The organism is Streptomyces albus subsp. albus (assembly GCF_000719865.1).
Classification (GTDB): Bacteria; Actinomycetota; Actinomycetes; order Streptomycetales; family Streptomycetaceae; genus Streptomyces; species Streptomyces albus_E.
The window spans coordinates 1-111428 of record NZ_JOID01000020.1 but is presented as its reverse complement, the minus strand read 5'-3'; the positions used below and the strand labels follow the sequence as shown (position 1 = coordinate 111428).

General features: G+C 72.8%; 85 protein-coding genes, 2 pseudogenes and 1 riboswitch. Of the genes and pseudogenes, 30 read left to right on the top strand and 57 right to left on the bottom strand.

The features are described from left to right. Positions 1-181 precede the first annotated feature (181 nt). On the bottom strand, positions 182-394 hold the full coding sequence (locus IF83_RS0121500) for an acyl-CoA carboxylase epsilon subunit (protein WP_030546582.1): 213 nt from the start codon (positions 392-394) through the stop codon (positions 182-184). A gap of 23 nt (positions 395-417) precedes the next feature. After that, positions 418-2001, bottom strand: a complete 1584-nt coding sequence (locus IF83_RS0121495; protein WP_030546580.1) for an acyl-CoA carboxylase subunit beta — start codon at positions 1999-2001, stop codon at positions 418-420. 288 nt (positions 2002-2289) lie between these two features. Between IF83_RS0121495 and IF83_RS0121490 the strand changes: the two genes are divergently transcribed. Next, on the top strand, positions 2290-2949 hold the full coding sequence (locus IF83_RS0121490; RefSeq protein WP_030546578.1) for a YceI family protein: 660 nt from the start codon (positions 2290-2292) through the stop codon (positions 2947-2949). Between the two features lie 103 nt (positions 2950-3052). Here the strand turns inward: IF83_RS0121490 and cimA are convergent, their stop codons facing one another. The 7 genes from cimA to IF83_RS0121455 all read right to left on the bottom strand — a co-directional run bounded on the left by cimA (position 3053) and on the right by IF83_RS0121455 (position 14584). Then, positions 3053-4672 (bottom strand): citramalate synthase, encoded by a 1620-nt coding sequence (gene cimA / locus IF83_RS0121485; RefSeq protein ID WP_030546576.1) that lies wholly within the window; start codon positions 4670-4672, stop codon positions 3053-3055. Positions 4673-5079: 407 nt separating this feature from the next. Further along, positions 5080-6180 (bottom strand): branched-chain amino acid aminotransferase, encoded by a 1101-nt coding sequence (locus tag IF83_RS0121480; protein WP_030546574.1) that lies wholly within the window; start codon positions 6178-6180, stop codon positions 5080-5082. Between the two features lie 304 nt (positions 6181-6484). Then, on the bottom strand, positions 6485-7528 hold the full coding sequence (locus IF83_RS0121475; protein ID WP_030546572.1) for a 3-isopropylmalate dehydrogenase: 1044 nt from the start codon (positions 7526-7528) through the stop codon (positions 6485-6487). Between the two features lie 95 nt (positions 7529-7623). After that, positions 7624-7764: a hypothetical protein gene (locus IF83_RS34145; protein WP_167343616.1), complete on the bottom strand. Its 141-nt coding sequence runs from the start codon at positions 7762-7764 to the stop codon at positions 7624-7626. Positions 7765-8045: 281 nt separating this feature from the next. Then, entirely contained in the window at positions 8046-11687 is a 3642-nt protein-coding gene (locus tag IF83_RS0121465; protein ID WP_078843709.1) for a phosphodiester glycosidase family protein, read from the bottom strand. A 237-nt stretch (positions 11688-11924) separates the two neighbouring features. Continuing rightward, entirely contained in the window at positions 11925-13556 is a 1632-nt protein-coding gene (gene pruA / locus IF83_RS0121460; RefSeq protein ID WP_030546567.1) for an L-glutamate gamma-semialdehyde dehydrogenase, read from the bottom strand. Positions 13557-13657: 101 nt separating this feature from the next. Beyond that, positions 13658-14584, bottom strand: coding sequence for a proline dehydrogenase family protein (locus IF83_RS0121455; protein WP_030546565.1), 927 nt, complete (start codon positions 14582-14584; stop codon positions 13658-13660). 173 nt (positions 14585-14757) lie between these two features. Between IF83_RS0121455 and IF83_RS0121450 the strand changes: the two genes are divergently transcribed. Further along, positions 14758-16014 (top strand): PucR family transcriptional regulator, encoded by a 1257-nt coding sequence (locus IF83_RS0121450; protein ID WP_030546563.1) that lies wholly within the window; start codon positions 14758-14760, stop codon positions 16012-16014. A 58-nt stretch (positions 16015-16072) separates the two neighbouring features. Here the strand turns inward: IF83_RS0121450 and IF83_RS0121445 are convergent, their stop codons facing one another. Further along, entirely contained in the window at positions 16073-17047 is a 975-nt protein-coding gene (locus IF83_RS0121445; protein WP_030546561.1) for a helix-turn-helix transcriptional regulator, read from the bottom strand. Positions 17048-17109: 62 nt separating this feature from the next. Between IF83_RS0121445 and IF83_RS0121440 the strand changes: the two genes are divergently transcribed. After that, positions 17110-18258 carry an epoxide hydrolase family protein gene (locus IF83_RS0121440; protein ID WP_030546559.1) on the top strand — a complete coding sequence of 383 codons (1149 nt, stop codon included), beginning with the start codon at positions 17110-17112 and terminating at the stop codon, positions 18256-18258. Between the two features lie 64 nt (positions 18259-18322). On the opposite strand, the gene serA is transcribed toward IF83_RS0121440, so the two are convergent. The 6 genes from serA to IF83_RS0121410 all read right to left on the bottom strand — a co-directional run bounded on the left by serA (position 18323) and on the right by IF83_RS0121410 (position 28275). Then, positions 18323-19915 (bottom strand): phosphoglycerate dehydrogenase, encoded by a 1593-nt coding sequence (serA, locus tag IF83_RS0121435; protein ID WP_030546557.1) that lies wholly within the window; start codon positions 19913-19915, stop codon positions 18323-18325. A gap of 357 nt (positions 19916-20272) precedes the next feature. Continuing rightward, positions 20273-21271, bottom strand: coding sequence for a ketol-acid reductoisomerase (gene ilvC / locus IF83_RS0121430; protein ID WP_030546555.1), 999 nt, complete (start codon positions 21269-21271; stop codon positions 20273-20275). Positions 21272-21367: 96 nt separating this feature from the next. Next, entirely contained in the window at positions 21368-21892 is a 525-nt protein-coding gene (gene ilvN / locus IF83_RS0121425; RefSeq protein ID WP_030546553.1) for an acetolactate synthase small subunit, read from the bottom strand. A 43-nt stretch (positions 21893-21935) separates the two neighbouring features. Next, positions 21936-23804, bottom strand: coding sequence for an acetolactate synthase large subunit (locus IF83_RS0121420; protein ID WP_037680719.1), 1869 nt, complete (start codon positions 23802-23804; stop codon positions 21936-21938). 196 nt (positions 23805-24000) lie between these two features. Beyond that, positions 24001-27006 (bottom strand): EAL domain-containing protein, encoded by a 3006-nt coding sequence (locus IF83_RS0121415; RefSeq protein WP_394297360.1) that lies wholly within the window; start codon positions 27004-27006, stop codon positions 24001-24003. Between the two features lie 330 nt (positions 27007-27336). Further along, positions 27337-28275, bottom strand: a complete 939-nt coding sequence (locus tag IF83_RS0121410) for a 2-hydroxyacid dehydrogenase (protein WP_030546547.1) — start codon at positions 28273-28275, stop codon at positions 27337-27339. Positions 28276-28417: 142 nt separating this feature from the next. Between IF83_RS0121410 and IF83_RS0121405 the strand changes: the two genes are divergently transcribed. From IF83_RS0121405 to IF83_RS34140, 3 genes are all read left to right on the top strand, one after another. Continuing rightward, on the top strand, positions 28418-29479 hold the full coding sequence (locus IF83_RS0121405; protein WP_030546545.1) for an aldo/keto reductase: 1062 nt from the start codon (positions 28418-28420) through the stop codon (positions 29477-29479). Positions 29480-29668: 189 nt separating this feature from the next. Then, positions 29669-30808, top strand: a complete 1140-nt coding sequence (locus tag IF83_RS0121395; RefSeq protein WP_244177153.1) for a PQQ-dependent sugar dehydrogenase — start codon at positions 29669-29671, stop codon at positions 30806-30808. Between the two features lie 237 nt (positions 30809-31045). Further along, on the top strand, positions 31046-31219 hold the full coding sequence (locus IF83_RS34140; RefSeq protein ID WP_167343615.1) for a DUF6191 domain-containing protein: 174 nt from the start codon (positions 31046-31048) through the stop codon (positions 31217-31219). Positions 31220-31368: 149 nt separating this feature from the next. Here IF83_RS34140 and IF83_RS0121385 read toward each other — a convergent pair whose 3' ends face one another. The 11 genes from IF83_RS0121385 to IF83_RS0121330 form a co-directional block, all read right to left on the bottom strand. After that, on the bottom strand, positions 31369-34626 hold the full coding sequence (locus IF83_RS0121385; RefSeq protein ID WP_030546541.1) for a helix-turn-helix transcriptional regulator: 3258 nt from the start codon (positions 34624-34626) through the stop codon (positions 31369-31371). Positions 34627-34674: 48 nt separating this feature from the next. Beyond that, positions 34675-34848, bottom strand: coding sequence for a hypothetical protein (locus tag IF83_RS33835; RefSeq protein ID WP_158711088.1), 174 nt, complete (start codon positions 34846-34848; stop codon positions 34675-34677). Between the two features lie 152 nt (positions 34849-35000). Then, positions 35001-37415 (bottom strand): MMPL family transporter, encoded by a 2415-nt coding sequence (locus tag IF83_RS0121375; RefSeq protein ID WP_078843706.1) that lies wholly within the window; start codon positions 37413-37415, stop codon positions 35001-35003. A gap of 353 nt (positions 37416-37768) precedes the next feature. After that, a complete protein-coding gene (gatB, locus tag IF83_RS0121370) occupies positions 37769-39277 on the bottom strand; it encodes an Asp-tRNA(Asn)/Glu-tRNA(Gln) amidotransferase subunit GatB (RefSeq protein ID WP_030546537.1) in 1509 nt (502 codons plus the stop codon). A 13-nt stretch (positions 39278-39290) separates the two neighbouring features. Then, complete coding sequence (locus IF83_RS0121365) at positions 39291-39530, bottom strand: hypothetical protein (RefSeq protein ID WP_030546535.1); 240 nt, start codon at positions 39528-39530, stop codon at positions 39291-39293. Next, a complete protein-coding gene (gatA, locus tag IF83_RS0121360; RefSeq protein WP_030546533.1) occupies positions 39527-41020 on the bottom strand; it encodes an Asp-tRNA(Asn)/Glu-tRNA(Gln) amidotransferase subunit GatA in 1494 nt (497 codons plus the stop codon). Before gatA ends, IF83_RS0121365 begins: the two co-directional genes overlap by 4 nt. A 2-nt stretch (positions 41021-41022) precedes the next feature. Then, on the bottom strand, positions 41023-41319 hold the full coding sequence (gene gatC / locus IF83_RS0121355) for an Asp-tRNA(Asn)/Glu-tRNA(Gln) amidotransferase subunit GatC (RefSeq protein ID WP_019709903.1): 297 nt from the start codon (positions 41317-41319) through the stop codon (positions 41023-41025). A 426-nt stretch (positions 41320-41745) separates the two neighbouring features. Continuing rightward, positions 41746-44151, bottom strand: a complete 2406-nt coding sequence (locus IF83_RS0121345) for a putative bifunctional diguanylate cyclase/phosphodiesterase (protein ID WP_030546529.1) — start codon at positions 44149-44151, stop codon at positions 41746-41748. 256 nt (positions 44152-44407) lie between these two features. Continuing rightward, positions 44408-46615: an NAD-dependent DNA ligase LigA gene (gene ligA, locus IF83_RS0121340; protein ID WP_030546527.1), complete on the bottom strand. Its 2208-nt coding sequence runs from the start codon at positions 46613-46615 to the stop codon at positions 44408-44410. A gap of 170 nt (positions 46616-46785) precedes the next feature. Then, positions 46786-47742, bottom strand: coding sequence for a methionine synthase (locus tag IF83_RS0121335; RefSeq protein WP_244177156.1), 957 nt, complete (start codon positions 47740-47742; stop codon positions 46786-46788). A gap of 370 nt (positions 47743-48112) precedes the next feature. Beyond that, positions 48113-48802: an SDR family oxidoreductase gene (locus IF83_RS0121330; RefSeq protein ID WP_030546521.1), complete on the bottom strand. Its 690-nt coding sequence runs from the start codon at positions 48800-48802 to the stop codon at positions 48113-48115. Positions 48803-49028: 226 nt separating this feature from the next. Here IF83_RS0121330 and IF83_RS0121325 point away from each other — a divergent pair, with 226 nt between their 5' ends. Continuing rightward, positions 49029-49370, top strand: coding sequence for a DUF427 domain-containing protein (locus IF83_RS0121325; protein WP_030546519.1), 342 nt, complete (start codon positions 49029-49031; stop codon positions 49368-49370). A 20-nt stretch (positions 49371-49390) separates the two neighbouring features. Here IF83_RS0121325 and IF83_RS34345 read toward each other — a convergent pair whose 3' ends face one another. The 4 genes from IF83_RS34345 to IF83_RS34935 form a co-directional block, all read right to left on the bottom strand. Beyond that, positions 49391-49783 carry a hypothetical protein gene (locus tag IF83_RS34345; protein WP_208605922.1) on the bottom strand — a complete coding sequence of 131 codons (393 nt, stop codon included), beginning with the start codon at positions 49781-49783 and terminating at the stop codon, positions 49391-49393. 11 nt (positions 49784-49794) lie between these two features. After that, entirely contained in the window at positions 49795-50067 is a 273-nt protein-coding gene (locus IF83_RS33830; RefSeq protein ID WP_158711087.1) for a hypothetical protein, read from the bottom strand. A gap of 457 nt (positions 50068-50524) precedes the next feature. Continuing rightward, positions 50525-50734, bottom strand: coding sequence for a hypothetical protein (locus IF83_RS33825; RefSeq protein WP_158711086.1), 210 nt, complete (start codon positions 50732-50734; stop codon positions 50525-50527). Between the two features lie 843 nt (positions 50735-51577). Then, entirely contained in the window at positions 51578-52408 is an 831-nt protein-coding gene (locus IF83_RS34935; protein WP_244177152.1) for an ATP-binding protein, read from the bottom strand. Between the two features lie 45 nt (positions 52409-52453). Here IF83_RS34935 and IF83_RS0121310 point away from each other — a divergent pair, with 45 nt between their 5' ends. The 4 genes from IF83_RS0121310 (at position 52454) to IF83_RS32405 (ending at position 54161) form a co-directional block, all read left to right on the top strand. Continuing rightward, a complete protein-coding gene (locus IF83_RS0121310) occupies positions 52454-53359 on the top strand; it encodes a helix-turn-helix domain-containing protein (RefSeq protein WP_347877113.1) in 906 nt (301 codons plus the stop codon). A gap of 11 nt (positions 53360-53370) precedes the next feature. Continuing rightward, complete coding sequence (locus IF83_RS32415; RefSeq protein ID WP_030546514.1) at positions 53371-53580, top strand: DUF397 domain-containing protein; 210 nt, start codon at positions 53371-53373, stop codon at positions 53578-53580. Positions 53581-53604: 24 nt separating this feature from the next. Beyond that, the gene (locus IF83_RS35345) at positions 53605-53859 is read left to right on the top strand and encodes a DUF397 domain-containing protein (protein WP_208605920.1); all 255 of its coding nucleotides are present in this window, start codon (positions 53605-53607) and stop codon (positions 53857-53859) included. Between the two features lie 92 nt (positions 53860-53951). Continuing rightward, positions 53952-54161 carry a DUF397 domain-containing protein gene (locus IF83_RS32405; protein ID WP_078843705.1) on the top strand — a complete coding sequence of 70 codons (210 nt, stop codon included), beginning with the start codon at positions 53952-53954 and terminating at the stop codon, positions 54159-54161. A gap of 14 nt (positions 54162-54175) precedes the next feature. On the opposite strand, the gene IF83_RS34925 is transcribed toward IF83_RS32405, so the two are convergent. From IF83_RS34925 to mnmA, 5 genes are all read right to left on the bottom strand, one after another. Next, positions 54176-54526 (bottom strand): AAA family ATPase, encoded by a 351-nt coding sequence (locus IF83_RS34925; protein WP_244177150.1) that lies wholly within the window; start codon positions 54524-54526, stop codon positions 54176-54178. Beyond that, positions 54477-55310: an AAA family ATPase gene (locus IF83_RS30505; protein ID WP_244177149.1), complete on the bottom strand. Its 834-nt coding sequence runs from the start codon at positions 55308-55310 to the stop codon at positions 54477-54479. The genes IF83_RS34925 and IF83_RS30505 overlap by 50 nt, the downstream gene beginning before the upstream one ends. Before the next feature lie 251 nt (positions 55311-55561). Further along, entirely contained in the window at positions 55562-55918 is a 357-nt protein-coding gene (locus tag IF83_RS0121295) for a hypothetical protein (RefSeq protein ID WP_030546513.1), read from the bottom strand. Then, on the bottom strand, positions 55915-56376 hold the full coding sequence (locus IF83_RS0121290; protein ID WP_030546511.1) for a hypothetical protein: 462 nt from the start codon (positions 56374-56376) through the stop codon (positions 55915-55917). Before IF83_RS0121290 ends, IF83_RS0121295 begins: the two co-directional genes overlap by 4 nt. A 66-nt stretch (positions 56377-56442) precedes the next feature. Next, positions 56443-57615, bottom strand: a complete 1173-nt coding sequence (gene mnmA, locus IF83_RS0121285) for a tRNA 2-thiouridine(34) synthase MnmA (protein WP_030546509.1) — start codon at positions 57613-57615, stop codon at positions 56443-56445. Between the two features lie 529 nt (positions 57616-58144). Here mnmA and IF83_RS0121280 point away from each other — a divergent pair. Then, complete coding sequence (locus tag IF83_RS0121280) at positions 58145-58909, top strand: N-acetylmuramoyl-L-alanine amidase (RefSeq protein ID WP_107046839.1); 765 nt, start codon at positions 58145-58147, stop codon at positions 58907-58909. 219 nt (positions 58910-59128) lie between these two features. Continuing rightward, positions 59129-60697, top strand: a complete 1569-nt coding sequence (locus IF83_RS0121275) for a cryptochrome/photolyase family protein (RefSeq protein ID WP_030546505.1) — start codon at positions 59129-59131, stop codon at positions 60695-60697. Positions 60698-60762: 65 nt separating this feature from the next. Here the strand turns inward: IF83_RS0121275 and IF83_RS0121270 are convergent, their stop codons facing one another. From IF83_RS0121270 to IF83_RS0121215, 12 genes and pseudogenes are all read right to left on the bottom strand, one after another. After that, the gene (locus tag IF83_RS0121270) at positions 60763-63057 is read right to left on the bottom strand and encodes an ATP-binding cassette domain-containing protein (RefSeq protein ID WP_030546503.1); all 2295 of its coding nucleotides are present in this window, start codon (positions 63055-63057) and stop codon (positions 60763-60765) included. Between the two features lie 463 nt (positions 63058-63520). Continuing rightward, on the bottom strand, positions 63521-64690 hold the full coding sequence (locus tag IF83_RS0121265; RefSeq protein WP_030546501.1) for a cysteine desulfurase family protein: 1170 nt from the start codon (positions 64688-64690) through the stop codon (positions 63521-63523). A 360-nt stretch (positions 64691-65050) separates the two neighbouring features. Continuing rightward, positions 65051-65896 carry a thioesterase family protein gene (locus IF83_RS0121260; protein WP_030546499.1) on the bottom strand — a complete coding sequence of 282 codons (846 nt, stop codon included), beginning with the start codon at positions 65894-65896 and terminating at the stop codon, positions 65051-65053. 218 nt (positions 65897-66114) lie between these two features. Continuing rightward, positions 66115-66774, bottom strand: coding sequence for a trimeric intracellular cation channel family protein (locus IF83_RS0121255; RefSeq protein ID WP_030546497.1), 660 nt, complete (start codon positions 66772-66774; stop codon positions 66115-66117). 145 nt (positions 66775-66919) lie between these two features. After that, complete coding sequence (locus IF83_RS0121250) at positions 66920-68059, bottom strand: ABC transporter ATP-binding protein (RefSeq protein WP_030546495.1); 1140 nt, start codon at positions 68057-68059, stop codon at positions 66920-66922. A 209-nt stretch (positions 68060-68268) separates the two neighbouring features. Continuing rightward, positions 68269-69237: pseudogene (locus tag IF83_RS0121245) on the bottom strand (ABC transporter ATP-binding protein); the annotation flags it as partial. 4 nt (positions 69238-69241) lie between these two features. Beyond that, complete coding sequence (locus tag IF83_RS0121240) at positions 69242-70195, bottom strand: ABC transporter permease (RefSeq protein WP_030546491.1); 954 nt, start codon at positions 70193-70195, stop codon at positions 69242-69244. Beyond that, positions 70195-71199 carry an ABC transporter permease gene (locus IF83_RS0121235; protein WP_030546489.1) on the bottom strand — a complete coding sequence of 335 codons (1005 nt, stop codon included), beginning with the start codon at positions 71197-71199 and terminating at the stop codon, positions 70195-70197. Before IF83_RS0121235 ends, IF83_RS0121240 begins: the two co-directional genes overlap by 1 nt. Positions 71200-71291: 92 nt before the next feature. Beyond that, complete coding sequence (locus IF83_RS0121230; RefSeq protein WP_030546487.1) at positions 71292-72959, bottom strand: ABC transporter substrate-binding protein; 1668 nt, start codon at positions 72957-72959, stop codon at positions 71292-71294. Between the two features lie 227 nt (positions 72960-73186). After that, positions 73187-74008, bottom strand: coding sequence for an enhanced serine sensitivity protein SseB C-terminal domain-containing protein (locus IF83_RS0121225; RefSeq protein WP_030546485.1), 822 nt, complete (start codon positions 74006-74008; stop codon positions 73187-73189). Between the two features lie 178 nt (positions 74009-74186). Continuing rightward, positions 74187-75008: an enhanced serine sensitivity protein SseB gene (locus IF83_RS0121220; RefSeq protein ID WP_394297357.1), complete on the bottom strand. Its 822-nt coding sequence runs from the start codon at positions 75006-75008 to the stop codon at positions 74187-74189. A 333-nt stretch (positions 75009-75341) separates the two neighbouring features. Beyond that, positions 75342-76115: an AAA family ATPase gene (locus tag IF83_RS0121215; protein WP_078843703.1), complete on the bottom strand. Its 774-nt coding sequence runs from the start codon at positions 76113-76115 to the stop codon at positions 75342-75344. A gap of 237 nt (positions 76116-76352) precedes the next feature. Further along, a riboswitch (glycine riboswitch) is annotated at positions 76353-76458 on the top strand. A gap of 180 nt (positions 76459-76638) precedes the next feature. On the opposite strand from IF83_RS0121215, the gene gcvT reads away from it, so the two are divergent. From gcvT to IF83_RS0121175, 8 genes are all read left to right on the top strand, one after another. Further along, the gene (gene gcvT, locus IF83_RS0121210; RefSeq protein ID WP_030546479.1) at positions 76639-77769 is read left to right on the top strand and encodes a glycine cleavage system aminomethyltransferase GcvT; all 1131 of its coding nucleotides are present in this window, start codon (positions 76639-76641) and stop codon (positions 77767-77769) included. 149 nt (positions 77770-77918) lie between these two features. After that, positions 77919-78302 carry a glycine cleavage system protein GcvH gene (gene gcvH / locus IF83_RS0121205; protein WP_030546477.1) on the top strand — a complete coding sequence of 128 codons (384 nt, stop codon included), beginning with the start codon at positions 77919-77921 and terminating at the stop codon, positions 78300-78302. A 32-nt stretch (positions 78303-78334) separates the two neighbouring features. Then, a complete protein-coding gene (gene glyA, locus IF83_RS0121200; protein ID WP_030546474.1) occupies positions 78335-79597 on the top strand; it encodes a serine hydroxymethyltransferase in 1263 nt (420 codons plus the stop codon). A 227-nt stretch (positions 79598-79824) separates the two neighbouring features. Further along, complete coding sequence (locus IF83_RS0121195) at positions 79825-81207, top strand: L-serine ammonia-lyase (RefSeq protein WP_030546473.1); 1383 nt, start codon at positions 79825-79827, stop codon at positions 81205-81207. A gap of 485 nt (positions 81208-81692) precedes the next feature. Beyond that, on the top strand, positions 81693-81965 hold the full coding sequence (locus IF83_RS34920; RefSeq protein WP_244177148.1) for a hypothetical protein: 273 nt from the start codon (positions 81693-81695) through the stop codon (positions 81963-81965). Next, positions 81965-82864 (top strand): nucleotidyl transferase AbiEii/AbiGii toxin family protein, encoded by a 900-nt coding sequence (locus IF83_RS0121185; protein WP_030546469.1) that lies wholly within the window; start codon positions 81965-81967, stop codon positions 82862-82864. Before IF83_RS34920 ends, IF83_RS0121185 begins: the two co-directional genes overlap by 1 nt. Positions 82865-83277: 413 nt before the next feature. After that, on the top strand, positions 83278-84162 hold the full coding sequence (locus IF83_RS0121180) for a glycosyltransferase family 2 protein (protein ID WP_030546467.1): 885 nt from the start codon (positions 83278-83280) through the stop codon (positions 84160-84162). 189 nt (positions 84163-84351) lie between these two features. Further along, on the top strand, positions 84352-86064 hold the full coding sequence (locus tag IF83_RS0121175) for an MFS transporter (RefSeq protein WP_051723086.1): 1713 nt from the start codon (positions 84352-84354) through the stop codon (positions 86062-86064). Between the two features lie 24 nt (positions 86065-86088). Here the strand turns inward: IF83_RS0121175 and IF83_RS0121170 are convergent, their stop codons facing one another. Both IF83_RS0121170 and IF83_RS0121165 read right to left on the bottom strand, forming a co-directional pair. Further along, positions 86089-86706 carry a LysE family translocator gene (locus tag IF83_RS0121170; RefSeq protein ID WP_030546463.1) on the bottom strand — a complete coding sequence of 206 codons (618 nt, stop codon included), beginning with the start codon at positions 86704-86706 and terminating at the stop codon, positions 86089-86091. 184 nt (positions 86707-86890) lie between these two features. Then, complete coding sequence (locus IF83_RS0121165; protein ID WP_051723078.1) at positions 86891-87391, bottom strand: hypothetical protein; 501 nt, start codon at positions 87389-87391, stop codon at positions 86891-86893. A gap of 354 nt (positions 87392-87745) precedes the next feature. Here IF83_RS0121165 and IF83_RS0121160 point away from each other — a divergent pair, with 354 nt between their 5' ends. Further along, a complete protein-coding gene (locus IF83_RS0121160; RefSeq protein WP_244177147.1) occupies positions 87746-89875 on the top strand; it encodes an ATP-binding protein in 2130 nt (709 codons plus the stop codon). Between the two features lie 147 nt (positions 89876-90022). Here IF83_RS0121160 and IF83_RS33820 read toward each other — a convergent pair whose 3' ends face one another. After that, positions 90023-90340 (bottom strand): hypothetical protein, encoded by a 318-nt coding sequence (locus IF83_RS33820; protein WP_158711085.1) that lies wholly within the window; start codon positions 90338-90340, stop codon positions 90023-90025. A 347-nt stretch (positions 90341-90687) separates the two neighbouring features. Further along, entirely contained in the window at positions 90688-91938 is a 1251-nt protein-coding gene (locus IF83_RS0121150; protein WP_030546455.1) for a hypothetical protein, read from the bottom strand. A 309-nt stretch (positions 91939-92247) separates the two neighbouring features. On the opposite strand from IF83_RS0121150, the gene IF83_RS0121145 reads away from it, so the two are divergent. Together IF83_RS0121145 and IF83_RS0121140 are read left to right on the top strand one after the other, a co-directional pair. Next, on the top strand, positions 92248-95187 hold the full coding sequence (locus IF83_RS0121145) for an AfsR/SARP family transcriptional regulator (RefSeq protein ID WP_158711084.1): 2940 nt from the start codon (positions 92248-92250) through the stop codon (positions 95185-95187). Positions 95188-95686: 499 nt separating this feature from the next. Continuing rightward, the gene (locus IF83_RS0121140) at positions 95687-96052 is read left to right on the top strand and encodes a hypothetical protein (protein WP_030546452.1); all 366 of its coding nucleotides are present in this window, start codon (positions 95687-95689) and stop codon (positions 96050-96052) included. Positions 96053-96321: 269 nt separating this feature from the next. Here the strand turns inward: IF83_RS0121140 and IF83_RS0121135 are convergent, their stop codons facing one another. Together IF83_RS0121135 and IF83_RS0121130 are read right to left on the bottom strand one after the other, a co-directional pair. Beyond that, positions 96322-97863: a DEAD/DEAH box helicase gene (locus tag IF83_RS0121135; protein WP_030546449.1), complete on the bottom strand. Its 1542-nt coding sequence runs from the start codon at positions 97861-97863 to the stop codon at positions 96322-96324. 512 nt (positions 97864-98375) lie between these two features. Further along, positions 98376-98579, bottom strand: a complete 204-nt coding sequence (locus IF83_RS0121130; RefSeq protein ID WP_006604579.1) for a cold-shock protein — start codon at positions 98577-98579, stop codon at positions 98376-98378. A 440-nt stretch (positions 98580-99019) separates the two neighbouring features. Here IF83_RS0121130 and IF83_RS0121125 point away from each other — a divergent pair, with 440 nt between their 5' ends. Next, the gene (locus tag IF83_RS0121125) at positions 99020-99331 is read left to right on the top strand and encodes a hypothetical protein (RefSeq protein ID WP_030546446.1); all 312 of its coding nucleotides are present in this window, start codon (positions 99020-99022) and stop codon (positions 99329-99331) included. Positions 99332-99574: 243 nt separating this feature from the next. After that, positions 99575-100312, top strand: coding sequence for a GNAT family N-acetyltransferase (locus tag IF83_RS0121120; RefSeq protein ID WP_244177154.1), 738 nt, complete (start codon positions 99575-99577; stop codon positions 100310-100312). A gap of 260 nt (positions 100313-100572) precedes the next feature. On the opposite strand, the gene IF83_RS0121115 is transcribed toward IF83_RS0121120, so the two are convergent. From IF83_RS0121115 to IF83_RS0121105, 3 genes are all read right to left on the bottom strand, one after another. Beyond that, positions 100573-101076 carry an ATP-binding protein gene (locus IF83_RS0121115; protein WP_030546441.1) on the bottom strand — a complete coding sequence of 168 codons (504 nt, stop codon included), beginning with the start codon at positions 101074-101076 and terminating at the stop codon, positions 100573-100575. 444 nt (positions 101077-101520) lie between these two features. Next, the gene (locus IF83_RS0121110; protein ID WP_030546439.1) at positions 101521-102288 is read right to left on the bottom strand and encodes an enoyl-CoA hydratase/isomerase family protein; all 768 of its coding nucleotides are present in this window, start codon (positions 102286-102288) and stop codon (positions 101521-101523) included. Between the two features lie 157 nt (positions 102289-102445). Beyond that, positions 102446-103735 (bottom strand): L,D-transpeptidase, encoded by a 1290-nt coding sequence (locus IF83_RS0121105; protein WP_078843701.1) that lies wholly within the window; start codon positions 103733-103735, stop codon positions 102446-102448. A gap of 200 nt (positions 103736-103935) precedes the next feature. Here IF83_RS0121105 and glgX point away from each other — a divergent pair, with 200 nt between their 5' ends. The 4 genes and pseudogenes from glgX to IF83_RS30495 form a co-directional block, all read left to right on the top strand. Next, positions 103936-106215, top strand: coding sequence for a glycogen debranching protein GlgX (glgX, locus tag IF83_RS0121100; protein WP_078843700.1), 2280 nt, complete (start codon positions 103936-103938; stop codon positions 106213-106215). Between the two features lie 118 nt (positions 106216-106333). Then, positions 106334-108637: an ABC transporter ATP-binding protein gene (locus tag IF83_RS30500; protein WP_078843699.1), complete on the top strand. Its 2304-nt coding sequence runs from the start codon at positions 106334-106336 to the stop codon at positions 108635-108637. Next, on the top strand, positions 108634-110619 hold the full coding sequence (locus tag IF83_RS0121085) for an ABC transporter ATP-binding protein (RefSeq protein ID WP_051723071.1): 1986 nt from the start codon (positions 108634-108636) through the stop codon (positions 110617-110619). The genes IF83_RS30500 and IF83_RS0121085 overlap by 4 nt, the downstream gene beginning before the upstream one ends. A gap of 470 nt (positions 110620-111089) precedes the next feature. Further along, positions 111090-111428 (top strand): annotated as a pseudogene (locus tag IF83_RS30495) (M4 family metallopeptidase); the annotation flags it as partial.

The following is a 111428-nucleotide window of genomic DNA, read 5'->3' as shown; positions in this document are numbered from 1 at the left end:
GGACCGGCGGTGCGGGGGAACGCGACGAACGGCGGGGTTCCGGGGCGGGGCGCGCGCCCCGGGGGCGGGCCCGGGGGGGGGGGGGGCGGGGGGGGGGGGGGGGGGGCCCGCCGTGGGAGCCGTGGGTGTCGTGGCGCCGCGCGTCCGGTGGCGGCCGCTCGGCCGCCCCGGCGCGCCGTTCTCAGCCCTGCCAGCTGTGCGGCGCCCGGAAGCCGGGGCCGCGCTCCGGGCGGTGCCAGCGGGGCGCCGTGCGGTGCGGACGGGCCGGGGCGTGGCGGCGCGGGCCGTGGTGGGCCGGCGCCGTGGCCCGGGCGAGCAGGACGGCGGTGAGGGCGGCCAGCTCCTCGGGGCCGGCCTGGCCCTTCTCGACGCGCAGGAAGTTGGCTGCGTTCATGGGTGTTCTCTCCGTGACTGCCGTTACTGCGGCGGGTTGCCGTGCTTGCGGGAGGGCAGGTCGGCGTGCTTGGTCCGCAGCATGGCCAGGGACCGGATGAGCACCTCGCGGGTCTCGGCCGGGTCGATGACGTCATCGACCAGGCCGCGCTCGGCGGCGTAGTAGGGGTGCATCAGCTCGGCCTTGTACTCCTTGACCATCGCGGCCCGCATGGCCTCGGGGTCCTCGGAGTCGGCGATCTGCTTGCGGAAGACGACGTTCGCGGCGCCCTCGGCGCCCATGACGGCGATCTCGTTGGTCGGCCAGGCGTAGGTGAGGTCGGCCCCGATGGACTGGCTGTCCATCACGATGTACGCGCCGCCGTACGCCTTCCGCAGGATCACCGAGATCCGCGGAACGGTGGCGTTGCAGTACGCGTAGAGCAGCTTGGCGCCGTGCCGGATGATGCCGCCGTGCTCCTGGGCGACGCCCGGAAGGAAGCCGGGGACGTCCAGCAGGGTCAGCAGCGGGATGTTGAAGGCATCGCACATCTGGACGAAGCGCGCGGCCTTCTCGCTGGCCTCGATGTCCAGCACGCCCGCGAGGGACTGCGGCTGGTTGGCGATGACACCGACGACCTGGCCGTCGAGGCGGGCCAGCGCCACGATGACGTTGGTGGCCCAGCGCTCGTGGACCTCCAGCAGCTCGCCGTCGTCGACGAGCTCCTCGATGACCTTGCGCATGTCGTACGGGCGGTTGCCGTCGGCCGGGACCAGGTCGAGCAGGGCCTCGCCGCGCCGGTCGGCCGGGTCGTCGGAGTGCGCCGCGGGCGGGTTCTCCCGGTTGTTCTGCGGCAGCAGTGACAGCAGGTAGCGGACCTCGTGGAGGCAGGTCTCCTCGTCGTCGTACGCGAAGTGGCACACCCCTGAGGTCTCGGCGTGCACATCGGCGCCGCCGAGGCCGTTCTGGCTGATCTCCTCGCCGGTCACGGCACGGACGACGTCCGGGCCGGTGATGAACATCTGCGAGGTCTCGCGGACCATGAAGACGAAGTCGGTGAGGGCGGGGCTGTAGGCCGCGCCGCCGGCGCAGGGGCCGAGCATCACCGAGATCTGCGGGATCACGCCGGAGGCGCGGGTGTTCCGCTGGAAGATGCCTCCGTAGCCGGCGAGGGCGCTGACGCCCTCCTGGATCCGGGCGCCGGCGCCGTCGTTCAGGGAGACCAGCGGCGCTCCGGCGGCGATGGCCATGTCCATGATCTTGTGGATCTTGGTGGCGTGGGCCTCGCCCAGCGCGCCGCCGAAGATGCGGAAGTCGTGGGCGTAGACGAAGACCGTCCGGCCCTCCACGGTCCCCCAGCCGGTGATGACGCCGTCGGTGTACGGGCGCCTGGCCTCCAGGCCGAAGCCCGTGGCCCGGTGCCGGCGCAGCGGCTCCACCTCGTTGAAGGAGCCCTCGTCCAGGAGGAGGTCGATCCGCTCGCGGGCGGTCAGCTTGCCCTTGGCCTTCTGTGCCTCGGTGGCCCGGTCGCTCGGGCCGCGCCGGACCTGCTCGCGGATGGCGCGCAGTTCGGCCACCCGCCCACGGGCATCGCTCGCCTCGGGTGGCGTCTCGTCCAGAAGGGTCATGTATCGACCCTACGAAACCCGGTCCGCGAAACCGCCCGTAGATTCCACACAGTCTCCACCGCCAATTCCTGGCCGGCTTGGACAGAACCGGTCTTGTCACGCCGGCCCTCGACTACTGCCGCGCCCCTGGGATGTGGGGTTCCCACAAAGAGGCACCGACGGACCGGCCACGGCGGACCGGCCGGGAGTGGTACTTGAACTTTGAACCATCACCCTCTACAGTCGAACTTGTTGAACGATAAACAACATCGGACGCCATCCCGTCCTGATTCCAGCCGAGGAGGAGCCATGGCTCTGTTCACCCGCAAGAGCACCCGCAGCACCGAAAGCGCCACGACCGCCACCACGACCGCCGGCACCGCGACCGCCACCCCTCCGGCCGCTCCCGGCCTCGCCGCCCTGACCGGCGACTACACCATCGACCCCGCCCACAGCGACATCGCCTTCACCGTGCGGCACGCGATGGTGACCAATGTGCGCGGCTCCTTCGGCGACCACGAGGGCCGGCTGCGTCTCGACGGTTCCGACCCGGCCCGCTCCACCGCCTCGGTCGAGGTGCGGATCGCCAGTGTGGACACCGGCAACAAGGACCGCGACCAGCACCTCGTCGGTGGCGACTTCTTCGACGCGGAGGCCTTTCCCCTGATGACCTTCCGCAGCACCGCCGTGGAGCCGGTGGGCGAGGACGTCTACCGCGTCACCGGGGACCTCACCATCAAGGACGTCACCCGCCCGCTCTCCATCGACCTGGAATTCAACGGCGCCGCCACGGACGTCTACGGCAACGAGCGCGTCGGCTTCGAGGGCAGCACGCAGATCCTGCGCTCCGACTGGGGCCTGACCTGGAACGCGGCCCTGGAGGCCGGCGGTGTCCTCGTCGGCGACAAGGTGAAGCTGACCTTCGACATCTCGGCGGTCAAGACCGCGCCGGCCGGGCCCGCCGCCTGATCCCGCCCCGTGCCGCTCCCGGGCGGCGCGGCCTCGTACCCCCTCCCCCGCACCCGCCCCGGCCGGAACCATCCGGCCGGGGCGCGGGTGTTCCGCCGCGGCGCTACAGCTCCTCCGCGGGCTCCACGCCCGCCCGCAGCAGGCCGTAGGTGTACGCGTCCTCCAGGGCCTGCCAGGACGCCGCGATGACGTTGTCGGCGACACCCACGGTGGACCACTCCCCCTCGCTGTCCTGGGTGGTGACCAGGACCCGCGTAGTGGACCCGGTGCCGTGCCGGCCCTCCAGGATCCGCACCTTGTAGTCGACGAGCTCCATTCCGGCCAGCTGCGGGTAGATCCGCTCCAGGCCCACCCGGAGCGCCCGGTCCAGGGCGTTCACCGGGCCGTTGCCCTCGGCGGTCGCGACGATCCGCTCCCCCTTGGCCCACAGCTTCACGGTGGCCTCGTTGGCGTGGGTGCCGTCCGGCCGGTCCTCGACGATGGCCCGCCAGGACTCCGTGCGGAAGTGGCGGCGGGCCCGGCCGTCCACCTCGGCCCGGAGCAGCAGTTCGAAGGACGCGTCGGCCGCCTCGTACGTGTAGCCGGCGAGCTCCCGTTCCTTGACGCGGTCCACGACCCGGGCGATCAGATCGCGGTCGCCGCCGAGGTCGATGCCCAGTTCCTTGCCCTTGAGCTCGATGGAGGCGCGGCCGGCCATGTCGGAGACCAGCATCCGCATGGTGTTGCCGACCAGTTCCGGGTCGATGTGCTGGTAGAGATCCGGATCCACCTTGATCGCCGAGGCGTGCAGACCGGCCTTGTGCGCGAAGGCGGAGACCCCCACGTAGGGCTGATGGGTGGAGGGGGTGAGGTTGACGACCTCCGCGATGGCGTGCGAGATGCGGGTCATCTCCGCCAGCGCCCCCGGGGGCAGGACCCGGCGCCCGTACTTGAGCTCCAGAGCGGCGACGACCGGGAAGAGGTTGGCGTTGCCGACCCGCTCGCCGTAACCGTTGGCGGTGCACTGGACGTGGGTGGCGCCCGCGTCCACGGCGGCCAGGGTGTTGGCCACCGCGCAGCCGGTGTCGTCCTGGGCGTGGATGCCCAGCCGCGCCCCGGTGTCGGCCAGGACGGTGGCCACGACGGCCTGGATCTGCGCCGGCAGCATCCCGCCGTTGGTGTCGCAGAGCACGACCACGTCGGCCCCCGCCTCGTACGCCGTGCGGACGACCTGCTTGGCGTAGCCCGGGTTGGCGCGGTAGCCGTCGAAGAAGTGCTCGCAGTCGAGGAAGACCCGCCGGCCCTCGGCCCGCAGATGGGCGACGGTGTCCCGGATCATCGCCAGGTTCTCGTCGAGGCTGGTGCGCAGGGCCAGCTCGACATGGCGGTCGTGGGACTTGGCGACCAGCGTGACCACCGGGGCGCCGGAGTCCAGCAGGGCCCTCAACTGCGGGTCGTCCTCCGCCCGTACGCCCGCCTTGCGGGTGGCACCGAAGGCGACGAGCCGCGCGTGCCGGAAGTCGATCTCCTCGCGGGCGCGCTGGAAGAACTCCGTGTCCCGCGGGTTGGCGCCGGGCCAGCCGCCCTCGATGAACCCCACACCGAAGTCGTCCAGATGCCGCGCGATCTTCAGCTTGTCGGCGACGGTGAGATTGATGCCCTCGCGCTGCGCTCCGTCGCGCAGCGTGGTGTCGAAGACGTGGAAACTGTCGTCCCCCGGAGCGGGGCCGCTTGCGTCCGTCATGACTCTTCCGAACTCCTGTCGGGATCTCGGTCTACCTGGGATCCCCCCTGCGAGGGGCAGGGGGGAACCGGTTCCACCGTCCTCCACTGATCCCCGCGCTCCGTGTACCGGCATGGGGTGGGCCGGAAAACGAAAAAACCTCTCGCGGGTGCGAGAGGTCTGCGCGCGGGTCCTGGGACACGGTGTCCGCTGCCGCCGTTCTGCTGCGGTTCAGCGGTCACTGCGGACCGGCGCGCCTGCTGCCAATAATCGTGGCGAACGAGAGCACGGGGGCAGTCTGGCACATCCGCGCCCCGGCGCTCCCTACTGTCTCAGGATGCGGGCAGTTGTCCGGAAACCGCCGGTGGCACGGCATCCGTGCCACCGGCGGTCGGGCCGGTCGCGCCCCGCACCGGGACCCGCGGCTGTCAGCAGACGCGGTGCATCCACTGGTGCGGGTCGGGGGCCGCGCCGGTCTGGACGTCGAGGAGGGCCTTGCGGAGCTGCATGGTGACCTCGCCGGGTTCGCCGTTCCCGACGGTCCAGTTGCCGCGGGCGGACTTCACCGAGCCGACGGGCGTGATGACGGCGGCGGTGCCGCAGGCGAAGACCTCGGTCAGGGAGCCGTCGGCGTTGCCGCTGCGCCAGTCCTCCACGGAGATGCGCTCCTCGGCGACCTCGTAACCGAGGTCGGCGGCGATCCGCAGCAGGGAGGCGCGGGTGATGCCGGGCAGAAGGGAGCCGGAGAGCTCGGGGGTGGTGATACGGCGCTTGCCGTCCGGGCCGCCGTGCACGAAGTACAGGTTCATGCCGCCCATCTCCTCGATCCAGCGGCGCTCGATGGCGTCCAGCCAGACCACCTGGTCGCAGCCCTGCTCGGCGGCCTGCGCCTGGGCGACGAGGGAGGCGGCGTAGTTGCCGCCGGCCTTGGCGGCGCCGGTGCCGCCGGGGGCGGCCCGGACGTACTCCTCGGAGAGCCAGACGGAGACGGGCTTCACACCGCCGGGGAAGTAGGCGCCGGCGGGCGAGGCGATGACGAGGAACAGGTACTCGTTCGCGGGACGGACACCGAGGCCGACCTCGGTGGCGAACATGAACGGCCGGATGTAGAGGGACTGCTCGCCCGTGCCGGGCACCCAGGCCCTGTCCTGGGTGATGAGGGCGTCGACGGCGGCGAGGAACAGCTCGGTGGGCAGTTCCGGCATGGCGATGCGGCGGGCGGAGGCGCGGAAGCGCTCGGCGTTGGCCTCGGGGCGGAAGGTGGCGACGGAGCCGTCGGGCTGCCGGTAGGCCTTCAGTCCCTCGAAGATGGTCTGCGCGTAGTGCAGCGTCATATTGGCCGGGTCGAGGGAGAGCGGCGCGTAGGGGACGAGTTCGGCGTCGTGCCAGCCGCGGCCCTCGGTCCACTTGATCGTCACCATGTTGTCGGTGAAGTGGCGGCCGAAGCCGGGGTTGGCCAGGATCGCCTCACGTTCCGCGTCGGGCAGCGGATGCGAGGAGGGCTTGAGCTCGATCGTGGGCGTCGTCATGTCTGCTGTCCTTCACCGTGGTGAGTCGTGGCGGTCCGCGCACATCGCCACCGGCGTTCGTAGGACGTCCGAGTTTCTCGCGAAGCGGCCGCGTCATCCGATTATCGCGAATGGGGCCGGGGAGAGGAAACCGGTCGTCCCGGACCGGCGGGCGGCACGGACCGGGACCGATGGTCGCACCCCGGCACAGCGCTTGTCAGCGGCCCTGCTGCCGCGTGCGGGGCACGGGCGCGTCCGCGGCCCCCGTTCCGCCGGGGAACGGGGGCCGCGGACCGCGGAGTTGGGAACCGCCGGACGGTAGCCGTCAGCCGGAGACCCGGGCGGCGAGGGCGTCGCCGATCTCGTCGGTGGTGCGGGGCCGCTCGGGGCTGCGGGCCGCGAGGTCCTCGGCCACGGCGGTCTCGATCCGGTCCGCCTCGGCGCCGTGGCCGAGGTGCCGCAGGAGCAGGGCCACGGAGAGGATCGTGGCCGTGGGGTCGGCCTTGCCCTGGCCGGCGATGTCCGGGGCCGAGCCGTGGACCGGCTCGAACATCGACGGGAACGCGCCGGTCGGGTTGATGTTGCCGGAGGCCGCCAGCCCGATGCCGCCGGTGACGGCCGCGGCGAGGTCGGTGAGGATGTCGCCGAAGAGGTTGTCGGTGACGATCACGTCGAACCGCTCGGGCTGGGTGACGAAGAAGATCGTCGCCGCGTCGACGTGCAGGTAGTCGGTGGTGACCTGCGGATACTCCGCCCCGACGGCGTCGAAGATCCGCTTCCACAGATGGCCGGCGTGGACCAGCACATTGTTCTTGTGGACCAGGGTGAGCTTCTTCCGCGGTCGGGCGGCGGCCCGCTCGTAGGCGTCGCGGACGACCCGCTCCACCCCGTACGCGGTGTTCAGGCTGACCTCGGTGGCCACCTCGGCCGGTGTGCCGGTGCGCAGGCTGCCGCCGTTGCCGGTGTACGGGCCCTCGGTGCCCTCGCGGACGACGACGAAGTCGATGTCCGGGCGGCCCGCCAGCGGGGTGGCCGTGTTCGGGAAGAGCTTCGAGGGGCGGAGGTTGATGTAGTGGTCGAAGGCGAAGCGCAGCTTCAGCAGCAGCCCCCGCTCCAGCACACCGGAGGGGACGGACGGGTCGCCGATGGCGCCGAGCAGGATGGCGTCGTGGCGCCGGAGCGACTCCAGCTCACCGTCCGGCAGGGTCTCGCCGGTGGCGTGCCAGCGCTTGGCGCCCAGGTCGTAACGGTGGGTCTCCAGTTTCACATCCTGGGGGAGCACCGCGGTCAGGACCTTCAGGCCCTGGGCCACGACCTCCCCGCCGATGCCGTCACCGGGGATCACTGCGAGATCGATGCTGCGAGACATGCCGGGCACCCTACTCCGCGTCCCATTTGATGACATGTCGCGTCCACGATGCGGTCATCGGAGGGGGCGCGGACACCGGGGGCGGGCCGTTGCGGTCAGTGGTCGTGGCCGGTGGCGCCGCCGTTGTCCCGGCGGTCGAGGGCGCGCTGCAGAGCGGCGGCGGCTTCCTGCCGCGCGGTGCTGTCGGCGGTACGGGAAGCGGTGCGGCGGCGGGCGCGGGCTGCGGTCGCGTTCATGGGGCACGTCTCCAATGCGGGAGGGAACGGAAGGCACGAAGGGGTGCGGGGAGCGCGGGGAACACCGGAGAGGGGCGGGGGGCAACGACGTGCGGCAGGGATCGCCTGCGAGGCACGGCCCGCGTCCGCCGGCCGCTGGATCAGCGACAAGCTCGGCTTCCTACAACGCTAGGACAGCCGAGCCGCGCTGTCTCCACAATTACTCGGACTTCCTACTATCTGAGACGGCTGACTCCGTACCGCGACGGACGGAGGGCCGCCTGACGTCTCCCGGGCCGCGTTCAGCCCACGGCGGCGGTGCTCCTCCCGCCGGCGGTGACAGCGGCCGGGGACCGGTACGGGACCGGTGCCGCGATGCTCAGCTCCCGGCGCTCGGTGACGCCGTTCACCGTCACCGCCAGCACCACGGTGGCCGGGCGCAGCGCCGTGAGCGTCCCGGTCCCCGGGTCGTACGCGGCGGCGTGCCACGGCCGGGCGCCGTCCGGGGAGCCGATGCGCAGATTCGGTGAGCCGGTCCAGTCCGCGCTCACCGGGAAGCCGACCGGCACCTCCCGCGCCGTACTCCCCTCCCCCTGGGTCACCGCGGCGGTGATCCGGGCCGTCTCCCCCGCGGGCAGCCCGGCGGGGCCGTCCAGGCGCAGACCGTCGACATGAGGGCGGGTGCGGACGGATATCCAGTCCGGGCCGCCCTCCCAGGGCCGCTGCCGGGCCCGCTCCCGCTCGGCGTCCGTGACACGGTCGACGCCGACGGTGGACCAGCCGGTGAACCCGCCCCGGCCGGGCGGCGCGGCGGGCGCCTTCCCGGAGTTGCCGTTGACGAGATACGGGACCCCGTCCACCCGTGAGGCGTGGAAGACGCCGGCGTGGGCTCCGATGACAGCGGCCCCCTTGCCGCTGGCACGGCGGAAGTCCGCCAGCCAGCTCTCCAGCAGGGCGGCCTCCTTGCGGTCGGCAAGCTCGGAGGCGCGCTGCGGGGTGGGGTCGCGCGGCGGTACGTGCTGGACGACGATCACGGAGCCGGTGCCCGGGTCGGCGGCCGCCCGCTCCAGTTCGGCGCGGACTGCCCGCACTTGCGCGAGTCCGCCGCCGCGCAGGGTCAGCCGGGAGGTGTCGAGGGTGATGAACCGGGTGCCCCGGTGGTCGAAGACCCGGTGTCCGGGGCCGAACTCCTTCTCGAACAGGTCGATGGAGCCGCCCATCACCTCGTGGTTCCCGGGCACATAGACCCAGGGCACCGCACTGCCGAGCTCCTCCTCCAGGACCCGGCGGGCCAGGGCGAGGTCCGCGGCCGAGCCCTCGTCCACCAAGTCTCCGTCAACGAGCAGCAGTTCGGGGCCGGACGCCTTGATCTCGCGGAGGGTGCGCCGGGTCTGGCGGACCAGCGGGCCGTCCGGTTCCCGGGCGGTGAACTGGGCGTCGGAGAGCACCGCGAACCGCCAGTCGCGGCGTCCGGTCTCCGCGGCGCCCGCGATGAGCGGATCCGGTACCGGCTCCGCCGCGGGCAGGTCGATGTCCGGGGGCACCCGGGCGGTCAGGCCGTCGACGACGATCTCCCCGGTGTACTGCTTCAGCGGGTCGGTCTCGGCGAGGTAGAAGCGGCGCACCCGCAGCGGGTGGACGGTGCCGGGCGGCACCTCGAACTCCACTTCCCGCCAGCCCGTCCAGGTGATGAACGGCCCGCGGAGCACCAGGCTCGTGTCCTGGGCGTCGACGAGGTGGAGCGAGGGCCAGGCCCCCTTGCCGTCCCCCTTGATCCAGAGCCGGAAGGACTGCGGCTGCCCGGTGACGGGGATCCGGGCGGGCGGGTTGGCGTAGGCGGCGCGGGTGGCGGTGGAGCGCGTGAAGTCGTAGCTCAGGCGCAGGCCGGTGCCGTCGTGGCCGTCGGGGGCGGCGGCGACGGAGCCGGCGGCGCGGGCGTGGGTGAACGTCCAGTCCGCCGCGTCCTCGAACCCGGTCACCTGCCGCTCCTCCAGGCCGATGGTGACGCCGATGACGGCCGTGCGGCCCCGCACGACCGCCTCGATCCGGCCGGAGCCGCCGGCCCCCGCACGGGCGGCCACGGTGAAGGAGCCGCGCCCGTCGGGGGTGACGGAGAACCGCGAACGGTCGTACTTCAGGCGGACATCGGCCGGTTCGACGGGGGCCTCGGTGCCGTGCGCGTCCAGGCCGGTGAGGCCGAAGGTGCCGGTCGCCGCGGAGTCCGCCAGGCCGACCCGGGGGGCGGTGGGGACGAGCCGCCGGAGAGGGCCGATCACCTCCAGCCCCACCGAACCCCGCGCGCCGCCGAGCCGGGCTTCCACCTCGGCGCGGCCGGGACGGTGGGCCGTGAACACGCCCCGCTGGTCGACCCGGCCGGCTCCGCCGGAGCGGACGTGCCAGTGCGGGCGGCCGGCCGCGGGCCCGTAGGTCTCGTCGTGGCCGGTCGCGCGCAGGGCGCGGGTGAGGCCGGGGAAGACGCGGTCCGGCCGGCCGCCGAGGACCGGTCCGGTGGTGGGCGCGGTCTCCGGGGCGGTGGCCGTCTCCACCCGGAAGCCGGTGGCCCGCCCGCTGCCGGCCGGCGCGGTGACGGCGAGGCCGTTCGGCACCGGGCGTTCGGCGCCGTCCGACGGGCTGTTCTCCACCCGCGGCCGGGTGGCGCCGGGCCGGCGCGCGAGCAGGGTGGAGGAGCCGCCGCCGTCCAGGTTGAGCGCGTTGTGGGCGCCCAGCTCCTTCATCATCAGGGCGAGTTCGGTGAGGGTGACCCCGCCGCTGTCGGCCTGCCGGCCGTCCAGGGTGAGGACGTGCAGGGTGCTGCCGTCCCGGGAGAAGCCGACGGCGGTGCGGGGGGCGGTGGCGTTGTTGGGCCGGCCCTCCCAGTTCTGCGGCTCACCGTCGACCACCAGCAGGCCCCGGCTGCCGACGGCCGTGCGGGGGACCGGGCCGCCGTCCGTGCGGGGCGCGTACTCCACGTCGACCGGATCGCCGGGCCGCAGTGCGGCCAGGGCGTCCGCGCCGGCGTCCCGGCCCAGCAGGACGGTGCTGCCGTCCGCGACCGGGCCGCTGCCGGGCCCGTCACCGGCCGAGCGGACCCGGCCGTCCACCAGGACGACCTCGGTGACCCGCTCGGCTCCGGGGACGGTGAGCGCCCGGTCGGCCCCGCCCCACTGCGGCGTGTAGAGGCCGATGCCGTCCTCCGGCACCCGGGCGGCGTTGTACGCCCCGAGGGCGCGGGGCCCGCCGGGGAGGGTTACCGTGCCGTCGAAGTACAGGCCGAGGATGCGGCCGGCGGCTCCGGGGCCGAACCCGGCCACCACGTGGTTGTCCGCGGTGCCGGAGTGGGTGAGCCGGCCCTCCCGGATGCCGGGGCCCAGCGGCGCCCCCGTCGCGTCGATGTCGAAGAAGTCCGCGTTGATCGCGGCGACGGTACGGCGGCCCGGGCCCGGGTCGTGCGCGGCGGCCTGCTCCGAGACCGTGGTGCGCCGTGAGACCTCTCCCGAGGAGAGGTAGTCCACGCGGGCGCCTGCGGTGAGGTCGACGGTGAGCGCGTCGGCGCGCAGCCATTTCCCGGGGGTCAGCCGGTCGAACGAGGTCAGTTCGACCCCGGGGGCGACGGGCCGGGTGCCGCGGGCGGTCTCCACCGTCTCCGGACCGGCCGCCTCCCGGGCGCCGGCGGCGGCCGCCGGACCGCCGGACGGGCCGCGGGCGGGCGGCGGCGCGAGTGGGCGGAGGGCATCCGCCGGGGAGACGGGCCGGGGATCGGTGTCGGAAGCGGAAGCGGCGGCGGTGACGGAAGCGGAATCCGTAGCGGTGCCGGTGGCGGTGGCGGGCGGTACGGCCCCGAGGACCAGCGCGGCGGTGGTGACGAGGACGGCGGCGGCCCCCCGCCGCTCCCCCGGCCGGCGTCTGCGGCGGTGTCTCCCGGTGCGGAATGCGGCGAACGGCATGGATCCCCCTGCCCTGGACGGTCGTTCCCGGATGTGGTGCCACGGAAGTGCGGTCGTTCGGTCGCGCGGGGTGGTGCCGCTCCCAGGCTGCCGCCGGAGACCGCCGGTCCGCCAGACTCCGTATCGGGCGGACCGGGGAACAGTGGGTTGACGGACGGACGGGCACCACGCCCCACGGCCGAGGCCCCGCACACCCGGGCAGGGGGTGTGCGGGGCCTCCCGGCCGCTGCCGGACGCTCAGCCCATGTGCGGGTACCGGTGATCGACCGGCGGCACCAGGGTCTCCTTGATGGAGCGGGTGGAGGTCCAGCGCGTCAGGTTCTGCTTGGAGCCCGCCTTGTCGTTGGTGCCGGACGCCCGCCCGCCGCCGAAGGGCTGCTGGCCGACGACGGCGCCGGTCGGCTTGTCGTTGATGTAGAAGTTGCCCGCCGCGAACCGCAGGGTCTCGCAGGCGGCGGCCGCCGCCGCGCGGTCCTGCGCGATCACGGCACCGGTCAGGCCGTACGGGGCGGCCGACTCCATCTGCGCCAGCATCGCCTCGTACTCCCCGTCCTCGTAGACGAAGACGCCGAGGATCGGGCCGAAGTACTCCTCACGGAAGATCTCGTTCGAGGGATCGGTGGAGACCAGAACGGTCGGGCGGACGAAGTAGCCGGTGCTGTCGTCACAGGTGCCGCCGGCCACCACCTCGATCGTGGGGTCGGACTTCGCCCGGTCGATGGCCGCCTTGTTCTTGGCGAAGGCGCGCGCGTCGATGACGGCGCCCAGGAAGTTCGACAGGTCCGCCGGGTGCCCCATGGGCAGCGCCTCGACCTCGGCCGTGAGCTCCTCGCGCAGCCCGCCCTCCCACAGCGAGCGCGGCACATAGGCGCGGGAGGCGGCCGAGCACTTCTGGCCCTGGTATTCGAAGGCGCCGCGGATCATCGCGGTCCTCAGCACGGCCGGGTCGGCGGAGGGGTGGGCGACGATGAAGTCCTTGCCGCCGGTCTCGCCGACCAGCCGCGGGTAGGTCTTGTACGTCCCGATGTTCTCGCCGACCGTCTTCCACAGGTACTGGAAGGTCTTGGTGGAGCCGGTGAAGTGGATGCCCGCCAGGTCGGGGTGGGCGAGGGCCACCTCGGAGACGGCCAGGCCGTCGCCGGTGACGAGGTTGATGACGCCCGGCGGCAGCCCGGCCTCCTCCAGCAGCCGCAGCAGCAGCACGGCGGCGTGGGTCTGGGTCGGGGAGGGCTTCCACACCACCACATTGCCCATCAGGGCGGGGGCGGTGGGGAGGTTGCCCGCGATGGCGGTGAAGTTGAAGGGCGTGATCGCGTAGACGAACCCCTCCAGCGGCCGGTGGTCGGTCCGGTTCCACACCCCGGGCGAGTTGGTCACCGGCTGCTCGGCCAGGATCTGGCGGGCGTAGTGCACATTGAAGCGCCAGAAGTCGATCAGCTCGCAGGGCGCGTCGATCTCCGCCTGCTGGACGGTCTTGGACTGGCCCAGCATCGTCGAGGCGGCGATGGTCTCGCGCCACGGACCGGCCAGCAGTTCGGCGGCCCGGAGGAAGACCGCGGCCCGGTCGTCGAAGGAGAGGGCGCGCCAGGCCGGTGCGGCGGCCAGTGCGGCGTCCACCGCGTCGCGCGCGTCCTCGACGGTGGCGTGGGCGGCGGTGCCGAGCCGCGCCGCGTGGTCGTGCGGCTGGACGACGTCGAAGCGCTCGCCTCCGCCCATCCGCCGGACGCCGCCGATGGTCATCGGCAGGTCGGCCGGGTTGTCGGCCAGCTCCTTGAGTTTCGCCTCCAGCCGCGCGCGCTCGGGGCTGCCGGGTGCGTAGGTGTGCACCGGCTCGTTGACCGGCGCGGGGACCTGGGTCACAGCGTCCATGATGGCCGTTGTCTCCTTCGTTGCGGGATGTGCGGGATGTGCGGGGGTGTACGGAGCAGGGGGTACGGGGTGCGTGCCCGCCCGGGCCGGGCGGCCGGACGTCAGCCGCGGCCGGCCAGGGAGCGCAGGAAGAACGCCACGTTCGCCGGGCGTTCGGCCAGCCGGCGCATGAAGTAGCCGTACCAGTCGGTGCCGTAGGGGACGTACACGCGCATCCGGTGCCCCTCGGCCGCCAGCCGCGCCTGCTCCGCCTCCCGGATGCCGTACAGCATCTGGAACTCGTACTCGCCGGGCTTGCGGCCGGCCCGGCGGGCCAGCTCCTGGCCGATGGCGACCATGCGCGGGTCGTGCGAGCCGATCATGGGGTATCCCTGCCCGGTCATGAGGATGCCCAGACAGCGGACGAACGCCCGGTCCACCTCGCGCCGCCGCTGGTGCGCCACGCTCGCGGGCTCCTTGTACGCGCCCTTCACCAGCCGCACCCGGGAGCCCTCCCCGGCCAGCGCGCGGCAGTCGTCCTCGGTGCGGAAGAGGTACGACTGCAGCACGGCGCCGGTCCGCGGGAAGCGGGGGCGCAGCTCGCGCAGGACCGCCAGGGTGGAGTCCGCGGTGGTGTGGTCCTCCATGTCCAGGGTGACGGTCGTCCCGGCCTCCGCCGCCGCCTCGACCACCGGGGTGACGTTCGCCAGGGCCAGGTCGTGGCCGCCGGGCAGCGCCTGTCCGAAGGCGGAGAGCTTCACCGACATCTCAACCCGCTCCCCCAGACCCAGCCCGGCGAGGGCCTCGCAGAGCGCCAGGTACGCGTCCCGGTTGCGCCGGGCCTCGGCCGGGTCGGTGATGTCCTCGCCGAGGTGGTCGAGGGTCACCTCCAGGCCGCGCCCAGTGAGCGTGCGGACGGCGCTCACCGCGTCGTCCAGCCGCTCCCCCGCGATGTAGCGGTCCACGACCGGGCGGGTGACCGGTGTGGAGGAGACGAGACGCCGGACGCGGGTACTGCGCGCGGCGGCGAGGAGCACGGGTCCCAGCACGGGGCACCTCCGGGGGCGGGACGGCCGCCGGCGGGGATTCCGGCGGGCGGGGAGAACCTCCGTGCAACGTAGGAAATCCGCGGCCCGCCCGCCATCGACAGCTGTCACGTCCCCGTGGCCCCGATCTCATACAGATGTATGAGAATGGAGTCCGAACCGGGAAAGGCGGCGGTATGCGCGGCGACTACCAGCAGCTGGTGGACGAGATCTCGGCGGTGCTGGCGGCCCCCGCGACCCTGGAGGACCGCGACTTCCGCCTGATCGCCTTCGGCGCCCACGACGACGGCGGAGACGGCGGAGACGCCGGGAACGGCGGGAACGGCACGGACAGCGGAGAGGCCGGCGGGGCGGGCGCCCGGACGGGCGCCCCGGCGCTGGACCCGGTCCGCACCCGCTCGATCCTGCACCGCCGCTCCACCTCCGCGGTACGGGCCTGGTTCGAGGCGTTCGGCATCGGCCGGGCCACCGGGCCGGTCCGCATCCCCCCGGACCCCTCGGCCGGGGTGCTCATCGGCCGGATCTGCCTCCCCGTGCGCCACCGGGGCGTCGTGCTCGGCTATGTCTGGCTGCTGGACGACGGCCATCTGGCGGATCTGGAGACCGGCACCCGCGGCGGCCCGCCCGACCCCCGGATCGAACGGGCCATGGAGACCGCCGCCCGGATCGGGGAGCTGCTCGCCGCCGAGGCGCGCGCCGGGGCCGAACTCGGCGAGCTGCTGCGGGATCTGCTCACCGGCCCGGCGGTCGACCGGGAGGCGGCGCGCACGGAGCTGCGGGCCCGGCTGGGCGGCGCGGCGGACGGTCCGCTGGCCCTGGCCGCCGTGGCGCCCTGGGCGCCGGCCGTACGGGACGCGGAGGACGGGGGTCCGGTGCCGGGGCTCTCCGCGCTGCCGGGCGCGCTGGCCGTCTGCGCCGTACCGGACCAGGGCCTGGCCGTGCTCGTCCGCCCGCGGCCGGCGGACTCCCCCGGACCGGCGGGCGCCGTGGCGGAACGGCTGCTGCGCTCCCCCCAAGCGGCGGGCGCCGCGGCGGGCACCGCAGCGCCCCGGCACGGACTGGAGGAGCTGCCCCGCGCCTGGCGGGAGGCGCTGGCCGCGGCCCGCGCCGCGCGCGCGGAGCCCCGGCTCGGCCCGGTGGCGCGCTGGGAGACGATCGGCCCGTACCGGACCCTGACGGAACTGCCCCCGGCCGCCGTGCCCGATCCGGCCGTCGCCGGGCTGCTCCGTCCCGAACACGCCGAACTGGCCAGGACCGCCGAGGTGTTCCTCGACTGCGCCGGGCAGGCCGGCCGTGCGGCGGCGGCCCTGGCGATCCACCGGCAGACGCTCTACTACCGGCTGTCGCGGGTTGCCGCGCTGACCGGGCTCGACCTCGCCGAGGGCGAGGACCGGCTGCTGCTCCACATGGCCCTCAAGCGCGCCCGGCTGTGAGCCCGTGGAAGAGGGGGCAATTCCGGCGCCTTCACGACATCGGCGCGCCAGGAATGACCTAGACCCCGCCACCAGGGGTGTCCGGCGCGGCCGCCCGGGCGAGGCGGCCGGCCAGCACGGCCAGCCGTTCCCGCAGTTCCGGCGGCTCGCGGACCTCGAACGGAACGTCCAGGAGACCGACGTAGAGGGCGAGCTCGTCCAGCGAGTTGGCCCCCGTGCGCAGGACGCAGGTGTCCTCGCCGTCCGCCTCCAGCGTGCCGGCCGTCGGCGGCAGTCGCGGGGCGACGGCCTCGGCGGGGGCGTGCAGGAGGAAGTGCCCTCGGTAGCGGTAGGGGGCCGAGGAGACACCCCGCGACAGGTACGCGGCGATGTCCTCCGCCGGAGGGCGGCGCGGTGTGAACCGCGCGCCGCCCGGTGTGCGGGGGATGAGCCGGTCGACGCGGAACGTCCGCCAGCCGGAACGGTCCGTGTCCCAGGCGATCAGGTACCAGAGCCGCCCGGTGTGCACCAGACGGTGCGGCTCGGTCTCCCGGACGCTCTCGCCGCCACCGTGGTCCCGGTAGTCGAATCTCAGCCGCCGGTGGTCTCGGCAGGCGGCGGCGATCGCGGTCAGTGTGGCGGGGTCCACGGCGGGGCCGCCGCCGGCCAGCGGCACCATCGCGGACTGCAGCGCGTTCACCCGGTGGCGCAGCCGGGAGGGCAGCACCTGCTCCAGCTTGGCGAGAGCGCGCACCGACACCTCCTCCAGGCCGGCGACCGACCCGCTCGCCGCGGTCCGGAGGCCGACGGCGACCGCCACGGCCTCCTCGTCGTCGAGCAGCAGGGGCGGCAGGGCCGCCCCCGCCCCGAGCCGGTAGCCCGCCGCGCCGGCGGTCGCGTGGACGGGATAGCCCAGTGCGCGCAGCCGCTCCACGTCCCGCCGTACGGTCCGCCGCGTCACCCCCAGACGGTCGGCGAGTTCGGCCCCCGGCCAGTCCCGCCGGGCCTGGAAGAGCGAGAGCAGACGGAGCAGGCGTGCGGAGGTTTCCAGCATGGATCCATTCTGCGCGCCACTTGGGACCGGAACTGTCCCAGGTGGCTTCTAGCGTGAGAGCCATGAACACCGAAGACACGGACATCCGCCCGTTCCGCGCCGCCGTTCCCCAAGCCGACCTCGACGATCTCCGGGAGCGGCTGGCCCGCACCCGCTGGGCCGGCGGACTCGACGGCGTGGGCTGGGACCACGGTGTGCCGACGGGTTACCTCCGGACGCTGGCCGACTACTGGCGGACCGGGTACGACTGGCGGCGGCACGAGGCCGAACTCAACACCTTCCCCCAGTTCACGACCTCGGTCGACGGCCAGAACATCCACTTCCTGCACGTCCGCTCCCCCGAGCCGGACGCCCTGCCGCTGATCATCACGCACGGCTGGCCGGGGTCGGTCGTGGAGTTCCTGGACGTCATCGGCCCGCTGACCGACCCCCGCGCCCACGGCGGCGACCCCGCGGACGCCTTCCACGTGGTGGCCCCCTCGATCCCCGGATTCGGCTTCTCCGGGCCGACCGGCGAACCCGGCTGGGACATCTCCCGCGTCACCCGGGCCTGGGCCGTCCTGATGAGCCGGCTCGGTTACGAACGCTATGCCGCGCAGGGCGGCGACACCGGCTCCGCGGTCTCCGCGGAACTGGGACGCCTGGACCCGGAGCACGTGGTGGCGGTGCACGTCAACGGCGCTCTCGGCTTCCCCACCGGGGAGCCGGGCGAGGCCGAGGGGCTCACCCCGGCGGAACGGGACCGGCTGGCCCGCTACACCGACCAGGAGGGCACCGGCTACGCCCTCCTCCAGGCCACCCGCCCGCAGACGCTCGCCCATGGCCTGCACGACTCCCCGGCCGGACAACTGGCATGGATCGTGGAGAAGTTCAAGGAGTGGACCGACCCGGCCGCCGAACTGCCCGAGGACGCCGTGGACCTCGACCGGCTGCTCACCAATGTGTCGCTCTACTGGTTCACCGGCACGGCCGGTTCGGCCGCCCGCCTCTACAAGGAGAGCGCGGCCACCTGGGGAGGGACAGCCGACCGGTCCACCACGCCGACGGGCGTGGCCGTCTTCCCCGGAGACCTGGGAATCCGCCGGATCGCGGAGCGGGAGAACAACGTCGTCCACTGGTCCGAGTTCGACCGGGGCGGCCACTTCGCCGCGATGGAGGCCCCCGATCTGCTGATCGGCGACCTGCGCGCCTTCTTCCGGCGGTTCCGCTGACCGGACACCGGCGGGCCCGGCTCCGCCGCAGCGGAACCGGGCCCGGAAGGGTGTACCCGGCGGGTCAGTCCGTCAGGTTGACCGCGCGGGCCGAGGTGGCGCCGATCTCCTCGGCGATCTCGGTGAGCACGGACTGCGGGATGGTGTCGTCCACGGTGAGGACGGCGAGCGCCTCGCCGCCCTGGGCGGCCCGCGAGACCTGCATATTGGCGATGTTCAGACCGGCCTCGCCCAGGATGCGGCCGAGGGCGCCGATGACGCCGGGGCGGTCGGCGTACCGCAGGAAGAGCATGTGGTCGGCGAGCGCCACCTCGACGTCGTGCTCACCAACCCCGACGATCTTCTGGACGTGCTTGGGGCCCGCCAGGGTGCCGGAGACCGAGATCTCCTCGCCGTCGGTGAGGGTGCCGCGCACCGTCACCACATTGCGGTGGTCCGGGGACTCCGAGCCGGTGGTGAGCCGCACCTCGACCCCGCGCTCCTGCGCGAACAGCGGGGCGTTGACGTAGGAGACCGTCTCGTCGACGACATCCTCGAAGACGCCCTTGACGGCGGAGAGTTCGAGCACCTTCACATCGTGCTGGGTGATCTCGCCGTACACCTCGACGTCGAGCCGGACGGCCACCTCGCCCGCCAGGGCGGTGAAGATCCGGCCCAGCCGCTCGGCCAGCGGCAGACCCGGGCGGACGTCCTCGGCGATCACGCCGCCCTGGACGTTGACCGCGTCCGGGACCAGCTCGCCCGCGAGGGCCAGCCGCACCGAACGGGCCACCGAGATGCCCGCCTTCTCCTGGGCCTCGCCGGTGGAGGCGCCCAGGTGCGGGGTGGCCACGACGTTGTCGAACTCGAAGAGCGGGGAGTCCGTGCAGGGCTCCTTGGCGAAGACGTCCAGGCCGGCGGCCGCGACCCGGCCCTCCTTGAGGGCGCTGGCCAGCGCGGCCTCGTCGACGATGCCGCCGCGGGCGGCGTTGACGATCCGGACCTCGGGCTTGACCTTGTGCAGCGCCTCGTCCCCGATGAGCCCGAGGGTCTCGGGGGTCTTCGGCAGGTGGACGGTGATGAAGTCGGAGACCTCCAGCAGCTCGTCGAGCGTCAGCAGCTTGACGCCCATCTGCGCGGCACGGGCCGGCTGGACGTAGGGGTCGTACGCGACGATCTTCATCCCGAAGGCGGACATCCGCTGGGCGACCAGCACACCGATCCGGCCGAGGCCGACCACACCGAGAGTCTTCTCGGAGAGCTCGACGCCGGTGTACTTGCTCCGCTTCCACTCGCCGTTCTTCAGCGCGGTGTTGGCCTGCGGGATGTTGCGCGCGGTGGCGACGATCAGACCGCAGGCGAGCTCGGCGGCGGTGACGATGTTGGAGGTGGGGGCGTTGACGACCATGACGCCGGCCTTGGTGGCGGCGGAGACGTCGACGTTGTCCAGGCCCACCCCGGCACGGGCGACGACCTTCAGCTTCCGCGCGGCGGCGATGGCCTCGGCGTCGACCTTGGTGGCGCTGCGGACGAGGATGGCGTCCACGTCGGCGATGGCGGCGAGCAGCTCACCCCGGTCGGCGCCGTTGCAGTGCCGGATCTCGAAATCGGGTCCCAGGGCGTCGACCGTGGCCGGCGACAGCTCCTCAGCGATCAGTACGACAGGTTTCGGGCTCACGTGGTCCTCAGTCCTCACTAGTCCTTGACGGACGGCCGTCCCGACGGCCGAAGGCGGTGAAGGGCAGCCGCGTGGAAGACGCACGACGCTGTGAGCCTGACGCGCTTGTTCTTGCAGTGTATCCGCGTGCGGGGATGCGCCACGCGCCTCCACGAAAGATCCCCGGCAAGGAGTCTGCCTTTCCGGGAACGGTCTTGTGGCGGGTTTGACGGCTCCCGTCCGGCTCATCGGGCCGGGAGGGGCCGGACGGGTTCCGGACGAGGCCCGCGGCCACGGGCCCCGCCCGGAACCGGCGCCTCCGGCGGGCGGGGCCGCGGCTCGGGCCCCCGCCCGCCGGCGCACCGCGCCGGGGCGGCGTCACGCCTGCTCGTCGACCCAGCTCATCAGCTTGCGGAGCTCCTTGCCGGTGGTCTCCAGCTTGTGACCGGCGTCGGCCTTCTTGTACTCGTTGTACTTGGGGAGACCGGAGTGGTACTCGTCCATCCAGGTCTTGGCGAAGGTGCCGTCCTGGATCTCGGCCAGGACCTTCTTCATCTCGGCCTTGGTGTTGTCGTTGATGATGCGGGGGCCGGTGATGTAGTCGCCCCACTCGGCGGTCTCGGAGACCGACCAGCGCATCTTCTCCAGGCCGCCCTCGTACATGAGGTCCACGATGAGCTTCAGCTCGTGCAGGCACTCGAAGTACGCGATCTCCGGCTGGTAGCCCGCCTCGACCAGGGTCTCGAAGCCCGCCTTGACCAGCGCGGAGGCGCCGCCGCAGAGGACCGCCTGCTCGCCGAAGAGGTCGGTCTCGGTCTCCTCGGTGAAGGTGGTCTTGATGACACCGGCGCGGGTGCCGCCGATGCCCTTGGCGTAGGACAGGGCGAGCGCGAAGGCGCTGCCGGTCGCGTCCTGCTCGACGGCCGCGATGCACGGCACGCCGCGGCCCTCCTCGTACTGGCGGCGGACGAGGTGGCCGGGGCCCTTCGGGGCGACCATGCAGACGTCGACGCCGGCCGGGGGCTTGATGAAGCCGAAGCGGATGTTGAAGCCGTGCCCGAAGAAGAGGGCGTCGCCGTCCTTGAGGTTGTCCTTGACGGACTCCTCGTAGACCTTGGACTGGATCGGGTCCGGGACCAGGATCATGATGACGTCGGCCTCGGCGGCGGCCTCCGCGGGGGTCACCACGCGCAGCCCCTGCTCCTCGGCCTTGGCCCGGGACTTGGAGCCCTCGGGCAGGCCGACGCGGACGTCGACGCCCGAGTCGCGCAGCGACAGCGCGTGGGCGTGGCCCTGGCTGCCGTACCCCAGGACCGCGACCTTGCGGCCCTGGATGATGGAGAGGTCGGCGTCGTCGTCGTAGAACAGCTCGGCCACTTCGGGTATCTCCTTGATCGTCTCGCGTTCCCTCAGGGGGACCGCAGTGTGCGCCCCACCGTATGCCGGTGGGCGGCGGATGGTCGGGGGGTCTCGCTATGCGGATCGGTCGAGCGCGCGCAGCGACCGGTCCGTGATGGAGCGGGCGCCGCGGCCGATCGCGATCGTGCCGGACTGGACCAGTTCCTTGATGCCGTAGGGCTCCAGCATCTTGAGCATGGCTTCGAGCTTGTCACTGCTGCCGGTGGCCTCGATCGTGACGGCCTCCGGGGAGACGTCGACGGTCTTGGCGCGGAAGAGCTGGACGATCTCGACGATCTGGGAGCGGGTCTCGTTGTCGGCGCGGACCTTCACCAGAACGAGTTCCCGCTGAACGGCGGAACCGGGCTCCAGTTCGACGATCTTCAGCACGTTGACGAGCTTGTTGAGCTGCTTGGTGACCTGCTCCAGCGGCAGCGACTCGACGTTCACCACGATGGTGATCCGGGAGATGTCGGGGTGCTCGGTGACCCCGACGGCCAGCGAGTCGATGTTGAACCCGCGGCGGGAGAACAGCGCGGCGATCCGGGCCAGGATGCCGGGGGTGTTCTCCACCAGGACGGAGAGCGTGTGCTTGGTCATGGGACTGGGTCTCTCTTCTTCTCTCGCGTCTCGCGTCCGGGGCTCAGTCGTCTTCGTTGTCGCCGAAGTCGGGGCGGACCCCGCGCGCCGCCATGACCTCGTCGTTCGAGGTGCCGGCCGCGACCATGGGCCAGACCATCGCGTCCTCGTGGACGATGAAGTCCACGACGACGGGGCGGTCGTTGATGGAGTTCGCCTTCTCGATGACCGCGTCGAGCTGCTCCGGGTCCTCGCAGCGCAGTCCGACGCAGCCCATGGCCTCGGAGAGCTTCACGAAGTCGGGGACCCGGGTGCCCTGGGAGGCCGCCGGGCTCTCACCGGCCGGCACGGGACCGGAGTGCAGCACGGTGTTGGAGTAGCGCTGGTTGTAGAAGAGGGTCTGCCACTGGCGGACCATGCCCAGGGCGCCGTTGTTGATGATGGCGACCTTGATCGGGATGTTGTTGAGCGCGCAGGTGGCCAGTTCCTGGTTGGTCATCTGGAAGCAGCCGTCGCCGTCGATCGCCCACACGGTGGCGTCGGGCCGGCCCGCCTTGGCCCCCATGGCGGCGGGGACGGCGTAACCCATGGTTCCGGCGCCGCCGGAGTTGAGCCAGGTGGACGGCTTCTCGTACTTGATGAAGTGGGAGGCCCACATCTGGTGCTGGCCGACGCCCGCCGCGTAGACGGTGTTGTCGGGGGCGAGCTCGCCGATGCGCTGGATGACCTGCTGCGGGGAGAGGGTGCCGTCCTCGGGCAGGTCGTAGCCCAGCGGGTAGGTCTCGCGCCAGCGGTTGAGGCTGTCCCACCAGTCGCGGTAGTCGCCCTTGCGGCCCTCGTCGTGCTCGGCCTGGACCGCGACGACCAGGTCGGCGATGACCTCACGGGCGTCACCGACGATCGGGACGTCCGCCGCCCGGTTCTTGCCGATCTCGGCCGGGTCGATGTCCGCGTGCACGACCTTGGCGAAGGGGGCGAAGGAGTCCAGCTTGCCGGTGACGCGGTCGTCGAAGCGGGCGCCGAGGGCGACGATGAGGTCGGCCTTCTGCAGCGCGGTGACCGCGGTGACCGAGCCGTGCATGCCGGGCATGCCGACGTGCAGCGGGTGGCTGTCGGGGAACGAGCCGAGCGCCATCAGGGTGGTGGTGACCGGGGCGCCGGTGAGCTCGGCGAGCACCCGCAGCTCGGCGGTGGCCCGCGCCTTCATCACGCCGCCGCCGACGTACAGCACCGGGCGGCGGGCCTGGGTGATGAGCTTGGCCGCCTCCCGGATCTGCTTGGCGTGCGGCTTGGTGACGGGGCGGTAGCCGGGCAGGTCGACCGCCGGCGGCCAGGTGAAGGTGGTTTTCGCCTGCAGCGCGTCCTTGGCGATGTCGACCAGGACGGGGCCGGGCCGGCCGCTGGCCGCGATGTGGAACGCCTCGGCGATGGTGCGGGGGATCTCGGCGGGGTCGGTGACCAGGAAGTTGTGCTTGGTGATCGGCATGGTGATGCCGCAGATGTCCGCCTCCTGGAAGGCGTCCGTGCCGATCGCCCGGGAGGCGACCTGACCGGTGATCGCGACCATCGGGACGGAGTCCATGTGGGCGTCGGCGATCGGGGTGACCAGGTTGGTCGCGCCCGGTCCCGAGGTGGCCATGCAGACCCCGACCTTGCCGGTGGCCTGCGCGTAGCCGGTGGCCGCGTGGCCGGCGCCCTGTTCGTGGCGGACCAGCACGTGACGGACCTTGGACGAATCCATCAGCGGGTCGTAGGCGGGGAGGATCGCACCGCCCGGGATGCCGAAGACGGTGTCGGCGCCGACTTCCTCAAGAGAGCGGATGAGTGCCTGCGCGCCCGTGACGTCCCTCTCGACGGTGGCGGACCCGTGTCCGCCGCTACGGGCCCGTGGCTGGGGGTGCGGGGCCCCGGCTGCCTGCTCGGTCATCGGCATTCTCTTTCAGAGATGGTTCTGTGTGGGTTTGTGGTCACCAGTGCAACAAAAAACCCCCCGTGCCGTGAGGCAAGCGAGGGGAGCGCGCCGGTGTGTTCAGCAGGGCGTGTAAGGACCTGCTTCAGCCGACGCGCTGTCCAAGTACGAAAATTCGGGTGCGCATGGCTCCGACTTTCTCCCCGGCCCGGTAGGGGTGTCAAGTGGGTGGGACCGACGTCTCACTATTCGAGCGCAGGGCCGGTCCGGGCAGGGCCGGACCGGGGAGCGTCGCGCCGGGCAGGACCGGCCCGGGGACCGCGTCGCGGGCCGCCTCCCAGGTCTCCCCGCCCAGGGCGTGCCGGGGGAGCGCCTCGCGGCCGTCGGGCACGAGGAGCGGCGGTGCGCTCCCGGCGAGCACGGCCTCCCGGACGCCGCCCGCATGGGGCACGGGGTAGCCGCCGCGGCTGAGGGCCCGGCGCAGCCGGTACTCGTCGAGCGGGCCGGAGAAGGCCATGCCCTGGCCATGGGTGCAGCCCATGGAACGCAGCGCCACCACCTGGTCCGGCCGGTCCACGCCGTCCGCGACGGTCTCCACCCCGAGGTCCGCGGCGATCCGCAGCAATCCGGCGGTGATCTTGTGGACGCGGGCGGACTCCACCACGCTCTCGACCAGCCCTCGGTCGAGCCGGAGGATGTCCACCGGCAGCCGGCGGAGGGCGTCGATGGCGGCATAGCCGCTGCCGAAGGCCTCGAGAGCGATGCGCACGCCGAGCCGCCGCAGTCCTGTGAGGCGGCGTTCCAGCTCGTCCAGCGGGATCTTCGGGTCGCCGCCGGAGAGCTCCAGGACCAGTCCGCCCGAGGGCAGGCCGTGCCGGGTGAGGAGGGACTCGACGGTGCCCAGCGGCATGGTGCGGTCCATCAGCCGGCGGGCGGAGAGCCGGACGCACACCGGGACGGCGTATCCGTCGCGGTGCCGCGCGGCGGCCTGCTCCACCGCATGCTCCAGAAGCCAGCGGCCCAGTTCGGCGCCCCGGTCGCCGCCCTTTCCGGCGCCCGCCTCCGAGACCCGCAGGAACTCCGCGGGGGTGAAGAGGATGCCCTGGGCGGAGCGCCAGCGGGCCTGGGCGGCGAGGGCGGTGAGCCGGCCGCCGCCCAGCTCCACCACGGGCTGGTGGAGGAGGGCGAACTCGCCGTCGTTGAGCGCGGCGCGGAGCCGGCCCGCCAGTTCGGCCCGGCGGACGACCTCGGCCTGCATCTCCGGCGCGTACAGCTCGACCCGGTCCTTGCCGGCGGCCTTGGCGCGGTACATCGCGAGGTCGGCGTTGCGCATCAGCGCGCCGGGCGTGATGCCGGGATCGGCGAAGGCGACGCCGATACTGGCGGCGACCCGCACCTCGGTGCCCGCGACCCGGTAGGGCTCGGAGAGGGCGACGCGGAGCCGGTCGGCGATCTCGTGGATGCGGAACTCGCAGTCGGCGCGGTCCCGGCAGCCGTCGCCGAGGATCAGCGCGGCGAACTCGTCGCCGCCGAGCCGGGCGGCGGTGTCCCCGGCGCGCACCGACTCCCGGAGCCGGCGCGCGGCGTGGATGAGCAGCTCGTCCCCGGCCTGGTGGCCGATGGTGTCGTTGACCGCCTTGAAGCCGTCGAGGTCGATGAAGAGGACGGCGGTGCCGGGGTCCGTGCTGCGGCGGCCGCCGAGCGCGCGGCGGACCCGCTCGGTGAACAGGGCCCGGTTGGGGAGGTCGGTGAGCGGGTCGTGCTCGGCGCTGTGCCGCAACTGCGCCTGAAGACGGACCCGTTCGGTCACATCGCGGCTGTTGAAGATCAGTCCGTCCTCGTGGCGGTTGACGGTGGACTCGACGTTGAGCCAGGGGCCGCCGGCGGTCCGCGGGCCGCCGGCGCGGAAGCGGCACTCGATCCGGGTGGTCGGCTCGCTCTCCGGAGGTGCCGACAGCAGCCGGCCGACCTCGCGCATGACGCCGTCGGCGTCCTCCGGGTGGATCAGCGAGGACAGCCGGGAGCCGACCAGTTCCTCCGGCTCGATGCCGTAGACGCCGGCGGCGGCGGGGCTGACGTAGCGCAGGGTGCCGCTCGGGGTGGCGATCATGATGACGTCGCTGGAGCCCTGCACCAGGGAGCGGAAGTGGCTCTCCTGATAGGCCAGTTCCTGGGTGAGGGTGATGTTGTCCATCAGCATGATGCCCTGCCGCACGACGAGGGCGAGCACGACCGTACAGGCGGTGAAGATCACGACCCGGTCGACGCGTCCGCCGTCGATGACGGTGTGCAGGATGCCCAGGGTGCAGACGGCGGCGGCGAGGTACGGCGTCAGGGCGGCCAGCGAACCGGCGATCGGCAGCCCGCCGGGGTACGGCACGGACCCGTCCCGCACCGCCGCGTGGGTCCGGCGCTCGCGCTCCTCCTCGGCCCGGTCCTGCCGGCCGACCCAGGGGGCGTAGGCGAGGAGCAGCGAGCCGGCGAACCAGCCGGCGTCCAGCAGCTGCCCGGAGCGGTACTCCTCGCGGAAGATCGGGGAGGTGAACAGCGCGTCGCACAGCACGGTCAGCGCGAGGGCGGCGATGGCGGTGTTGATCGCGCTGCGGTTCACGGAGGACCGCCGGAAGTGCAGCACCAGCACCATGCTCACCAGCGCGATGTCGAGCAGCGGATAGGCGAGGGACAGGGCGGTCTGCGCCACGCCCTCGCCCCGCCCGTCCGCGGTGTGCGCCAGCGCGAGGCTCCAGGAGAGGGTGAGCAGGGAGCCGCCGATGAGCCAGGCGTCCAGGCCCAGGCAGATCCAGCGCGCGCGGGTCACCGGCCGTTTCGCCAGGACGAGCAGGCCGATGATGGCGGGCGGCGCGAAGAGCAGGAAGCAGAAGTCCGCGGCGGACGGTTCGGGCACCGGCTGCCGCAGCACCACCTCGTACCAGCCCCAGACAAAGTTCCCGGCGGCGGCCATCGAGGAGGAGAGCGCGAAGAGCAGCCAGGCCGGGCGCTGGCAGGGGCGGACGCGGGCGTAGGCGAAGCAGGACACGGCGGCGGCGAGGGCCGCGGCGCTGAGACCGAAGTCCCCCATGATCAGGGCGATGGTCCGGGAGCCCCAGCCGAGGGCCGCACCCGCGGTGTATCCCGCGCAGGCGGCGGCCAGCAGCAGTTGGGGGAGGAGGCTCCGCCGGAAGCCGGTGGCCGCGCGCCCCGGGACCACCGCCCCCCGGGCGCTCACCGGACCGCCCGCGGCGGTGCGGTGCGGCGTTTCGGTCTGCGCACGGGAGCCTGCGGGACCGGCCGCCACCGGCGTCCGGTCGCCGTCTTCTCGCTCTTCCATCGGCCGCGCATCGCCGTCGCCCCCCTTGAGTCACGGTCCTTCGCCGTGCCGTCTTTCGCTCCGCGGCACGGTCCCCGGTCGGGACGATACACCAGTCTCGTCACGCAGCGACATAGGTTACCTACGGAGCGTGACAACTTGCTTGCTGTCAAGTACACTCCGCGCTCGAACGGAAGCACATCGTGTTCGGATGCGCCTCCTCCGGACCGCGCCGGGCGGGCGGCACCGCTAACCCGCCTCGGCCACCACGTTCTCCAGCGGCTCCCCCGCGGCGAACCGCGCCAACTGGGCCCCCAGCAGCCGCCTGGCGCGGGGCAGGAAGGCGGACGTCGGTCCGCCGACGTGCGGAGTGATGAGCACGCCCGGGACGCGCCACAGCGGATGACCTGCGGGCAGCGGTTCGGGGTCGGTGACGTCGAGGGCGGCGGACAGCCGGCCCGAGGCGGTCTCGGCCAGCAGCGCGCCGGTGTCGACGACCGGCCCCCGGCCGACGTTCACGAGCAGCGCGCCGTCCTTCATCCGGGCCAGGAAACCGGCGTCCGCCAGACCGCGGGTCTCGTCGGTGAGGGGGGTGACGAGGATCACCACATCGGCCTCGGGGAGCAGTTCGGGCAATCTCTCCATCGGGTGCACGGGACCGCGCGTGGTGGTGCGGGCGGAGCGCGCGACGCGTGTCACCCGCGCACACTCGAAGGGTGTGAGCCGGTCCTCGACGGCGCTGCCGATGGACCCGTAGCCCACGATCAGCACGTGCTTGTCGGCGAGCGCGGGGCGGAAACCGGTGCGCCACTCCCCCGCGTCCTGGGCCCGGACGAAGGAGGGGATGCCGCGGAGCGAGGCGAGGGTGAGCGTGAGCGCCAGTTCGGCGGTACTCGCCTCGTGCACCCCGCGGGCGTTGCACAGCAGGGTGCCGGGCGGCAGTCCGGGCAGGGCCGGCAGGACGTGGTCCGTGCCCGCGGTCAGCGTCTGGACGACCCGGAGGGAGGTCATCTCCTTCAGCGGCCGCACACAGGTCTCCGCGCTCTTCATGTACGGGACACCGTAGAAGACGCAGCGGGCCGGGTCGCCCGGGTAGCCGGCTCCGCCCTCCCAGTGGAGATAGGTGAACTCACCGGGAAGTCCGTCGATCTCTGCGGGCGGTACGGGCAGCCACACGTCGGAAGTCATGGTCAGGAGCCTAGGCGACGGCACCGGGACGGCAGAGGTTACTGTGCTGCGGGGGCGGTCGGCCCCTGGCCACGGCACGCGGACCGCGGCCCCTCCCCCGGCGGGACGGGCCGCGCGGGGCCCAGGAGGGGTGCGGAACCAGGTGGAGCGCAGGACGATCGGCGCGGGGGCGCTCTCGGTGGGGTCCGTGGGGCTCGGGTGCATGCCGATGAACTGGGGCTACACCACCTCCCAGCAGAACGGGGAGAGTTCGCTGCGCGCCGTGCACGCCGCCCTGGACCGCGGCTGCACGGTCCTCGACACCGCCGACATGTACGGGCCCTTCACCAACGAGTTGCTGGTGGGACGGGTGCTGAAGGAGCGGCGCGCGGACGCCTTCGTGTCCACCAAGTGCGGGCTGCTGGTGGGTGAGCAGCACATCGTCGCCAACGGCCGCCCCGGGTACGTAAAGCGGGCGTGTGACGCCTCGCTCCGGCGGTTGCAGACCGAGGTGATCGACCTCTACCAGCTGCACCGGGCGGATCCGGAGGTCCCGGTCGAGGAGACCTGGGGAGCGATGGCCGAGCTGGTCTCCGCCGGCAAGGTCCGGGCGCTCGGGCTGTGCGCGGTGGGTGCGCGGGCCCCTCGGCGGCCGGAGTGGCGCGGGCAGCGGGCCCGCCGCCGGGAGCGCGGCGGCACCGGCGCTCACGGAGCCGCGGAGGCTCCCGGGATGCACGACGCGACGCTGCGGCAGTTGGAGCGGGTGCAGCAGGTCTTCCCGGTGAGCGCCGTGGAGGCCGAACTCTCGGTGTGGTCACGGGAGGCGCTGGCCGCGCTGCTGCCCTGGTGCGAGGCGCGGGGCGTCGGCTTCCTCGCGGCGATGCCGCTCGGAAACGGTTTCCTCAGCGGCACCCTGACCCCCGGGCAGGGCTTCGAGCCGGACGACCTACGGGCCCGGCACCCGCGGTTCACGGCGGAGATGATGGCCGCCAACCAGCCGATCGTGGCGGGACTGCGCCGGGTGGCCGCCCGGCACGGGGCCACCCCGGCCCAGGTGGCGCTGGCGTGGGTGCTGGCCCGCGGCCGCCATGTGGTGGCGCTGCCGGGCACCAAGAGGGAGGCCTGGGCGGTGGAGAACGCGGGCGCCGCCGAACTGCGGCTCACCGAACGAGATCTGGCGGAGATCGCGGAGCTGCCGGCGGCGCGGGGCTCCTGGGAGGACTGAACGGGCGGGGCCGGGCCGTTGGCGACGGGTGACGGGTGACGGCCGGTCCGGCCGTCCGGCGTTATCGTCCGCACCGGCGGGGAACCTCAGGAGGCGCGGGGCTGTTGTGCAGATGTGCGGTGCGGCCGCCCGCCCCGCCGTACCGGATCCGACCGGAGAGGACCGCAAGCTGTGCGCCGACGCCCCGCTGTGACCGTATCCGCCGCGCTGGCCGCGGCCGCGCTGGTGTTCACCGCCGGCTGCTCCTCCGAGGACGGCGGCTCCGACGGCCCCGCGAGTCCGCCCCCGGCCTCCCCGGGTGACCGGTCCGCCGCTCCCGGCCCGTCCTCCTCCGCGGCGCCCGCGAAGGGTTCCGTGAAAGTGGTGGAGACCGTGGCGGAGGGCCTGGACACGCCGTGGGGGCTGGCCCCGCTGCCGGGCGGCGACCTCCTGGTGTCCTCCCGCGACACCGGCAAGGTCTTCCGGATCGCGGCGGACAGCGGGAAGAAGACCGAGATCGGCACCGTCCCGGGGGTGGCCGCGGCGGGTGAGGGCGGGCTGCTGGGCATCGCCGTGCCGAAGGACGAGGAGATGGTGTACGCGTACCTCACCACCGCCTCGGACAACCGGATCGTGCGGATGCTCTACTCCCCGGACAAGCCGGAGGGCCGTCAGCTCGGCGCCCCGGACACGGTGTTCAAGGGCATCCCCAAGGGCGTGGTCCACAACGGCGGCCGGATCGCCTTCGGCCCGGACGGGATGCTCTGGGCGGGCACCGGGGAGAGCGGCAAGGAGGGCCTCTCGCAGGACAAGGAGTCGCCCGGCGGCAAGATCCTCCGGATGACCCCGGACGGCGAGCCGGCGCGCGGCAATCCGGAGCCCGGCTCGGCCGTGTACTCCTGGGGCCACCGCAATGTGCAGGGACTGGCGTGGGACGCGGACAAACGGCTGTGGGCCTCCGAGTTCGGCCAGAACACCTGGGACGAGCTCAATCTGATCGAGCCGGGGAAGAACTACGGCTGGCCCGAGGCGGAGGGCAGGGAAGGCGGGGAGGGCTTCACGCAGCCGGTCGAGCAGTGGACGACCGAGGAGGCCTCGCCGAGCGGGATCGCCGTGGCCAAGGGGTCGGTCTGGATGGCGGGTCTCCGCGGCGAGCGGCTCTGGCGGATCCCGCTGGACGGAACCCGCCCGGTGGCCGAGCCGCAGGACTTCCTGACCGGTGAGTACGGCCGGCTGCGGACGGTCGTCGCCACGGACGACGGTGGTCTGTGGCTGGTGACCAGCGAGACGGACGGCCGGGGGTCCCCCGGGAAGGACGACGACCGGATCCTCCGGCTGGAGGTCTCCTGACCGTCACCGTCCCGGCAGTACCCTGGGCTCCCGGTACCGCCGGACCGCAGAGCACACCGGGGGCCGTCCCCGGCAGCTCCCGGCTCTCCGGCGGAGCGACGGGCGGCCCGGTCCGGCGGCGGCGACGGCCGTACGGGCGGTAGATGGCCGGTGGCACGCGGCAGGGCTGGGTCGGTCGCCCCGGGACAGGCTCCGGGCAGGGACACTCCGAGCCGGACCGACGATGGGGAGGCGCTGATGTTCAACGCCCTCGAAGAGCTGTTCGCACCCGGCCGGGCGCACACCGAGGAGGAGCGCAACCGCCTCGAACTGGTCGTCCAGGACACCGGGGACTCCGATCCCGGCCGGGGGCCGGTGGACCTCGCCTCCGGTCGGGTGCTGATCCGGCCGCCCCGGAGCGGTACGGCCTGAGCCCCGCCCGGCCCCTCGCGCTGACCCGGCCCGCCCGGCCCCGTCCCGGCGAGCCCTGCCGCGCCCGCCGGGCCACGTGCGCCCGGCCGCGTGCTCCGGACCGTTTCCGCGTGCTCCGGACCGCATGCCCCGGACCGCGTGCCCCGGCCTCAGCCGACGCGCTCCGGGCCGGGTTCCGCGAACATCCGCATCCGGTGGGCGAAGGCCGCCGCCTCACCGCGCCCGGACACTCCCAGCTTGGCCAGGATGTTGGAGACGTGGACGCTGACGGTCTTCGGGGAGATGAACAGCTCGCCGGCTATCGCGCGGTTGCTGTGCCCCGCCGTCACCAGCCGCAGGACCTCCCGTTCCCGGGGCGTCAGCCCCAGTTCGGCGGCCGGGTCGCACGGCTCCCCGGGCACGGGGACGGCGGCGTCGTCCGGGGCCTCCGGTCCGCCGTCCGGCAGCGGGAGCCGGGCCCGGCGGGCGAGCACGGCGACGTCCTCGCGGAGCGGACGGGCGCCGAGCCGCAGCGCGGTGGTGTGCGCCCGCGCCAGCAGGGCGCCGGCCGCCCTCCGCGCCTCCTCGCGGCGTTCCTCCCGCTCCTGCCGGCCGGCACGGTCCTCCCGCTCCTTCCCGCCGGCGCCCTCGTACGGGCCGGTGGAGCCGAGCAGCGCCTCGGCCCGGCGGAAGGCGAGGCAGGCGGAGAGGTACGGGTAGCCGTACGGTTCGAAGGCGCTCGCGGCCTCCTCCCACAGGGCCGGGGCGTGTTCGCCGCGGGCGCGGGCCAGCTCGGCGTCGAACCGCCGTGACCAGGCGGCCCAGAGCGGCGAGCGGTGGGCGACCCCGCGGGCCGAGGCGCGCAGCCGCGCGACCAGCTCCCGCTGGAGCGCCTCGTCGGTGCCGGGGAGCCCGCGGATGTCCGCGGTCATCGCGGCACCGGCCACCAGAAGCTGCCAGACGTACGGTTCCTGGCCGAGCAGCGGCAGCAGGTCCAGGGCGCGTTCGAGCGCGGCGCGGGCCTCGCCGAACCGCCCGGCGGCGGCCGCCTCGCGCATCTCGGCCTCGGCGAGCGGCAGTTCGTACTGCGGTTCCATGTCGTTCCGGCCGAGGTGGGAGCGGCAGGCGGCGATGAGGCCGGGCACCCGGTCGTACGCGCCCCGGTCCAGGGCGAGACCGGCTTCGTGCAGCGCGATCGAGGCGAGCGAGCGGGCACCGCGGACCCGGCCCCGGTACTCCTCGAGCACGGCGGCGGCCTCGTCCCACTCGCCCAGGGCGAGCAGCGCCTCGGCCAGATTGCCCGCGGTGAAGCCGGCGGCGTTGTGCAGGCCGTGCCGGTGGAGCACGACGATGCCCTGCCGGGCCGTCTCCACCGCCTCGGCCGACCGCCCCGCCTTGTGCAGCAGGTCGACCAGATTGCCGTGCACCCTGCCCATCACCTGCGGGAAGGGGCGCCGGCCGACCTCCTCGCGGACGGCGTGCATCTCGGCGATGCCCCGGTCCTCCTCGCCGGCACCGGCCCGCAGCCAGGCGAGCGTGACCCGGCCGGAGAGTGCCACCTCCTCGGCGCCGACCAGCCCGGCCAGCTCCACGGCACGCTCGGCCAGTGGCAGGGTGTCGGTGGCGGAGACATGCATGCTGTGCCAGGTGGCGGCGAGCGCCAGGACGTCGGCGTGCACGGCCGACGGCGGCAGGCCGCGGACCAGCTCCTGGGCTCTGGCGATCTCGGCCCAGCCGTCCCCGCGGCCCATGCCCGTCATCAGCCGGGAGCGCTGCATCCAGAACCAGGCGGCCCGGACCGGGTCCTGCCGCTCGTCGATCAGTTTCAGCGCCTTCTTGGCGAGGGTCAGGGCGCGGTCCCAGGATTCGTCCCACCGCGCCGCCACCACGGCCTCGGCGAGCAGGTCGAGGAAGTGGGGGTGGCAGCCGGGCCGGTCCGGGTCGCAGCCGCAGGCCGGATAGGACTCGGGATACCCCAGCTCCGGCAGGTGTTCACGCTGCTCGGGCGGGACCTCGTCCCACAGCTCCATGGCGCGTTCCAGCAGCTTCAGCTTCTCCGCGTAGGCGTGCCGGCGCCGGGCCTCTCCGGCCGCGGCCAGCACCGCGGGCAGGGCCTTGGCGGCGTCGTGGGCCCGGTACCAGTAGCCGGCGAGCCGGGCCGCGCGCTCCTCGGCCCGCACCAGCGAGGGATCGGCCTCCAGCGCCTCGGCGTACCGGCGGCTGAGCCGGGAGCGCTCGCCGGGCAGCAGGTCGTCCAGGATCGCCTCGCGCAGCAGGGCGTGCCGGAAGCGGTACGCCTCGCCCTCCTCCGTGGGGACCAGGATGTTGGCCCCCACGGCGACGCGCAGGGCCTCGATCAGCTCGTCGTCGTCCGCGCCCGTCACGGCGGCGAGCAGGGCGTACTCGACGGTGGTGTTGCGGGCCGCGGTGCGGACGATGCGCTGGGCGGGCTCGGGCAGCGCCTCCACCCGGACCAGCAGCAGGTCGCGCAGGGAGTCGCTGAGGCCGCAGGAGGCGTAGTCGCTGGTGGCGAGCTCCTCGACGAAGAAGGGGTTGCCCTCGGAGCGTTCGAAGATCTCGTCGGCGAGGTGGCGGTCCGGTTCGGTGCCCCGGATGCCGGTGAGCTGGCGCCGCACCTCCTCGCGGCTGAGCCGGGGGACTTCGATGCGGCGCACGGTGCGGAGCCGGTCCTGCTCGGCGATGAAGGGGCGCAGCGGATGGCGGCGGTGGATGTCGTCGGTGCGGTAGCTGGCGAGCAGGACGAGCCGGCAGCTCTGCAGGGAGCGGAAGAGGTAGCCGAGCAGTTCGCGGGTGGAGCGGTCGGCCCAGTGCAGGTCCTCGATGACGACGACCAGGGTGCGGCCGGCCGCGAGCCGTTCCAGGAGCTGGGCGGTGACCTCGAACAGCCGGGCGCGGCCCTCCTGGTCGTGGCTCTCCCGGGCTCCGGGGCCGTACCGCGCGGTGGGATGGGCGCCGCCCGCGTAAGGAGCGCCGTTCTCGTGCGGGGCGCCGGCGTTCTCGTACGGGACGCCGCCGTGCGTGCCCGGGGCCGGCGGCGGGGGTTCGGGCGGTGCCATGTCGGGGAGCAGCCGGGCGAGGTCGGTCTCCCGGCCGGCGGCGGCCCGGTCGAGATCCGTGCCGAGCTGCCGGTGGAGGGCCCGCAGGGCCGTGGCGAAGGGCGCGAACGGCAGTCCGTCCGCGCCCAGTTCGAGACAGCCCCCCACGGCGGTGACGGCGCCCTCCGCCCGAGCGAGGGCGAGGAACTCCTCCAGCAGCCGGGTCTTGCCCACGCCCGCCTCGCCGCCGACGAGCAGCGTCTGCGGCTCCCCCTCGGCGGCCCGGGCGAGGGCGCCGGTGAGCACGGCCAGTTCGCCGGCGCGGCCGACGAACACAGGGCTGATGGAGGTGACTTGCACGCCGTACAGCATCGCACCGGGGTACGACATCGGGGCACCGGTTTTCCGTCAGGGTGCCGGTCAGGCGCGCCGGGCGGGGCCGCCGCCCGGGGAGGGGGTGTCGTGGCCGGTGCCGGGACGGCCGGAGCGGCGGGCGGAGCGACGGGCCCTGAGGGCCTGCCGGACCAGCCGGTGCTCGGCCGCCTCGCGGAAGAGTTCCTCCTGCTGCATCCGGTGGAATTCGTAGTCGAGCATCTGGGGCTCCCCGTCCGAGGGTTCTGTGGTGTGCCTCCACCCTCGTTCTCAGGGGCACCCCGGCGCATCGGGACGCTGTCCGATCTTCGCCGGGACCGGGGCCTTAGGCCGCGCGGTCCCCCGGGGCCGGCGAAGGCGTCCGCCGCCTCCGGCTAGGGCATCGTGCCGGGTGCCGTGGCCGTAGGGACCGCGGGGGTGCCGGGCGGCGGCACGGGAGCGGCCGTGTCGGCCGGGGGCCGCGGCCCGGGGATGCCGGGTTCGGGGACACCGGGTCCGGGAACCGGCACCGGCGGCGCCTTCGGTGCGCCGGGTCCGTGCGGGCCGTCCGGCTTGCCGGGCTCGTCCTCGCCCGGCCCGCCCGGGCCCTCCGGCTCGTCCCCCGCGTGCTCCTCCGCGTGCTCCTCGCCGGCCGGGGCCTCGATGCTGATCCGGGGCAGGGCCTGGTCCAGCCACCGCGGCAGCCACCAGTTGACGCCGCCGAGCAGATGCATCAGCGCCGGCACGAGCAGGGTGCGCAGGACGAAGGCGTCGAGGGCGACGGCCGCGGCGAGCCCGATGCCGAACATCGCGATGATCCGGTCGCCGGTGAGGACGAAGGCCCCGAAGACGGCGATCATGATGACCGCGGCCGAGTTGATCACCCGGCTGGTCTCGGCGAGCCCGACCCGGACCGAACGGCGGTTGTCCCCGGTCCGGCGCCACTCCTCGTACATCCGGCTGACCAGGAAGACCTGGTAGTCCATGGAGAGCCCGAAGAGCACCGAGACCATGATCACGGGCAGGAAGGGCTCGATCGGCCCGCCGGCGCCGAGGCCCATCGGCTCGCTCCCCCAGCCCCACTGGAAGATCGCGGTGACGATCCCCAGGGAGGAGCTGACGGCCATGACGTTCATCAGGGCGGCCTTCACCGGTATGCCGACGCTGCGGAAGGCGAGGAGCAGGAGCAGGCTGCCGGAGGCGATGACGGTGCCGATGAAGAGCGGCAGTTTGGCCGTGATGACGGAGGCGAAGTCGTCGTAGCCGGCGGTGGGGCCGCCGACGTGGGTGCGCAGTCCGGTGCCGTCCTGGGCCTCGGGCAGCACGTCGCCGCGAAGCCGCTCGACGAGCTCGGAGGTGGCGGTGTCCTGCGGGGAGCTCTCGGGGACGACGGTGATGACGCCGGTGCCGCCGTCGCGGTCGGTGGTCGCGCCGGTGACGGCGGCGACGCCGTCGGTGGCCCGCAGTTCGCCGGGCAGCTTGTCGAAGGCGGCCCGGTCGGCGGGGCCGCCGATCTCGGAGACCAGGGTCAGCGGGCCGTTGGTGCCGGGGCCGAAGCCCTCGGCGAGCAGGTCATAGGCCTGCCGGGTGGTGGAGCCGGCCGGGTGGTTGCCCTGGTCGGAGGTGCCGAGGTGGAGGCCGAGGGCGGGCAGCGCGAGGACGGCCATGACGGCGACCGCCACGGCGCCGAGGACCCGGGGGTGCCGCTCGACGAAGGCGGACCAGCGGACGGCGAACCCGGTGGTCTGCTCGGGCTCGGGACCGTGCTCGGCGAGCCGGCGGCGCTCGCGGCGGCTGAGCGCGCGCGGGCCGATGAGCTTCAGCAGGGCGGGGAGCAGGGTGACGGAGGCGGCGACGGCCAGCAGCACGGTCAGCGAGGCGGCGAAGGCGACACCGTTGAGGAACTCCAGTCGCAGGACGAGCATGCCGAGCAGCGCGATGAACACCGTGCCGCCCGCGAAGACGACCGCGCGCCCGGAGGTGGTCACCGCCCTGGTCGCGGCCTCGGTGACGGACAGCCCTTGCCGCAGCCCCCGGCGGTGCCGGGTGACGATGAACAGCGCGTAGTCGATGCCGACGCCCAGGCCGACGAGGAGCCCGAGCATGGGAGCGAAGTCCGCGACCGGCATCAGATGGCCGAGGAGGCCGATGCCCAGATAGCCGGTGCCCACGCTGACCAGGGCGGTCGCCAGGGGGAGGGCCATCGCGGCGAGCGAGCCGAAGGCCAGGAGGAGCACGACGGCGGCCACCGCCAGCCCCACGAACTCGGCGGTGTGGCCCCCGGTCGCGCCGGGCTTGGCGATGGCGGAGCCGCCGGTCTCGACCCGCAGCCCGCTCTCCGCCACGGCCTCGTCCGACTCGGCGGACTCGGCGGTCTCCACGAGCCGCTCGGCCTGCGCCGTTCCGGCTTCGCCGGAGGCGGCGTCGAAGCCGACGGTGGCGTAGGCGGTGCGTCCGTCGTCGCTGATGCGGCCGGTGTCCGCGGGACCGTAGGGACCGGTCACGGAGGTCACGCCGGGGAGACCGGCGATCTCGTCGAGGGTCGCGGTCATCGACTCCTCGACCGCTTCGGCCCGTACGGTCCCGCGGTCGGTGTGCCAGACCACGGTGGCGCGGTCACCGCCCTGGCCGGGGAAGTTCTTCTCCAGCAGGGCCGCGGCCCGTCCGGATTCGGTGCCGGGGACGTCGTAGTCGTCGGAGAAGGCGGAGCCGGCCAGGGTGGAGGCGAGCGCCGTCCCCCCGAGGGCGAGCAGCCAGAGCAGGATGACGACGAAACGGCGCCGGATGCACCAGCGGGCCAGAGCGGCCATGTGGAGGAACTCCCTGGGTGCGAGGACAGCGCCGATCGGAGCGGATAACACCCCAAAAAGCACTGGATGGGCGTTATCCACTCTCACAGGAGAGGGAGATCAACAGGGGCCCTGTGCGGGAACTCACAGGGGCGTGGTGAACCGGGTCACAGGGCTCCGGCCAGGGAATACGCGGACCGGCGGGGCTGCCGGGAACGGTCGGCGCGGGGGCCCGGCGGCGGCCGGAAGGCGCCATGACGGAGGGGCGCGCAGCCGGGGGGCGTACGACGGAGGGGCGGCCCTCCTCTCGGGAGAACCGCCCCTCGCCGGACGCCGTCCGGGCGGGCACCCGGCCGCCGGGGCCGGGTGCCGCCTCAGTCCTGCGGAGCCAGCCGCTCCAGGATCAGCTCGCGGACCCGCGCCGCGTCCGCCTGGCCCCGGGTGGCCTTCATGACCGCGCCGACCAGCGCGCCCGCGGCCGCGACCTTGCCGCCGCGGATCTTCTCCGCGATGGCCGCGTTGCCCGCGATGGCCTCGTCGACGGCCGCGCCGAGCGCGCCCTCGTCGGAGACGACCTTCAGACCGCGCTTCTCGACGACCGTGTCCGGGTCGCCCTCGCCGGCCAGCACGCCCTCGATGACCTGGCGGGCCAGCTTGTCGTTGAGCGAGCCCTCGGCGACGAGCGCCGAGACCCGGGCGACCTGCTCCGGGCTGATCGGCAGGGCGGTCAGCTCGACACCGTCCTCGTTGGCCCGGCGCGCCAGCTCGCCCATCCACCACTTGCGGGCCTGGTCGGCCGGGGCGCCCGCCTCGATCGTGGCGAGGATCGGGCCGATCGCGCCGGCGTTGAGCACCGACCGCATCTCGTGGTCGCTCAGGCCCCACTCCGCCTTGAGCCGCTGCCGCCGCAGCCGCGGCAGCTCGGGCAGGCCGGCCCGCAGCTCCTCGACCCACTCCTTCGCCGGGGCGATCGGCACCAGGTCGGGCTCGGGGAAGTAGCGGTAGTCCTCCGCCTCCTCCTTGACCCGGCCGGAGGTCGTGGAGCCGTCGTCCTCGTGGAAGTGGCGGGTCTCCTGGATGATCGTGCCGCCCGAGGAGAGCACCGCGGCGTGCCGCTGGATCTCGAAGCGGGCGGCCCGCTCGACGCTGCGCAGCGAGTTGACGTTCTTGGTCTCGCTGCGGGTGCCGAAGGTCGCCGTGCCATGCGGGCGCAGCGACAGGTTGACGTCGCAGCGCATCTGGCCCATCTCCATCCGGGCCTCGGAGACGCCGAGGGCCCGGATGAGCTCACGCAGCTCCGCGACGTACGCCTTGGCGACCTCGGGGGCCCGCTCGCCGGCACCCTCGATCGGCTTGGTGACGATCTCGATCAGCGGGATGCCGGCCCGGTTGTAGTCGAGGAGGGAGTGGACGGCGCCGTGGATGCGGCCGGTCGCGCCGCCGACGTGGAGGGACTTGCCGGTGTCCTCCTCCATGTGGGCGCGCTCGATCTCCACCCGGAAGACCTCGCCGTCCTCCAGCTCGACGTCCAGATAGCCGTTGAAGGCGATCGGCTCGTCGTACTGGGAGGTCTGGAAGTTCTTCGGCATGTCCGGATAGAAGTAGTTCTTCCGGGCGAAGCGGCACCAGGGGGCGATCTCGCAGTGGAGCGCGAGGCCGATCCGGATGGCCGACTCGACGCCGGTCGCGTTGACGACGGGCAGCGAGCCGGGCAGGCCGAGGCAGGTCGGGCAGGTCTGCGAGTTGGGCTCGGCGCCCAGGGCGGTGGAGCACCCGCAGAACATCTTGGTGGCGGTGCCGAGCTCGACATGGACCTCCAGGCCCATGACGGGGTCGTAGGACGCGAGGGCGTCCTCGTACGACACCAGTTCAGTGACGGTCACGGACTCTTCCCTCTCAGCCCAGCAGGACGTCGTCGTCGCCGAGGCGGCGCAGCTCGCGGACGAGGACGGCCACACCGGTGACGATGGCGGCGGCGGAGAACACCGCGTCGGCCAGCATCAGCGTGTCCCTCTCGCTCCGGGCGGTCTTCACCTGCTTCAGCACGCTCACGGCGCCGAAGAGTGTGGTGCCGATGGACAGGTAGGTACCGGCCTTGGACTTCTTGAAGCCCTTGGCCTTGGAGAGATTGCTCATAGTGCGGGTGCCTCCTCCAGCAGCGGGTGCCCCCAGCGGGCGGTGAGCGCGGCCTCGACCGCGGCGCCGACCCGGTAGAGCCGGTCGTCGGCCATGGCGGGCGCGATGATCTGCAGGCCCACCGGGAGCCCGTCCTCCGGCGCCAGGCCGCAGGGCAGGGACATGGCGGCGTTGCCGGCCAGGTTCGTCGGGATGGTGCACAGGTCGGCGAGGTACATGGCCATCGGGTCGTCCGCCCGCTCGCCGATCGGGAAGGCGGTGGTCGGGGAGGTCGGCGAGACCAGCACGTCGACCTGCTCGAACGCCTTCTCGAAGTCCCGCGTGATGAGGGTGCGGACCTTCTGCGCGGAGCCGTAGTACGCGTCGTAGTAGCCGGAGCTGAGCGCGTAGGTGCCGAGCATGATGCGGCGCTTGACCTCGGCGCCGAAGCCCGCCTCACGGGTGAGGGCGGTGACCTCCTCGGCGGAGCGGGTGCCGTCGTCGCCGACGCGCAGGCCGTAGCGCATGGCGTCGAAGCGGGCCAGGTTGGACGAGCACTCCGAGGGGGCGATCAGGTAGTACGCGGCGAGCGCCTTGTCGAAGGACGGGCAGGAGATCTCGGTGACCTCGGCGCCCAGTTCGCGCAGCAGTTCCACGGACTCCGTGAAGCGCTGCATCACGCCGGCCTGGTAGCCCTCGCCGGCGAACTCCTTGACGACGCCGACGCGCAGGCCCTTGACGTCGGCGCTGCGGGCCGCCTCGACCACGGGCGGGACCGGCTTGTCGATGGAGGTGGAGTCGAGCGGGTCGTGCCCGGCGATCGCCTCGTGCAGCAGGGCCGCGTCCAGGACCGTGCGGGCGCAGGGGCCGCCCTGGTCGAGGGAGGAGGAGAAGGCCACCATGCCGTAGCGGGAGACGGCGCCGTAGGTCGGCTTGACGCCGACGGTGCCGGTCATGGCGGCGGGCTGGCGGATGGAGCCGCCGGTGTCCGTGCCGATGGCGAGCGGGGCCTCGTAGGCGGCGAGGGCGGCCGCGGAGCCGCCGCCGGAGCCGCCGGGGATGCGGGTGAGGTCCCAGGGGTTGCCGGTGGGGCCGTAGGCGCTGTTCTCGGTGGAGGAGCCCATCGCGAACTCGTCCATGTTGGCCTTGCCGAGGACGACGATGTCCGCGTCCTTGAGGCGCTTCACCAGCGTCGCGTCGTACGGCGGCAGCCAGCCCTCCAGGATTTTGGAGCCGACGGTCGTCGGGACGCCCTCGGTGGTGAAGATGTCCTTGAGCGCCAGCGGGACGCCGGCCAGCGGGCCGAGCGCCTCGCCGCGCTCGCGCTTCTCGTCGACGGCGCGGGCCTGGGCCAGCGCGCCCTCGCGGTCGACGTGGAGGAAGGCGTTCACCTTCTCGTCGACGGCCTCGATCCGGGCCAGATGGGCCTCGGTCACCTCGACGGCGGTGAGGGTGCCGGAGGCGATGGCGGCCGCGGTCTGTGCCGCGGTCAGCCTGGTCGGGTCGGTCATGGTCAGTCCTCCCCCAGGATCTGCGGCACCTTGAAACGCTGCTGCTCCTGCGCGGGGGCTCCGGAGAGCGCCTGCTCGGGGGTGAGTGACGGGCGGACCTCGTCGGCGCGCATGACGTTGGTCAGCGGCAGGGGGTGCGAGGTCGGCGGTACATCCTCGTCGGCCACATCGGAAACGCGGGCGACCGCGCCGATGATCACGTCGAGCTGTCCGGCGAAGTGGTCGAGCTCTTCGTCCTTCAGCTCAAGACGTGACAGCCGGGCGAGGTGGGCGACCTCCTCGCGCGTGATGCCAGGCATTCAGCGATCCTCAGGGGTTGGTGTGTGGGTTATCCGGCCAATCCTATGGCGGTCGGCGGGCCGGGAGCGAAACCCCTTGGCACGGGCCGCCTGCCGGGGCCCGCGGGCGGGCCCGCAGGGCACCCGGGGCCTTCGGCCGCCGGGGGCCGGACGGGCGCCGGAAGCCGGACCGGGCACCGCCGTCCGGAGGTGACGGGCGCGGGGAGGTGTGACGCCGTCCGGTGGTCCCGGCGGCGGGGCGCCCGGCCGGGGCCGCGGGCACCGGGACGGGGCCGGGCGGGCGCCCCGAGGGCGGCTCGGTGCGGGGCGGTGGTGCCGGCGCCCCGGAGCCGGGACGGTGCGGGGCCTCCGGCTGCGACGGCGGCAGGGGCGCCGGGCGCACCGGGGCCCGCGAGCCCGCGCACCGCCGGGCCGGCGACCGGGCCGTCAGGTGACTCGCTGCCCCGAGGGCCGGTCGGCACCCTCCGGCGGGGCGCTCCGGTTCGCGGGGCGGGGGCACTCCGTCCGTTCCGGGGTGGCGCCGGGAGCGGAGGCCGCGGCCAGTTCGGGCCGGACGGACTCCGGGCGGGCCCGGTCCGCGCGGCGGGGCTCGGAGCGCGCCTGGTCGGTGCGGGCCGGCTCGGGACGCGCCGGCTCGGGACGCGCCGGATCCGGAAGGGCCAGGTCGGGGCGGGCCGGCGGCTCGGGGCGGGCCTGCTCCGGGCGGGCGGGTGGCTCCGCGCGGAGGGAGGACTCCGGCCGCACCGGCAGCTCCGGCCGCACCGGCTCGGGCCGGACGGCCGGCTCGCCGCGCTGCCAGCCGCTCTCGCCCCGCAGCCGCAGCCAGGCCGTGGTCTCGTCCGGCGGCATCGCGGCGGCGACCAGCCAGCCCTGGACGGCGTCGCAGCCGAGGTCGCGCAGCCGCTCCCAGGTCTCGTCGTCCTCCACGCCCTCCGCGACGACGAGCAGTCCGAGGGAGTGGGCGAGGTCGACGGTGCAGCGGACGATCTCGGCGTCCTCGGTGTCGACGGCGAGCCGGGCGACGAAGGACCGGTCGATCTTGAGTTCGCTGACCGGCAGCCGGCGCAGGTGCACCAGTGAGGAGTAGCCGGTGCCGAAGTCGTCCAGGGACATCTTGACGCCGTGCCCCGTGAGCCCGGCGAGGGTGTCGGCGGCGCGCTGCGGGTCCTCCAGCAGGACGTGCTCGGTGATCTCCAGCTGCAGCGCGGACGGGGGGACGCCGTGCCGGGCGAGCCGGGCGGCGACGGAGCCGGCGAAGCCGGGGGTGTGCACGTCGCGCGGCGAGACGTTCACGGCGACGGGCACCATGAGGCCCTTCTCGCGCCAGGCGGCGACCTGGCGGAGGGCGGTCTCCAGGACGTACTCGGTCAGATGGGGCATCAGGCCGGAGGACTCGGCGATGGCGATGAACTCGTCGGGGCTGACCCGGCCGCGCTCCGGGTGCACCCAGCGCACCAGCGCCTCCAGGCCCCGCACCCGGCCGTCGAAGCCGACCTTCGGCTGGTAGTGCAGTTCGACGTCGCCCGCGTCCAGGGCGCGGCGCAGATCGCCGAGGAGGCCCAGCCGGTCGGGGGTGTTGCCGTCACGTTTCGCCTCGTACACCTCGCAGCCGCTGCGGTCCCGCTTGGCCTGGTACATCGCCACGTCGGCGCGGCGCAGCAGGTCCTCGGCGTCCAGGGCGTGGTCGGGGAAGACGGCGACGCCGGCGCTGGCCTCCAGCACGAGGGTCAGCCCGTCGAGGTCGAGCGGCGAGCCGAGTTCGCCGACGAGCTGCCGGGCGGTGCGCTGGGCACTGGTGGTGGAGTCGGCGACGGGCAGCAGGACGGCGAACTCGTCGCCGCCGAGGCGGGCGGCCTCGGCGCCGGGCGGCAGGGCGAGCTTGAGCCGCTCGGCGATCTGCAGCAGCAGGCGGTCGCCCGCGAGGTGGCCGAGGGTGTCGTTGACGGAGCGGAAGCGGTCGAGGTCGATCAGGACCAGCGCGGCGCGGGCGCCGACGCGCTCGGCGTCGTCCAGCGCGGACCAGGTGCGCTCCAGCAGCCACTGGCGGTTGGGCAGGCCGGTGAGCGGGTCGCGCAACTGCTCCTCGGCGCGGGCGCGGGCGATCCACAGGGTGGAGTCGAGAGCGATCAGCGGCACGGAGAAGAGCGGCAGGAGGACGGGCATCTCGACGGCGACCACGCAGATCAGCGGGGCGATGCCGAGCAGGGCGACGCCGACGAGGGCCTGCCGGACGAGGGCCGTCCGGGCGGCGCTGGGCAGGCCGTGGGTGCGGGGGGCCAGGCAGTACCAGAGCAGGACCCGGGTCACCAGGAGGTAGCTCAGGGCGGCGAGGAGGAGTTCGGGCAGGACGAGGGCGTCCCACGCGGACGGATTCCAGGGCCGTTCCACCGAGGGGGAGACGCCGAAGGCGGCGAGCACCAGGGCGGCGGCCCCGATGCCGAGGATGTCGACGGAGCCGTGGAGCAGCCCCTGTCTCCAGCGCTGGTGCCGGGCCGCGCTGACCAGGACGACCACGGCGAGGCTCACCAGGACGGCCGGCACCCAGCCGTAGAGCAGCAGCACGGCGAGGGTGAGGGCGGCGCCGGAACCGGTGCCGCCCCACCAGCGGTCGCGCCCGAGCGCCACGAGATGGCCGACGATGATGCCGGTGAGGAGCGCCAGGGACCAGCCGGCGGCGCCGGTGGGGAAGAGCGCCCTCCCGCCCAGCAGCACCCGGCAGACGCCGGCGGCCAGCGCGCACGCGGCCACGGCGACCGTGGCCATCGGCAGCAGCGCGGGCGCGGTGACCCGGCGTCCCCCTGACGCCGCGTCAGCGCTGTCGGTCGGTTTCATTCCCGTCCTCTCACAGCCGGCGGTGCCCGCCCCCGTCCGGGGCCGGTCCGGGGTGGACCGCGGCCGGGCGCCCGGGGGGCACCGGGCCCGGTGCCGTCGCCTACGAGTTCCCACCACACGGCCGCGCACAGCGCGCGCACACCCTCAACAGTAGGCTGCCCGGCCCCCGGACGGGCAGCGATCCGCAGGGGTTGCCCGAATGCGGACCAGGCACACCGAAGCGTCTGGTATGCGCCGAACGGGTGTCATGTGACGGCTACTCGGCGGACGCCTGTGCGACTTCCCGGGCCGCGTCGGGACCTTGTTCGAGCAGAACGGCGAACCCTGCCTCATCCAGCACGGGAACCTTGAGCTGGACCGCCTTGTCGTACTTCGATCCGGGGTTGTCGCCCACCACGACGAAGGCCGTCTTCTTGGAAACGGAACCGGTGACCTTCGCCCCACGGCTCTGCAACGCCTCTTTCGCGCCATCCCTGGTGTGCGAGGCGAGCGTGCCCGTGACGACGACGGTGAGTCCCTCCAGCGGACGGGGTCCCTCGTCCCGGCCGGATTCCTCCGCCATCCGCACCCCGGCGGCCCGCCACTTCTCCACGATCTCGCGGTGCCAGTCCTCGGCGAACCACTGTTTGAGCGAGGCGGCTATGGTCGGCCCGACGCCTTCGGTGGCCGCCAGCTCCTCCTCGTCCGCCTGCGCGATCCGGTCCAGCGAGCGGAACTCGCGGGCCAGCGCCTCGGCGGCGACGGGGCCCACATGGCGGATGGACAGGCCCGTGAGGATCCGGGCCAGCGGGCGCTCCTTGGCCGCGGCGATGTTCTCCAGCATGGCGAGGGTGTTCTTCTTCGGCTCGCCCTTCTGGTTGGCGAAGAAGGTGACGACCTTGGGCTCGCCGGTCTTCGGATCCCGCTTGGGCAGCCCGGTGTCCGGGTCGAGGACATGGGACTTGATGGGCAGCAGCTGCTCCACCGTCAGGTCGAAGAGGTCGCCCTCGTCGCGCAGCGGCGGCTCGGCCGGCTCCAGCGGCTGGGTGAGCGCGGTGGCCACCACATAGCCGAAGTTCTCGATGTCCAGCGCCTTGCGGCCCGCCAGGTAGAACACGCGCTCACGGAGCTGCGCGGGGCAGGTGCGGGCGTTGGGGCAGCGGAGGTCGATGTCGCCCTCCTTCATGGGGCGCAGCGGCGTGCCGCAGTCGGGGCACTCGGCGGGCATCACGAACTCCCGCTCGCTGCCGTCCCGCAGGTCCGTGACCGGGCCGAGGATCTCCGGGATGACGTCCCCGGCCTTGCGCAGCACGACCGTGTCCCCGATGAGCACGCCCTTGGCCTTGACCACCTCCTGATTGTGGAGGGTGGCGAACTCAACCTCCGAGCCGGCGACGGTGACCGGCTCGACCACGGCGTAGGGCGTGACCCGCCCCGTACGGCCGACACCGACCCGGATGTCCACCAGCTTGGTGTTCACCTCCTCGGGCGCGTACTTCCAGGCGATGGCCCAGCGCGGCGCGCGCGAGGTGGAGCCCAGCCGGCCCTGGAGGGGCACCTCGTCGACCTTGACGACGACGCCGTCGATCTCGTGCTCCACGGAGTGGCGGTTCTCGCCGTAGTACGCGATGAACTCGCGGACCCCGGCGAGGGAGTCCACCACCCGCGCGTGCGGGGTGGTGGGCAGGCCCCAGGCGCTCAGCAGGTCGTAGGCCTGCGACAGCCGGTCGATGGAGAAGCCCTCGCGGGCGCCGATGCCGTGCACCACCATGTGCAGCGGGCGGGTGGCGGTGATCTTGGGGTCCTTCTGGCGGAGCGAGCCGGCGGCGGCGTTCCGCGGGTTGGCGAACGGCGGCTTGCCGGCCTCCACCAGCCGGGCGTTGAGCTCGGTGAACCGCTCCATCGGGAAGAAGACCTCCCCGCGGATCTCCACCAGATCGGGGATGTTCTCGCCGCTCAGCCGCTCGGGGATGTCCGCGATGGTGCGGACGTTGGGCGTGATGTCCTCGCCGGTGCGGCCGTCGCCGCGGGTGGCGGCCCGGGTGAGCCGACCGTGCTCATACGTCAGGTTGACCGCGAGGCCGTCGATCTTGAGCTCGCAGAGGAAGTGATAGCCGGTGCCGCCCAGCTCGCGGGCGATGCGGTCGCCCCAGGACTCCAGCTCCTCGTCGTCGAAGGCGTTGTCCAGGCTGAGCATCCGCTCGCGGTGCTCGACCTCGGTGAACTCCGTCTCGTACGCCCCGGCCACCTTCTGGGTGGGCGACTCGGGCGTGCGCAACTCCGGGTACTCCTCCTCCAGCGCCTCCAGGGAGCGCAGCAGCCGGTCGAACTCGGCGTCGCTGACGACCGGGGCGTCCTTCACGTAGTAGCGGAAGCGGTGGTCCTCGACCTCCTCCGCCAGCCGCTGGTGCCGCTCCCGGGCCTCCGGGGGCACCGCCGATCCCGTCTCCGCGACCGCCCGCACCGCCTGCTCTTCACCGGCCACCGTGCCGTCCTCCCGTCGCCGCCGTACGCCGCCCGCCCTGTGCGGCCGCCGCCTCTGTCCGCCGTGCCGTCATACGCCGTGCCCTCATGCGCCGTGCCGCGGTGCCGCCGGGGCCGTCGCGCCGTCCTGCCCCGTACCGCCCGGCCGTCCCCCGTGCCGCGCCCCGGCCGTCACTCTGGGTTGTCCGCGAGCGACCTCGCCGCCCGGGCGCAGTGCGCCAGCGCCGCGCGCGCGTAGGCCGGTGAGGCACCGGCGAGACCGCAGGACGGGGTGACCGCCACGGACGTGGCGAGACTCCCCGGCGACAGCCCCAGCCTGCGCCACAGCGTTCTGACTCCCATGACCCTAAGGGCAGGGTCTGACAACGCGGTGTCGGTGCCGGGCACGACGCCGGCGAAGAGCGCCGTCCCGCCCTCCACGGCTTCCCCGATCGCCTCCTCGTCACGCTCGGTGAGCAGGGAGAAGTCGAAGGAGACGCCCGCCGCCCCCGCCCGCCGGAGCAGGGCGAAGGGCACATCGGGCGCGCAGGAGTGCACGATCACCGGGGCCTCGCCGGCCGCCGCGAACACCTCGCGGAGCGCCCCCTCGACGACCGCCCGGTCCACGGCGTTGTAAGTGCGGTAGCCGCTGGCGGACCGCACCCGCCCGCGCAGCACCGGGGTCAGCGACGGCTCGTCGAGCTGGAGCACCACCTCGGCGCCGGGCACCCGCCGCCGCACCTCCGCGAGATGGCCGCGCAGTCCCTCGGCTAGCGAGGCGGCCAGGTCGCGGCAGGCCCCGGCGTCGCTCAGCACCGCCTCGCCGCCGCGCAGTTCCAGCCCCGTAGCGAGCGTCCACGGGCCGACGGCCTGCACCTTCAGCGGGCCCTCGAACCCCTGGGTGAACTCCTCCAGCGCGTCGAGGTCCTCCCCCATCCAGGAGCGGGCGCGCCGGGTGTCACGGCCCGGGCGGTCGCTCAGCCGCCAGCCGCTGGGCTCGACGTGCGCGTACAGCTCGGCCAGCAGCCCGATGGTGCGGCCCAGCATGTCGGCGCCCGGGCCGCGGGCCGGCAGCTCCGGCAGATGCGGGAACGCCTCCAGCGAACCGGTGACCGTCTTCGCCGCCTCACGCGCGTCGCCGCCCGGCATGGACCCGACCCCGGTCGCGGCCGCCGTACCCCAGATGAACCTGCTCTTCTCGCTCACGCGGTGAAGCGTACGAGACGGCCCCTCGCGGGACGGGAGAGGCCGGGCGGCACCGGGGCCGCCCGCGCGGGTGGGGGCGCGTACGGGATGCGGCACCGTTCTGCCGGACCACGTCGCCGGGCGGGCTGTGCGGACTCACGACCGCGACCACCGGATCCGCCGGAACCGGTCGGGCACCCGCGTGGACCGACCGCAGAAGCCCTACCCGGTAGGGATTCCCGAAGCCCGACGCCCCTTCTCCGCAGCCCCGGTGCACGCCGCCCCGGCCCCGGCCCCGGTCGCGACCCCGGTCGCGGTCGCCGACCACAGGCGCTCAGTGGCCGGGGCGCACCGACAGGTCGGTGACCTCCGCGTCCCGGGGCAGGGTGAGCGCCGTGACGACGGTGGTCGCGACCGACTCCGCCGCGATCCAGCGCCCCTGCTCGTACGGCTTCCCCTCGTGCTGGTGGACCTTCGCCTGCATGGGCGTGGCGGTGCGGCCCGGGTAGACAGAGGTGACCCGCACGCCGTTGTCGTGCTCCTCGGCGCGCAGGGAGTCGGCGAGCGCCTTCAGCCCGTGCTTGCTCGCGGCATACGCGGACCAGTCCGGGTTGGCGCGCAGCCCCGACCCCGAGTTGACGAAGACGACGTGACCGCGCGACAGCCGGAGCTGCGGCAGCAGCAGCCGGGTCAGCTCGGCGGGCGAGACGAGGTTGACGGCGAGCTGCCGGTTCCACGCCTTGGGGGTCAGCTCGCCGACCGTGCCGAGCTCCACCACACCGGCGGAGTGGATGATCGAGTCGAGCCGCTCCGGGACCTCCTGGTGGCTGAGCGCCCAGGACAGCTTCTCCGGTGCGGCGAGGTCGCCGACGAGGGTCCGCGCCCCGGGGAACGCCCGTTCCAGTTCCCGGGCCCGCCCGGCGTCCCGCGCCAGCAGCCACAGCTCGTCCCCGCGCTCGTCCAGCCGCCGCGCGACGGCGGCCCCGATGCCCGATCCGGCCCCTGTGATCAGATGTGCAGTCATGGGCCCCAGCTTGCCGCACGGGCGACCGACGACCGCTCTCCGGCCGGCCGGGGCGCCGTGCCCACGCCGTGCCTGCACCGGGCCGCCGGGCCGCCGGGCCTGCGGGGAAGAAGGAACGCGGCCGGCTTGCTGTCGGAAGACGAGAGCCGGGCGGGACCACAGCCCGCCTGCTCCCGCCTCGTAGCCCAATAGCCCGTTGCCCGGAGCCCCACACGAAGGAGTCCCCGTGACCGCAGGACACCGCATCACGATCGAACAGGGCACGGCACACGTCCGCGTCACGCACGCCGGGGAGGTGCTGGCCGAGAGCCGCCGCCCGTTGCTGCTCCGCGAGACCGGCTGCCCGGTCCGCTACTACCTCCCGCCGGAGGACGTCCGGACGGACCTCCTCACCCCGTCGGACACCAGCACCCACTGCCCGTTCAAGGGCGACGCCTCGTACTGGTCCCGCCCGGAAGCCCCGGACCTGGTGTGGGCCTACCCGGACCCCAAGCCCGAAGTGGCGCGGATCAAGGACCACTTCTGCTTCTACGAGACGGAGGTCGTGCCCGACCACTCGGGTTACTGACCGTCAATGCGTGCTGTCCGTCATGGTGGACCGCGCCGGAGGCCGGTTCCGGCGAGACAGCCGTCGATCGGATGGGGCGGGTCCTGGATCTTCTTCAGCTTACGTTTCATGACACGGACGAGGTGGTCGAGGCCGGAGGCGGCGAACGTCAAACCCACTGTTCCGATAATGGCAATTCCCGCGCCCACCAGCCGCAAGGTGCCAGGGGCGGCAGGCCCCACGAACACGGCTCGCGAGAAGTAACCAAAGAGACGATAGGTGACGTCCGCATAATTCAGGGCGGTCATCCATCCATAAGCCGCAAATAGAGCGAACAGGACGCTGGAGAATACTACTCCACCGGTTGCCGAACCTGCAGTGGACACTGCATCACTCACGTCGAGCATCGCTACGCCGAGAAGGAACGTTGACATGCCACAGCGCTTCAACCGAGGGTCATTTTGTAACCGGAGAATAGCACGACGCTTATTCCAAGCAGCCCAATGACTCCGCCGATGAGCCTCACGAGGTTGTGTGAAGCCGTTCCCGACCCTCCAGGGGTCATCCTGTCAAGGAAGTCGAACAGGGAGATGGCGCAATTTCTGTAGTCAAATGCAAGAGCCAAACCGATGGGAGTTGCCAGGAATCCCCAGACAAGACGAAACGCATAGCCATCACTGGGTGACATTGCGGTTATCAGGGGGTCGACATCCACCATCTGCATAACTTCCTGTAGTGGTAATTTTGACCTTTCCTTTCCGGAGCACCTCGGCTCACGCCCACCTATTACACAACATTCCATGCCCATACCAAGGAGGGCTTCACGGCCGCATGTCCAGGATCCTCGCTGCCCGCATGGCCTTCATCCAGATTTCAGGGGCTCGACACTCCCCGCCTCCCGATAGGGGGCCTCTAACGACGCTGCAGGCTTCGCGTGATGCCACGGACCGCTGCTTTGTTCCCCTTGTAGGGCTTTTGATACTGGACTTCCACGCCGGACGTTTCCCTCCGGCGCTGCCCGCCTGCTACCGGATCCTGGCAGCCATCGGCCGAGACCGGCCTGATCACCGAGACACCATGACCGCACCGCCCGCCATCACGAGTTCAACTTCGAGTAAATTTCGGCCGAGCGCGGCGCCGTTCGCAACGAATTTAGATTGCCACGTTCTGGTGACTTAGTAAGCTTCCAGAAATATCAACGCCACCAACGAGACAAGGCCGACAAGAACCCACGAAACTCCAAACCATCCAGCACCCCTCGCTTCGATATTTTCCGAAATCGTGCGTTTCAACACCAACTCGGTCAACTGCTCAGCGACACCCCCACAATTCACAGCAATAGCCAGGCCGGTCAGCATCATAAGTGTTGGCACCACAAGGATCATTTACGCTACCTGAGCTCTAGACGCGAGAAGCCTATTCACCAGAGAGTAAGCGCCGTAACAACCCCTAGAATGCCGCATACAGTTGCAGCAGCGCCGACCATCCTCAGGCCTGGCATACTAATATCATCCTCCAATGTATTACGCCTGAGAAAATCGGCGCATCTGTCAGCAGCGCCCCAAATGTTGAGTGATACCGCAAGTCCGGCCACTCCCATAAATGCTCCCAATAGAATGAACAGCATGTCGCCTCTCGATACATTTTGTGGGCCGTGACCGAATGCACACTCCCACTCCACCAGAAATAGAGGATTAGCTACCTCGATTGCCCGATCCGGGTCGCCAATCCCACTGCTCTGGACCGAGCGCTTGATCTCTTCCTTGGGGTGGGTCCAAGTACGCAGGGTATTTGCGGTAGTTTTGACGCAGGATTCCTGGCTATGGCCAGAAGAATCAGCCAGGTTGGCTCGATCTCGTCCGTGGCGGCGGCGACACTACGGTGATCACACCGGCATGTACAGGCAGACAAGAGCGGACACAAGCGGTTGAACAGGCTTCACCCGCCCATCACATTCACGCAACGCCGACCACGTTCTCTCCACGACACCGCCAAAGAGCCGAAGCAAGCCACGCGCTTCCCGGCGGCCCCGGCACCCCGGCAACGGCGGCTTCGCGCCACTTGCCGGCACTGGTCTCCGAAGCAAGACCACGGCGGTGCCCCGCGGTGAAGCAAGCCGCCACGCGGGCCCAAGGCGCCCGCGCGGACCGGCGACTTCGCCGGGCCGTACGGGTTCGGCCACGGTGGCTGAACCCGTACGGCAAGCACTGCGGCCAGGCGAACGCCTGTCAGGCCGCGAGCGCGGGGGCCTCCGGGGACGGCGGTCCGGCGCCGAGGATCAGCTCGAACCAGATGCTCTTGCCGACGGAGCCCAGGGCCGGCTCCTCCGCACAGCAGTCGCCCCAGGCGTCGGCGAGCAGATCGAGGATCAGCAGCCCTCTCCCCCGTTCGGCGTCCGCCGCCACCGGCCCGACGGGCACCCGGGGCGCGGGGAACTCCGGGCACGGGTCGGAGACGCTGACCCGGAGGATCGGCGCCGCCCAGCGCAGCAGCACGGCGGCGGGGCCCTTGGAATAGCGGACGGCGTTGGTCGTCAGCTCGGAGGTCAGCAGCTCGGCACGGTCGGCGAGTTCACCGAGGTGGTGCGCGGTCAGCACGGCCCGCAACGTCGCCCGCGCGACTCCGGGGCCGCGCGGGTCCCCGGGAAAGCGGAGGGCGTACTCCCACGGGCCGGCGAACGGAGTGGGCACCGGGTACGGGAGCGGGGGGACGGCCCCCGGGGTCTGCGGTGCTTGTACGGGGCGGGCGGAAAGCGGGAGTTGTGATTCCGGGTTCACGGGCACCTCCTTGTGCGGTGGCATGGGTGACGGCCTGCGCTCGAACGCGGTGTGGCCGGGGTGCGACGCGCGCCGCTCCAGGGCGTCGAGACGGCGCGATACGGCCGTCGTCGGGTGCGGGTCGCTCCATGTCCCCTGGCGGCCCGGGTGGGGATTCGCCGTGGCCGCCTGCGGTGGCTCGCCGCCTGGCCTGGGCCCGTGGCCGACGGTGCGCTTCCGGTGGACGGGGATGGAGAGTTGGGCGGCGCGCCTCACACCGTAGAGCACTATCGACTCACTCATGAGTCAATGTCTACGAACGAGTGAATATGAACTTCTTTCACTGGTATGCCGTTTCGGCGGCCTGCCACACTGCATCGCACTCACGGGAGAGGACTCATGGCCGCACGAAACGCTCCAACCGGCCGCCAGCGCCGCTTGGCCACCGAACTCCGCCGCATGCGCGAGCAGGCAGGGATCTCCATCCAGGAAGCCGCCTCGATGCTGGGCGCGGACCGCACGATGATCTCCAACATCGAGGCCGGACGCACCACGGTCAGCGAGGACCGGGTCCGGCAGCTCGCATGCCACTACAAGTGCCCGAACGAGGCGCTGGTGGACGCCCTGGCCGACATGGCGGCGAGCCGGCGCACCAAGCACTGGTGGACGGAATACCGGGGCAAGCTGCCCGACGGACACCTGGACGTATCCGAGCTGGAGCACTATGCCAAGCGCATCCGGACCGCGCAGACGGTCCATGTGCCGGGCTTGCTGCAAACCGAGGATTACGCGAGGTCGATCTTCGACCTCTCCGTACCCAGCCTGCCGCGCCTGGACGTGGAACTCCGCGTCGCGCACCGCATGAGCCGGCAGACCGTGCTCACGCGGGAGGATGGACCGCCGTACGTCGGCATCGTCCATGAGGCCGCTCTCCGGATCGCGTTCGGAGGCCGCGACACAGCGCGCAGGCAGTTGGAACACCTCGCCGAGGTGACAGCGCACCCCAACATCACGTTGCGGGTCATCCCGTTCAGCGCCGACGCCTTCCATGGCGCCGGGCAGTCGGTTCTCTATGCGGAAGGTCCGGTCCCGGAACTGGACACCGTCCAGTTGGATACGGCTTTCGGGGCTCATTTCATCGATGCCGCAACGCCGTTGACGAACTATCGTTCCCTACTGAACCTGATGGAGGAGTCCGCACTCTCGCCTGTCAAGTCGCGGGACCTCATCCGGTCGATCGCGCGCACGCTCTGAGAGGACCGAGGATGACCCAACCCACCTGGAAACGCTCTTCCTTCTGCGCCGGCGGAGGCAACAACTGTGTCGAGGTTGCCGTCAGCGACGAAGACGGCATAGCCATCCGGGACAGTGTTCACCCGGCCCGGACCATCAGGGTGAGCCGAGCAGCGCTCACCACCTTCATCACGGGAGTACGGAAGGGAGAGGTGAACCGCCCGCCGGTCACGCCAGCCTGACGACCGTGTATCCCACACCTCTGCGTGAGCAGGACCACGCTGGTCAACGACGCAATCGGAGCCTTCGAAAGGAGCGCTTTGTCCGAGCCGGTATGGACAAAATCTTCCTACTCCGAGGCTGCCGGCAACGCTTGCGTTGAGGTGGCCGCCTGTGACGGCGAGGCTGTGGCCATACGGGACAGCGTCCAGCCCGCACGGTCCATCAGGGCGAGCCGTGCGGCGCTCGACGCGCTGATCACCGGCCTGCGGACGGGCGCGCTGGACAACCCTCGCGGCTGAACCGTCGTACCTACTGGACCTCTCCGGTGATCTCCCGGCCGTTCCCGGGAACTCATCCGCTCTCTGGCACACACGTTCCGAGAGGACTGACAGTGAACGGACTCGACTGGAAGCGCTCGTCATTCTGCGGCGGGGGCGGCAACAACTGTGTGGAGATAGCCATCTGCGGCCAGGACCGCATGGCCGTCCGGGACAGCGTTCACCCAGCTCGGACCATCAAGGTGAGCCACGCAGCGCTCACCACCTTCATCGCGGGAGTGCGGAACGGGAACATGGACAACCTGCCCTCTGCCTCTTCCTGATCCCTGCATACCCATCACGTCTGACCGAACTGGACTGTTTCCCTCGCGATCTCCCCGGCGGTCAGCCGGGGAATGCCGCCGTAGTGGCCGTGCAGGTAACGGCGTTCCAAGTTGTTGTCCTTACGGGCCTTGCGCGCGGCCGTGATCGGGTACAGCTCACTCTCCCCCGTGGCGTTCTTGTGGGTGATCCAGATCTGGTCGAGGTGCAGGGAGCCGTGCACCACGGATGGCCCGAGCAGAGTCGCGTTGTGTGTGGTGAAGACGAGCTGAGCGTGGTGCGGATTGGCCTCGCGGTCCTGGAAGAGGCCGATCACTTCAGCCACCAACAGGGGGTGAAGGCTGGGGTCGAGTTCGTCGACGAGCATGACGCCGCCCCGGTCCAGGGAGTGCAGCAGTGGGCCGAAGGAAGGTGAACCAGGCGTGGGTGCCGGAGGATTCCTGATCCGCGAAGTCCAGGGGCCGCTCCGAACCGCCCGCCGCCCGGTGCAGGAGTCGCAGTCCGCCGGTAGCGGGGTCGGCAGTGAAGCCCGTGGTGCCCAGGTCGGCGACGGACAGCATGCGCTCAATGCGCTCCCACAGCGTCTTGTTCTCCTTGGCGGCTCCGGTGAGGAGTTCGCGAGTCCAGCGGGTGCGGGCGGAAACGCCGTCTCCGGGGGTCAGCAACCAGACGTTGTCGCTCAACCACCGGTGCACGACAGCGAGTTGGGGATGATTGAGGGCGGCGCCGACGGTGAGGAACAGAGCGTTCGGCCGAGTGCTCTCGGCCAGTCTCTCCTTGCGGCCCTTGAGGCCCGTGCCGGGGAATCGGAACTCGCCGCCCGTCTCCTCCGGCCGTCCGGCCTCACGGTCGAACCACACTTGGCGGCGGCCAGAGGGATAGGCGTGTAGCCACTCGGCTTCGACGCGTTCGTCGGACAGCTCGAAACCGTAGGTGTAGCGCGCCCGCCTGCCGCGTGCGTCCAGCAGCAGCTCGACCTCGAAGAGGCTGGTCTCCTCACACGCCTCCGCATCGAGCGCGAAGGGTTCGCGCGGGACCCGCTCCGGATGCTTCCCCCAGTCGGCGAAGGACTCCCGTACGGCGCGGCACATGAAGCGCAGGGCGCTGAGGGTGTTCGACTTCCCTGAGGCGTTCGCTCCGTAGAGTCCCACCACAGGCAGCACGGAGACCGGTCTGCCATCCACCCGAACGCCGGTGTCGGGCCCTGCCCCCTCGTTGAACTCCATGGCCACCAGCGACAACTCTTGCTCGGCGCGAACCGACCGGTGATTTGCCACTCTGAAACCGAGCAGCACAGCCGCTCTCTCCTCTTGATGAGACCGCAGTCCCGCTTCCCGTACTCGCCCTGGGCCGCCCCTGCCCGGAATGCACAGCAGGCCAGCAGGGCAGCAGGGCAGCAGGGTCAGGCTCCGGTGTCCCGCGGATGGCGCGTTGAGGCCAGGACGAGATGGACAGTTCGGCGCGGCTGGTCCACGAGATAGCGCACCCGGCCGCCGGCCGTCACCTCGTATTCCCACTGGGGGTACTCACGGCCACCAAGCATCCCGCTCGCCAGCCGACCGCGCAACCGGTGCTGCCGCTCGGGGTCGGCCATGGAGAGCGGGTCCCGGCGCAGCGCCTCGAAGCAGCGCCGGGTATTGCCCGGGGCTTCGGCTCCCAGCTGGCCCCACCCCTTGGCGGCCTCGTTGGTGGCGAACCTCACGCGCCACTCCGCGCCGATCGGCGGCGGGGCGACATCGTCGCCTCGCTTCGGGGTCACGGGGCGGTCACCTCTCCGTGGTCCTCGTCGGGCAGCGGACGAGTGAGCTGAGCTGTCAGTTCGGGGTCGGCGAGGATACGTGCGGTCGCCCGCCATTCGACGATGACCCGGTGGAGGTTGGCGTGGACGTCCAACTCCGCCACGTCGTAAGTGGCTTGGGTCAGTTCCTGGACGAACTGCCGCACCTCATCGGCCGACAGATGACGGATCCACGGGAAGACCGAGGGAATCGCGAGCAGTATGGCTCTGGCCCCGTCCTCGCTGCTGATCAGTGCCGCGAGAAGACGGGCGGTGATTTCAGCCGTCTCCTCACGCTGCTGATCGTGCCGGGCAGTCGTGAGGTAGAGATCCTCTCCGTCCCGGCGGGAGATGTGCACCCGCTGCGCACGGTCGAGGGACTCGGCGACTCTCTTGGCGTTCTTGGACAAATCGGAGAACGACACCGTGGGCGCTGACATGAGCCGAGTCTACTTCGGAACGTATTCCGAAGTCAATCGGGCGGCCCGCTCCGCGCGAGACCTCCGTCAGCCCCGCGCGGCCGCCGGCGTGCGGCGGCGCTCCGTCGTGGCGATGGTCGCCGAGCCGACGACACGCGTGCCGTCGTAGAGGACGATCGCCTGTCCCGGGGCCACGCCGCGGACCGGCTCGGTGAAGGTCACCCGGAGTTCCGGGGCCCCCTCGGCGTTCTCGGCCGGCTCCGCCGTCACCGGAGTCTCCTCGCCGTGGGCGCGGAGCTGGGCGGTGTACGTGCCCGGGCCCGCCGGGGGCTCGCCGCACCAGCGGGGGCGGATCGCCGTCAGCGCGGTGACGTCGAGGGCCTCCTGCGGGCCGACCGTGACCGTGTTGTTGACCGGCGAGATGTCCAGCACGTAGCGCGGCTTGCCGTCCGGGGCGGGCACGCCCAGGCGCAGGCCCTTGCGCTGGCCGATGGTGTAGCCGTAGGCGCCCTGGTGGCCGCCGAGCCGGTTGCCGTCCTCGTCGACGATGTCGCCCTCGGCGGTGCCCAGGTGCTTGGCCAGGAAGCCCTGGGTGTCGCCGTCGGCGATGAAGCAGATGTCGTGGCTGTCGGGCTTCTTCGCGACGGCCAGACCGCGGCGCTCGGCCTCCGCCCGGATCTCGTCCTTGGTGGTGAGGGTGTCGCCCAGCGGGAACATGGCGTGGGCGAGCTGGCGCTCGTCGAGCACGCCGAGGACATAGCTCTGGTCCTTGGCCTCGTCCGAGGCCCGGTGCAGCTCCCGGCCGCCGTCCTCGCGGGTGACGACGGTGGCGTAGTGGCCGGTGCAGACGGCGTCGAAGCCCAGGGCGAGGGCCTTGTCCAGCAGCGCCGCGAACTTGATCTTCTCGTTGCAGCGCAGGCAGGGGTTCGGGGTGCGCCCGGCGGCGTACTCGGCGACGAAGTCGTCGACCACGTCCTCGCGGAAGCGCTCGGCCAGGTCCCAGACGTAGAACGGGATGCCGATGACGTCGGCGGCCCGGCGCGCGTCGTGACTGTCCTCGATGGTGCAGCAGCCCCTGGCCCCCGTGCGGAAGGACTTCGGGTTGGCCGACAGGGCGAGGTGGACGCCGGTGACGTCGTGACCCGCCTCGGCCGCGCGGGCGGCGGCGACGGCGGAGTCGACACCGCCGGACATGGCGGCCAGGACCCGCAGCCGGGTGCCGTCGCGAGGGGCGGTGGGTGCGCCGGGGAAATCGTTCATAGCCCTATCAGCGTACGGGCCCGGGGCGGCCCGTCCCAACGCGATACGGGGTCCCGGGCCGGATGCGGTACGGAAGCGCGGGTCCGGCGCGGTACGGGGGCGCGGGGCCGGCGCGGTGGGGGACTCCCCCACGCGATACGGGTCCCCGGCCCGACGCCGCAGGTGAGGGCGGACCCGACGCGTACGAAACCGGCCCGACGCGTACGGGAGCGCGGGTCCGGCGCGGCACGGGAGCGCGGGTCCGGCGCGGCACGGGAGCGCGGGTCCGGCGCGGTGACTTCGCCGGCCGCCGGGGACCGGCGGGACCGCCGGCGGCGCGGAGAGGCGTGCACGCGCACGGCGCCCACCGCACGCCTCCGGGCACGGCCGGAAACCGCCGAAGCGTCCGCCGCCGGAACAGGGCGCGGCGGCCGCCCGTTGAGCACAGAACAACCCGGCGCACGGAAAAGCGTGCCCTTCGAACAACCCCGAGACCCCGGGCGCGGTCCATGCCACCGAGGGGTACCCAGCGAGCAGACAGAGGTCGCGGATGGAAGCACAGCAGTCGCGCCGGTCCGAGCCGCCGCAGCAGCGGGAGCCCCGGCAGGAGCAGCGGGGGCCGGAGCCCCGCCGGGAGGAGCGCACGGCGGAGCGACGCCGGGGCGTCAGCCGGCGCGCCCTGCTCATCGGCGGTGCGACGGTGGGCCTCGGCGCGGCCGGCTATCTGGCCGTGGACGGCTCGCGCTGGTGGTACCGCGTCCCGGGCGTCAACCGGCCCCGGAAGGAGGGCGAGGTCGACCACCCGGGTGCCGAGTGGATACCGGCCTCGTCCGCGAACTGGCGGATGGCCGACCGGCCGTACGACTACACCATCGACCGGGTGGTGATCCACACCATCGAGGGCGACTACGCGGTGGGCCTGAAGGTCTTCCAGAACCCCGGGCACGGCGCCGCCGCGCACTACGTGGTTCGCACGGAGGACGGGCACGTGGCGCAGATGGTGCGCGAGCTGGACGTGGCCTACCACGCGGGCAATCGCGCCTACAACGAGCGCAGCATCGGCATCGAACACGAGGGCTTCGCGGGGCGCGCCGACTCCATCACCGACGCCACCTACCGCGCCTCGGCGGAGCTGACCGCCGGAATCTGCGACCGGTACGGGCTGCCGAGGGACCGCGAGCACATCATCGGCCACGTCGAGGTGCCCGGCACCGACCACACCGATCCCGGGCCGCACTGGGACTGGGACCGCTATATGCGCTTCGTCAGCGCCGTCCCCGCCACCCGCGCGGAGGAGCGCGAGGACGGGGCGTAACGGACGCGGGCGGAGGGAGAGCCTCTGCCCGACGGCGGCCGCCGCGCGGGCCGCAGCGGGGGGAGCGGGCCCGCAGACGACGCGTGCGGCCTCCCCGCAGCGCCGCGTGCCGGCTCGGCCGGGCGAGGTGCCGCGCCCCGTTCCGGCGACGTCCCCGCCACGGACGCCATGCCACGGCAGCCTCCTTGACCGGCTTCCGGAATCAACCACTATGAGGCGGTGAGTACCGAATCACGGGATGAACCCGGTTACCACTGGCTCTTCGGGGACCAGCTCGGCCCGCACTTCCTCCCCGGCCCCGGTCCCGGTCCCGGCCCCGGCACCGGCACCGGCGGCAGCCGCAGCCGCACCGGCGGGAAGATCGTCATGATCGAGAGCCGGTCCCTCTTCCGCCGCCGCCGTTTCCACCGGGCCAAGGCCCATCTCGTCCTTTCCGCCATGCGCCACCGCGCCGCCGAACTCGGCGACCGCGTGCGCTACATCCGGGCCGGGACCTACCGCGAGGGCCTGGCCCGGGCCACCGGCGGCGCGCCCGTGACCGTGCGCCACCCGACCTCCCACGCCGCGCTGCGGTTCGTCCGCTCCCTGGAGCAGGTCACCGTCCTCCCGGCGCGCGGTTTCCTGGTCTCCGCCGGGCAGTTCGCCGACTGGACGGGCGCCGGCCCGGACGGTGCGGGGCCGGACCGGGTCCGGATGGAGGACTTCTACCGCCGGGTGCGGCGCGACCTCCGGCTGCTGATGGACGGTGACGAGCCCGCCGGGGGGCGCTGGAACCTCGACGCCGAGAACCGCGAACCCCCGCCCCGCCGGGACGCCCTGCCCGTCCCCCGCCCCTACCTCCCCCGCGAGGACGCCGTGGACGAGGAGGTCCGCCGCGACCTCGACCGCTGGGAGGCCGACGGCGAGGTCTCCTTCACTGGCCGCGACGGCCCGCGGCTCTTCCCCGCCACCCGGGCCGAGGCCCTGCGCGCCCTGCGGCGCTTCACGGAGAAGCGGCTCGGTACCTTCGGCCCCTGGGAGGACGCCGTCCTGTCCGGCGACTGGGCCATGAGCCACAGCCTGCTCTCCCCCGCGCTCAACCTCGGCCTGCTCAACCCGGCGGAGTGCGTGGCGGCCGCCGAGGACGCGTACCGCGCCGGGAAGGTCCCGCTCAACTCCGCCGAGGGCTTCGTCCGCCAGATCGCCGGCTGGCGCGAGTACATGTGGCATCTGTACTGGAGCCTCGGCGACGACTACCGGCACAGCAACGCCCTGGGCCACCACCGCCCCCTGCCGGGCTGGTTCGCGGAGCTCGACGCCGGTGCCGTCACCGCCCGCTGCCTGGCCACCGCCCTCACCGGGGTGCGGGACCGTGCCTGGACCCACCACATCCCCCGGCTGATGATCCTGGGCAACTGGGCCCTGCAGCGCGGCTGGGACCCCCTGGCCGTCACGGACTGGTTCCACCGCTCGTTCGCCGACGGCTACGACTGGGTGATGCTGCCGAACGTCATCGGAATGTCCCAGTACGCCGACGGGGGCCGCATCACCACCAAGCCCTATCTGTGCGGCGGTTCGTACATCAACCGGATGAGCGACCTCTGCGGGGACTGCGCCTACCGGCCCGACCGGCGGACGGGTGAGCGGGCCTGCCCCGTCACGGCCGGCTACTGGTACTTCCTGGAGCGGCACCGGCCGCTGCTGAAGGGCAACCCCCGGATCGCCCGCTCGCTGCACGGGCTGGACCGCCTGACGGATCTGCCCGAGGTCGTACGGCAGGAGGAAGCACGCGGGGACGCGGCCCCGTAGCACAAGCGCCGGAGGCCGGGCCGGAACCATCCACCCGGCCCGGCCCGGCCGCCGTGCCCCTGCCCCTATCCGGCCGCCCCGACGTACGACCGCAGATGCCGGGCGGTCAACGTGTCCCCCTTCTCGACGAGTTCGGCCGGGGTGCCCTCGAAGACGATCCGGCCGCCGTCGTGGCCGGCGCCCGGGCCGAGGTCGATCAGCCAGTCGGCGTGGGCCATCACAGCCTGGTGGTGTTCGATGACGACGACCGTGTTGCCGTCGTCCACGAGCCGGTCGAGCAGCGCCAGCAACTGGTCCACGTCGGCCAGGTGCAGTCCGGTCGTCGGCTCGTCCAGCACGTAGGTCGTGCCCTTCCCGGACATGTGGACGGCGAGCTTCAGCCGCTGCCGCTCGCCTCCCGAGAGGGTGTTCAGCGGCTGGCCGAGGCGCAGGTAGTCCAGGCCGACGTCGACGAGCCGGCCGAGGACGGTGCCGGCCTGGCCGGTGGTGAAGAAGGCGCGCGCCTCGCCCACCGGCATCTCCAGGACCTCGCTGATGTTCTTGCCGCGCAGGGTGTAGGAGAGCACCTCGGGCGTGAACCGCTTCCCCTCGCACTTCTCGCAGACGGAGGCCACCCCGGCCATCATCGCGAGGTCGGTGTAGACGAGCCCGATGCCGTTGCAGCCCGGGCAGGCCCCCTCGGAGTTGGCGCTGAACAGCGCCGCCCGGACGCCGTTGGCCTTGGCGAAGGCCTTGCGGATCGGGTCGAGCAGCCCCGTGTACGTGGCCGGGTTGCTGCGGCGCGAGCCGCGGATCGGCGACTGGTCCGCGACGACGACGCCCTCCCGCCCCGGCAGCGCCCCGTGGATCAGCGAACTCTTGCCCGAGCCGGCGACACCGGTGACCACCGTCAGCACACCCAGCGGGATCTCCACGCTGACGTTCTTGAGGTTGTGCCGGTGCGCGTCCTTGATCGCCAGGTGCCCGCGCGGGGTGCGCACGGTCTCCCGCAGCCGGGCCCGGTGCCCCAGGTACCGGCCGGTGAGCGTGGACGAGGCGCGCAGCCCGGCCACGTCGCCGCTGTAGCAGACCTCACCGCCGGCCGTTCCGGCCCTCGGCCCCAGGTCGACGACGTGGTCGGCGATCGCGATGACCTCCGGCTTGTGCTCCACGACGAGGACCGTGTTGCCCTTGTCGCGCAGCCGCAGCAGCAAGTCGTTCATCCGCTGGATGTCGTGCGGGTGCAGTCCGATGGTGGGTTCGTCGAAGACGTAGGTGACGTCGGTGAGGCTGGAGCCCAGGTGCCGGACCATTTTCACCCGCTGGGCCTCGCCGCCGGAGAGGCTGGCGGAGGTGCGGTCCAGGCTCAGATACCCCAGGCCGATCTCCACCAGGGAGTCCAGCAGTTGCCGCAGTCCGGCCAGGAGCGGGGCGACGGACTCGTCCTCGATGGTCCGCACGAACTCGGCCAGATCGCTGATCTGCATCGCCGAGCAGTCGGCGATGTTGCGCCCACCGATCTTCGAGGACAGCGCGGCGGCGTTGAGCCGGGCTCCGCCGCAGTCGCGGCAGTCGGCGAAGACCACGGCGCGGTCGACGAAGGCCCGGATGTGGGACTGCATCGATTCCCGGTCCTTGGCGAGGAAGGTCCGCCGGATCCTGGGCACCAGCCCCTCGTAGGTGGCGTTGGTCGTGCCCACCTTGATCTTGGTGGTGGGCTTGTGCAGCAGGTCGTCCCACTCCTGCTGGGTGAACTCCCGCAGCGGCTTGCCGGGGTCGTAGAGGCCGGAGCCCGCCATGATCTGCTGGTACCAGGAGCCCACGGTGAACCCGGGGGCGGTGATCGCCCCCTCGTTCAGGGAGCGGTCGCGGTCCACGATCTCGTCGACGTCGATCTCCGTGACCTGACCGAGCCCCTCACAGGTGGGGCACATGCCCTCGGCGCTGTTGAAGCTGAAGGCGGTCGAGGTGCCGATGTGCGGGGTGCCGAGGCGGCTGAAGACGATCCGGAGCATCGTGTGGGCGTCGGTCGCGGTGCCCACGGTGGAGCGGGAGTTGGCGCCCATCCGCTCCTGGTCGACGACGATGGCGGCGCTGAGGTTGTGCAGGCCGTCCACGTCCGGGCGGCCCGTGCTGGGCATGAACCCCTGGACGAAGGCCGAGTACGTCTCGTTGATCAGCCGCTGCGACTCGGCGGCGATGGTGCCGAAGACGAGGGAGGACTTCCCCGAGCCGGAGACTCCGGTGAAGACGGTGAGGCGGCGCTTCGGGAGATCCAGGGAGACGTCATTGAGGTTGTTCTCCCGGGCCCCGCGGACCTGGATGGTGTCGTGGCTGTCGGCGGAGTGCGGCGGCCTGGGGCTGGTGGGGTCGGGATGCATCCGGGCTTCCTCGCTGTGAATTGGGAGCTGGGCTGTGCGTCGGGACGGTGACCGCCCTCCTTCCGCCCGGCCGCGGACACCGGCGCGCGGGCTCGGACGGCGCGCGGCATGGCCGCCGGGCGCCGGAGGAGGAGGGAATTCCGTACAGCGTACGCGGAAGGGTGGGGCGGAGGGGCCCGTTCCGGGCGAATCCCGTGCACACGGGGAGAGCCGGCCCGGCCGGAGCGGAAGCGCGGGGTCGGCGGACACCGGGCGGAAGCGCGGCCACGGAAGGAGACGGCGACAAGGCGTCCGGGCAGAAGGACGAAGACGCCGACGGACAGGCGCCGGGCGGGAGTTCAGCCGGTACGGAGGCTCCCGCGCGGGCCGCCCCGGGCGGGCCGTCGGCGCCCCGCGAGCGCCCGCCGGCCCGGCGCGGGCCCGCCCGCCGCCCGCCGGGGCTCGGCTGCCGCCCCGCGCCGGCTCAGCTCAGCCCCGCCCGGCGGGCCCGTTCCACCGCCGGGCCGATGGCCTTGGCGACGGCCTCCACGTCGGCCTCCGTCGAGGTGTGCCCCAGCGAGAAGCGCAGCGTGCCGCGCGCCTGTTCCGGGCTCGCGCCGGTGGCCAGGACGACATGGCTCGGCTGGGCCACCCCGGCCGTGCAGGCGGAGCCGGTGGAGCACTCGATGCCCTGGGCGTCGAGCAGCAGCAGGAGCGAGTCGCCCTCGCAGCCGGGGAAGGAGAAGTGCGCGTTGGCGGGCAGCCGTCCGGCCGGGTCGGGGTCACCGCCGAGGACGGCGTCCGGCACCGCCTCCCGCACGGCCGCCACCAGCGCGTCGCGCAGCGCGCCGATCTCCCGGGCGAAGTCGGCACGGTGTTCGGCGGCGTGGCGGCCGGCCGCGGCGAAGGCGGCGACCGCCGGGACGTCGAGGGTGCCGGAGCGCACCTGGCGCTCCTGGCCGCCGCCGTGCAGCAGCGGTACGGGGGCAAGGTCGCGGCGGAGCAGCAGTGCGCCGATGCCGTAGGGCCCGCCGGTCTTGTGACCGGAGACGGTGAGCGCGCTCAGCCCGGAGGCGGCGAAGTCGAGCTCGATCTGCCCGAACGCCTGCACGGCGTCGGAGTGGACGGGGATGCCGTACTCGGCCGCCACCGCGGCCAGTCCGGCGACGGGCATGACCGTGCCGATCTCGTTGTTGGCCCACATCACGGTCACCAGCGCGACGTCGTCCGGGTTCCGTTCGACCGCTTCGCGCAGGGCCTCGGGGTGCACCCGCCCGACGGAGTCCACGGGCAGATACTCGACCCGGGCGCCCTCGTGCTCGGCGAGCCAGTCGACGGCGTCGAGGACGGCGTGGTGTTCGACGGGGCTGGCGAGGATCCGGGTGCGCTCCGGTGCGGCGTCCCGCCGGGCCCAGTAGAGGCCCTTCACCGCGAGATTGTCCGATTCCGTACCCCCCGAGGTGAACACCACCTCGCTGGGCCGCGCCCCGAGGGCCGCCGCGAGCGACTCGCGGGACTCCTCGACGGTGCGCCGGGCCCGCCGCCCGGCCGCGTGGAGGGAGGAGGCGTTGCCGGTGACGGCGAACTGGGCGGTCATCGCCGCCACCGCCTCGGGAAGCATGGGCGTCGTGGCGGCGTGATCGAGGTAGGCCATGGTGCGCACGATTCTACGAGGGGCGGCGCGGGCGGAAGTGCGCCCCCGGCCGTACTCCGCGCTCCGGCCGCCACCGGCGGCCCCTGCGGCGCCGGTGGCGGCCCCGCACGGCTGTGCACCCCCGCGTGCCGACCTGGTGCTCGGCATACCGGCGGCCTGGTGCTCGGCATACCGCCCTGGTGCTCGGCGGGGCAGTGCCCGGCCCGCCGTCCCGGCGCTCGGCCGGCCGCCCCGGGCTGCTCGGCAAATACCGACTTGCTGCTCGGTCCGCCGCTCTGGTGCTCGGTTCGCCCACCTGGTGCTCGGCATACCGACTTGGTGCTCGGTCCGCCGCCCCGGCGTCCGTGCGCCGGCCGGCCGTCAGCCGAGCTGGGCCCGCGCGAGTTGGCGGGACTGGGCGACGAGGCGGTCGCGGCTGTCCCAGACCTCGGCGTCCTCCTCCAGGAAGCCGCCCGCGAGATTGCGGGTGGTGATGGCGACGCGCAGCGGGCCCGGCGCCGGGCGGCAGCGGATGTGGGCGGTGAGTTCGACGGTGGGGACCCAGCCGGAGAGGCCCAGCTCGAAGGCGGTGGGCGGCAGGGCGTCGACGGCCAGCAGCAAGGAGAGCGGGTCGGCGTCGCGGCCGTCGGCGAGCCCGAACCAGGCGCGCATCTCGCCGTTCCCGGAGGGCTTGCCGCGCGCCCAGCCGGCGGTGGCCGGATCCAACCGGACGTCGAGCCGGCCGGCGATCTCGGTGGCGCTGAGCAGGGCGCTGACCTCGTCGTCCGCGTGCCGGGCGCCGAGGCATTCCTCGAAGGGCGGCATGGCGGGCGGCTTGGCGGTGGTGCGGACGTCGTCCGGGAGCGCGTCGAGGTCGCCGTAGCCGGCGACCACGCGGAGCCGCTCGACCTCGGTGCCGTTGTCGTCGAGCTGGGTGAGGGAGGCCTGGCCGGTGGAGAGGGTGCGGCCGGTGCGCACGACCTCGGTGCGGATCCGCGCCGGGCCGGGGCGGGAGGCGGTGAGGTAGTGGGCGGTGACGGTGAAGGGGTCGGAGTGCGGCAGGACCTCACCGAGGGCGCGCCCGGCCATGGCGAGGAGGTAGCCGCCGTTGACGGCGTGGACGATGGTCCAGCCGGACGACAGCTCCGCGTCATGGACGCCGGGCTCGCGCGGCGTCACCGCCGTGTCCCGGTCGAACTCGCTGTTCCCGATGGTTGCCTGTGCCATGGGCTGTACGGTACACCGAAAATGTTACTGGCCGGTAGACATTGGTTGCCCACGCCGGCGGTGAGCCGGCGGACGCCGACCGGGGCCCGCTCGGCCGCACGCCGGACCGGGGCCGGGCGTCCGGCGCGCCGGGCGTGCGGGGGCGTGCCCGGTGCGGTGCGCGAAGTGCGGTACCAGGCACTGGGCACCAGGGGCACGGGCCGGGCGGGCCCCGGGCCCTACGCCTCCTCGGCCGCCGACGACCTGCGGTGCCAGGCCCGGGGCGCCCGCCAGCCGTAGCGGACCGCGCAGAGCCGCAGCAGGAAGGCGGCGAGCGCCGAGAGAGCGCTGGAGACCGGGTTGAGCGCCCCGAAGTGGATGAGCAGCGCGGCCAGCGACGCCCCGACGATGGCCGGGACGGCGTAGATCTCCCGGTCCCAGCGCAGCAGCGAGGGCACCTCGTTGGCCAGGACGTCCCGGACGACGCCGCCGCCCGCGGCCGTGACCACGCCCAGCACGGCCGCGAAGGGCAGCCCGAGCCCGTACTCGTACGCCTTGGTGGTGCCGACCACGCAGAACAGCCCCAGCCCGGCCGCGTCGAAGACGGCCACCGCACGGTTGATCCGCTCCACCTGCGGATGGAGGAAGATCACCAGCACGGCCGCGAGCAGCGGCGTGACCAGATAGCCGAGATCGGTGAAGGCCGCGGGCGGCACGGCGCCGATGATCAGGTCACGGATCAGCCCGCCGCCCGTCGCCGTGGCCGTCGCGAGCACCGCGATGCCGAAGACGTCGAAGTTCTTGCGCACGGCGAGCAGCGCGCCGGAGATCGCGAAGACGAAGATCCCGGCGATGTCCAGCGCGTGCAGCACGGAGGGGGTGAACAGATCGAGGAGCACCCGGCGATTGTGCCCCGTGCCGCCGCGGCCATCCCCCGTGCGACGTGCGGCGGCGCGGACGGTCCGGGTGTTCCGGGCCGTCCGCGCCGCGTGCTGCGTGCTGCGTGCTGCGTGCTGCGTGCTGCGTACGTCCGCCGACGCCGCCTCAGACGCTCTCGGCGGTCTTCTCGGTCTCCCCGGGCTTCCCGGACTTCTCCGTCTTGCCCGGCTCCCCGGGCTTCCCGGACTCCTCGGCCGCCTCGGCCTTCACCAGTCCCGGTTCGAGCACGGTGGCCGCGCTGTTCATGCGGACCGTGCCGGCCGCGATCTCGGCGGCGTAGTGGCAGGCCACCTTGTGGCCGCCGCCCAGGTCCCGCAGCTCCGGGCGCTCGGTGTCGCAGAGCGTGTCCTGCTTCCACGGGCACCGGGTGTGGAACCGGCAGCCGGCGGGCGGGGTCGCGGGCGACGGGAGGTCGCCGGTGAGCAGGATGCGCTCGCGGCTGTCCTCGACCGCGGGGTCGGGGATCGGCACCGCCGACATCAGGGCCTTGGTGTACGGGTGCAGCGGCTCGGCGTACAGCCCGTCGCTGGGCGCCTCCTCCACGAGCGAGCCCAGGTACATCACCCCGATGACGTCCGAGATGTGCCGGACCACGGCCAGGTCGTGGGCGATGACCACATAGGTCAGTCCCATCGACTCCTGCAGCTCCTCCAGGAGGTTGATCACCTGGGCCTGGATGGAGACGTCCAGCGCGGACACCGGCTCGTCGCAGATGATCACGTCCGGTTCCAGCACCAGCGCCCGCGCGATGCCGATGCGCTGCCGCTGGCCGCCGGAGAACTCGTGCGGGTAGCGGGAGAGCGCGTTGGCCGGCAGGCCGACCTTGGCCAGGATCTCCTGGATGCGGGCGCGGCGCTCCTCGCGGTCGGCACCGATGCCGTGCGCGGCCATGCCCTCGGAGAGGATCGACTCGATGTTCTGCCGCGGGTCGAGGCTGCCCAGCGGGTCCTGGAAGACCATCTGCACCCGGCGGCGGAACTTGCGCATCTCCTCCTCCGGGAGGTGCGCGAGGTCGGTGCCGTCGAGGACGACGCTGCCGTCGGTGATGTCCACCAGCCGCAGGATGGCCCGGCCCAGGGTCGTCTTGCCGCAGCCGGACTCGCCCACCAGGCCGTAGGTCCGGCCGGCCTCGACGGAGAGCGAGACGCCGTCGACCGCGTAGACGTGGCCGACCGTGCGGTCGAAGACGATCCCCTTCTTCAGGGGGAAGTGGACCTTCACCCCGTCCAGCTTCAGCAGGCTCATGAGGTGGCCTCCGTCTTCTCGGTCGCGGCAGCCCCGGCGGCGGTGGTGTCCTGGGCGGTGGCGTCCTGGTCGTCCTCGGCGGCGGCAGCCGCGTCGGCGGCTCCGTCCGCCGCTTCCTCCGCGGCCCCGTCCGCCGTTCCGTCCGCCGCCTCGTCCGGAAGGATGTGCGGGGCCTCGATCACGGCGACGTCCCCCGAACCGTGCGCGTCCAACACCGGGTTGACGCACCGGACCTGGTGCCCCGGCGTGCGCGGCTCCGTCAGCTCCGGCGTGCCCTGCAGGCACTCCAGGGTGTAGTGGTCGCAGCGCGGCGCGAAGGCGCAGCCGTCCGCCCAGGCGATGTTGTCGTTGATGGAGCCCCGGATGGGGTTCAGCGGCTCACCGCGCGGCGCGTCGAGCCGGGGTATGGAGCCCAGCAGCCCGTTGGCGTACGGGTGGGTCGGGGCGGCGAACAGTTCGCGCCGCCCGGCCGACTCCACGACCTTGCCCGCGTAGAGGACGTTGACCTGGTCGCAGAGCCCGGCGACCACGCCGAGGTCGTGGGTGATCATCAGCAGGGCGGTGCCCTCCTGGTCCACGAGTTCCTTGAGCAGTTCGAGGATCTGCGCCTGGATGGTGACGTCCAGCGCGGTGGTCGGCTCGTCGGCGATCAGCAGCCGGGGCGCGCAGGCCACGGCCATGGCGATGAGCGCCCGCTGCCGCATGCCGCCGGAGAGCTGGTGCGGGTACTCCTTGAGCCGCCGGTACGGGTCGGGGATGCCGACCCGGTCCAGCAGGGAGGCGGCCTCCTTGCGCGCGGCCTGCCCCTTGAGGCCCCGGTGCCGGGTCAGGATCTCCGTGACCTGGATGCCGATGGGCACCACGGGGTTCAGCGAGGAGAGCGGGTCCTGGAAGATCATCGCGAGCTGCGAGCCGCGCATCTCGCGCATCTTCGCGTCACTCAGGCCGAAGAGGTCGGTGCCGTCGAACTCGGCCCGCCCGCCGACCTTCACCCCGCGCCCGGGCAGCAGCCCCATCAGGGCGAGCGAGGTGACGCTCTTGCCGCAGCCGGACTCGCCGACGAGGCCCACGACCTCGCCCTCGCCGACGGAGAAGGACACACCCGACACGGCCCGCACATCGCGGCGTCCGCGCGCGGTGAAGGTGACGGTCAGTTCGTCCACGGAAAGCAACGGCATGTCATCAGCTCCGCAGTTTCGGGTCGAGGGCCTCGCGCATGGCCTCGCCGAGGAGGGTGAAGCCGAGGGCCGTGATGATGATGCCCACCGAGGGGTAGACCGCGAGCATCGGCGCCGAGTCGAAGAAGCCCTGCGCCTGGGCGAGCATGACGCCCCACTCCGGAACGGCCGCGTCCGGGTTGCCGAGGCCGAGGTAGGACAGGGCGGCGGCCTCGATGATGGCGGTGGCCAGGCTCAGCGTGGCCTGCACGATCACCGGGCTCAGCGAGTTGGGCACGATGTGGCCGAGCACGATCCGGCGCTTGCGCACCCCCAGCGCCCGGGAGGCGAGGACGTAGTCGGAGCCGCCCTGGGCGAGCATCGAACCGCGCAGCAGCCGGGCGAAGATGGGGATCTGCACCACACCGACCGCGATCATCACGGTGGTGAGGCTCTGCCCGAGGACGGCCGCGACGGACACCGCCAGCAGCAGCGAGGGCAGCGCCAGCAGCATGTCGATGAAGCGCATGATGACGGAGTCGATCCGCCGCCCGGCGCGCCCGCCGAGCGTGGCGGCGGCTCCGGAGGCGATGCCGATCAGGCAGCCGACGGTGAAGCCGAGGAGGGTGGCCACCACGCCGACGAGCAGCGTCTGCCGGGCGCCGACGAGCATCCGGGAGAACTCGTCCCGGGCGAGGTGGTCCAGCCCGAACCAGTTCTCGGCGCGCGGCCCGACGAAGACGGAGCGGGCGGGGACGACCTCGCCGCGCCAGAGCTGGGCGGTCGGCGAGTACGGGGCGATCCAGGGGCCGATGAGCGCGATCAGGACGAAGAGGGCGATGATGCCCGCCCCGATGATCGCCATCTTGCTGGAGCGCAGCCGGCGGAAGGCCTCGTACCAGAGGCTGTGGCCGGTGGCGGTCTCGGTCTGTGCGGTGAGCTCCGCGAGCCGGTCGATCTTGTCGGTCTTGGTGCTCATCAGTGCACCCGCACTCTCGGGTCAATGAGGTTGTAGGCCAGGTCGACCAGGAGATTGAGGATCACGTAGGTCAGCGCGATGAAGAGGATGAAGCCGACGAGCACCGGATAGTCGCGGCCGTCGATGGCGGTCCGCAGGAAGGAGCCGATGCCGCCGAAGGCGAAGACGGACTCGGTGAGCACCGCGCCCGACAGCAGGCTGCCGGTCAGCAGGCCGACGGCGGTGACCACCGGCAGCAGCGCGTTGCGCAGCACGTGCCGGCCGCGCACCACGTGCTGCTGGAGGCCCTTGGACTCGGCGGTGCGGACGTAGTCCTCGCCGAGCACCTCCAGCACGCTGGCCCGGGTCATCCGGACGATGATGGCCAGCGGGATGGACGCGAGGGCCAGCGCGGGCAGCACCAGATGCATGAGGGCGTCCCAGGAGGCGTCGAACTCACCGGTGAGGATGCCGTCCAGGACGTAGAAGCCGGTCACCTCGGTGGCGTTCAGCCCGGTGGACTGCCGGCCGTAGCTGGGGAACCAGCCGAGGTTGACGGCGAAGACGGCCCGCAGGATGAAGGCCAGGAAGAAGACCGGGATGCAGATCCCGAGGAGCGAGCCGGACACGGCGGACACGTCGAGCCAGCTGCCGCGGCGCTTGGCCGCGAAGTAGCCGAGCGGGATGCCGACCGCGACGGCGATGAGCATCGCGAAGATGCCGAGTTCCACCGTGGCGGGGAACCGCCGGGCGAACTCGTCCCACACGGGCTGGCCGGTCTGGGTGGAGGTGCCCAGGTCCAGCTCGCCCAGCCGCTTGAGGAAGCGGCCGTACTGCACCCACACCGGCTGGTCGAGCCCGAGGGCGCGCTCGATCCGGGCCTTGTCCGCTTCGGTGGCCCGTTCCCCGAGCAGGGCCGCCGCCGGTCCTCCGGGGAGCTTGTTCAGCCAGAGGAAGAGAAGGACGGACAGGCCAAGCAGTGTGGGTATGAGCTGCAGCAGTCTGCGTACTACGAGACGCAACACCCCGCGCTACCCCTTTCTGGTCAGTGGCGGCAACCACGTCCGCCCGGCCACCTGTGTGCCGTGGCCGGGCGGACCTGGACTGCTCGGTTGTGTTACTTGAAGGAGACCTCGGCGAAGTTCTCCTGCGTCAGCGGGGAGACCTTCGGCGGGTTGACGTCCTTCGCGAAGGCGATGGACGGCGGGGACGAGGAGATCGGCAGACCGGGCAGGAAGTCCATGATGACCTCATTGGCCTTCTTGTACAGCTCGGTGCGCTTCTCGGCGTCGGGCTCGGAGGAGGCGGCCTTCATGGCGTCGAAGACCTTGTCGTTCTTGAAACCCCACTGCTTGTCGTAGCCGCCGAACCAGGTGCCGATGAAGTTGTAGCCGTCGTTGAAGTCACCGGTCCAGCCCATGAGGTACAGGCTGCACTTGCCGTTCTGGGTGGAGTCCAGGTAGTCCGGGTTCCACTTCATGGCGCGCGGCTTGACCTTGATGCCGGCGTTCTCCAGGTCCGTCTTCATCAGCTCGAACATGTCGGTCGGGGCCGGCATGTACGGGCGGGTGACCTCGGTCGGGTAGCAGAAGTCCAGGGTCGGGTTCTTCGCACCGGCGTCGGCGAGAAGCTTCTTCGACTTCTTGACGTCCTGCTCGTAGACCTTCACGTCGCCCGAGTAGCCGGCGACCGTGTCGGGCATGAACTGGCTGGCCTTGACGCCGCCCTCGGGGAGCTGCGTCTCGACGATGTTGTCCCGGTCGATCGCGTGCGCGATCGCCTCGCGGACTTCCTTCTTCTTCAGGAGCTTGTTGTTCTCCTGGTTGAAGCCCAGGTAGAAGATGTTGAAGACGTCGCGGGTCGGGACCTGGAAGCCGTCCTTCTCCAGCGTCTTCACATCGGCGGGGGCGACCAGGTCGTAGCCGTGGATGTCACCGGCCTGCAGCGCCTGGCGGCGGCCCTCCTCGGTGTCGAGGGTGCGGAACACCAGCTTCTCGACACCGGCTTTCTTGCCCCAGTAGTCGTCGAAGCGCTCAAGGGTGATCTCCTTGTTGCCCTTGTTCCACTTCGAGATCTCGAACGGGCCGGTACCGGCGACCGTGCCGGCCTCCTGGCTGTACTTGGGGTAGGTGATCGCGTCACCCTCGCCCTTCGCCTCCTCCTTCTCGTAGGCGTCGATCGCCTTCGGGGAGTGGATGGCGAGCGCCTGGAGGGAGAAGCCGCCGGGGAGGTTGGCCGTGGCCTCCTTGACCTTGATGACCGGGGTCAGCTCGTCCTCGGCGGTGCAGGAGACGTAGTTCGCCTCGGGCGTCTCCTTGTCCTCGTTCTTCTTGAAGCCGCCCATGATGGTCTGCCAGTAGTAGGAGACCGCGCTGTTCTGGTACGTGCCGGACCAGTTGAACCAGTGGTCGTAGTTCTTGCAGACGGCCTCGGCGGTCAGCTTCTCGCCGTCGTGGAACTTCACACCCTCACGGAGCTTGAAGGTCCACTCGGTGCCGTCCTCGCTGCCCTCCCACGACTTGGCGAGGCCGCCGACGAGCTTGCTGCCGCCCGGCTCGTGCTCGATGAGGGCCTCGAAGGCCTGGCGGGTGACGCGGAACGTCTCGCCGTCACTGGCCAGGGCGGGGTCCAGGGAGCTGGGGTCGCCAGCGGCACCGAAGATGAAGGTGTCACCCGCCTCTCCCTTGCCGCCGTTGTCCCGGTCACTGGCGCAGCTGGTCACGGCCAGCCCCATCGCCAAGGTGACCACAACCGCCCGAGCGGCTCTGGATTTTCCTATTCGCATGCTCCACCCCAGGGATGAACGGTATTGAGAGGCGCTGACCGCCCGAACACTACAGACGACCATCCCCGGGGTGAACAGTCCGCATAGCGGTGATACATACCTGAGACCCGGACAGCGCATATACCGGATATGCCCAGATCAGTGCCGGTTGACGCGGTGCGCCCCGACTGCACTGGAGTGCGCTCGCACGGACATCCGGCTTGCCGCGCGGGGGCGTTGAGACGATGTCAGCGCGGCGCGGCGCCCGGCAGCATGCCGTGCGGCGGCGGATAGCCGTAGCCGGGCGCGGGGCCGGCGCCGGGGACCGCCCCGGCTCCGGGGCCGGCGGCGTAGCCCTCGCGGTCGAAGAAGGGCCGGGAGTTGGCGCGCATCCACAGCGCCACGGGGTCGTACTCGTCGGACAGGGCGACGGTCGACACCGGCAGCCCGTCGGGCACCGCGCCGATGGACTGGCCCATCATCCGGCGCGCGGACTCCACGGCCTGCGGCCCGTTGTCGTACAGCTCCAGGCCGATGGCCAGATACGGCACGCCGACCGAGGGCTGCACCCAGGCCCGGCGCAGCGCGCGCACGGCGGGCGTGTGATGGGCGTTCTGCGTCAGCAGGGCGTAGAACTGCGGGATCTCCACGGCCGGTTCGACGATCCGCAGCGGCCCGGCCGGCAGCCGGTCCAGACCGGAGGCGACCCGCCGCAGGTCGGCCCAGGGGATGCCGACACCGCCGCCGGGCGCGTGCGGGTTGAGCCACAGGCCCCAGCGGTCCGGGTAGAGGGAGGCGGCGATCTCCCGCCCGCCGACGACCTCGTGGGCCCGGTTCCAGCCGCTGGCGGCCAGCTCCTGGGCGGACGTCACACAGGGGGCGTAGCCGTAGCCGTCGACCTCCATGTTCCCGTACTGGGCGTCGGGGGCGCCCGGATGGCCGTGCCACAGCAGCATCCACACCTGGCCGTCGGCGAGGGCCCGCAGCAGCGCCTCGTAGACGTCGTACCGGCCGGGCGTCACCTGTGGCAGCAGCTGCTCGATCTGCTCCCTGTCCCCGCCCGCGCTCACCTGGTCCCGCCCCTTCGTCTTGCCTCTCGGCACCGCCGCGGTGCGCGTCCTTCGCGCCCCGCCGGGTCATCCAACCAGCTTACGGACCGGATGCGGCGGCGCCCGCCGCCCTGTCCGCCGTCCGGGTGTCGCACACCGGCCGTTCCCGGCCTCCGCCGCGCCTGTGTTCGGTGCCGTGTCACCCGGCGGTGTGGAAGGGACGGATCCGCGCGCGCATCCAGTCGGCGACCGGGTCGTGCGCGATGTCCAGCAGCACCATCTGCACGGGCCAGGGCACCGGCACCGCGCCGAGCGCCCGGCCGAGCGCGTCGTGCACCCGGACCCGGTCCTCGGGCTCGCAGCGGGAGAGCTCGACGCCGACGAAGAGCGCCGGCGGGTCGCCCTCGACACTCGCAAGGGTGCGGCGCGCGGTGAGCACGACCCCCGTTGTGGTGAACTCCCCGGCGGCGGCGGCCAGGAAGTCGACCGGTTCGTCCTGCCAGTCCGGCTCGAAGAGCCGCACCCGCCCGCCGGACGGGACGCCGGGCCCGCTCTCGGCGCGGCCGGTACGGCACAGCTCGGCCACGGCGGGCGGGGGCAGCGGCACGCCGACGGAGGTGCCGCCCGGGTTGACGGCGATGCCCAGCTGCGGCGGCAGCCCGCGGGCGAACTCCCGCGCGGGCGCGACGGTGCAGGGCATGTGCGGGCCGGTGCCCCGGAGGAACTCCTCCTCCGAGCTGTAGACGGGGACGCAGGCGATCCCGGCCACGTCCAGGGTCGGCAGGTCCAGATGCGGGCTGGAGGGCCCGCCGCCGTTCGGCAGCGGCACCCAGACCCGGCTGCGGCCGAGCACCTCGATCAGCCGGGCGCCCGCCCCGGGAACCCCAAGGGACGCGGCGAGCACCTCTTCCAGTTCGTTGCGGGGGAACCCGCCGGGCTCGCCGCCGGACCCGCCGGGCGTCCCCGCCGGGGCCGGGGTCCGCTCGTGCTGCTCCGGGATGCTCATGCCGTCGATGCTCATGCCGTCCAACCACGTCTCGTCCGCGCCGCCCGGCGCCGCGGGGCCTGTCTCCCGGACCCCGGCACGGCCGCGCCGGCCGGCCCGCGCGGACGCCGCCGCCACCGCCCGCGGCGGCCGGCGTCATCGGAATCCCGGTAGCAGAACCCTAGCGCCAGCCCACCGGGGTACGGCCAGGGGCCCGGCAGCGCAAAATCCCGCGGATTTCCCGCCGGTTCACCGCGCGTTCCGGGGCGTCCCCCGCCGCCGGGGGCTGTACCCGGCCCGCTTTCCGCCGTGCGGGCGCGTGGACTCAGGGGCTCACGGCGGGGCCGGCCGGCCGGCCCGTGGCGCGGGTCAGCCGAAGCCGATGGTGTCCAGTGCGCTCGCGGAGGTGCGGTCGAGCAGCACCACGGAGACGCAGCCCTCCGGCGCCCGGCCGGCCTCCGCCTCGGCGACCAGCCGTGCCACCGCCCGGCGGTGGCGCGCGAAGGCGTAGCCGGAGACGCCCCGGCCGCGCGAGAGCTGCCCGGCGAGGGCCGTCTCCGGGGAGACGTCCAGCAGCGCCAGGTGCAGGCCGCGGCCCCGGCGCCGGGCGTCGCGCGCCAGCCAGCGGCGCACCCAGGTCAGCGTTCCGCAGTCGTGGACGACGACACTGGCGCCCGAGCGCAGCGCCCGGCGCAGCCCGGCGTAGTGCGCGGCGCGCACCAGCGGGCGGTAGAGGGCGTACGGCAGGGCGGCGGGCAGCCGGCGCTGCCAGCGGTCGCGGGCGTCCTGGGAGTCGATGCGGTGGACCGGCCCGCCACGGGCGTCGAGGGCGGCGGTGGCCCGTTCGATCAGCGTGCTCTTGCCGCTGCCGGGGAGCCCGGAGACGACGAGGACGTCCCCGGCCGGGTAGCGCAGCGCGGACGGCCGGCGGCCGCGCAGATCCGTCTCGGCCGTGTCCGGGCCGGCGGCGGGCGGGCACGCGGACGCCGTCCACTCCCCCGCCGGCGTCTCCGCCGGGGCCCGCCCCGGGGCCTCCGTTCCGGTCTCCGGTCCGGCGGAGGACTCCGCTTCCGCCGCGGCTCCGCGGCCCGCCGACTGCGCGGTCTCCGCTTCCGCCGCGGCCCGCGGCGTGATCGCGTACATCCCCTGGACCCGAACCTGCACCCTGATCGTCCCCCCTCTGTGCGGTCACTGACTCCCGGACTGCCCGCCGGCGCGGCCAGCCTGGCAAGAACGGTGCCGCGTTACAACGTCGATACCCGGTGCGCGGTTCCGCGATGTGCTGATGAGACGGACCCTGCGGACAGGTTCTCCGGTTCCCTCCGGTCCGCTATTCCGCTTCCCGTGCGATGATGACCGCGCCAACTGCATACCGCCGTTCGAATCCGCGCGGGAGAGTCCCCGGTCCGGCCGCCGTGCCGTCCCCGGGGCGCCGAAGGAGCAAGTCCTCCCTTGAATCTCTCAGGCCCCGTACCGCGCGGACGAGGCAAATCTGGAAAGCGGGCCGTCCCTTACGGGGGCGTCCCCACCCAAGGTGCAAGCCGCGACTCCTGGTACGTACCCGTACGCACGGTTGTGGCGAAGCTCTCAGGTTCCATGACAGATGGGGAGACTGTGTTGCCGACGCCGCGCAGAGTCCCGCCACCTTCGTCAGGGAGCCACCGCCATGACCGACGCCCCTCGCCGCACCCCGCTCGACGCGCTGCACCGCTCGCTCGGTGCCTCGATGACCGACTTCGCCGGCTGGGACATGCCGCTGCGCTACGGCAGTGAGCGGGACGAGCACACCGCCGTCCGCACCCGGGCCGGCCTCTTCGACCTCTCCCACATGGGCGAGATCACCGTGACGGGCCCGGAGGCCGGGGAACTGCTGGACTACGCCCTGGTCGGCAATCTCTCCACGCTCGCGGCCGGCCGCGCCCGCTACACCATGATCTGCGAGCCGGGCGGCGGCATCCTCGACGACCTGATCGTCTACCGCCTCGACGCGGAGCGGTACATGGTCGTCGCCAACGCCTCCAACGCCCAGGTGGTGCTGGACGCGCTGACGGAGCGCGCCGGCGGCTTCGACGCGGCGGTGGCGGACGACCGCGAGAACTACGCGCTGATCGCGGTGCAGGGCCCCGAGTCCGCCGGCATCCTCGGCTCGCTCACCGACGCGGACCTGGACGGTCTGAAGTACTACGCCGGGCTGCCCGGCACCGTCGCCGGCGTCCCCGCCCTCATCGCCCGGACCGGCTACACGGGCGAGGACGGCTTCGAGCTCTTCACCGCCCCGGGCGACGCCGAGCCGCTGTGGCGGGCGCTGAGCGAGGCCGGGAAGGACGCCGGTCTGGTCCCCTGCGGCCTGTCCTGCCGGGACACCCTGCGCCTGGAGGCCGGGATGCCGCTCTACGGGCACGAGCTGAGCACCGCCCTCACCCCGTTCGACGCCGGGCTCGGCCGGGTGGTGAAGTTCGACAAGACCACGAACGGCGGGCGCTTCGTCGGCCGCGAGGCCCTGGAGGCCGCCGCGGCGCGCGCCGGGGAGGCCCCGCCGCGGAAGCTCGTCGGCCTGGTCGCCGAGGGCCGCCGGGTGCCGCGCGCCGGCTACGCGGTGGTGGCCGCGGACGGCGGCGGGGTGATCGGCGAGGTCACCTCCGGCGCCCCCTCCCCGACCCTGGGCAAGCCGCTCGCCATGGCGTACGTGGACCCCGCGTACGCCGAGCCGGGCACCCCCGGTGTCGCCGTGGACATCCGCGGCCGCCACGAGCCGTACGAGGTCGTGGCCCTGCCCTTCTACAAGCGGCAGCGCTGAGGCTTCCCGGCCGCCCGGGGATTTCCGGGCGTTCCCCGGCGTCCCCCGGCGTTCCCCGGCGTCGCCGCGTCGTCCCGCTTTTCCCGCCGTCCGTCCCACGTGTCAAGACCCGCGCACGAGCACCTCACCGAATCCAGGAGAATCAGGCCATGAGCAACCCCCAGCAGCTGCGCTACAGCAAGGAGCACGAGTGGCTGACCGCCGCCGAGGAGGGCGTGTCCACTGTGGGCATCACCTCTCACGCGGCCGACGCGCTCGGTGACGTCGTCTACGTCCAGCTTCCGGAGGTCGGCGACACGGTCACCGCGGGCGAACCCTGCGGTGAGCTGGAGTCGACCAAGTCCGTCAGCGACCTGTACGCGCCGGTCTCCGGCGAGATCACCGAGGTCAACCAGGACGTCGTGGACGATCCCGCGCTGGTGAACTCCGCCCCCTACGAGGGCGGCTGGCTGTTCAAGGTGAGGACCGACGAGAGCGCGGGCGAGCCCGAGCTGCTCACCGCGGACGAGTACGCGGCCTTCACCGGCAACTGAAGCCCCTCCCTGCCACCGATCGGGAAGACCTGATGTCGCTTCTCAACGACTCCCTGCACGCAGTCGACCCGGACGTCGCCGCCGCCGTCGACGCCGAACTCGACCGCCAGCAGTCCACCCTGGAAATGATCGCCTCGGAGAACTTCGCGCCGGTCGCGGTGCTGGAGGCCCAGGGTTCGGTCCTGACCAACAAGTACGCCGAGGGTTACCCCGGCCGCCGCTACTACGGCGGCTGCGAGCACGTCGACGTCGTCGAACGGCTGGCCATCGAGCGGATCAAGGAGCTGTTCGGGGCCGAGGCCGCCAACGTCCAGCCGCACTCGGGCGCCCAGGCGAACGCCGCCGCGATGGCCGCCGTGCTCAGCCCCGGGGACACCATCCTGGGCCTGAACCTGGCGCATGGCGGGCACCTCACCCACGGCATGAAGATCAACTTCTCCGGCAAGCTCTACAAGGTGGCCGCCTACCACGTCGACGCCGAGACCGGCCGGGTCGACATGGACGAGGTCGAGCGGCTCGCCAAGGAGGAGCGGCCCAAGCTGATCATCGCGGGCTGGTCCGCCTACCCGCGGCAGCTCGACTTCGCGGCCTTCCGGCGGATCGCGGACGAGGTCGGCGCCTACCTCATGGTGGACATGGCGCACTTCGCCGGCCTGGTCGCCGCGGGCCTGCACCCCTCCCCGGTGCCGCACGCCCACATCGTCACCACCACCACCCACAAGACGCTGGGCGGCCCGCGCGGCGGTGTGATCCTCTCCACGGCCGAACTGGCCAAGAAGATCAACTCCGCGGTCTTCCCCGGCCAGCAGGGCGGCCCGCTGATGCACGTCATCGCGGGCAAGGCCGTGGCCTTCAAGGTCGCGGCGAGCGAGGAGTTCAAGGACCGCCAGCGGCGCACCCTCGCCGGCTCGAAGATCCTGGCGGAGCGGCTGCTGGCCGAGGACGTCACCGCGGCCGGCGTCTCCGTCCTCTCCGGCGGCACGGACGTCCACCTCGTCCTGGTGGACCTGCGGAACTCCGAGCTGGACGGGCAGCAGGCCGAGGACCGCCTCCACGAGGTCGGCATCACGGTCAACCGCAACGCCGTCCCGAACGACCCGCGCCCCCCGATGGTCACCTCCGGCCTGCGGATCGGCACCCCGGCGCTCGCCACCCGCGGCTTCGGCGACGACGACTTCCGCGAGGTCGCCGACATCATCGCCGAGGCGCTCAAGCCGAGCTACGACGCCGAGGCGCTGCGCGCCCGGGTCTCCGCCCTGACGGTGAAGCACCCGCTGTACCCCGGGCTCAAGTAGCCCGCGCTCCACGGCCCGCCCCACCGGCGGGCCGTGGAGTGGCACGGGGCGGAAGCGCATGGCACAACCTGCCCGGTTCGCGCCCCGTACACGATCTCCCGCGGCTCCTCACCCCTCGTGCCGCCCACCGCCCCACCCCACCCGCACCGCCGTCCGGCCCCCTCACCCCGTGGACCGCCGGGCGGCCCGTTTCCCCGCCACCGCGGGGATGATCCGGGAGTACCGCCGTGGCCATCTCCGTCTTCGATCTCTTCTCGATCGGCATCGGGCCGTCCAGTTCCCACACCGTGGGCCCGATGCGGGCCGCACGCATGTTCGTCCGGCGGCTGAAGCGGGAGGGACTGCTGGACGAGACGGCGTCCGTCCGCGCCGAACTGTTCGGCTCCCTCGGCGCCACCGGCCACGGCCACGGCACCCCCAAGGCCGTGCTGCTCGGCCTGGAGGGCCACTCGCCCCGCACGGTGGACGTGGAGCGGGCCGACGACGAGATCGCCCGCATCCGCTCCACGCGGCGGCTGCGGCTCCTGGCCGCCGAGGCCGGGGACGCCCACGAGATCGGCTTCGACGAGTCCTCCCAGCTCGTCCTGCACCGGCGCCGCTCGCTCCCGTACCACGCCAACGGCATGACGCTCACCGCCGCGGACACCGGGGGCCGGGCCCTGCTGGAGAAGACGTACTACTCCGTCGGCGGCGGCTTCGTCGTGGACGAGGACGCGGTGGGCGAGGACCGGATCAAGCCGGACGACACCGTCCTCAAGTACCCCTTCCGCACCGGCGACGAACTGCTGCGCCTCGCGCGCGAGACCGGCCTGTCCATCGCCGCCCTCATGATGGAGAACGAGAAGGCCTGGCGGACGGAGGAGGAGATCCGCGCGGGCCTGCTGGAGATCTGGCGGGTCATGCGGGCCTGCGTGGACCGCGGCCTGTCCCGGGAGGGCATCCTGCCCGGCGGCCTCAAGGTCCGCCGCCGCGCCGCCAACTCGGCCCGCCAGCTCCGCGCCGAGGGCGACGCGGAGGCCCGGGCCATGGAGTGGATCACCCTCTACGCGATGGCGGTCAACGAGGAGAACGCCGCGGGCGGGCGCGTCGTCACCGCCCCGACCAACGGCGCGGCGGGCATCATCCCGGCCGTCCTGCACTACTACACGCGGTTCGTGCCGGGCGCCGACGACGAGGGTGTCGTCCGCTTCCTGCTGGCCGCCGGGGCCATCGGGATGCTCTTCAAGGAGAACGCCTCGATCTCCGGCGCGGAGGTCGGCTGCCAGGGCGAGGTCGGATCGGCCTGCTCGATGGCCGCGGGCGGCCTCGCGGAGGTCCTGGGCGGCAGCCCGGAGCAGGTCGAGAACGCCGCCGAGATCGGCATGGAGCACAACCTCGGCCTGACCTGCGACCCGGTCGGCGGCCTCGTCCAGATCCCGTGCATCGAGCGGAACGGCATGGCCGCCGTGAAGGCGGTCACGGCGGCCCGCATGGCCCTGCGGGGCGACGGCCGCCACCACGTCTCCCTGGACAAGGTCATCAAGACCATGAAGGACACCGGCGCCGACATGAAGGTCAAGTACAAGGAGACCGCCCGGGGCGGCCTGGCGGTGAACGTCATCGAGTGCTGAGGAGTCGGCCCCGACCGGCGCGCCCGAAACCCGCCACCGGTAAGCCCCCTGCCTCCGGCCACAGTTCGGCGCCGAGGGGCCCAGTACACCACTCATGTATCAAATCGCCCCCCTCAACAATTGGCAGGGGTACACTTTGATACATGAACCCCGCAGCAGGTCCGCGCTGCCAACAACGGCTGGCGACGCTCCCTCCCACCTTCACGACCGCCCAGGCACGCCAGGCATTGCTCTCGTCCCGCGACCTGGCGTCCTTGGTCACGGACGGAGATGTGGACGAGCTCACGCGTGGCGTCTATCGGCGGGCGGACGCACCGGAGACCGCTCACACGGACCTCCTGGCCGTTTGCAGACGGGCGCCTCGCGCTGTCGTATGTGGGGAGTCAGCCCTGGCTCTCCATGAGCTGATCGACGACATCCCCAGTGCGGTACACATCGCAGTCCCACGCGGCTCACGCCGTCCCGCCATCTCTTACCCCCCGACCGTGGTGGCGCAGTACTCGGCGGAGACCTTCGATCTTGGCGTCGAACCCTTCGAGGCTGCTCCGGGAGAGGTCATCCCCACGTACAGTGCCGCCCGCAGTGTCGTCGACGCGATGCGCCACCGCGGCAGGATCGGCGAGAGCCTGGCCCTGTCCGCACTCGGCCGTTACGTGCGGCGCAGTGGGCGGAGCGGAGTCGGCGAGCTCCAGCACATCGCCCGTGAACTGGGCGCGCTCTCCGTGATCCGCCCCGCAGTAGAGGCGGTGCTCGCCTGATGGTCAATCCGACCCGCGACACCGCCGCTGGCCGCGTCTACAACGACCTGCGCAACCTGGCTCGCCGCAGCGGCCGTTCCACGGATGAGGTCATGGTCGAGTACGTACTCGAACGCTTTCTCTACCGCCTGGCGACGTCTCCACTCGGCGGCAAGCACTTCGTCCTCAAGGGCGGTCTCCTGCTTGCCCAGTTCGGCGCCCGCCGGATGACCCGCGACATCGACATCCTCGGCCGCGCGTTCCCCGGCGAGGAAACCGAGATCATCCGACGGATCGCCGCCATCGCTGCCACAGAGGTCGACGACGGCGTGGCGTTCGACTGCAGCACACTCAAGACTGTGCCCATCCGGGAGGAGGACGAGTACCACGGTCTGCGGCTGTCCATGGCCGCTTCGATCGCCCGGGCACGTCTCAAGCTCCAACTGGACGTCAGCTTCGGCGACCCCGTCACCCCGGGTCCTCGGACCATCGACTACCCCCAGCAGCTCGCTCCGGGGAGTTTCCAGCTTTTCGGCTACCCGCTCACCACCGTCATCGCCGAGAAGCTCTCGACTGCGATCTCGCTCGGCGACCTCAACACCCGCGACCGGGACTACGCGGATCTCTATCGTCTGCTGACCCTGAACAACCTCGACGGCGAGGAACTCGCCACGGCACTGACCGCCACGGCCGCGCACCGCGGTATCGAGCTGAGACCGCTCAGCTCCGTGATCACCGGACTCGCTGAGCGCCGCCAGTCCTCATACGCCGCTTGGCGCCGTCGGCAGAAGCCGTCCCAGGGCGGATATCCGGAACACTTCACCGATGTGGTCAACCTCGTCGTCGCCTTCGCGGACCCCCTCCTCACGGGTACGGTCATCACAGGCTCCTGGAACAGCTCAGCCACCATGTGGGTGTGATCCTGTGAATGCGCGCGGCGCTGCGACGTCCCGTTGCCCAAGCGGCTGCTCCCGGGGGTTCTCCGCCGGCCGGCAGGGCCGGACCTCGGCTGTGAGCCGGTCCATCGCCGCCTGCTTCTCCTCAGCCGACCGCATCGGCAGGCCGGCCGCCTCCCGCCGCTCCCGCGCGCGGCGCTTCGTCTCCTCCCAGCCCACGGTGGTCATGAGTACTCCCTGGTCTCGGGTGTGTGCAGACGCGCCTTGTACCGCTTCTCGGCAAGCGGGATGTCACAGTCTTGAGGCGACCGCCGGCCTGCCGGCGGAGAGTCCGAGCGCTGACCTCCGCACCAGTGACCGTTCGCACAACGGGCCGAGAGGGCCGCGGTGAGCGGCTACGATCACGGGCACCGCTGCCGACGCCTGGAGTGCCCGTCTTGTCCGAACCGCGCCTGGGTGTCGCCATCGTGACCATGGGGAACCGCCCCCGGGAGCTGGACGCCCTCCTGGCATCCGTGGCCAAGCAGGACGTGGCTCCGGTCCGTCTCGTCGTCGTGGGCAACGGCACGCCACTCCCGGAGTTCCCCGCTTACCCGGGCGAGGTGACCGCCGTCGAACTCGACGAGAACCTCGGCTGCCCCGGGGGCCGGAACGTCGCCCTGCGCCGGCTGCGGGAGTTCGGCGACGTGGACGTCGCCGTCGAGCTGGACGACGACGGGCTACTGGTCGACCCCGGTGTCTTCCGCACGGTGCGCGACCTGTTCGCCGCCGACCCCCGCCTCGGCATCATCGGCTTCCGCATCGCCGACGAGACCGGCGAGACCCAGCGCCGCCACGTCCCCCGGCTGCGGGCCGGTGATCCGATGCGCGGCGGCCCGGTGACCGCGTTCCTCGGCGGCGGCCACGCCTTCTCGATGCGCATGCTGGCGGAGACCGGCGACTGGCCCGCGGAGTTCTTCTTCACCCACGAGGAGACGGACCTCGCCTGGCGCGCCCTCGACGCCGGCTGGACGATCCGCTACGAGCCGGAGCTGCTGCTCCAGCACCCGAAGACCTCCCCGGCCCGGCACGCGGTCTACTACCGGATGACCGCCCGCAACCGCGTCTGGCTCGCCCGTCGCCGGCTGCCGCTTCCGCTGATCCCCGTCTACCTGGGCGTCTGGACGCTGCTCACCCTGGCCCGCACCCGCTCAGCGGCCGGGCTGCGGGCCTGGGCGGCCGGCTTTCTGGAGGGCTGGCGCACCCCGTGCGGCGAGCGGCGCCCGATGCGCTGGCGCACCGTCCGGCTGATGACCCGGCTGGGCCGTCCGCCGGTCCTCTGAGGCAGCCGTATCCCGGCGCGACGTCACCGGGATGAACGCCGAGCGATGCGCTCCCGGCGGGCCCGTCGCGGCGCGGCTTCCGCGCGACGGGGTGCGCCAACACCCCTGGCGACGTGGCCCTTTGCCATCACCGCCCGGCCCGTCATAGCGTTCGAAGCTGCTCGAACGACGGTCCGACGGGGGATGGACATGACCGAACACGTTCCAGTGGCCGCGGGGGCGGACGCGGAAGCGGACGCGCGCCGACGGCGGCGGCGCGAGGGGAACACGCTGCTCGCGGCCATGCTGACCAATGGCCCGAACGAACTCATCGATTTCGTCCTGCCGTTGTGGGCCGGGGCGGCCATCGGGCTGAGCGCCACCGAGGTCGGCGTGCTGCTGGCCGTCGAGATGGTCTTGTCGATGGTCTTCCGGCCGGTCGCCGGTGTGCTGGCCGACACGTTCGAGCGCCGGTACGTGGCCGCGGCGGGAGCCGCGCTCTACGGCGTCTCGGCCGCCGGCTACGCCCTCGCGCAGAGTGCCCCCGTCGCCTACGCGGCCGCCGCCGTCGGCGGTGTGGGGGGCGCGCTGCTGTGGGTGAGCGTCCGGGCGATCATCAGCGAACGGCTCGCGGAGGACTCCGCTGTCTTCCCCCGGCTGCTGTCCTCCCAGGAGACCGGCGCCTGGGTGGCGTTCATCGCCGGTATGACGCTGATCGGCCTCATCGACTACACCGGGGTCTTCCTCGCCTGCGCGGCGGCGTGCGCGGCGGCCGCGGTGCTGCTGCTGGTCTCGCCCCGGCGGCCCGGGCACCCGAGGGCCGGCGCGGACGGAGAGACGGCGGAGGGAGAAGTGGCGGAGGGCACGGCCGCGGCGGGTCTCGGCGCCGTGGGACGCAAGCTGCGGCCCATGCTGCTCGCCGTGGTGCTGACGATGACGGCCGAGTCCGCCGTCTCCCTGCTGCTGCTCCTGCACCTGCAGCGCGGCTTCGACCTGGAAATCGGCGAGATCGCCTTCGTGTTCCTGCCCGGCGCCATCGCCATGAGCGTCGCCGCCGAACACCTGCACAGGTATGTGGTGCGGTTCGGCCGCTCCCGGGTGCTCATGGCCGCCTCGCTCTCCAGCGCGGGCTTCGCCATCGGGCTGGCGTGGGCGCCCAGTCCCCTCGTGATCGCGGGACTGTGGATCCTCAGCGGGCTGGCCTGGGCGGCCGTCATCCCGATCGGGCAGGCGGTGATCGCCGAGGCGTCGGGCGAACAGGCCGGGCGCGGGATGGGGGTGTACGAATCGGCGCGCCTGCTGGGGGCCCTGACCGGGTCGCTGGCGGCGGGCGTGCTCTACGACAGCGCCGACTGGGCCGCCGCCTGCCTCGTCGCGGCGGTGCCCCTGCTGGCGGGCGCGGTGGTCGTGCCGCGCGCCGTGCGGAGGCTCGGGGTCGCGGATGTCCCGCCCCCGGCGCCGGAGCGGCCGGGACGGCCGGAGAAGCCGCAGGCGTCGGCAGCGGCGGACGGTGCGTCCGGAGCGGAGAGCCGGGCGGAGACGGACACCGGGACGACGGCGGCGGCGACGACGCGGAAACCCCAGCAGAAGGAGAACCAGCAGAAGGAGAAGGGGAAGCAGAAGACCCCCCGGCAGATCCGGCGCGAACTCGGCCTGCACGCCGCGCTGTTCGCGGCGGCCCAGCTCGTCCTGCTCGTCGTCGGCCTGTCCTGGCTGAAGGACCTGCTCACCGGGGACTTCGGCGAACTGCTGCTCAGCGGCGGCAGAGTGCAGGGCTCGCCCGTCACCGGCCTGCTCTACGGCGCGGGCCGGCTGTGGACGTTCATCCTGATCGGCGACGCCCTCTGGCAGGGCGGCAAGCTTCTCCTCCTGGCGCTCCGCCGCCCCTCCCCGGAAAGCCCGTCCCGCCCCTCCGGGGACTGAGCCCGGCCGGGGGCGGGACCGTGGTCACCTGTTGCCGCTGAAGGCCAACTGGGCCCCGATGCCGACGAACGCGGCGGCGAAGGTGCGACGCATCCAGGCAAGCACCTTCGGACGAGTGATCACATGGTCCCGGACGGCCGCGGCGAAGAGCCCGTACAGGACGAAGACCACGAACGTCATCACCATGAACACCGCGCTCAGTTCCAGCATGTGCGGAAGGGTGTTCGCCGCGTTCACCGGAACGAACTGCGGCAGGAACGCCAGGAAGAAGATGGACAGTTTGGGGTTGAGGACGTTGATGAGCACGGCCGTGCCCGTGGTGCGCAGCGCCGACCGCTTCTCCTCCCCCGGCTCGGCCGGGGTGAGCGTGCCCCGCTCCCGCAAGGTCTTCCAGGCCATGTAGAGGAGGTAGGCCACTCCCAGGTACTTGAAGGTCTGGAAGACGACCGCGCTGGTGTGCAGGATCGCGGCCAGCCCGGCGACCGCGGCCGCGAGATGGGGCACGATCCCGAGCGTGCAGCCGAAGGCGGCCACCACGCTCTGGCGGAAGCCCCGGTACAGCCCGGTGGCGATGGTGTAGAGCGCCCCCGTGCCGGGTGACACCACGATGACGAACGACGTGATCAGGAATTCGGGACTCATCGGCACACGCCTCGTTTCTCCGGAGGGCCACGGCGGATGACGGCCGTCCCGCGCGGGGATTCGCGTCTCCGGGCGGCTGGGCACCACGCAGGCTACCGACCGCTTGCCCCCGGTCGGACCATCACCGCGTAACAGAAAAGGCGGATTCCGGACGGTCCCGGCCCGGGAGCCGGGGCCGGAACGGTCAGGCGGGCGGAGGCGGCGGGATCGGGTCCGCACCCGCGCCGCCGGCCGACGGGGGCGGGTGCGGGGTCCCCAAGGTGACGGAACCGTGGAAGTCCCGGCCTTGGATGACGGCTCCGTGCACGGTGGCGCCCCGGATCTCGTTGTGCACCGCGGTCTCAGGGTGTCCGGCCGGGGCCAGTTCGTCCAGGAGCCGCCGGAGCGTCGCGGCGGCCTCCGGGTCGGCGTGCAGCAGCGCCCGCAGCCGCATCCGCCACATCGCCTCGATCCCGGCAGCCACCGTCCCGTCCCCGTCGGCCCGGGCCTCCTCCAACTCCTGCCGTGACGACTCCAGTTCCTCCTCCATGGAGGTCGTCACGGAGGAACCGGGCGGGTCAGGTGGCCCGGTCCGTCCGAGCAGCGCCGCCACCCGTGTCTTCGTCTGGGCCCAGGCGTCGGTCACCATGGCTCCCACCAGGGCGGCGGCTCCGGAAGCGGCCAGGGCGGCAAGTTCGGGTTCCATCGGTCTCCCCTCCAGCGCGTACACCGAGAGTCCCACACCGGGGGAAACCGGACTGTTTCACAACAGACCCCGGCTGCTCCCGAGCCTCCCGCGCCGGGATCGGTCACTCCCCTGAGCAGGGCGAACCGGGTTCCGGCCGGGGGCACGGCTGCAGACGGCTCCGGTGTACATACGCAGAACTCGCCGCGCGAGGTCCGCCGACAGGACTGATTTCCCTGCGAACGCGCCAGGATCAGAGGAGGAGTTGCCGGCGGACGGCCGATGACGGGGGGCGTCATGACGGGCAGAGGGCTGGGGCGGCACCACGGCGAAGGCTCGGAGGCCGAAGACGCCCGGAGTACCGGGAACGCCGGTGTGCGGAACGATCTCGGGGGAACGGTCCACGGACCGAGCGTGCAGGTCGGTGCCGTCCACGGCGACATCCGCCTGCTCGGCGCTCCGTCCGGGAGCACCAGCCCTCCCCGGCAACTGCCGCCGGTGAGCCGGGTGGCGAACCGGGAGAGCGAGTTGAGGGCCCTGGACCGGTTCAGGGAGCGGGCCATACGCGGCGAGGGGCCCACGGCCGTGACGATCTCCGGGCTGGGAGGGGTCGGCAAGACCGCCCTGGCGCTGCACTGGCTGCACGGCATCCGTTCGACGGTGCCGGACGGCCAGCTCTTCGCCGGGCTGGGGGCGCAGTCGCCGGACGGCCCGGCCCACCCCGGAACGGTGCTGGGCATGTTCCTGCGGGCCCTGGGTGTGCCCGCCGAGGGCGTTCCCGCGGAGACGGAGGAGAGACTCGGGCTCTACCGTTCCCTCACCGCCGGCCGGCGGCTGGCGGTGCTGCTGGACGATGCGGTTTCTGCGGCGCAGGTACGGCCGCTGCTGCCGAGTGGGACCTGCCTCGCGGTGGTGACGAGCCGCTGGCGGCTTCCGGGCCTCTCGGTGGACGGCTGTCTTTCCATGGGTCTCGACCCGCTGGGGGCGGACGCCGCTGTCGAACTGCTGGCGTCCACCCTGGGCGACGGGCGGGTGAGGGACGAACCGGCCGAGGCCCGGGCCCTGGCGGGGCTCTGCGCCGGGCTGCCTCTGGCCGTCCGCGTGGTGGGCGCCCGCCTCGCCGCCCGCCCCGGACGCCCGCTCCGGGCCATGGTGCGGGCTCTGTCGGACGAGCACAGCCGATTGGACGCCATGACCATTGAGGACGACCACAGCGTGCGCGCCGCTCTCGATCTGTCCCACCGGGCCCTGACCGGTCCGGCCGCACGCCTGTACCGGCTGCTCGCTCTGCATCCCGGCGCGGACTTCGGTGTGAACGCGGCCCGTGCCCTCTCCGCCGGCCCGCCCGGCGAGGCCCCGGCTGGTGACATCCTGGACCTTCTCGACCAACTGCTCGACGCGAACCTGCTGTTCGGGACCGGTGAGGAGCGCTACCGCCTGCACGATCTGGTGCGGCTGCACGCCCGTGGCCTGTTGGAGACCGAGCACGAGCCGGAGGACCGGGAACGGGCGCTGCGACGGCTCCTCGACCACTACCTCGCCTCGGCCACCGCGGCCGAATGCGTGCTCGACCCGCATCACCGCTCGCTGCCGCGGACCTACGGACCGGGCCAGCCGGTCGCCGAGGACTTCCACGGGGACCCGCGGGCCGCCCTGGACTGGCTGGAGCGCGAACACGGCAATCTGATGGCCGCCATCGGGCTCGCGCGCAAGGCGGACGTACCGGCGGTCGCTTGGCAGCTGGCTGACGCGATGTGGCCGCTGTTCACCCGGCGGAAGCACTACGAGTCCTGGCGGGCGGCCCACCGGGAAGGGCTTGCCGCGGCCCGGACCTGCGGGGACCGGGCGGCCCAGTGCCGGATGCTCACCTCGGGCGGGCTGGGGGAGCTCGACACCGGCGGGCACGCCCGCGCGTTGGAGATGTTCAACGAGGCCGCACGGCTGTTCCGCGAGAGCGGCGACGCCCTGGGGCACGCCCGCACACTCAACTACCGGGGGCTGGCCTGTCTCGGACTTGGCCGACTCGACGAAGCGGCCGGATTCTTCCGGCGCGCCGCGGAGGAGTGCCCGCGGCACGGCGACCGCCGCGCCGGGGGCCTGGCGTCTCTCAACCTCGCCGACACGTCCCTGAGAAGAGGGGATTCCGAGCCCGCGGTCACTCATGCCTCCCGCGCGCACGAAGTCCTGGCGGAGGAAGGCGACCCGTACAACGCGGCCCGTGCGGGCATCCTGCTCGGCCGCGCGCTCACAGGGCTCGGCCGGGCGGAGGAAGCCGGGGAACGTCTGCGCCGGGCGGTCGCCGCACTGCGCGAGAGCCAGGCCGGTTACGAACTGGCGCGTGCGCTGGAGGCACTGGGAGAGCTCGCGGAACACCTCGGACAGAACGGTACGGCCCGCAGCCGCTACGCCGAGGCTCTGGAGCACTACGACAGGCTCGCGGTTCCGGCCGCCGGCGCCCTGCGCGCGCGGTTGGGTCGGCTCGGCGGCCCGCCCTCCGGCCCGTAGCATCACCGGCGGGAGGGGCAGGACTGGCCTCCCGAACGAGACCGGCCCGCCCCTCCGCCGGAGAGGGGTGGGCCGATCGGGACGCCGGCCGCCCGGTGCCGGCAGCCGGAACCCCGACCGGCCGGCTCCGGTACCCGGGTCGACCGCTCAGTGGCGGACGAGCCGCAGAGTCTGCCGCCACGCCACAACGCCCGCCGCGCCCAGCGGTGGTGTGGCGAGTTCGGACAGCTGGACGGTCGCCGGGAGCAGGTCCGGCAGCGGTACTCCGGCGGTCAGCCAGGCATGCAGTACGGACCCCCACAGCGGCCGGACCGCCCGCGCCGGACCCGCTGCCGCCACGGAGGCCACGTGCACGCGGATCACGGCCTCTCCGGTACGGAGCAGTACCCGGCCGTCCGCACCGCCGTGTACCAGGACCACGAGGGCGCCCGGATTGCGGCGTCCCAGCAGCTCAGCCCACGCCATGGCACGGCACGGGTCCCACCCGGAGCGGAGCCGCGCCGTGAGTACGTCGGCGAGCCCCGCGAGAGCCGCCGGTCCCGTGCGTCCGGCGCGCCCGGGGACGCCTGTGGGCCGGCCGGTCAGGGAGACCCGCAGATGCCGGTCAGTACCCGCTGCCCTGGGCTCCTGCCCCGTGACGGCGATCCGCTCCACGACTGCCGCGCCGGGTCCCGGGTATGGCTCCTCCCCCAACGGCACGGCGAGGGCGGCCGGGCCGGGGCGTCCGTCGGGAATGAGCAGTGCCAGCAGTCCCTTGCGGCCGGGGGCCGCCGAGGGAAGGCCGCTTGTGACCGCCCCTTGCCGCAGCCGGGTCACAGCGCACCGATCCCGTCGTCGCACTCGCGCACGAGTTCCGGTCTGCGCGCGGTTTGTGTGTCCGGATGGCCCGACGGCGCGCGGAGCCGCAGTTTGCGGTAGAGCAGGGCCCGCATGTGCACTCCGAAGCGCCCGGGCTCCGAGGTGATCCTGCCGGCCACTCGCGCGTAGTCCTCCTGCCGGTATTCCGCGAGGCTCCTCGCCAGTTGCCTGCGCACCGGCTGGGACTGATTGATCCGGTGCGCGAAAAGGCTCAGCTCGGCGACCGGGGAGCCGGGATCGACATCGGCCTCGGGACAGCCGTCCATGAGGACGGGCACTCCGGTCGCGGTGCCGTACAGGGCCATTGACCCGTGGTCGCTGACGATGTAGTCGGCGGCCACCAGCACCCCGGTCCAGTCCGCGTGCTGGCTCACCAGCGCCAGGCCGGCCCGGCGCAGGTCGGCGAGCCAGGTCCGGATCTGCCACTCCCCGTGCGCATTCCAGGCATTGGGGTGCAGCAGCAGCGCCGGCCGGCAGTCGTGCCGGGGCAGTTCCCGCACCAGGCGCTGTATGAGTCTCGGTGACCGGGCCATCAGGGAGTTCGGGCCCCAGGTCGATGAGACGACGACCAGTCGCTGCCGCGACTCCACCCCCATCGCCGTCCGGTACAGAGCCCGCAACGGTGTGCTCGCCTTGATCCGGTCGTAGCAGGGGTCACCCACCACTTCGGCCACGGGCAGTGCCTCCGGGCAGTGCCGGCCCAGGCGCACCAGGTCCTCCCGGTGCGCCAGGACAATCGTGTCGGGCACGACGGCGCCGTCCCGCACCAGCCACTGGCGGCTCAGGCCGTAGACGCCGCGGTCCGCGACGGCGCGTGCGGAGCGGCCGCCCGCGATCAGCTTGTTGTGGCCCGCGCCGTGGGGCAGCACCACCACGGGCGCATGCAGTTCGTGCAGTCCTTCGTGCCCGGAGGCGAGCGCCAGGTTGAAGGCCGTCTGCACTGCCTGCCGCCACGGCAGGACGACGGCCTTGAGCCCGTCGAGGAACTCGGCCACCCCGTTGCTGAACACGTCCGGTGCCATGGTGAAGACGATTTGCACACGCGGGTCCCCCTCCAGCAGGCGGGCGACCTCCAGCAGCCGCTGGCCGGTGGTGACGGTGTGCACCACGATCAGGACCCGCTTGGTGCTTCTCCAGGTGGCCCAGCGCGCCGCGTCCAGGCGCATGGGCACGTGGTGCCACTCGGAATCGGACAGGAAACTCATCTGTTCTCCCCCCGTGAGCCGTCGCCGCCGGGGCCGGGATGCCCGGCGGCGCAACGCACTTGCCGCCGTCCGCGCCTTTGCGGTCGGTGACGGGTGGCTGCCCGGGCCGGTGGACGAATGCCTTGCGGAACGCTTGCGGCACGGCTGCGGTGGCAGGGCTCGTTTCTCCGGAGCGCGAACGCGACCCTCTGCTCCCTTGTGCGCCCTCCCCCTGAACCTGACTCTGTGCAACCGTTTACTCGTGGCGCAAGCCGTCACGTCATGGGGAAGGGACGACGACCGGCTGGGGGGTCGCTCGTGGAGTTCCGCATGCTCGGACCACTCGAACTGTGGCGCGACGGCAAGCGGTTGCCGCTCGGACCGCCCAAGGAGCGCTGTCTTCTGGCCCTGCTGCTGTACGCCGCAGGCCGGCCCGTGCCGGCGGACCGGCTCCTGGACCGGATCTGGGACGGAGAGCCGCCGCCCTCGGGCGCGGCTGCCCTCCAGCCGCTGGTGTCCCGGCTCAGGACACGGCTCCGCCCCGTCCTCGGTGAACGGGCCGAACTCCCCCACCTCTCGCGCACCTACCGGCTGGACGTCCCGGAGGAGTCCGTCGACCTCCACCGTTCACGACGGCTGGAGAGACGGGCCAGGCAGCTGGCCCGGCAGGGGGCCGCCGGGGAGGCGGCCGGCCTGCTCCGCGAGGCCGAGGCCCTGTGGCGGGGTGAGCCCTTCGCCGAGTTCCCCGGCGAGCGGACGGCCTCGCTCCGCCAACGGCTCGGCGAGGAGCACCGCGCCCTCCGGGAATTCCGCATCGGGCTGGAGCTGGACCAAGGCCGTCACCACGAACTCATTGGCGAGCTACGGGAAATGACCGACGAGCACCCGACCTCGGAGGGTGTCCACGGTCAACTCATGCGCGCGCTGTACCGCTGCGGCCGCCACACCGAGGCGCTGGCGGTCTACCACCGCCTGCGGCACCGGCTCCACCGCAAGAGCGGGCTGCCGCCCTTACCGGAGTTGCAGCGCCTGCACCAGCAGATCCTCGAACACGACTCCGCCTCCCTCGCCCCGCCCGCAGCCCCCACGCCCTCCGAACGGGCGGCACCACGGGCAACGGCACCAGCCCCGGTGACAGCGGCACTGCGCTGCCCCGACACCCTGCTCCGCGACATCCCCACCTTCACCGGCCGCCGCGACGAACTCCGCGTACTCCTGGCAGAGAACGATCCGGACACCACGGCGCTCCCCGTGACCGTGGTCCACGGCCTCGCCGGGGTCGGGAAGACCGCGCTGGCCACGCATGCGGCTCACCGGATGAAGGAACGCTATCCGGACGGCCGTTACCACATCGACCTGCGCTCGCACGGACCGCAACCGGCCGGCCTCTCGGAGGTACTGGCGTCCCTGCTGCTGGAGAACGGCATGGACCCGGAGAACCTGGGCGGCGGGCTCGCCGAGCGGGCCGCGCTGTGGCGCAGTCAGATGGCGGACCGCAGGGCGCTCCTGCTGATCGACGACGCCGAGAACTCCGCACAGGTGCGTCCCCTGCTGCCCGGCTCGCCCACCTGCCGTGTCATCGTCACCAGCAGACACCGCCTCACCGATCTGGAAGGTGCGGGCTGGCTGGCGCTCGACGTCCCCACACAGGCCGAGGCGACCGCCCTCTTCGCCCGCGTCACCGGATCGGCCGGGGCCTCGGACAACGACGCCGTGCGCCGGGTCGTGGATCTCTGCGGCCGCCACCCCCTCGCCGTGGGCATGGCCGCCGCCCAGCTCCGCCACCGGGAACCTCTGCAGGCCGAAGACCTCGCGGACCGGCTGGCGGGGACGGATCCGCTGGACGAGACCGACGGCGTCCCGGCGGTGGGGAACGCCTTCCGGATGTCCTACGCGGAACTCGGCTCCACCACCCGGGAGGCCTTCCGCCTCCTGGCCCTGCACCCCGGCCCCGACCTGACCGAGCACGCGGCCGCGGCCGTGTGCGGGGCGGCACCGGCTGCAGTCCGCAGGTGCCTGCGCGAGCTCACCGACTGCCACCTGCTGGAGGAGCCGCTGCCCGACCGCTACCGGTTCCACGACCTCGTACGGAACTTCGCCCGCGGCTTGGGCCGGAGTTCCGACTCCTCCGCCGCCCGGGAGGCGGCACTGCTGCGGCTGCTGGACTACTTCCTGACGGTGGCCGACCGCGCCGACCGTCTCGCCCATCCCGCCCGCCGGAGGATGGACATCCGGCCCGGGAATCCCCCGCCCGCGGTGCCGGCGCTCGCCGACGCCGACGACGGAGGGAGCTGGCTGGACACCGAGCGCGCGAACCTGCTCGCCGCAGCGGACGCCGCGGCCTTGATGCCAACGGCCCACGCCGGGCTGTTCCCGCACGTCCTGGCCAGGGCGTTCGACACCTGGGGCATGTGGAATGTGGCCATCCGGCTGGCGGACGCGGCCCTCGCCACCTGGAGACGGCGGGGTGACGCCGCTGCCGAGGCGCTGTGCCTGGTGGAACAGGCATCCGCCCTGTGGAACCAAGGCCGCCGCGACGACGCGCTGCACCGCGCCGAACAGGCCCTGGCCATGAGCCGGCAAACGGAGGACCGCTGGGTTCTGGCCGAAGCACTCACAACCATGGGCCGCGCCCACCATTTCGCGGGCCGCCGAGAGGAGGGGGACCGCTGCCTTGACGAGGCGCTGGTACTCCACCGGGCCGAGGGCAACCGCAGAGGCGAGGCCGAGTCGCTCAACATCCGCGGGGTCGCGAGGGGTGTGGACGGCCAGCACGCTGCAGCGGTCCGGCACTTCCGAGCGGTACTGGACATCGAGAAGGCGATCGAAAATCGCTACGGCCAGACCAAGGCCCTCAACAACCTCGGCGAAATCCACTACCGCCGAGGCCGCCACGGAGAAGCGCTCGACTACTACCAGCAGGCACTCGCTCTGGCTCGCAGCGCAGGAGGACGGCAGCAACTGGCCAACCTGTATCACAACCTCGGCTGCGTCCATGACGCGCTGGGGGACACCGAGCGCGCCTTCGCGTATCTCTTCAAGGCCCTGCACAGTTGCCGAACGATTCCCGACCCGCGGTGCGAGGCGGAGTACCTGGTCGGACTCGGCAGGGCGTACCGGAACTCAGGACGGCACGAGGAGGCGTTGGCCCACTTCGAGCGAGCGGAACGGCTGGCCCGCGAGACGGGGAATCACGATGGCCTGCGTGCGGCGCTGAACGCGCTCACCGAAGCCCGGACCGCCGCGTCACGTCCAGGGCACCAACACTGAGACGCGGCAGCCACCGGCCCGAGGCGTCACCACATGAAGATGAACGGAACGGCCTGGGCTGCAGTGAACGCAAAAGCAAACATATGGGATCCGTGCTCCGTGCAGATCGGTTCGCGTGACCGATGTCCAGTCCCGCTCGCCGCACCGAGTTTCCGTGGCGGGCACTGGGCACAACGAAGAACATCGGCTCAACACACGTAGGGACAAGGTGGATTCGCCGCTTCCATGGACCAGCGGGAACCGCGGGCTGATCATAGCCCGCCCCTGCCGCTCCCGTACAAAACGCGCTTGTACGTAAAGAATCCCTTGCTCTTCCGCAAGATTTCCGCTAGCAAAACCCAGCCAGCTGGGTCGGAACCTGCAGGGCGGGAGGAATGAGTCCCACGGCCGGTCCGGGAAAGCGGGGAGGCGGCACGGTGCCGCCGGGTAATGCACCGGCTCGCGCCCGGGCCCCCCGCATCGGGCCGTGCTCCCCTCCCGCGCTGTAGAGTCAACGCCTATGTCGAAGCCCGATGATCTGCTGGTTGACATCGCCACCACCGTGGAGTCCGAGCAGAGCAATCAGATGTCACTCACCGTCGTTGTTCCCGGAGCCGTCATCACCGGACGCCTCGCCCCCGAAGCGGTGTGGCGCCAGCGGGTGGCCGAGGTACTGGGAGGCTCGGACCGGCTGTCGCCGTTCTCGGCCATCTTCACCGCGGACGGCGACCGCAAGCGCAGCGAGCCGCCCACCCATCTGCACCTCCATGTCGCCCGGATCCTCCAGGGCAACGTGGGCATTCCCGAGACCGGCGGGATGTACCGGATCGCCATCAAGGACGTGAGCGCCTGGACGGTCGGGGACTTCAGCTACTTCGAGCAGTAGGCCCCGCCCGCCCCCGGCCGCCCGCGTCACCGGTCCCCGCACGGCCCGTGCCCCGGGCGGCCTCCGGGCCGCGTCCGCCCCGCGCCCCCGTGCCCGGGGGTCACAGCCCGGGCACGGCACCGGCAAAGCCATTCGTCACCGCACATACGACAGCCCCGGCAGCGGTCCTTCGCTGCCGGGGCTCCCCGTGTGCCCGGAAGGCACCGTGCGCCGTTGGGACGCCGGTGCCTTGCGGGGACGTCACACGGAACGCCGTGCGGTGCCGGGTGTCACGCGGCGCTGCGGCGGGCCGGCCGCCGGCGGGCCGCGTCGCCGCCCGCCTGCCGGTCCGCGGAGGCCCGGCGCGAGCGGGACGGGCCGCCGCGCCGCCCGCGGCCCGACGAGGCGCCGCGTTCCTGCCGCTCCGCCGCCGGCGTGGTGATGACCACGGGGATGCCCGAGGGTGCCTGCGCGCCGGTGATCCGGGTGAGCTCGGCATCGCCGGAACGCACCTGGGTGGTCTGCGGGGTGATGCCCGCCAGGGTCATCAGCCGGGTCATCTCCCGGCGCTGGTTCGGCAGGACGAGGGTGACGACGCTGCCGGACTCCCCGGCCCGCGCGGTGCGTCCGCCGCGGTGGAGGTAGTCCTTGTGGTCGGTCGGCGGGTCCACGTTGACGACGAGGTCGAGGTTGTCGACGTGGATGCCGCGCGCCGCGACGTTGGTGGCGACCAGCACGGTGACGTGCCCGGTCTTGAACCGTCCGAGCGTCCGGGTGCGCTGCGGCTGCGACTTGCCGCCGTGCAGGGCGGCCGCCCTGACCCCGCTCTTCAGCAGGTGGTCGGTGAGCTTGTCCACGGCGTGCTTGGTGTCCAGGAACATGATCACCCGGCCGTCGCGGGCCGCGATCTCGGTCGTCGTGGCGTACTTGTCGGCGCCGTGGACGTGCAGCAGGTGGTGCTCCATGGTGGTCACGGCACCCTGGGACGGGTCGACCGAGTGCACCACCGGGTCGTTCAGGTAGCGGCGCACCAGCAGATCGACGTTGCGGTCGAGGGTGGCCGAGAAGAGCATCCGCTGGCCGCCGGGCAGCACCTGGTCGAGCAGCGCGGTGACCTGCGGCATGAAGCCCATGTCGGCCATCTGGTCGGCCTCGTCCAGCACGGTGATGCCGACCTGGTCCAGCCGGCACTCGCCGCGGTCGATGAGGTCCTTGAGCCGCCCCGGGGTCGCGACGACCACCTCGGTGCCGCCGCGCAGCGCGGACGCCTGGCGTCCGATCGACATACCGCCGACGACGGTGGTGAGCCGCAGCGAGAGGGCCCGGGCGTACGGGGTCAGGGCGTCGGTCACCTGCTGGGCGAGTTCCCGGGTGGGGACGAGGACGAGCGCCAGCGGGCGGCGCGGCTCGGCGCGGCGGCCGACGGCGGCGGTCCGCGTGAGCAGGGCCAGGCCGAAGGCGAGGGTCTTGCCGGAGCCGGTGCGTCCGCGGCCGAGGACGTCGCGTCCGGCCAGGGAGTTCGGCAGGGTCGCGGCCTGGATGGGGAACGGCTGCACCATCCCGAGGCCGGTGAGCGTCTTCAGCACCCCGTCCGGGAGGCCGAGGGCGGCGAAGTCCTCGACGGGCGGAAGCGCCGGGGTGACGGTGACCGGCAGGGCGAACTCTCCCTGCGGGCCGGCGGGGCGGCGGCCGTAGCCGCCGGAACCACCCGGACGGCCGCCGCCCGAACGGCGCGGGCCCTGCCCGCCGGAGCGTCCGCCGCCGTACGGGGCGGAGCCGCCGCCGGTGCGCGGGCGGGAGTAGCGGTCCTGGGTGCGAGCTGTGCGGTTCACGGGAACCTCCTCGACGGGGCACGTATCGAGGAAATCCCGGCAATGGCGGTGAGCCGCACGGGGAATCGCAAGAACGAGCCGTTGAAATACGGAATAACGGCCGGGCCGGGGATATTCCGGCCGGCGCGCTGAAACAGCCGGCGGTATCCGGAACATGACGGCCGGACGGCCGGAAGGTGAAGAAACGGGTGAACGGCGTACGGATCGGCGTACGCGATGCCGCCGGCGCGCGGTGACGAAACACCCTGCCGGCACACCGTGCGATGGCGGAGGAATCCGCGGGGATTCATCCGGTGATACGAGCCGCCGCCTCGCGGCCCGGCCGCCGCCCCCGGGGGGGCGGTCCGGCGGTCGCCGGCCGTCCGGAATCCTGGGCGCGGCGCGCCCTGCCGGCGGGCGGCGGTGTGTGCGGACGGCCCCGGCGGCGGCCGGGCCCGCACGGCAAAACGAGCCACGGCCCGCACCCGGAGGTGCGGGCCGCAGCTCGTCGTCGTGCCGCGCCGGTGTCAGCGTCAGGCGGGAACGATGTTCTCCGCCTGCGGGCCCTTCTGGCCCTGCGTGACGTCGAAGCTCACCTTCTGGCCTTCCTGAAGCTCACGGAAGCCCTGGGCGGCGATGTTCGAGTAGTGGGCGAAGACGTCGGCGCCGCCGCCGTCCTGCTCAATGAAGCCGAAGCCCTTTTCCGAGTTGAACCACTTCACGGTGCCAGTAGCCATAATTTTTTCTCCATTCGGGGCAGTGCCCGGAGGTCCACACTGCGTGAGCCTCCGCGTCGCCGCAATGATTGCCCCGTCCGGAAAACCTCTCCGGAAATACAAAAGTGCTCCCGGGCCGGAGCCGGCGGGGGCACTTGAAGTCTCTGGGAACCACAACTGCAACTGAGATCGACAGTAGCACGGATACGGCGGCTGTGAAGCCCGGAGCAACGGCCGTCACACCGTCCCGAATAAATCCCCGCCCGCAATACCGAAAATTCTTCAGGCGCGGTGGGAGATTTCCTCTCCCGGTGGGACGGCCTCCGGGCGGGCGAACGGGCCCGGCCCGCGGGAACCGCCCGGGCCCGGCCACCGACGGGGCCACCGCCGGGGCCACTGCCGGGACGACCGCCGGGCCACCGCCGGGGCCGGCTGTCGGCGCCACCGCTTAGGGTCGCGGCATGGGTTACGCAGACCTGCGCGAGCTCCGTACCGCGCTCAGCACCGCACAGGACATCGCCTTCGGCCTGGACCCGTCGGCGCCCTCCGCCCAGCAGGCGGAGGAGCTCGTCGACGCGCTGCGCCGGGCCCTGGCCTCCGCCACGGCTCTCATCTCCGAGCACGGGGCCACCGGGTGCGCCCAGCATCCGCGCGGTGCCGTGGACCCGCTGTACGGCGACGCGGAGGATCCACTCCCGCCCGGCTACGGCAAGTGCCTGCTCTGCAACGACCGCCGCCGCCGCGCCGGCACGCAGCACCGCGGCCGCCGCTGAACCACACCCCGGCGGCTCCGGCCGCCGGTGCCGCCCGGCCGCCTCCGCCGCGCGGGCGCACGGGCGCCGGTGCCCCCGGCCCCGCCCCCGGCCACCACCTCCCGCCGGCTCCCCGTCGCCCTCTCGTAGGCTGGACCGCCCGGGAGACCCCCGGAGGAAGAAGAGAGCGCCTTGACCGAGACAGACGCGGGGACGGGCCCCGGGACGGCGGGCGCCGCCGCCGGCCGCACGCGCTTCGCCGCCCTGCTGGACGACGCGGCACGGGGCGTGTTCCCGCCCGCGGACGGCTCCGTGACCGTCCTGCCGCAGCCGAACCCCCGGGACGCGGGCGTGCTGGCCCTCACCGCGCACGCCGTGATCTTCACCGACGAGGAGCCGGAGTGGGTCCGCGAGCGGCTGGCGGCCGTGGAGAGCGATCCTCTCGCCGCCCCGCTCTCCGCACCGTTCCTCGCCGATCTCATGGCCCGCACCGGGCGGCTGGTGAACAACGTCGACTTCGTCACCGTGGCGGCGCCGCTGCCGGGCCCGCCGGAGCTCGCGCTGACCGAGATCGCCGACCGGGACCACCCCCGGGTGCGGCGGGCCCTCGCCTACCGCGACGCGGTGCGGGTCTGGGCCGCCGACGGCGGGGTGCTCGTCCTCGGCCGGGGAGTCGCGGGCCGCTGGGAGGCGGCCGTCGAGGTGGACGGCACGGCCCGCCGCCGAGGTCTCGGCCGGGCCCTCGCCACCGCGGCGCGGCATCTCGTCCCGGACGGCGCTCCCGTCTGGGCGCAGCAGGCGCCCGGCAACGCCGCGAGCGTGCGGGCGTTCCAGGCGGCGGGCTTCCGGCCGGTGGGCGCGGAGGCCCTGCTCGTGGCCCGCGCTCCGGCCGCACCGGCCCGTCCCGGCCGGGCATCCGCTCCGGCTCACGTCCCCCTTCCGGGCCCCGCCCCGGCCGGGACCGCGGCCGCGTCCCGGGATCAGTGGCGCACTTCACCTTGATTCCCGGACCGTCCTGCGGACTTCACTCCGCTCCGCCGCGTTTGTCTCTTTGGACGCCGGTCACCCCGTCTGCCATAGTCGGCACAGCGATCCCTTGACCCGGGCCATCGCACCGAAGTGCCGTGGGGACACACCCCCCTTGGCCCCACGGCGGCTCACATCCCGGCACAGCGCATCCGGACAGGCCCCACGCCCGCCCCGTCGACCGCGGGACGGCTGGGGCCTCTTCGCGTCACCGGCCCGGCCCCGCCCCGTCTCCGTCAGCGCTCGGGGATCCGCATCTCGAACCAGGTCGTCTTGCCCAGTGGCCACAGGTCCACTCCCCAGCGGTCGGAGAGGGTGTCGACCAGGAACAGTCCCCGCCCGCTGACGTCCATCTCCCGTACGGGCATCAGGCACGGCAACCCCCGTGAGGGATCGCGGAGTTCGACCCTGGTCCAGCCCCGCCGACAGTGCATCCGCAGTCCGAACGTCAGAGCGCCGGTGTGCCGTACGGCGTTGCCGACCAGTTCCGAGACGAGCAGCACCACGTTCTCCGCGAACCACGGGGGAAGCCCCCACTGCCACACCACGACGCAGTGGGCCAGCCGGCGGGCCTCCCCGGCCGATTCGGGGCGGGAGAGGAAGACCACCTCGTCCACCGTGGGATCGCCGAGGACCCGGAGCGCTTCGAGCGCCGCCTCCTCAGCGGAGGACGGCGCTCGGCGTGCCGCGGCGGCCGTGCCCGCGTGCCGCGACCGCTCCCCGTTCTCCAGGCCCGCCATGCCCCACATGATTGGGCACCGGAGGGCGGTTACGGACTGGTAGCGGCGGATTGCACCGCGTCGGCCCCGCGCCTCCCGCCCGTCTACGCGAGCCGGGGGACGGGACGCGGCCCCGGCATACCGAACTCGTCGTACCGAACCGACCGCACGGAGCCCGCCGCGCGCAGCCCTCCGCCGGGCGCGCTCGGACGAGATCCGCCGCGTTCCCCGGCCGCAGGGAACCGGCGCGCCGGCCGTTCACCCGCCGGCCTCCCGGGAACCCTGCGAACGCAGGGACCCGGAGGGCTCGGACGTACGGCCGGGAACAGACGGAGCCAGGTCTCCCCCGCCCCGGCGGCGGAGGGGGCCGGAGCCTGCCCTCCCGGCCCGGACGGTACTTTCCCCCTTCGCCCGGTCCCGGATCCCCCCGGGCTCCGGGAGCCGCTGCGGGCACCGGCGCGGGGGTCAGGCGAACTTCGCCTTGCCCGGGCCGTCCTCCACGAAGCTGCGCATGCCGGTCTCGCGGTCCTCGGTGGCGAACAGCCCGGCGAACCAGTTGCGTTCGATGGCCAGGCCGGTGTCCAGGTCCGTCTCCAGACCGGCGTCCACGGATTCCTTGGCGGCGCGCAGCGCGATGGCCGGGCCCTTGGCGAGCTTCGCGGCCCAGGCGTGCGCGGCCTCGTAGACCTCGGCGGCCGGGACGACCTTGTCGACCAGGCCGATGGCGAGGGCCTCGTCGGCCTTCACCTGGCGGCCGGTGAAGATGAGGTCCTTGGCCCGGGACGGGCCGACGAGCCGGGCGAGCCGCTGGGTGCCGCCCGCGCCCGGGATGAGTCCGAGCAGGATCTCGGGCTGGCCGAGCTTGGCGTTGTCGGCGGCGATCCGGATGTCGGCGCAGAGCGCCAGTTCGCAGCCGCCGCCCAGGGCGTAACCGGTGACGGCGGCGACGACGGGCTTGGGGATGCGGGCGATCGCGGTGAAGGAGTCCTGCAGCGCCTTGGAGCGCTTGACCATGGCCGCGTGGTCCATGACCCGCATCTCCTTGATGTCCGCGCCGGCCGCGAACACCTTCTCGCCGCCCCAGATCACGACGGCCCGTACGTCGTCGCGGTCGGTGAGCTCCGCGGCCAGCTCTCGCAGCCGGTCCTGGGTGGCGATGTCCAGGGCGTTCATCGGCGGGCGGTCCAGGCGGACGGTGGCGACGCCCTCGGCGACCTCAAGGTTCACAGTCATGCCCGCAGGTTAGCGGCCGTTCACGGCGGAGGGCCCGGTGCGCTTGGTCACAGCGGCGGGATCCGCCGTCGCGACCGTGCCCGCACCGGGCCCCGTGCCGTTCACCGTCCGCCGGTCACTGACCGGCGGTCACTGCCCGGCGGTCACTGCCCGGCGGTCACTGCGGCGCCTTCCACTCGTCCCAGTCCATGTTCCAGCCGTTGAGGCCGTTGTCCGGCTGGATCTGCTTGTCCTGGGAGTTCTTCACGATCACGACGTCGCCGAGGAGCGAGTTGTCGAAGAACCAGGCCGCGGGGGTGGACTTGACGCCGCCGCCGCGGGCGTCGAAGAGGCCGACGCAGCCGTGGCTGACGTTGGCCGAGCCGAACGTGCCCTGGCCGGCCCAGTAGTTGCCGTGGATGAAGGTGCCCGAGGTGGAGAGGCGCATCGCGTGGGAGACGTCCTCGATGTCGTATTCGCCGCCGAAGCCGACCGTGGCGCCGTCCATGCGCGTCATCTTGTGCTTCTCGCTGATCACCATCTGCCCGTTGTAGGTGGGCGTGGCGGGGGCGCCGGCCGTGATCGGCAGGGTCTTGATCACCTTGCCGTCCCGCTTGACCGTCATCTTCTTGGTCTTGACGTCCACGACACTCACCTGGCCGCGGCCGACGGTGAACTTCACGGTCTTGGACTGCTCGCCGTAGACCCCGGGGCGGCCCTCGACGCCGTCCAGGTTGAGCTTGAGCGTCACCTTCGTGCCCTTGGCCCAGTACTTCTCCGGCCGGAAGTCCAGCCGGTCGTTGCCGAACCAGTGGCCCTCGATCGGTACGGACGGGCTGGCCTCGACCTCGATGGCCCGCTCGACGGCGGCCGGGTCGGTGATGCCGCGGTTGAAGCGGATCGACACCGGCATCCCGATGCCGACCGTGGAGCCGTTCTCCGGCGTGAAGTAGCCGATGAAGGTGTTCTCCGGCACGAAGGTCGTGAAACTCGCGTGCTCGGCGGCCTCGCGGCCCTCGGAGTCCTCGGCCACCGCGTCAACGCTGTACTCGGTGGCGGAGCCCAGGTGGCCGGTCGGCTTCCAGACGCCGCCGTCCTCGCTCACCTTGCCGGCGACCTTGTTCCCCTTGTCGTCCTTGACCGTGACGGAGGTCAGCTTCCCCTTCTCCGCGGTCACCTTGAGCACGCCGTGGGTCACCACGTCGTCGGCGCCGTCCTTGGGCGTGATCTTCACTACGGCTCGTGAGGGCTTGGTGTCCACCGAACCGGGCTTGCCGTCCTGGCCGCCGTCCGCCTTCTTGTCCTCGCCGCACGCACTGACCGCCAGGACCAGCAGGCCGGCCGCCAGGACCCCCGATATCCGCCGAGTCTTCACTGTTGTCTCCCCTCGCGCGGCCGTCCCCCCATGGACCGGACCGCATCCCCCGCGCGCGATGTACCGGCGCGCATGCCGATTAGAAAACCACATGAAGGGCCCCTGCGGTCCGTCCCGCCGTGTCACGGATCCGTCCCAAAGAGCGAGATGAGCCGGGTACGTGAGGGCTGCCCGCCGAGCGGGCAGACATGCACGGAAGGGCCACGGCGCCCGGGGCGCGGAAGGGACGCCGCGCGCACCGTCACGCCGTGTCCCGCCAGCGCCCTCCCTCCCGCCGCGCCGCGGCGGGAGGCATGCCGCGAGCCGCCGGAGGCCACCACGTGTCGAGCGCAGCCGAGGAGCGCGAGGAGCGCCGGACCGGACGGGAGGAGGGCTCGGCGCCGCCGGTGTGGCCGGGCCGCCCCGCGCCGCTGGGCGCGCGGTTCCACACCGGGCCGGGCGGTGTCCCGGGCACCAACTTCGCGCTCTGGGCCGGGGGCGCGGAGGCCGTGGACGTCTGCCTGTTCGACGACGACGGGCGGGAGGCCCGGCATCCGCTGACCGAGCTGACCCACGAGATCTGGCACGGCTTCCTCCCCGGCGTGCGGCCCGGACAGCGGTACGGCTTCCGGGTGCACGGCCGCTGGGACCCGTGGACGGGGGCCCGCTGGAATCCGGCCAAGCTGCTGCTCGACCCCTACGCCCGCGCGGTGGACGGGGAGTTCGGCCCACCGGGCGGCGGCGGTGGCGGCCGGATGCCGGCCGCCGTCCACGGACATGTACGCGACTGGCCGGAGCAGCACGTGGCGGACACCGTGCGCGACGACCGCGACTCCGCCCCGTACGTCCCCAAGGGGGTGGTCGTCGCCGACGAGGCGCCCGGTGACGAGTGGGCCGACGACCGCCGCCCGAAGACCCCCTGGGCCGACTCGGTCATCTACGAGCTGCACGTCCGCGGTTTCACCATGCGGCATCCCGGGGTGCCCGAACACCTGCGCGGCACCTACGCCGGGCTGGCCCACCCGGCGGCCATCGGGCATCTGACCGGGCTCGGGGTGACGGCCGTCGAGCTGCTGCCCGTGCACCAGTTCGCCCACGAGGACCATCTGCTCCGCCGCGGCCTGCGCAACCACTGGGGCTACAACTCCATCGGCTACTTCGCGCCGCACGCCGCGTACGCCGCCTCCGGCACCCGCGGCGAGCAGGTCGGCGAGTTCCGGCGGATGGTCCGCGCCCTGCACGCCGCCGGTATCGAGGTGATCCTCGACGTCGTCTACAACCACACCGCCGAGGGCGGCGAGCTCGGCCCGACTCTCTCGCTGCGCGGCATCGACAACCGCGGCTACTACCGCCTCCAGCACGACCCGCGCCGCTACGCCGACTACACGGGCTGCGGCAACACCCTCCACGTCGTCCAGCCCCAGGTGCTCCGCCTGATCACCGACTCCCTGCGCTACTGGGTGACCGAGATGGGGGTGGACGGCTTCCGCTTCGACCTCGCCGCCGCCCTCGCCCGCTCCCTGCACGACGTCGACATGCTCTCGCCGTTCCTGGCCGTCATCGCCCAGGATCCGGTGCTGCGCCGCGTCAAGCTCATCGCCGAGCCCTGGGACGTCGGCGCCGGCGGCTACCAGGTCGGCGCGTTCCCGCCGCTGTGGACGGAGTGGAACGACCGCTACCGCGACACCGTGCGCGACTACTGGCGCGGCGCGCTGCCCGCTCTCCGCGACCTCGGCTACCGGCTCTCCGGCTCCAGCGACCTCTACGCCTGGGGCGGCCGGCGCCCGTACGCCTCCGTCAACTTCGTCACCGCGCACGACGGGTTCACGCTGCGCGACCTCGTCAGCTACGAGCGGAAGCACAACGAGGCCAACGGCGAGGACAACCGCGACGGCACCGACGACAACCGCTCCTGGAACTGCGGCGCCGAGGGCGAGACCGGCGACCCCGCCGTCACCGCGCTCCGCCGCCGGCAGCTGCGCAACCTGATGACCACGCTGCTGCTCTCCACCGGGGTGCCGATGCTGGTCGCCGGTGACGAGATGGGCCGCACCCAGGGCGGCAACAACAACGCCTACTGCCAGGACAACGCGACCGGCTGGGTCGACTGGTCGCTCCGGGACGCCCCGGAGTGGCGGGAACTGCTCGCGCTCACCGCGCGGTTGACGGCGCTGCGCCGGGCCCATCCCGTGCTGCGCCGCCGGGCCTTCTTCTCCGGACGCCCGCAGGGGCCCGACGGGCTGCGCGACCTCGCGTGGTTCACCCCGGAGGGCCGCGAGATGACCGAGGCCGACTGGCACGCGCCCGCCGCCACCCTCGGGATGTACCTCTCCGGCCGCGACATCCCGGGCCGGGACGAGCGCGGCGGCCCGGTGACGGACGACAGCTTCCTGGCCGTCCTGCACGCCCACCACGAGCCGCTGCCCTGCACCCTGCCCGGCCCGCCCTGGGCGGAGCGGTACGAGCTGCTGGTGGACACCTCCCGCGAGGACCAGACCCGGCCGCCGGGCACCCGCCACCCGGCCGGTACGGAGCTGACGCTGCCGCCGCGCTCCGTCCAGCTGTTCAGGGTCGTGCACGACTCCGGGAGCTGACGGGCCGGCGGCCCGGGCCGCCGCGTCGCCGCCGCCTCGTCACCGGCCCGCCGGAAGCTTTGGCCATGACCGAAAACGGGATGAGACCTGTCAGTGACCCGCCGTAGGCTCCTCGGTGATGTCTCCTCCCACCGACTCCGCCGCAGCCCCCACCGCCCCCGCGGCCCCGGCCGCTCCGACGGAACCGCAGACTCCGGAGAACGGCCCGGAGGCCGCGGAGCACGCCGGGGAGCCACCCGCCCCGCGCAAGTCCACCGTGCGCACCCTGCTGCGGCTGTGGCCGTACGTCCGCCCGGTGCGGGCGCGGCTGTTCACGGCCGCCGGGGTCGCCGTCACCGCCTCCTGTCTGGGGCTGGTCATCCCGCTCGTCCTCAAGTGGATGGTGGACGGGCCGGTCGCCGCCGGGGATCCGGGCGGCGTCTGGCTCGGCGGCGCGCTGCTGCTTCTCCTGGGCGTCGCCGAGGCCGGGTTGTTCGGGCTGCGGCGCTGGCTGGTGGCCCGCCCGCTGGCCGGGGTGGAGGCGGCCATGCGGGCGAACCTCTACAGCCTCCTGCAGCGGCTGCCGGTCGCCTTCCACGACCGCTGGCCCTCCGGCCAGCTGCTGTCCCGCGCCACCACGGACCTGCAGCTCCTGCGCATGTTCCTGGCCTTCCCGCTGACCTTCCTGCTGGTCAACTCGGTGACCATCCTGGTCGGCTGCGCGATCCTGCTGAGCCAGGAGTGGACGCTCGGGCTGGTGCTGCTCGCGCCCGTCCTGCCGCTGGTGGTGCTGTGTTCGCTGTTCGAGGCCCGGTACTCCCTCGCTGCCCGCACCGCCCGCGACCAGGTGGGTGATCTGACGACCGTCGTGGAGGAGGGCGTCCTCGGCATCCGCGTCATCAAGGGCTTCGGACGGCATCGCAGCCAGGCCCGCGCCTTCCGCGCGCTGAGCCGGGAGCTGCGCGGCACCGAGCTGTACAAGGCACGGCTGCTCGCCGGACTGCTCGCCGTGATCGTGACGCTGCCCGAACTGGCGCTCGGGACGGCCCTCGTGCTGGGCACCCTGCAGGTGTCGGAGGGCACGCTGTCGGCGGGCACGCTGGTGGCCTTCCTGTCGACGGCCCTCGCGCTGCGCTGGCCGGTGGAGTCCATCGGCTTCCTGCTGGCGATGAGCCAGGACTCCGCGACGGCAACGGAACGCCACTTCGAGGTGGTGGACACCCCGCTCCCGGGGGACACCGCCGGCCCGGAGGCGGCGGCGGTGGCGGGCTCCGCCGGCCGCCCCGGGCACGGACCCGTGCCCGGCCCGGGGGAGTCCTCGGCGGCCGGGGAGGCCGCACCGGCCGGGAAGGCCGGGCCGTCCGGGAAGGCCGGGCCGTCCGGGAAGGCCGGGCCGTCCGGTGCGGCCCGCGCGGCGGAGAGCCCGCCGGCCGCTCCCGGCCACCCCCGGGCCACCGTCCGCCAGGAGCGGGAGCAGCGGCCCCGGGCCGGAGCCCCGGCCCCGTCACCGTCGCCCTCCCCGGCACCGGCCCCGACACCGGCACCAGCCCCGGCACCGGTCGGGACCGCCGAGGGCGGACTGCGGTTCGAGGGTGTCGAGTTCCGCTATCCCGACGCCCCGCCCGGCACCCCGGCCACCCTCCGCGGAGTCGATCTGCACATCCGCCCCGGTGAGACCCTGGCCCTGGTCGGGGCCACCGGCAGCGGCAAGACGACGCTCACCGCCCTCGTCCCCCGCCTCTACGAGGTGACCGGCGGCCGGATCACCCTGGACGGCACGGACATCACCCGGCTGCCGAGGACCCGGCTGCGGGAGCTGATCGCCGTCGCCTTCGAGGACCCGACCCTCTTCTCGGCGACCGTCGGCGAGAACGTCCTGATGGGCGCGGACGGTGCCGGGGAGGAGGAGCTGAACCGCGCCTTGGCGGTCGCGCAGGCGGAGTTCGCGCACGCCCTGCCGCACGGGGTCCGCACCGAGGTCGGCGAGCAGGGGCTGAGCCTCTCCGGCGGTCAGCGGCAGCGGCTCGCGCTGGCCAGGGCCGTCGTCGGCAGTCCCCGCTTCCTGGTGCTGGACGACCCGCTGTCCGCCCTCGACGTGCACACCGAGGCGCTGGTCGAGGCGGCGCTGCGGCGCATCCTCTCCGGCACGACGGCGCTGGTCGTCGCCCACCGCCCGTCGACCGTCCTGCTCGCCGACCGGGTCGCCCTGCTGTCCGGCGGGCGGATCACCGCCGTCGGCACCCACCAGGAACTGCTGCGCGGCGATCCGGAGTACCGCACCCTGATGTCCGGCGACCCGGCCGGCGACCCGCCGGACCGCGCGCCCGGCAACAGCTCTCCGCACGGCGGTGCGCCGGGCTCCGGTACCGAAGGCGGCCCGGCCGGCACCGCTTTCCCGACCCACCGCGGCCCCGCCGGGGCGGATGGAGGTTCCCACCGATGACCGCCCCGGCCTCCGAACGCACCGACGGTGATCCCGAACGGTCCGGCGACGGCCGGTCCGCGACCGCCGCTCCCCCCGCCCCGGTCACCGGCACCGCCGCCACCGGCGCCCCGGCCGCCACGCCTCCGGACTCCTCCCGAGCGGCGGCGTCCGGCACACCCGGTACCGCCGCCCCGGAGGCCCCCGAGGCTCCCGACTCGTTCGACCGCGACACCCTGCCCGCCCCCCGGGGCGCCGCCCGGGCGCTGCTCCGCTCGCTGCTGCGTCCCAGCCACCGCCGGGTGGCCGTCGCGGCCGTCCTCCTGCTGCTCAAGGAGGCGGCGGTCCAAGCGGGCCCGCTGCTCGTCGCGTTCGCCATCGACCGCGCCGTTCCCGCCCTCCGCTCCGACGACTACGGCCCGCTGACGGCCGTGGCGGTGGCCTATCTGGTCTGCTCCCTCGTCTCCGGCGGCTTCCAGTACGCCTACGTCCTGCTCGCCGCCCGGATCAGCCAGGACGTGCTGCTCGATCTCCGCGGCCGGATCTTCCGGCACGCGCAGGCGCTGAGCCTCGACTTCCACGAGCGCTACACCTCCGGCCGCCTCATCTCCCGGGCCACCACGGATGTGGAGTCCCTGCGCGAGCTGCTGAACGAGGGGCTGGAGGAGCTGCTGAGCGTCGCCCTCTCGGTGGTCTACATCTCCGCGCTGCTGCTCTATCTGGACGTGGGCCTGGGCGCCGCGGCGGTGCTCTCCTTCGGTCCGCTGTATCTGCTGATCCGCCGCTTCCGGCGCCGTTCGGAGGTGGTGTACGGCAAGCGCTCGACGGCGATCGCGCGCGTCATCGTGAAGTTCGCGGAGACGATGAACGGGATCCGCCCGGTGCAGGCGTTCCGCCGCGAGGCCGCCAACGACCGGGAGTTCCGCGGCCTCAACCACCGGCACGAGCGGGTCAACGGCGACGCGATCCTGGAGATGGCCCGCTATGTGGTCTCCTCCCGGCTGGTCGCCAACACGGTGGTGGCCGCGATCGTGCTCTGGGGCGCCCATCGCGTCGCGTCCGGTGGTCTGGCGCTCGGCGTCCTCGCCGCCGCCGTGCTCTATCTGCGGCGGCTCTACGATCCGATCGACCGGCTCGGGATGTTCCTCAACTCCTACCAGTCGGCGGCGGCTTCGCTGGAGAAGATCGCGGGTCTGCTGGCCCAGCGCCCCACCGTCCCGGAGCCGGCCGAGCCCCGGCCACTGCCCGCGCGGCCGGCGGGCCGGCCGGGGCGGGAGGTCGTCTTCGACGGGGTGCGCTTCGCGTACCGCACCGGCGGCGAGGTGCTGCCGCGCTTCGACCTCACCCTGGCGGCGGGCAGCACGACCGCCGTGGTCGGCGCCACCGGCGCGGGAAAGTCCACGCTCGCCAAGCTGCTCGCCCGCTTCTACGACCCCACCGACGGGCGCGTCCTGCTCGACGGTGTCGATCTGCGGGATCTCGGCGGGGCGGAGCTGCGGCGCGGTGTGGTGATGGTGACCCAGGAGGCGTTCCTGTTCTCCGGCACCGTGGCCGAGAACATCGCGATCGGCCGCCCCGACGCGAGCCGCGCGGAGGTGGAGCGGGCGGCGCGCGCCATCGGCGCCCACGAGTTCATCGCCGCGCTGCCGGAGGGCTACGACACGGACGTCCGCAAACGCGGTGGCCGGATCTCGGCGGGCCAGCGGCAGTTGGTGGCCTTCGCCCGCGCGCTGCTGGCCGACCCGGCGGTGCTGATCCTGGACGAGGCGACGTCCTCGCTCGACATCCCCGGGGAGCGGGCGGTGCAGCGCGCCATGGACACGGTGCTCCGGGGCCGTACGGCGGTGGTGATCGCGCACCGGCTGTCCACGGTGGAGATCGCGGACCGGGTGCTCGTCATGGCCGGCGGCCGGATCGTGGAGGACGGCACCCCGGACGGGCTCATCGGTGGCGAGGGACGGTTCGCGGAGCTGCACCGGGCGTGGCTGGAAAGCCTCGCCTGAGACGGGGCCGCGGCATATCAGGCGACGCTTTTCGGCCACGACGGCCGGTCCCGGCCGCCGAGCCGGCGGCGGCCCCGCCGGCCGTTCCGCGGGTCGCGATCCGCCCGCGGGGCGCTGCCCGTTGCCTGTCGGTTTCTCGCCGGTTTCCCGTCGGTTTGCCATCCCGTCGACACGTTTCCGGCCGACTCCCGTCCGCTTTCCGTCCGGACCTGCCTCGGTTCGATCAACTGTCCGCTATCCGGCAGTCGTTCTTTCGCTCACCGGACACATTCCGGCCAAGTTGTTGACGCGGCCCTGACAGCAAGCCCGTCGGCTGAGACGCTGTGACCGGCCGATCGGCCCGCCCCCCACACCGTCTCGGCAGTGCGCACTGCCGCGCACTGCCGTGCTCCACCGGCCGGCCCACCCAGCCGCGCCGGATCTCCCGGCCGTACACCCACCCAGTGGCGGCCGCAGCCGAAGGAGTCCGTGTGAGACCCACCCCCCGTTCCGCACGCCGCAGATCCGCGGCCTGCGCCCTGATCACCACGGCCGCGATGCTCGCCGTCGGCGTGCAGACCTCCCCCGCGTCCGCCGCACCGCCCCGTCCCGACCAGGACGCCCTGCCCGTCTCCCTCTCCCCCGCCGAGCGGGCGGACCTGCTCAAGGACGCCGAAGCCGGCGCGGCGGAGACCGCCGACGCGCTGAAGCTCGGCGGCAAGGAGAAACTGCTGGTCCGCGACGTCGTCCAGGACCGGGACGGCACCACCCACACCCGCTACGAACGCACCTACGCCGGACTCCCCGTCCTCGGCGGCGACCTCGTCGTC

What these genes read in the sequence shown, in the direction of transcription:
- IF83_RS0121240 (WP_030546491.1), bottom strand. Translation starts at nt 70,195, where the DNA reads ATGAGCACCAAGACCGACAAGATCGACCGGCTCGCGGAGCTCACCGCA.
- IF83_RS33830 (WP_158711087.1), bottom strand. Translation starts at nt 50,067, where the DNA reads ATGGTGGATGTCGACCCCCTGATAACCGCAATGTCACCCAGTGATGGC.
- IF83_RS0121185 (WP_030546469.1), top strand. Translation starts at nt 81,965, where the DNA reads ATGGTCAATCCGACCCGCGACACCGCCGCTGGCCGCGTCTACAACGAC.
- IF83_RS0121490 (WP_030546578.1), top strand. Translation starts at nt 2,290, where the DNA reads ATGGCTCTGTTCACCCGCAAGAGCACCCGCAGCACCGAAAGCGCCACG.
- pruA (WP_030546567.1), bottom strand. Translation starts at nt 13,556, where the DNA reads ATGGACGCTGTGACCCAGGTCCCCGCGCCGGTCAACGAGCCGGTGCAC.
- IF83_RS0121130 (WP_006604579.1), bottom strand. Translation starts at nt 98,579, where the DNA reads ATGGCTACTGGCACCGTGAAGTGGTTCAACTCGGAAAAGGGCTTCGGC.
- IF83_RS0121105 (WP_078843701.1), bottom strand. Translation starts at nt 103,735, where the DNA reads ATGTGGTTTTCTAATCGGCATGCGCGCCGGTACATCGCGCGCGGGGGA.
- IF83_RS0121175 (WP_051723086.1), top strand. Translation starts at nt 84,352, where the DNA reads ATGACCGAACACGTTCCAGTGGCCGCGGGGGCGGACGCGGAAGCGGAC.
- IF83_RS0121270 (WP_030546503.1), bottom strand. Translation starts at nt 63,057, where the DNA reads ATGCATCCCGACCCCACCAGCCCCAGGCCGCCGCACTCCGCCGACAGC.
- IF83_RS34145 (WP_167343616.1), bottom strand. Translation starts at nt 7,764, where the DNA reads ATGAACGCGACCGCAGCCCGCGCCCGCCGCCGCACCGCTTCCCGTACC.
- IF83_RS30500 (WP_078843699.1), top strand. Translation starts at nt 106,334, where the DNA reads ATGTCTCCTCCCACCGACTCCGCCGCAGCCCCCACCGCCCCCGCGGCC.
- IF83_RS0121495 (WP_030546580.1), bottom strand. Translation starts at nt 2,001, where the DNA reads ATGACCCTTCTGGACGAGACGCCACCCGAGGCGAGCGATGCCCGTGGG.
- IF83_RS0121265 (WP_030546501.1), bottom strand. Translation starts at nt 64,690, where the DNA reads ATGGCCTACCTCGATCACGCCGCCACGACGCCCATGCTTCCCGAGGCG.
- ilvN (WP_030546553.1), bottom strand. Translation starts at nt 21,892, where the DNA reads ATGACCAAGCACACGCTCTCCGTCCTGGTGGAGAACACCCCCGGCATC.
- IF83_RS0121125 (WP_030546446.1), top strand. Translation starts at nt 99,020, where the DNA reads ATGGGTTACGCAGACCTGCGCGAGCTCCGTACCGCGCTCAGCACCGCA.
- IF83_RS32415 (WP_030546514.1), top strand. Translation starts at nt 53,371, where the DNA reads ATGACCCAACCCACCTGGAAACGCTCTTCCTTCTGCGCCGGCGGAGGC.
- IF83_RS0121215 (WP_078843703.1), bottom strand. Translation starts at nt 76,115, where the DNA reads ATGTACGCGATCACGCCGCGGGCCGCGGCGGAAGCGGAGACCGCGCAG.
- IF83_RS0121330 (WP_030546521.1), bottom strand. Translation starts at nt 48,802, where the DNA reads ATGACTGCACATCTGATCACAGGGGCCGGATCGGGCATCGGGGCCGCC.
- IF83_RS0121385 (WP_030546541.1), bottom strand. Translation starts at nt 34,626, where the DNA reads ATGCTGTACGGCGTGCAAGTCACCTCCATCAGCCCTGTGTTCGTCGGC.
- IF83_RS0121445 (WP_030546561.1), bottom strand. Translation starts at nt 17,047, where the DNA reads ATGCTGGAAACCTCCGCACGCCTGCTCCGTCTGCTCTCGCTCTTCCAG.
- glgX (WP_078843700.1), top strand. Translation starts at nt 103,936, where the DNA reads ATGCCGCGAGCCGCCGGAGGCCACCACGTGTCGAGCGCAGCCGAGGAG.
- IF83_RS0121115 (WP_030546441.1), bottom strand. Translation starts at nt 101,076, where the DNA reads ATGGCGGGCCTGGAGAACGGGGAGCGGTCGCGGCACGCGGGCACGGCC.
- IF83_RS0121465 (WP_078843709.1), bottom strand. Translation starts at nt 11,687, where the DNA reads ATGCCGTTCGCCGCATTCCGCACCGGGAGACACCGCCGCAGACGCCGG.
- IF83_RS0121310 (WP_347877113.1), top strand. Translation starts at nt 52,454, where the DNA reads ATGCCGTTTCGGCGGCCTGCCACACTGCATCGCACTCACGGGAGAGGA.
- IF83_RS0121440 (WP_030546559.1), top strand. Translation starts at nt 17,110, where the DNA reads ATGAACACCGAAGACACGGACATCCGCCCGTTCCGCGCCGCCGTTCCC.
- IF83_RS0121335 (WP_244177156.1), bottom strand. Translation starts at nt 47,742, where the DNA reads ATGCCGGGCGGCGACGCGCGTGAGGCGGCGAAGACGGTCACCGGTTCG.
- IF83_RS0121480 (WP_030546574.1), bottom strand. Translation starts at nt 6,180, where the DNA reads ATGACGACGCCCACGATCGAGCTCAAGCCCTCCTCGCATCCGCTGCCC.
- IF83_RS0121170 (WP_030546463.1), bottom strand. Translation starts at nt 86,706, where the DNA reads ATGAGTCCCGAATTCCTGATCACGTCGTTCGTCATCGTGGTGTCACCC.
- IF83_RS0121140 (WP_030546452.1), top strand. Translation starts at nt 95,687, where the DNA reads ATGTCGAAGCCCGATGATCTGCTGGTTGACATCGCCACCACCGTGGAG.
- IF83_RS0121110 (WP_030546439.1), bottom strand. Translation starts at nt 102,288, where the DNA reads ATGACTGTGAACCTTGAGGTCGCCGAGGGCGTCGCCACCGTCCGCCTG.
- mnmA (WP_030546509.1), bottom strand. Translation starts at nt 57,615, where the DNA reads ATGAACGATTTCCCCGGCGCACCCACCGCCCCTCGCGACGGCACCCGG.
- IF83_RS0121290 (WP_030546511.1), bottom strand. Translation starts at nt 56,376, where the DNA reads ATGTCAGCGCCCACGGTGTCGTTCTCCGATTTGTCCAAGAACGCCAAG.
- IF83_RS0121250 (WP_030546495.1), bottom strand. Translation starts at nt 68,059, where the DNA reads ATGAGCCTGCTGAAGCTGGACGGGGTGAAGGTCCACTTCCCCCTGAAG.
- IF83_RS33820 (WP_158711085.1), bottom strand. Translation starts at nt 90,340, where the DNA reads ATGGCGTGGGCTGAGCTGCTGGGACGCCGCAATCCGGGCGCCCTCGTG.
- IF83_RS0121230 (WP_030546487.1), bottom strand. Translation starts at nt 72,959, where the DNA reads ATGCGAATAGGAAAATCCAGAGCCGCTCGGGCGGTTGTGGTCACCTTG.
- IF83_RS33835 (WP_158711088.1), bottom strand. Translation starts at nt 34,848, where the DNA reads ATGCTCGACTACGAATTCCACCGGATGCAGCAGGAGGAACTCTTCCGC.
- IF83_RS33825 (WP_158711086.1), bottom strand. Translation starts at nt 50,734, where the DNA reads ATGATCCTTGTGGTGCCAACACTTATGATGCTGACCGGCCTGGCTATT.
- gatC (WP_019709903.1), bottom strand. Translation starts at nt 41,319, where the DNA reads ATGCCTGGCATCACGCGCGAGGAGGTCGCCCACCTCGCCCGGCTGTCA.
- gcvH (WP_030546477.1), top strand. Translation starts at nt 77,919, where the DNA reads ATGAGCAACCCCCAGCAGCTGCGCTACAGCAAGGAGCACGAGTGGCTG.
- IF83_RS0121475 (WP_030546572.1), bottom strand. Translation starts at nt 7,528, where the DNA reads ATGTCTCGCAGCATCGATCTCGCAGTGATCCCCGGTGACGGCATCGGC.
- IF83_RS0121420 (WP_037680719.1), bottom strand. Translation starts at nt 23,804, where the DNA reads ATGCCGATGACCGAGCAGGCAGCCGGGGCCCCGCACCCCCAGCCACGG.
- gcvT (WP_030546479.1), top strand. Translation starts at nt 76,639, where the DNA reads ATGACCGACGCCCCTCGCCGCACCCCGCTCGACGCGCTGCACCGCTCG.
- IF83_RS0121410 (WP_030546547.1), bottom strand. Translation starts at nt 28,275, where the DNA reads ATGACTTCCGACGTGTGGCTGCCCGTACCGCCCGCAGAGATCGACGGA.
- gatA (WP_030546533.1), bottom strand. Translation starts at nt 41,020, where the DNA reads ATGACCGACCCGACCAGGCTGACCGCGGCACAGACCGCGGCCGCCATC.
- cimA (WP_030546576.1), bottom strand. Translation starts at nt 4,672, where the DNA reads ATGACGGACGCAAGCGGCCCCGCTCCGGGGGACGACAGTTTCCACGTC.
- IF83_RS0121150 (WP_030546455.1), bottom strand. Translation starts at nt 91,938, where the DNA reads ATGAGTTTCCTGTCCGATTCCGAGTGGCACCACGTGCCCATGCGCCTG.
- IF83_RS34140 (WP_167343615.1), top strand. Translation starts at nt 31,046, where the DNA reads ATGTTCAACGCCCTCGAAGAGCTGTTCGCACCCGGCCGGGCGCACACC.
- IF83_RS0121085 (WP_051723071.1), top strand. Translation starts at nt 108,634, where the DNA reads ATGACCGCCCCGGCCTCCGAACGCACCGACGGTGATCCCGAACGGTCC.
- IF83_RS0121345 (WP_030546529.1), bottom strand. Translation starts at nt 44,151, where the DNA reads ATGAAACCGACCGACAGCGCTGACGCGGCGTCAGGGGGACGCCGGGTC.
- IF83_RS0121450 (WP_030546563.1), top strand. Translation starts at nt 14,758, where the DNA reads ATGCGCGGCGACTACCAGCAGCTGGTGGACGAGATCTCGGCGGTGCTG.
- IF83_RS0121165 (WP_051723078.1), bottom strand. Translation starts at nt 87,391, where the DNA reads ATGGAACCCGAACTTGCCGCCCTGGCCGCTTCCGGAGCCGCCGCCCTG.
- IF83_RS34925 (WP_244177150.1), bottom strand. Translation starts at nt 54,526, where the DNA reads ATGCTCGTCGACGAACTCGACCCCAGCCTTCACCCCCTGTTGGTGGCT.
- IF83_RS34345 (WP_208605922.1), bottom strand. Translation starts at nt 49,783, where the DNA reads ATGTCAACGTTCCTTCTCGGCGTAGCGATGCTCGACGTGAGTGATGCA.
- IF83_RS0121220 (WP_394297357.1), bottom strand. Translation starts at nt 75,008, where the DNA reads ATGAGCATCGACGGCATGAGCATCCCGGAGCAGCACGAGCGGACCCCG.
- IF83_RS0121365 (WP_030546535.1), bottom strand. Translation starts at nt 39,530, where the DNA reads ATGAGCAATCTCTCCAAGGCCAAGGGCTTCAAGAAGTCCAAGGCCGGT.
- IF83_RS0121280 (WP_107046839.1), top strand. Translation starts at nt 58,145, where the DNA reads ATGGAAGCACAGCAGTCGCGCCGGTCCGAGCCGCCGCAGCAGCGGGAG.
- IF83_RS0121260 (WP_030546499.1), bottom strand. Translation starts at nt 65,896, where the DNA reads ATGGCACAGGCAACCATCGGGAACAGCGAGTTCGACCGGGACACGGCG.
- IF83_RS0121375 (WP_078843706.1), bottom strand. Translation starts at nt 37,415, where the DNA reads ATGGCCGCTCTGGCCCGCTGGTGCATCCGGCGCCGTTTCGTCGTCATC.
- IF83_RS0121145 (WP_158711084.1), top strand. Translation starts at nt 92,248, where the DNA reads ATGCTCGGACCACTCGAACTGTGGCGCGACGGCAAGCGGTTGCCGCTC.
- glyA (WP_030546474.1), top strand. Translation starts at nt 78,335, where the DNA reads ATGTCGCTTCTCAACGACTCCCTGCACGCAGTCGACCCGGACGTCGCC.
- IF83_RS34935 (WP_244177152.1), bottom strand. Translation starts at nt 52,408, where the DNA reads ATGAGTGAGTCGATAGTGCTCTACGGTGTGAGGCGCGCCGCCCAACTC.
- IF83_RS0121500 (WP_030546582.1), bottom strand. Translation starts at nt 394, where the DNA reads ATGAACGCAGCCAACTTCCTGCGCGTCGAGAAGGGCCAGGCCGGCCCC.